Genomic DNA, 109,638 nt, shown 5'->3' with positions numbered 1-109,638 from the left:
TCCCCGCCGACGGGCAGTCCGCTCGCCAGCCGGGTGACCTTGAGGCCCATCGGCTTGCACAGCCGGGCCAGGTAGGTCGCGGTCGCCTCCCCCTCCAGGTTGGGGTCGGTGGCCAGGATCAGCTCGGTGACCGTGCCGTCCGCGAGCCTGGTCATCAGCTCGCGGATCCGCAGGTCGTCCGGACCGACCCCCTCGATCGGGCTGATCGCCCCGCCCAGCACGTGGTAGCGGCCGCGGAACTCGCGGGTCCGCTCGATCGCCACCACGTCCTTGGGCTCCTCCACCACGCAGATCACCGCGAGGTCGCGGCGCGGGTCCAGGCAGACCCGGCACCGCTCGGCCTCCGCGACGTTGCCGCAGACCGCGCAGAACCGGACCTTCTCCTTCACCTGCTGCAGCGCGTGCGCCAGCCGGCGCACGTCCACCGGATCGGCCTGCAGGATGTGGAAGGCGATCCGCTGGGCGCTCTTCGGACCGACTCCGGGCAGCCTGCCCAGCTCGTCGATCAGGTCCTGCACCACGCCCTCGTACACCTGCCACGCCTTCCTTCGACCGGAGTCCGCTCCGGTGCCATCATCCAACGAATCGGGCGCCGGACACACCGCCCGACGCCCTACTGACCCATAAATCACACAAGCCGTCACCAGGGGTTCCGACGCCCGCACCGGGCGTGGTCGGCCGGGTGCCGGACGTGCCCGGTCAGGTGCCGCCGGAGCCCGCTCGGGTCCCGCTCGGGCGGCGGCCGGAGCCCGGTCGAGTCCCGCTCGGGTCAGAACGGGAGACCGGGGATCCCGCCGCCACCGCCGAGGCCCTGGGTCAGCGGGCCCATCCGCTCGGCCTGCAGCTTCTGCGCCGCCGCGGCGGCGTCGCGCACCGCGGCGAGCACCAGGTCCGCCAGGGTCTCGGTGTCCTCCGGGTCGACCGCCGCCGGGGCGATGTTCAGCGCGACCAGCTCGCCCGCGCCCGACACCGTCGCCTCGACCAGGCCGCCGCCCGCCGAGCCGGACACCCGCGCCTCGGCCAGCTCCTGCTGCGCCCGGGCGAGGTCCTCCTGCATCTTCTGCGCCTGCTTCAGCAGCTGCTGCATGTTCGGCTGACCACCAGGGAACACGGGACTCTCCTCGATCCGTCGACACTCCACACACCGGCGCGACCCGACCGAAGCCGCCCGCACCGGCCCTTCGTCCCCGAGCCTACGCGGCCGCCCGTCGGCCCCACGTCAGTTCCCGCCCGGGCCGTCAGCCCGGACGGTGGTGGATCTCCTCCAGCACCGTCGCCCCCAGCTCGCGGACGATCAGCTCCTGGGCGGAGAAGACGTCCTCCTTGAGGTCCGGGTCGTCCTCCTCCGGGATGTCGTCCTCCGGCGCGACCTGCGCCGGGGACTGCGACTTCGGCCGCGGCTGCGGGGCGGCCTGCGGAGGCTGCTGCACGGGCGCGGGGGCCTGCGGCACCGGGGCGGGCGCCTGCACGACGGGCGCGGGCGCGGGGGCCTGCCGGACCGGCGCGGGAGCCTGCTGCACGGGGGGCTGCGGAGCCGGGCGGGGCGCCTGCGGGGCACCCCAGCCGCCGGCCGCCGGCGGCTGCGCGGGCGGCGCCGCGGACTGCACGGACGGCGGGTTCGTCCCGCCCGAGGGGTCGACGATGCACTCCACCCGCCAGTCCACGCCCAGCGCGTCCGAGAGCGCCTGCTTCAGCACCTCGTCGCTGTGGCTGCCGACGAAGCTGTCCCGGGCGCCCGCGTTCACGAACGACACCTGCAGCGTGCTGCCGTCGAACCCGGCCACCTGGCCGTTCTGGCTCAGCAGGATCCAGGTGAACCGGCGGCGGTTCTTCACCGCCTCCAGGATCTGCGGCCACATCTGCCGGATCTGCGCCGCACCCTGCTGCGCCGCCGCCGACGGCTGCGCACCGGCCGGCTGCGGCACCGCGGCCGGGGCGGCCTGCGGCGCGGACGCGGGCGCGGGGGGCGGGGTCTGCTGCACGGGCGCGGGCTGCGGCGTCGGCGCCTGCACCGACGTCGGCGTCGGCGTCGGCTGCTCGCCGGGCGCGAAGCTGCGCGGGATCGGCCAGGCCCCGGGGGCCGGACCGGCCGGGGCGGGCGCGGGGGCCGGCTGCACGGCTGCGGGCCGGGCGGGCGCGGGCTGGGCGGAGGGCTGCTCGACGTGGGGCGCGGCGGCCTGCGGCGCGGGCACCTGCTGAACCTGCTGGACCTGCTGGACCTGCACGGGGGGCTGGAACGCCACCGGTGCGGCGAAGCCGCCCGTCGCCGCCCGGCGCTCCAGCTTGTCCAGACGGGCCTGCACCGACAGCTCGTCCCCGTACGCGCCGGGCAGCATCACCCGGGCGCAGATCAGCTCCAGCTGGAGCCGGGGCGCGGCGTTGCCGCGCATCTCGGTCAGGCCGGTGTTCACCAGGTCGGCGGCGCGGCTCAGCTCGGCCGGGCCGAAGCGGTCGGCCTGCGCCTGCATCACCGCGATCCGGTCGGCCGGGGCGTCGATCAGGCTCTTCTCGCCAGCGTCCGGCACCGTGGCCAGGATCACCAGGTCGCGCAGCCGCTCCAGCAGGTCCGTCACGAACCGCCGCGGGTCGTGCCCGCCCTCGACCACCCGGTCGACCACCTGGAACACCGTCGCGCCGTCCTGCGCCGCGAAGGCGTCCACCACCTCGTCCAACAGCGTCGCGTCCGTGTAGCCCAGCAGCGCCGTCGCCATCGGGTACGTCACGCCGGCTTCGTCGGCGCCCGCCAGCAGCTGGTCCATCACCGACATCGAGTCGCGGACCGAACCCGCGCCGGACCGCACCACCAGCGGGAACACCGAGTCCTCGACCCGGATGCCCTCCCGGCCGCACACCTGCGCCAGGTAGTCGCGCAGCGTGCCCGGCGGCACCAGCCGGAACGGGTAGTGGTGGGTGCGGGAGCGGATCGTCCCGATCACCTTCTCCGGCTCGGTGGTCGCGAAGATGAACTTCAGGTGCTCCGGCGGCTCCTCCACCACCTTCAGCAGCGCGTTGAAGCCGGCCGAGGTCACCATGTGCGCCTCGTCCAGGATGAAGATCTTGTACCGGCTGTGCACCGGCGCGAAGAACGCCCGCTCGCGCAGCTCGCGCGCGTCGTCCACGCCACCGTGCGAGGCGGCGTCGATCTCGATCACGTCGATCGAGCCCGGGCCACCGGTCGCCAGGTCACGACAGGACTGGCACTCCCCGCACGGATCCGGGGTCGGCCCCTGCTCGCAGTTCAGGCAGCGGGCCAGGATCCGGGCGCTCGTGGTCTTCCCGCACCCGCGCGGCCCGCTGAACAGGTACGCGTGGTTGACCCTGTTGTTGCGCAGGGCCTGCTGAAGCGGGGCGGTCACGTGCTCCTGCCCGATGACCTCCGCGAAGGTCTCGGGGCGGTAGCGGCGGTACAGGGCTAGGGACACACCCCCGAAGATATCGGGACCAACCGACAAACGCGGACGCCCACCCGCGATCTCCCCGAAAACGCAAGGACCCCTCGTGCACCCGCCAGAGCCCACCTACCCTTGCTGCCTTCCGGCCCTGGGGGGGTTCAGCGAGATAGCGCCACACGAGGGGCTGCCCCAAGAGTAGCGGATCCCAGCCCCCACTCCCCCCACCCACCCCCGACTCCGATCCGCAGGCCCCGCCCCACCACCCACCTGCGAGACCGTGGTCGCAACCACCCCTCGACATGTACTAAGCTCTCCCACGGAGGATTCGCCTAGAGGCCTAGGGCGCACGCTTGGAAAGCGTGTTGGGGGCAACCCCTCACGAGTTCGAATCTCGTATCCTCCGCCTCCGCCCGCCAGGGCAAACGAAAGGCCCCGACCGCTGAGCGGTCGGGGCCTTCGTCGTACCGCAGTCCCAGTTCTGGCCCCAGTTCGGCTTCCGGGGCACCGACCCGGACCGATACACAACGACACCGAGCCGCGGCTACTGCTCCAGCGTTTCCCGCACCTGCAGTGCACCAACTACGCCGTGCCGATCGGGGTAGTGGCCCAAGGCCCGGTCGATTGCGGCGCGCGACCGGGACCCTACGGCGAAGAGCCCCGGTCGGCTCGGTCGAGCTGTACGTCCAGGCCGGCCCCCCGTCGACGACGCCGGCAGCCCGACGGGCTCCCGATCGCCGCCCCGGTCACCCGGGCACGGCAAGCCGGAGCCCGGAGACCGACTGGGCGCGCCCGGCGGCGGGCGCCGCCCTATCGCTGGGGCAACTCGCAGCCGTCCGGCCCGCAGGCTTCCGCGTCGCCCCCGCCGACCGGGATCAGTGGCGCCGGCAGCCGGCTCTCCCAGGCCTGCTCGAGCGCCCGCGCGAACGTTTCCACAGGCTGCGCGCCCGACACTCCCAGGCGCCGGTCAAGGACGAAGAACGGCACGCCCGTCGCCCCCATCGCGCTCGCCGTCGCCTCGTCCTCGCGCACCGCGTCCGCGTACGCCTCCGGATCGGCCAGCACCGCGGCCGCCGCCTCGCCGTCCAGCCCCGCCTCGACGGCCAGCTCGACCAGCCGCCCCGCCGCGAACGCCGAGCGCTCGTCGGCGAAGTTGGCCCGGTACAGCACGTCCAGCAGCTCCGCCTGCCGTCCCTGGTCCTTGGCGAGGTGCAGCAGCCGGTGCATGTCGAAGGAGTTCGCCGCGTCGCGCCCCTCGCTCAGGTACGGCAGTCCCTCCCCGCGGGCGTTCTCGGCGATCCGTGCCTCCGCCGCCTCGGCCTGCTCCAGGCTCAGGCCGTACTTCGACGCCAGCAGCGGGATCAGCGGGCGGGCCGCGCGCGGCGCGCGGGGGTCCAGTTCGAAGGACCGGTGGACGATCTCCACATCCTCGCGGTGCTCGAAGCCTGCCAGGGCCTGCTCGAACCGGGCCTTGCCGATGTAGCACCACGGGCAGTTGATGTCGCCCCACACCTCGACGCGCATGGCGTTGCACTCCTTCCAGCCTTGCGCGGACCTCCCGCGCCACTGCCTACCGAAACAAGCTCCCCCCACATGAATATTTCTCATCCTGAAGTATTCCGCCGGGACGCGAGCTCCGCCATCAGGCCCCGGTCGCCAGCCGCTCCAGTTCCTCGGGGACGGCTGCACAGGGGAGTGCTTCCGGGCCGCGAAAGGCCGGGTCGGATCGATCCGGTCTCAGTTCTGGTCTCATTCGTCCCCGTCCAGCCGGGTTCGGCGTCCGCCCCGTGGCCCGCTCCGCCGCAGGTCGGAACAGCCTCGGACCCCGGCGGACACCATTCGGGAGAATTGGAAAGCGTGTTGGGGGCAACCCCTCACGAGTTCGAATCTCGTATCCTCCGCCTTGCAGAGGGCCCCGACCGGTTTGCCGGTCGGGGCCCTCTGCGTTGTTGGTGGTGATCGTAGGGACTGTGCATGCCGGGATCAGCGGGTGAGCCACGATGAAGCCGGTGGGTCCACCCTTGTGCGGTCACATCAACGCGTGAGCCCTGCGTTCCCAGTCCACGATTCGAGTCATGACGCCGCTGATCTGCTTGACCGCGGCCGAGATGTCCCGGCCGGGCGCGCGCAGTGACCGGCTCATCTTGGCCACCCACCGCATTGCGACCTCGACCTCGCCGAGCACACTGACCACCTCGTGGGTGGACTTGGCGGTACTGACCATCTGCTCCAGGAACCCGACCGGTGAACCGACACGCTGCTCGGGCGGCATCGCTGCGATGACGTCGAACGCCGTCTGAACCGCCGCGTCCATCTCCACCATCTGCCCAGCGAAACGGGTGCACGCTTCCCGGAGACCGGAGGCCGGCTCGGTCATCGCCGTCCCAAGCTCAGCCATCGCCGGCAACCAGGCAGTCATCGGCGTCCCCGGCTGGGATGCCCGTTCCATCACGGGACCGATTTGCAGGACGGCCTCACTAATCACCGTCATGAATCCGGCGATCGCCTCCGTAGTCTCACTCATCGCCTCCATCTGCTCCTCCACGCGGGCGAACCGGTCGAACAGTCCGGGGGCCTCCGGATCGTCCTGCTCCGCCTCGACCAGGACCGCCGGAGCCGGCTCTGCCGGTAGCCCGAACAGGATCCGAGCCGGGGTCAACGGCTCGAACCCGTTGTGCAAGGCGCCCTCCAGCGCGCCCTCCAGGTCGCGTCGCGCCCTGACTAGCCCACTCCGGCTACGCTTGAACTTGATCGTCCGGATCTGCGAGATATTGAACGGCAGCTGACCGTTTTCGCCGATGTGGATGACAGGCTTTCCGGTCAGATGCCGAATCCCGAGTTCGTAGGCCACATTGGCGTTGCCTCCAGTGAGGTCGGCAATCACGATGTCGTCCTGCAGCACGTGCCGACAGATCTGCTCAGCAATTTCGCCCGTGTCGGCGATCCCGTCCGCCCGGACCGGTACGATCCCGTACCTGGCACAGGCAGGCAGGATCACGTTCTCGTAAATCTCTAGGTTTTCCTCGAAAGCCCGGAGCTCCGGACTCCCATCCGGAGCGTGTTCGTTGCCGATTGGCGCAATAACGAAGCAGGTCGTCATCGGTTCCTTCTCAGGCTCCACGCCGGCGACGGTCACGATACTCATGCGCAGTCCTCCATTTCCAACTTCGATGCACGATCGCGTTGTCGCGCAAAGTCGATGCCGGTCCTCAGATCGGCCGGATAGATGGGGCGTTCCTCGATCCCGAGGACCCTGAGCAAGCTGGCGGTGGGGATCCGGTACTGCTTCCCGAAACGCAAAACCATGCAAGGGAAACCGCCCCGGCGGATGAGTTTGTAGGCGGTAGCAGGACAAAGTCCGAGTGCTCGGGCGGCAGTACGCACGTCGATGGTCAGAGGTAGGTCGAAAGCTTCGCCGAACGACAGCCAGGCACGAGAATGGGGGTTCATCGCCGTCCTCCGGCCGGACGCAGAGACAGGGTGCCGATTCGGCTGCCTTCACTCGGACGCCGTGCGCGATACACGATCTCTTCGAGGCCCAAGTGGCCTGCCAGTTCGCCCAGCCTGAAGCTCTCCAACCGATCCGGTGTGACACTGAACCTCACTGTCGCCGACAGGCCGTCGAGCCGGTCGGGCGGCGACACACACAGATCCCAACCGTCTCGCCAGCCACTGGCCGGTGATTCAGGGGACTTCTGCACAGCAAGACGAGGAGCAGCCAGCGCCGCGATATCGGCCACCGGCCGCTCCTGGATCTGGGAACGGGCAAACGCCCAGACCCGATTGACGGCGGAGCGCAACAGTGCGCGTCCGGCGCCCATGGCTTGCGGGTCTACCTCCGCAAGCGCGACCAACAGGGCAAGCAGTGACTCGGATTCGAGATCCTGCCGGTCGATAGCCCAGCGGAGCCCGATCCGATGGAGGGTGTACCGCATCGCGGGCAACGCCAGCCAGAGCACCAGCAACCGGTTGGGTCCATCCGCGCCGATGTCGCGCTGCGCCGTGCCTACGGCTTCACGCCAGATCTCCTCGCGGAGCTGCGGGGCCGCCAACCTCCCGTACAGCGCCTGCCTGGCCGCCAAGGCGGAAATCCAGGTAGTGCCATCAATGGTGGTGACTAGAAAGGGAAGATTGACGGACCGGAACTGATGTTCCAGCGCGTCGAACACCCGGTTATAGGAAATCAGTCCCATGGTGAACCTCCCGACTCGTCGGCGTCGTCACGCAGGTCGTCCACAATGCGCGAGCAGATCTGAACGATCCGCTGTAATTCCTCGCGCAACGTCTCGTACGGGACCGGCGAAAAGACAGCCGTACGCTGCTGCGCGCCCGCGGCGGAGCACTGATGGCAGGAGGGGGCCGCATAGTAGTGCACATCGCGGGCCCTGCCCTGGACGGAGAGACCCAAGGTGCCGTATTGGTGGTTTCCATTCGCCGTGATCCCGCAGGGCGTGCAGTCTCCGGCGGGATGATCGCCGTTCACCGGCCCTCCCCACCGGGCGCAGCCCCGTAGACGGATCCGTGGATCACACCCTGGACTGCGATGCCTTGGACACCGTGCTGCACGGAGTTCGGCTGCTCCCGTTCTGCGGCTCGTACCGAAGGCCGCAGTCCGTCCTGCGCCGTGAGCGGCCAGGGTTCCCGCTCCACCTCTGGGCCCGAGCCGGGCAACCAGACCCAGCCGTAACCAGCGAAGCCGTTCTGCCGCACGTGGATACGGCAGTACTGCTCCGGGACGAGCCCGTGGAGCCGCGAGCGCACCACGTCCTGGTAGAGACGGTCGGAAATCACCACAACCAGGCTCGCCGACCTGTCGGCTGCCAGGGCCTGCTTCACCTCGGGGGCGTTGAGGTAGCGTGCCACCGCAACCGGGGCGGGGCCGGAGAAACCCAGGGCCGCTGTGGCAGCCACGCCAGCGTCGATGCCCAAGCGAAGCCGCAACCGACTTGCGGGTCGACGGGTGGCGTTATAGCTGCCGAGTTCAGCTGCCACGTGGGTGACATACTCGCCCAGTACCACCTGCTCGGACGTATCAGGCGGGAGCACCGCGAACTCCATGTCGCCCTGCGGCTGGCTGGACCATCTGCTGTGATCCAGCCCGCTACGTTCGGCTGCCACCCGCAACACCTGGGCGAGTCGGGCCTGTACGACCCGCTGGTCCGGTGTGTCGAAGCGGCTGTACTGCTCGATGTCAGCCGCCAGGCAGAGGCGGCGGACGACATCCGGCCGGGACTTGCCCCGGAGCCGGGCGGTCAGGTGCGACGTCATGTGAACCATCACCTGCTCGATGAGTGAGGACAGTTGGCTGCGCTGGGCACCCACTGTGCAGCCGGCGAGCCAGCGTTTCCGAGCAAGCCGCACAAGTGCGGGTTCTCACCTCCTGTCAGCAACCGATCGCGGTGGCAGCAGCCCGATCTCCCGGAGGCGGTCCAGCTTTTTCACCGCGCCATGGCGATAGCTGGTCGTGATGATCCCCTCGTTGCGGAAGCCCTCCAAGGCTTTCTCCACCGCCCTCTGCTTCGAACCGATGAGCGCCGCAAGTTCGGCCTGCGTGAGGTCGATGCAGATCAGGGTCTGCGAGCCGAGGGGCCGACCGTGGTCCTCCGCAAGTTCGGCGAGCACCCGGGCCAGCCGTACTCGAACCGGGAACTCGCCGAACGCGATACGCCAGGAATTCGCGGTGCGCAGACGCCGATTGCCGATCCGTACGATTTGGATAGCGACCTCGGGATGCCTATCGAGGAAGCTCCGCATCGCTCGACCTTGGATGACGTATGCGTCAATGTCGTCGCACGCTGTTACCGTGGCCGACCTGGGCGCGCCGTCGAGTACGGCCATCTCCCCGACCACGTCCCCGCCGACCCGAATGGCAATCAGAGCTTCTCGCCCGTTGGCGAGCTTTCCAGTGACCTTCACGTAGCCACTCTTCAGAAGCACCAGGTAATCGCCTGGAGCCCCCTCCGAAAGAATCCTCTCTCCGGACGGATACTGCTCTGGAGAGCCGATGCCCAACAGTTCCTCACGGACCGCCCCCGACAAGCTGCCGAGGAAGCGGGCAGGACGCCGCCAGCTGACGTCGCAAGCGGCACGTTCTACGGCTTTCCGGGTCACCCGTTCCATGCCCCACCTCGTGGTCGAACTCGATTTCCTTGCCGATCATGAAATCAGGGCAGAATTCGAACACAAAAGAGCGCACGGGGAGAATTTGGTGCGGCACGCGCGCACGGGGCGCACGTCGAAGCCGTCACGCGGGAATTCTGGAGCAATCGAACGGGAGCCAGCCATCGCAGGGGTATTGTAAGAGGTTTTGAAAGCATTCTTGGTGCAACGGATCGCCAGTTCGCACCTTGCGCCCTCCACCCGCGCGGCGATCTGGACCGCAGCCCCGGCGCGGCCCTCGTCACACCCTCTGGCCCATCCGCCAGATGTACGTTATTCTGTACACCATGAAGACGATGAGCGCCACCGAGCTCCGCGGCAACCTTGCCGCCGCGCTGGACGCCGTGGAAAGTGACGCCGAAGAGCTCGTCATCACACGCGCCGGCCATGAGCCACTGGTCGTCGTCTCGCTGGCCGAGTACGCCTCGCTCCGCGAGACCGACTACCTGCTGCGATCCCCGGCCAACGCCGAGCACCTTCGCCACTCCCTGCAGGAGTACCGCGAAGGCCGTGCGGCGACCCGCGAACTGATCGACCCCGAGGACACCACCGAGCAGAGCGCGTGAAAGTCCAGTTCACCGAACACGGCTGGGCCGACTACCTGTCTTGGCAGGCGGACGACCGCCGGGCCCTCAAGCGCATCAACCTGCTGATCGACGACATCCGCCGAAACGGCAACGAGGGAATCGGCAAGCCCGAGCCCCTGCGGCACGAGCTCGCCGGCGCCTGGTCCCGCAGAATCGACCAGGAACACCGCTTGATCTACGTCCTGGACGAGCAGAGCGACACCTTGTGCGTCATCGCGTGCCGCTACCACTACGGCAAGTGAGACACGAGGTGCCGTGGTCTCAGTTCTGGTCTCGTTCGCCCCCGTCCGGACAGGTTCAGCCATCGCCCGGTCGGCCACTCCGTCGCAGGTCAGGGCAGGCATGAACCCGAGCGGACAGCGCTGAGGAGAATTGGAAAGCATGTTGGGGGCAACCCCTCACGGGTTCGAATCTCGTATCCTCCGCCTGATCGAAGGCCCGGACCGCAACTGCGATCCGGGCCTTCGGCGTTTCCCGAGAAGCCAGGCCACCCTGCTGTACGGCGAGTATGGTGGCGTGTATGGCGTCCAAGAAGGTCACTGTCACGCTCCCCGAGGAACTGCTGGACGAGATCCGCGCGGACAGTGCCGATCGCGGCCTCTCCGCCTACGTCGCCGATGCCCTCCGGGCCAAGCGTGACCGCGACCGCCTGCAGGAGCTGGTCGTCTGGCTGGAGGAGGAGCACGGGCCGGTCAGCAGTGACGAACGGGCTGCCGCCTACGCGGAACTGGACGACCTGGACGCGGAGCACGACCGGCGCCGCACGGCCCGTGGCAGGAACAGCGGGGCGACCGCGTGAGGAAGCGCGCCGAGGAGGTCCGGCGGCTGCGCGTCTTCGTGCTGGACAGTGAGGCCCTGTCGCTCGCGGTCCGCGGCGACCGGATGATGATCGCCCGGCTCGATCTCGCCGCTCGCGGCGAGGCGGAGATCATCACCTCGCCGATGACCCTGGTCGAGGCGTACGACGCGCACACCACGGAGCAGCGCTGGGACTGGCTGCTGTCGCGGGTGAACGTCGCCGAACTGGGCAAGGACGAGGCGCGACAGGCACGTCGGCTGCTGGCGGACGCCGGCCTGCACGGGCACAAGTACGCGATCGACGCCGTGCTCGCGGTGGTGGCACTGCGGCAGCGCGGACAGGTGACGGTCTTCACCTCCGCCCCGGAGGACCTGGAGAGGCTGCTACCGGACCACGTGGTGGTGGTGAAGGTCTGACCGGCTGCCTCGGCGAGTTCGGTACCGAACTCGCATAGCCATGGTTGGACGGCCGCGAAGCCGCCTTCACTGCTCTCGGCCAGTTGGTCAGGCGAGTGCGGTGCGGGCCAGGACGCACAGCTCGGCCCGGTCGTCGATCGCCTGGGCCGGGACGGTGTAGTAGCTGTGCACCACCACCTCGCGGCCCGCGGAACGGTAGGTGAACGGTGTGGACCCTGCGCTCTCGTAAGAGGAACGGGCCGCGCGGTCGACCCGGAAGTAGAGCGTGTCCATCACCATCGCGAACTGGACGCCACGGCTGCGCAGGGCCCAGCCGCCGAAGTAGCGGTGGACGGTGACCTCGCCGATCTCCGCCAGCTGATCGGCGAGGTGCTCGGCGAGGCCGCGGGATCCGCTCACGCGGGGAGGAAGAACCCGGTGACGTCGGCGAGTCGGCCGTCGCGGTGGAGCGCCGAGCTCACGCCCGCCATGGCGGGCTGGCCCTGCTCGCCGAGCTGGGTCCACCGGGCGAGCGACCGGTCGTGGTGTTCGAGCACCTCGTCGATGCGGAACCGGTGGCCCGGGAAGGCCTCGGCGAACCCGGCCATGTAGGCGGCGAGTTCGGTCAGCCCGCTGACCTCCGTACCCGGGTCCCGGTAGGTGATGTCGTCGACCGCGACCGCGCCGAGTGCGGCGGGCCGCTCGCCGGGGTCGGCCGACCAGCACGCCGCGTAGTTCTCCCAGAGCTGCCGTGAGTCACTCATCGCTGTCCCTCTTCCTCGGAGCCGATCGACGCCATCGCGCCATCGGTGATCGTGTGCAGTTTGGTGACGGGAGCGCCGGCCCGGACCAGGACGAGCAGGCCCTGGTAGAGCGCCAGCAGGTGGGCCGCCGAAGCCTCGACGTCCAGGTCCGCGGACAGCAGGCCCAGGGCGCGGGCGCGCGTCAGGGCTGCGGCGAAGCCGGACTCGATCGCCTCCAGCCCTCGGCGGACCCCGTCGGCGGCCTGCGGGACGGAGAAGGACTCCACGGCGGTGTTGGTGAGCAGACATCCCGGATCGGGATCGAGGCCGGTCTCGAACGTCGAGGTGAAGAACGACCGGACGCCCGCCACGGGGTCCGGCGAATCGAGGAGATGGGCTCGGACGCGACCCTGCACCACTTGGTCGTTGTAGGCGTCCAGCGCCGCGCAGAACAGGCCGTCCTTGCTCCGGAAGGCCCGGTAGAGACTGCCCGGATGCAGCCCGGTCGCTTCCTCGACGTCCCGCAGCGAGGCCCCGAAGTAGCCGCGGCGGCGGAACAGTCGCATGGCGGAGGCCAGCACCTCCGCCTGGTCCCAGAGCTGCTTGCGCCCCATCGACTCCCCCGTAGTTGAACGATCGCTCACAAAAATAGCATGCCCGTCCGGCCCCCACGGCAACCGATCCACGGGGACCGCGGCACCCTCACCGGCGCGCCCCCGTCGCAGGTTCGAACACCCGCCTCCTCCGCCGGACCGAAGGCCCGGATGGTCGACTGGCGGTGGGCCGGTGGTGTTCCCGTGGCCGTCGGGACGGGCCGTCGCGTGATGCAGCGGGGGGGTACGTGCGGGCGAAGTTACACTCGCCCGCCATGACGAAGATCAGAAACCTTGCCGCGCCCGTCCTCGCGGCGGCGCTCGCGGTCACCGCCGCGCCCGGCACCGCGGTGGCCGCGACGGCCCCCGCACCGCTGGTCACCACCGGTCCCGTCTTCAACGACCCGACCGACCCCATCAAGCGGGACGCGATATTCGGGTACCTCTCGCACCTGATCGACGGCGCGGTGCCCGGCTCGACCATCAGCACCTCGCAGTGGGCGATGAACTCCGACTGGCTGGCCGACCGGCTGTCCGCCGCGCACCTGCGCGGGGTGAACGTCCGAGTGCTGCTCGACCACAACAGCGTGGACACCGCAGCGGGCGCCCAGTCCTACAGCAAGCTCGCGGCCGGGCTGGCTCAGCCGAGCACCGCGAAGTCCTGGGTACGCGTCTGCCCGCTGCACGAGGCGTGCCTGGCCAAGGACCCCCACCCCGCCGACACCTACTACAGCAACAACCACAACAAGTTCTGGCTGTTCTCCTCCACCACCGGCAGTTCCACCGGCACCGTGCCGGTCGACGACGTGGTGGTGCAGACCTCGGCGAACCAGACGCTGTGGGACCGGCAGTCGGCGTGGAACGACGCGATGGTCGTGGCCGGGAACGTGGAGCTGTTCGACGATTACGCCGGTTACTTCGCCGCCCTCGACGCGGCCCAGCAGAACCGCACCCTGCAGGTCGCCGACTACCCGGTGGCGTATCAGGCCGGGCCCGCCAAGGTGTACTTCTTCCCGCGCGCCACCACCGATCCGATCATCGACATCCTGAACACCGTCGCCACCCCGGTGAACGGCCGGCCGACCTGCTTCGGCAACTCGGCCGGCTACGGCACGACCGACGGTCGTACGGTGATCCGCGTGGCCATGCACCACATCAGCCGCATCGAGGTGGCCAGGAAACTCTGGGAGCTCGACAACGCCGGCTGCTACGTCGATGTCGTCTACCGCATCGTGGACACCATCGGGTCGGACGTCTTCAACCAGCTCACCCAGCCCACCCGGTACGGCGGGATCACCCTGCACCAGCTGGACGACGACGTGGCCGGCCACACCGCCACCCACTCCAAGTACCTGCTGGTGGAGGGCGGTTACAAGGGACTCCCGAACCAGAAGATCGTCTGGACCGGCAGCCACACCTACACCTACATGGCGCTGACCTCCAACGACGAGGCGCTGCTCAAGTACGACGACCCCGCCGTCCACGACGCCTACCGGTCGAACTTCTGGGCCCAGCGGGCCGCCGCCGACGCGCAGAACGCACCCGCTCCCACACCGACGCCCTGACGTTCGTGGCGGGGCGGAGGCCGTCACCTCGCCGATGGCCCTGATCGAGGCGTACGACGCGCGCACCACGGAACAACGCCGGGACCGGGTGCTCTCCCGGGTGAACGTCGCCGGACTCGGCAAGGACGAGGCCCGACAGGCGCGCCGACTGCTGTCCGACCGTCCGGCCCCACTCGGTTGCGGCCCCGCGCTCCGCTCGGCGCCACGGACAGCGATCCAGTGTCGAAGCAGTCACGGATCAGCGAACACCCGTCCCCAGGAACCGGATCGGGACTTCGATGTCGGCTACACCCGCCTCACCTCGGCCCACCCTCAGGAGCGTGCCGTCCACATGGTCCCCACCCCGGTAGTCCTGACGAAGGCGTCCCCCACCGTCTCCCTGGACAAGCACGGCGTGACGTCAGGTCTGATCCGGGTCAACCTGAACTGGACGTCGGCCCAGGCCGCCGCTCGGCAGAAGGCCGGAGAGGCGCGCGGCGTCTTCCGGAGGATGCGGGCCTCGCTGCAGGCCGCGGCGGTCAAGGACGTGGACCTCGACCTCGGATGCATGATCAGGTTCGGTGACGGCCGCAAGACCGTCGTCCAGGCCCTGGGCAACTCGTTCGGCTCGGTGGACCGCTTCCCGTACGTCGCGCTCGACGCGGACGACCGGACCGGTGCGCGGGCCACCGGCGAGAACCTCGTGATCAACCTGGATCACCAGGCCGAGTTCTCGAAACTCCTCCTCTTCGTCTACATCTACGAGGGATCCGGGGACTTCCGCGGCCTCGACGCGGTGGTGACCCTCACCTCCGACCGCGGTGACCGCTTCGAGGTGCGCCTCGACGAGTGCCCACCGCAGGCGCACGCGTGCGCGATCGCCCTGATCAAGCGGCAGAAGGGCGAACTCGTCGTCGGACGCGAGGTCAGGTGGTTCACCCCGAAGGACGGCCCGGGGATCCAGGACGTGATTTCCCGGGCGTACCGGCTCGGCATGAAGTGGACTCCGGGCCGCAAGTAGAACCGCGGGCAGCAGATGGACCTCCGTTCCGCTCGGCCCGATGCACCCCGCCGGCACAGAACGTGCGGTTACCGCCACGCGCGCGATGGTGCACGTGTGGCGGTGGAACCGGACGGCAGGCACTTCATCCTCCGGCGTGCTGCACCGCCGTAGTCTCAGTTCTGGTCTCCGCCGCAGCTCAGGGCAGGCATGGATCTCAGTGGACGGCGCCGAGGACCATGGGAAAGCGTGTTGGGGGCAGCCCCTCACGAGTTCGGCACTCGCCTCCTCCGCATCGTTCGAAGGCCAGGTCCACTCGACGGCCCGGGCCTTCGTGGTCTCCGCAGGCCGGTCCTCGAAGAGCAGGCGCTGATCTTGCCAAGCCCTCACCACGCCAGCAGCGGCCCACAGCGTGCAGGCACCCCCATCCAGCGAGGTTGACTTCGGAACGTATTCCGAAGTAGCGTGGCCGCATGTCCACTCTCACCGTGTCGTTCTCCGACCTGTCGAAGAACTCGAAGCGCGTCGCGGACACCGTCGAGCAGGCGCAGCGCGTCCACGTCACCCGTCGTGACGGCGAGGACCTGTACCTCACCACCGAACGTCACGACCGTCAGCGCGAGGAGACGGCGGATGTCACCGCACGGCTGTTCGCGGCCCTGATCACCAGCGACGAGGGGGCGCGCGCGGTCCTCCTCGCTCTTCCCGAGGTCTTCCCCTGGACCAGGCACCTGTCGGCCGAGGAGGTGCGCGAGTTCGTCGTCGACCTCGTGAACGCCACCCGCGACGTGGTGGAGTTGGACGTCCACGCCAACCTGCACCGTGTGATCGTCGAGTGGCGGGCCACCGCCAGGATCCTGGCGGACCCCGAACTGAGCGCCCGGCTCACCAAACCGCTCCCGGGCGATGACCACGGCGAGGTACTCGCCCCGTGAGCCCCAAGCGCGGAGACGACGTCCCGCCGCCACCGGTCGGTGACGAGTGGCGACTGCGGTTCGCCACCAACGAAGCAGCCAAGGGATGGGGTGACCTCTGCACGGAGGCGCCGGGGAACACTCGGCGCTGCTTCGAGGCCCTCCGCACCAATCCCCTGTCCGCGGGTGACCCCGATCGGCAGCACCGACTCCGAGGCCGCCTCGCCACCCGCACCCTCGGAGGGGACGAGCTACCGCAGTGGGAGTACGAGGTGACCGCCGGCGGGCGCGTGCGCTACCTCGTCGACGAACGGGGCCGGACCGTCCATCTCGTCCACGCCTCGCCCCGGCATCCCAAAGACACGGACGGCTGACCGGCAGCGGAGCGGATCGGTCCGGCTTCAGGCGATAGGCGGCGTGGTCTCCGTTCTGGTCTCCTCCCCCGTCCAATCAGGTTCAGCCGCCGCCCAACCGTGGGCTCCGCCGCAGGTCAGGACGGGGGTGCCCCACGAGTCCGCATCTCGTACCCTTCGCCTGACGGCATCATCGCGTCGCCCGTCCACGCGGACATGCCCGCGGCCGAGATCGAGACTTCGTACGCCCGGTGACCGCCGAGTTGCCGGCCGCTCCGACGAGGCGGGCGATCCCGCTCCGCACCGTGCCGGGTCTCGTACGTCCCGGCCGTGCGGCAGCCGCCCGCTACCACTCCTGCGGGACGCGCGGCTCGCGGACCGCTCCCTTGAGCATGCCCATCGAGCGCTCGTGCTCGTCCCCCACCTTGTCCCTGACCCGCACCTTCACTCCGAGTTCCTCGACGACGCCCATCGCCTTGGACGTGAACCAGCCGAGCAGTGGCCCGTTGTCTCCCGACACCGGATACCCCTCCCCCAGGAGCACGAACGCGTAGTCGACCTCCGGCTGCAGACCGGCACGCACCAGCTCCTCGTCCACCTCGCCCATTGTCATCCACCGGCATGCGGCCGGCGGCTCCTGGCCCCTGAACAGCACGGTGTAGCGAACCTCGCGGACGACCGCTCCGCTGTCGGCTCCGTTGATCATCCGCGAGGCCCACACCAGTTCGCCCGCGACCGGCGACAGGCCGGCGATCGCCCGTCCCTGGAAACCGATCATCGGACGAACGGTCGTCGCGTACTGCGCCCGAGCGAACAATGCTCCACCTGTGGCCAGCAGTGCCGCCGTGGCGCTCTGGAAGTCCAGCAACTGAACGGGCCCTCGGTTCGGAGGCTGCGCCGAGGCCGCCAGATTCTCCTGGAAGACCGTGTAGACGAATAGCACGGCCGCCACGCAGGACAAGAACACCAGCAGGCGCCAGAAAACCCAGTTCCGCTGAACCACTCGCTGGCCCGTATCGACTTCCGGATGCTGCGACACCCCGGCCCCCTTCCCCCAGGAGCACAGGATGGAACACCATCAACATGCAGTCAACGATCCTTTCAGCCATGGGAGTTGTCGGAGTTCCGATGTCGTTGCGGACCTCTTCGGGGCGCGCTCGACCCGCAAGGCGGCCCGGAGCGGCAGGCAGCACGCACCGACTCCGAGGCCGCCGACCAGCGGGCTGCTCCGCTGGGGCCCCGGGTCAGTCGGTGGGGCTGTTCGGCCGGTCCTGACGCGCCAGCCATGTCGTGATCACCCGGTTCGTCTCCTCGGGCTTCTCCTGCTGGATCCAGTGGCCGCAGTCCAGGCTGACCACTTCCGCGTGGGGGACGAACTCGGCCAGGTTCTCGGCTCTCGCGACCGGGTCCCGGTCGCCGTAGATCATGAGGGTGGGCTGGTGGACGACCGGGTCCGCGTCCGCCAGCAGGTGCCAGTTGCGGTCGAGGTTCCGGTACCAGTTGACGGTGCCGGTGAACCCGGACGTCTCGAAGGCGGAGACGAGGACGGCCAGTTCCGCGTCGCTCATGACGGGCTCGCCGCGTGGTGCCTCCGCCCGGGCGAGGTCGATCAGCGCCATGCCCGGCCGGGGTTCCGCGGGGGGCTCGTTCTTCCGGTACAGGTTGCGGAGGAACCGGGAGGGGTCGGCGTCGAAGACGGCGTCCGCGACGCCCGGCCGCCGGTTGAAGTGGACGAAGTAGAAGTCGTCGCCGAGCACGGCCGCCATGGACTCGATCCAGGGCCTCTCCCCGCGCTCCTGGTAGGGCAGGCTCAGGTTGACCACCTTGTTCACCCGGTCGGGGTGCAGCAGGGCCAGGCCCCAGACGACGAACGCCCCCCAGTCGTGGCCGACGAAGGCGGCGTCCTCGTAGCCGTAGTGGTCGAGGAGCCCGACGAGGTCGCCCGTCAGGTGGGCGATGTCGTAGTCCGTCACTTCGACCGGGCGGGACGAGCGGCCGTAACCCCGCTGGTTCGGGACGATGACGTGGTAGCCGGCCTCGGCGAGGGCGGGCATCTGGTGGCGCCAGGAGAAGGCGTGCTCCGGCCAGCCGTGGCAGAGCACGACGGGGTTCCCCGCGTTCTCCCGGCCCGTTTCGAAGACTTCGAGTTCCACGCCGTTGACCGGTACGAGAGTGGGCTCGGGGAAGTCGGTTGAGGTCATGCCGCCATGCTGTCCCCCGAAACCGGTCACCTCGTGACCGGTTTGCGTGAGAGTTTCGTCGACGTGCGGACCGACCGGCTGGTGGCCATCCTCCTGTTGCTGCAGCGGCGCGAGCAGGTGACGGCGGCGGAGGTCGCCCGGGAACTGGAGGTCTCCGAGCGCACCGCCCGCCGCGACCTCGACGCCCTGGCCGTGGCCGGGGTGCCCGTGTACTCCACGCAGGGCCGGGGCGGCGGCTGGCGCCTGGTGGGCGGCGCCCGCACCGACCTGTCGGGGTTGACCTCGGGTGAGGCCCGCGCCCTGTTCCTGGCCGCCGGTCCGGCCTCGGCCGCGGCGCCGGCCGTGAAGGCGGCCCTGCGCAAACTCGTCCAGGCCCTGCCGGCGCCGTTCCGCACGCAGGCCGAGGCGGCGGCCGCGTCACTGGTGACGGACCCGCGGCACTGGGGGGCGCCCCGGGCCGAGCACCGACCGCCCCGCTTCCTCGACGGGCTCCAGGACGCGGTGATCCGCGGCGTCCAGGTGCGGCTCGGGTACGTCGACGGCAGCGGCGTCGAAACGAGGAGGACCGTCCACCCGCTGGGCATCGTCGCCAAAGGCCCGGCCTGGTACCTCGTCACCCACACCGAGGCCGGCCGACGGACCTTCCGGATCGACCGCGTGGCGTCCGCCGTCCTGACCGACGACCCGGTGGACCGGCCCGGGGACTTCGACCTCGCCGGGAGCTGGCGCGAGATCGCCGACGAGGTCGAACGCCGGCGCACGCCCCTGGAGATCCGGGCGCTCTGCACGCCCGAGGGCATCGGCATCCTCCGGATCGGGCTCGGCGACCGACTCGACGTGGGAGGCGCCGTGACCGACGGCCGCATCGAGGTCGTCATCCGCGGCCGCGACGGGTACACCCTGGCCGGTGAGCTCGCCGGGCTCGTCGAATGGCTCGAAGTGACCGGCCCTCCGGACGTGCGCGCCCACCTGGCCTCGATCGGCGAGGCGCTCGTCGAGCGCTACCGCTGAGCCCGGCCACGGGCGGCGCCCTCGGTTTCGGGGGGCGGCCCCGCGCAGAAGGCCCGGACCGCGACTGCGGTCCGGGCCTTCGGCGTTCACGTTGCGGTGCTTCGGTTCCGCTCGGGTGCGCGGTGTCCCGCGGTCAGCCGCCGTGGGCGGCTTGCCCCGGCGGGTGGAAGCAGGCGGTGACGGTCTTGCCGTGCTCGTCGGCGTGGGCCCGCCAGTCGTCCGCGAGGGCGTCCACCAGGGCCATGCCGCGGCCGGAGGTGGCCCTCGGTCCGGCTTCACGGGGGCGGGGCAGCTGCGGCGAGCCGTCGTGGACGCTGACGTACAGGCAGGAGCCGTCCCAGGTGAGGACGAGGTGGGCGTCGGTGTGAGCGTGCAGGTGGGCGTTGGTGAGGAGCTCGGAGACGGTGACGAGCACGTCGTCGACCGTCCCGGCGGCATCCTCGGTCCAGCCGAGCTCCTCAAGGTGGCGGCGGGCCCACAAACGGCCGGCCCGCACGCCGCTGGAGAGGGGCAGCGCGCGGGCCCAGCCCACCGCCTTCACCGCTCCGCCGGGCCCGTCCCCGGTCGGGGGACGGGACGGCGCGGAGGTGTCGTCGGTGGATGCGTCGGGTCGGTCAGGCATGCCGGTGGTGGTGACGGTTGCCGGTGACCAGCCGGTAGAGGGCGAGGAGGATGACCGAGCCGATGATCGCGGCGATCCAGGTCGAGAGGTCGAAGAAGCCGTCGATGGAGTCGACGCCGAAGATCACCTTGCCGAGCCAGCCGCCGAGCAGGCCGCCCGCGATGCCGATGAGCGCCGTGATGATGATGCCGCCCGGGTCCTTGCCCGGCATCAGCGCCTTGGCGATGGCACCCGCGATCAGGCCGATCAGTATCCAAGCGAGGATGCTCATGTGGTGCTCCTTCTCTGCTACGAGCGCTGCCGTTGACGGCATTCGTCTTCGCCGTGGCGGGGTTTTCAAACCGCCTGGCGCCGAATTCCGGCAACCGCTCGTGCCCGGCCGCTCCGCCGGGGGGCACCCGGCCCGGACGACCGGCGCCGGACGGCCCGCGGCGAAGACGGCGAGCAGCAGGGACGACGGACGGCTCGCGGCGGGCGGCAGGGACCACGAAGACGAAGGGCGGCCGCGCGGCGGAGCGCATGCCGAGAGGAGGCCCGGGAGACCGCACGCCTCCGGGCGGAACGGCGCGGCCCTGCCGCCCGGACGGAACAGGGCGGGGACCGTCACGTCGCCCGTGACCCCGGTCGGGGGCGCGGGACGCGCGTCGCGGAGCGCGTCAGGGCGTGCGCGGGCGCCGCCTGCCGGGGCGCGGGCCGTTCCGGTGGTCCGGGCCTCCGGCGGGCGTGGGCGGGCGCTCGCGGGTCAGAGGGTGAACATCCCGCGGTAGGGCTCGGCGATGCGCTCCTGTCGTGTTCCGAAGTCGACCAGGACCGCGCTGTCGCCCTCGACGTCGAGGACCCGGCCGAGGCCGTAGGCGTCGTGGGTGACGCGGTCGCCGACGGCGAAGTGCTTGCGGGGCGCTTCGGGCTTGGCCTTGAAGGGGCTGGTGGGCAGGTGCCGGCGGACTGCTTCAGGCTTTTTCATCCAGTCCAGTATGCGCCGTGGAGCCCGGGTGGCGCCTCTTTCTGACGGCCCGAATTCCGGGTGCCCGATATGCCGGATGTGTCGAACGGCACTCCCGGCGGGGGCCGGGGCCCGGCGGGGCCGGGCCGGTGCGGCCGGCCGGGCCAACCGCCGGGGGTAGTGGGGCGGTTGGCGCGCGGGTCGGGGCCGGGCCCCCGGCGCGCGGACGGGCTCCGTCGAAACCGGGACGGAAACCTCCCCCCACCGGGGGCCCGGGGCTGCTACAGTCGAAGAAGTTGCGGTAGTGGTTCCCATGAACTTTGTGTGCGCCCGCTGATGTATCGCGGGCGCATTTTCTGTTTTCCCGGTCGCTTTCCGGGCGGGTGCTCATCACGGTGACTCGGTGCTCGTATCGTGCGGGTTCCGGAAGGTCCCTTGAAGGAGATTTTTTACATGGCTAATGGCACCGTGAAGTGGTTCAACGCGGAAAAGGGCTTCGGCTTCATCGAGCAGGAGGGTGGCGGTCCGGACGTGTTCGCCCACTACTCGAACATCAACGCCAGCGGCTTCCGCGAGCTGCTCGAGGGCCAGAAGGTCGAGTTCGACGTCACGCAGGGCCAGAAGGGCCCGCAGGCCGAGAACATTCGCCCGCTGTAGTTCCCGTCTGCCACGGCGACAGCCTGGCAGTGAAAGGCCCGTACCGCGCACTTGGTGCCCGGTGCGGGCCTTTCGGCGTTGCGGGCGCGCCCGCTCGGGGAATGCCGATCACCACCTTGCCGACCAAACGGTCTTCACCGACTACGCCGCCATGACCCCCCGGCTCCAGGCGGCGGGCCTGCTGACCGCGAGGGTGGTGGCGGTTAGGGGATCCATCGCGGCGGCCGACGGCCAGGACCCGGACGATCGGGACGTCCGGTCGTCAGCAGCTCCCGCTGGGGGCGCGCGGCGAAGCGCGTGACGTGGCCCATCGGACGTCAGTCATCCTCGCCATCTCCTCCTAGGCCCGCGGCCTCGTCGGCGAGCCCGTTCAGCCACGCCTCCTCGGCGGCGTCCGCCCTTCGGCGGAGGCGCTGGTGCTCCTCGATGTCGATCACCACGGCCTCCTGCCTGCCGCACCTGGTGATGATCGCCGGGATCTCCTCGCGGCGCGCCCGGTCGATGACGTCGGCGAGGTGGCTGCGGGCCCCGGCCATGGACTCGATCACGGGCTCACGCCTGTCACCGAGGCAGCGGAGGTGGCAAGTGAAACAGATGTACTCCAAGGCGCCCCGAGCCGACTGCGGCCTCGCCGGCGCGGTGGCGCTCCCGGTCTAGCCGGCGTGTCCGGAGGCCAGTTGGTCGCGGAAGGTCGGGCATTCGACGATGTCCGGCTTGCCGCAGCGCAGGGCGTGGGTGAGGAGTCGTTCGGCGTGGTCGAGGTCGGCCCGGCGGCGGTCGATCTCGGCGAGCTTGGCGCGGATCATCGCCTGCCGGTGCGGCTGCTCGCGCTGGAACTCGGCGACCTCGGCCAGGCTCAGGCCGGCCCGCTGGAAGGTGCGGAGCAGGACGATCCGCTCGGCGGCCTGCGGCGGGTAGCGGCGCTGGCCGCCCTGGCGTTCGGGGGCGGGCAGCAGGCCGTGGCGCTCCCAGAACCGGATCGCGGACGCGGGGACGCCGGTGGTGGCGGCGAGCTGGCCGATGGTCAGGCGCACGGGACGCTCCTCCCGGGGACGGTGCTTGACTTGAACCCTAGTTCAAGTCGCAGAGTTGCCGTCAGCTGCGGCGGAGGCGAACCGGCCTCCGCCACGAGGGAGTTGGAGGCTTCGGATGACAGGGACGGCGAGCCGGCCGGACGGGACGGTCGAGGCGGCGGACGGGCTGGTCGAGGCGGCGCGGGAGCTCTTCGCGGCGGGGGTGATGTCGCACTCCGGGCACGCCAACCTGAGCGCCCGGATCGACGGCGACCGCTTCCTGCTGACCCCGGGGTACGTCCGAGACCTGGCGGCCGACCAGTTGGCGACCGTCGGCCTCGACGGGCGGCTGCTGGACGGCGAACTGCGGTCGGTCAGCGCCGAGATCACCACCATGCACAGCGCCGTCTACCGGGCCCGCCCGCAGGTCGGCGCGATCGTCCACACCCACTCGCCCGCCGCGACCGCCTTCGCGGTGGCCCACCGGCCGCTGCCCTGCCGGACCGAGCCGATGCTGCGCTTCGGGCAGCCCGAGGAGGTGCCGGTGGTGCCCTGGGGGCCGCGCGGGTCGGACGTGTCGGTGCGGGGCATCGCGGACGTGCTGGAGCGGCGTCCGACCACCTCGGCCGTGCTGCTGGCCAACCACGGGCTGCTGGTGTTCGGTCCGGACCCGGCGGCCGCCTGGCGGCTCGTGGTGGCGATCGAGGAGAGCGCCGAGGCCGAGCTGGCCGCCGCCGCGATCGGCGGGGCCGTGGACTTCCCGCCGGGTGCGCTGGCGGACGTCCGGGCCTCGATCGCCCGGGTCGCGTCGTGACGGGCACCGCGGCCGCCGCGGAGGACACGGCGGACACGGCGGACACGGCGAGCACGACCGGCACGGAGGGCGCCGAACGAGCCGAGGCGTTGCGGGAGCGCTACCGGGCGACGCTCGGCGCCGTCCCGCCCGGCGTGGAGGACCGGCTGCGGGTGGCGCTGGCCCTGGGACGGCTGCCCACCGAGGAGGCGTTCACCGCGCTGCGCCACGTCGTGCTGGCCGACAGCCCGCTCGGCGGGCGGGTGCAGCAGCTGGTCCACTTCGGGCAGCTGCTGGCGCTCGGCCGGGCCGAGCCCGCCCGGATCCACGCCCGGGGCGCACTGCACGCGGGCGCCTCGCTCACCGACCTGATCGGGGTCGCGGAGACCGCGCTGATCACCTCGGGCACGCCGTCCTACGCGCTCGGCCTGGAGATCGTCGTCGAGCTCCTGCCGGACGGGAACGGCTGAGAGGCCGCCCGCTCGCCGTGCCGAGCGGGCGGGGAGGCCGGAGGATGGCAGGGTCCGGTATCCCCGTCGGGTCAGGAGGGTTCCCGTGAAGGAGCTCGAGTTCACGCAGAAGCGGACGCTGTCGCGGTCCGAGGCCGCCGACCAGCTGGAGGCGCTCGCGGCCGCGATCAGGCGGGGCGGGCAGGCCGAGCTGGAGCTCGGGCCGGGGAAGCTGACCGTGCGCATCCCCGACGAGCTGCGGACCGAGATCGAGGTCGAGCTGGACGGCGACGAGATCGAGCTGGAGATCGAGATGTCGTGGCGCACGGGGCAGCCGGAGGGGTCCGGGGCGGCGGCGGACTGAGCGGAACGGCGGGCCTGAGCGGGCCCGAGCGGACCCGAGCCGGCCCGTCCTTGCATTAGGCAGCGTGTGCAATTATTGTCGATGCAAGTAAGGGGCGCCTGCATCGACTGCGGGCGTCCGCGCCACCCGGCGGGCCCGGCCCCGTTCCGCGCCTCCCCGCGCCCGGGCCGCCGCCCGCCGGCCGCTCCACGAAGGCACCGCCATGACCCTCAAGAACCTCCTCCCCGGCAAGCTCGGCTTCGGCACCGCCCCGCTCGGCAACATGTTCCGGGCGATCCCCGACGAGCAGGCCCGCGCCACCGTCGAGGCCGCCTGGGACGCGGGCGTCCGCTACTACGACACCGCCCCGCTGTACGGCGCCGGGCTCGCCGAGGAGCGCCTGGGCCAGGTGCTCTCCGGCAAGCCGCGCGACTCGTACGTGCTGTCCACCAAGGTCGGCCGGGTGGTCCTGGACGAGCACGCCACCGCCGCCCACGAACTCGGCGAGAAGGGCGGGCTGTTCGAGCACGGCAATCCGAACCGGATCCTGCACGAGTGGACCGCCGACGCCACCGAGCGCTCGATCGAGGGCAGCCTGAAGCGGCTCGGCACCGACCGCCTGGACATCGTCTGGGTGCACGACATCGCCCAGGACTTCCACGGCGACGCCTGGCTCGCGACGTTCGAGGAGGCCCGCACCGGCGCCTTCCGGGTGCTGTCCCGGCTGCGCGAGGAGGGCGTCATCAAGGCCTGGGGCCTCGGCGTCAACCGGACCGAGCCGATCGAACTGACCCTCGCGCTGGACGAGCCCCGGCCCGACGGCTTCCTGCTGGCCGGCCGCTACACCCTGCTCGACCACGAGCACGCCCTCGGCCGCCTGCTGCCGATGGCCGCCGAGCACGGCGCCGAGATGGTCGTCGGCGGGCCCTACAGCTCCGGCGTGCTGGCCGGCGGCACCCACTTCGAGTACCAGCAGGCCCCGGCCGAGGTCATCGAGAAGGTCGCCCGGCTGAAGGCCCTCGCCGACCGGCACGGCGTCAGCGTCAAGGCCGCCGCCCTGCAGTTCTCGCTCGCCCACCCGGTCGCCGCCGCCGCCGTCCCCGGCGCGACCCGGCCCAGCCGGATCGCCGAGGACACCGCCGCGCTGGACGAGGCCGTGCCCGCCGCGTTCTGGCACGACCTGCGCGCCGCCGCCCTGGTCAGCCCCGCCGCCCCGCTGCCCGCCGGCGCCTGAACCCCGATCCGGAAGGACACCGCCATGGCCTCCACCTCCGTCAGCCGCACCGTCCCCGCCACCCCCGACCGGGTCTGGGCCCTCGTCGGCGGCTTCGACTCGCTGCCCGACTGGCTGCCGTACGTCCCCGAGAGCACCACCCGCGAAGGCGGCCGGGTGCGCCGGCTCGCCAACACCGGCGGCGAGGTCATCGTCGAGCGGCTGGTCGACTTCAACGAAGCCGAGCGGCAGTACAGCTACGCCATCCTGCAGGCCCCGTTCCCGGTCGACGGGTACGTCTCGACGCTCCGGGTGCACGCCGTGCCGGGACGCGACGACCTCGCCGAGGTGCAGTGGTCCGGCCGGTTCGAGCCGGTCGGCGGCGCCACCGAACGGGAGGTCGTCGAGCTGTTCACCGGCATCTACACCGACGGCCTGGACGCCCTGCACCGGACGCTGGCCGACTGACCCGGCGCCGACCGGCCGAGCGTCCCGCCCGGCGGCGGCCTGCCACGCCGCACCGGCACGCCGCCGCCGTCGCCGTCGCCGTCGCCGTCGCCGTCGCCGTCGCCGTCGGCCTGACGCCGCACCCCCGGGCTACCGCCGCCGCCCGGGGGTGCGCGAGACTCGGGGGCACCTCCCGCAGCGGGCCCGGGCCGGAGGCGGACGGCCAGGAGGCGAGCGGTGGCGGACGGCACGGTCACGGACGGCGTGGTCACGGAGCGGGCGGCGATACCCGCGCGGCGGGCGGCGGGGCGGTCGGGGCGGGGGCGGCGGCTGGGGGTGCTGGTGGCTGCGCTGGTGCTGCTGGTGCTGCCGCCGTGGTGGACGCTGCTCGCGGCCGGAACGGGGTGGCCGCTGCCGGTAGTGCTGGTGGGGACGGGGGTGCTGGTGGCCTGGGCGATGGGGTTCCCGTTCCTGATGCTCGCGGGGCACCGGCCGGGTTCGCGCGACGACCGGGCGGCGCGGGTCGCGGACACCAGCCTCGGCGTGGTCTGGGTGCTGTGGACCTGCTCGGTGCTGGGGGCCGTCGCGGACGGGCTGCTGGCCGGGTTCGGGGTCGGCGGCGCGGGGCGGGCCCGGCTGGTCGCGCTGGCCGTGCTGGTGGCGGCGGCCGTCCTGCTGGGCTGGGGGCACCACGAGGCGATGCGGGTGCCCCGGGTGCGGCGGCTGGACGTCCGCCTGCCGCGTCTGGGCCGCGGCCTGGACGGCATCCGGGTCGTCCTGCTGGCCGACACCCACTACGGTCCGATCGACCGGGCGGCCTGGTCGGCGCGGGTCACCGAGCTGGTCAACGCGCTGGACGCGGACGTGGTGGTGCACGCCGGCGACATCGCGGACGGCACGCCCGAGCGGCGCCGCGCGCAGTCCGCGCCGCTCGGCGAGGTGCGGGCCGCGCTGGCCCGGGTGTACGTGACCGGCAACCACGAGTACGGCAGCGAGGCCCAGGGCTGGCTGGACCGGATGGCCGAGCTGGGCTGGGACGCGCTGCACAACCGCCACCTGCTGGTGGAGCGCGGCGGCGACACCCTGGTGCTGGCGGGCGTGGACGACGTCACCGCCGAGTCCTCCGGCCTGGCCGGGCACCGCGCCGACCTGGCCGCCGCGCTGGCCGGCGCCGACCCGGAGCTGCCGGTGCTGCTGGTCGCCCACCAGCCCAAGTACGTGGCCCGGGCCGTCGAGGCCGGGATCGACCTGCAGCTCTCCGGACACACCCACGGCGGCCAGATCTGGCCGTTCCGCCACCTGGTCCGGCTGGACCAGCCGACGGTGCGGGGCCTGAGCCGGCACGGCGGGCGGACCCAGCTCTACACCAGCGGCGGCACCGGCTTCTGGGGCCCGCCGTTCCGGGTGTTCGCGCCGAGCGAGGTCACCGTGCTGACGCTGCGCGCGGGCGGCCCGGCGGGTCAGTAGCGGGCCCAGCCGGGGACCCAGGCGTCCGGGACGGCCGGTTCGGCGGCGGCCGCCAGGTGGGCCAGCAGGGCGGGCAGCGCGGGGTGCGGGTTGTCCCGGTGGCGCAGCAGCGAGTGCGGGTAGACCGGGACGGGGTCGGTGACCGGGACGCGGCGCAGCCCGTACGAGGTGGGCCAGACCAGGCGGGTGTCCTCGCCCATGAAGGTGGCCAGGGCCGGGGTGTCGGCGACGGTGTCGAGCAGGGCGTCGGAGCCGAAGTTGGGGCCGGTCGACTCGATGGTGAGGCCGAACTCGGCGGCCAGCGCGTCGTAGTAGGCGCCCCACTCGCTGCCGGGGCGGATGCCGGGCATCCAGATCCGGTGGCCGGCGAGTTCGGCGAGCGGCACCGAGCGGGCGGCGGCCAGCGCGTGGCCGGGGCCGGTGAGCAGGTCGAGGCGCTCGGCGGTGACGGGGGTGGCGGTGAGGTCGTCGGGCAGCGGGCGGCCGGGCATCGCGACGGCCCGGAAGGAGGCGTCGAGGGTGCCGGTGCGGAGTGCGGCGACGGCGTCCTCGATGTCCACCAGCATCACGATGTCCAACTCGACGCCGGGGTGGGCGCGGTGGAAGGAGCGCATCAGCCGGGCCGCCGCGCCGCGCGAGTTGAGCACGTCGACGCGGAGCGGCCGGCCGCCGGGGCGGACCGAGGCGGCGGCCCGGTCGGCGACCCTCAGCAGTTCGCGGGCGTGCGGCAGGAAGGCCTGGCCGTCGACGGTGGGTTCGACGCCGCGCGGGGTGCGGGTGAACAGCCGGGCGCCGAGGTCGCGCTCCAGGCCCGCGACGCGCTTGGAGACGGCCTGCTGGGTGATCGCCAGGTCGGTGGCGGCCTTCTGGAACTGGCCCGACTCGGCGACGGCGACGTAGGTGCGTACGGCTTCGAGGTCCATGGCGGCCACCCTACTGAACAACTCCTGGTTGTAACCAGGGCGGGTAGATGTTGTGCGGCCTGGGTAAACAACGAGGGAGAGACAACTGTTCTTTGTGGAGCAATCGGTCCGCTCCGGTTGGCCCGAACCCGCCCCCGGGCACCCGGCGTTCCGACGGGCAGCGGCGGCGATTCAGCCCGCGTACACGCCGTTTCCATGTCCGGTCGCCAGAGTTCCGGCCCGTGCCCACCTCACACTCGCGTGTCGGCGTCGCCTCCGCGTGCGCCCTCTCCCTCGCCTTCTCCGGCCTGCTCGCCACCGGGCTGCTCGCCGCCCCGGCCGCCTCGGCCGCCGACCCGGTCGGCTACCAGAACGTGCGCGTCAACGAGGTCACCTCGTCGGGCGGCGACACCGTCGAGCTGTACAACGGCGGCTCGACCGCCGTGAGCGTCAGCGGCTGGAAGATGGCCGACGACGGCTTCTCGCCGCAGTCCTTCAGCCCGTCCGCGAGCAGCATCCCGGCCGGCGGCTTCGTCACCTTCAACTCGCCCAAGGGGCTGGGGGACTCGGACAAGCTGGTGATCTACACCGCCGGCGGCACCGTGGTCGACCGGGTCGACTGGGCCGCCGACAGGGCCAAGCCCGCGATGGCGCGCTGCGGCGGCGACGGCACCGGCGCCTGGGTGACCGCCACCACCGCCACCTTCGGCTCGGCGAACGCCGCCGGCTGCCCGGCGAGCCTCCCGGCCGTCGGCCGGGTCGTCGTCAACGAGGTCGGTTCGGACGGCTCCGACACCGTCGAGCTGTACAACGGCGGCACCGGCGCGGTCGGCATCGGCTCCTGGAAGTACGCCGACGGCGACCCCTCGCACGTCCCGGCCTCGCTCTCCTCCGCCGCGCCGAGCGCGACCAGCATCCCGGCCGGCGGCTACGTCACCTTCAACTCGGCCATCGGCCTGGGCGGCAACGACTCGCTGTTCCTGCTCGACGGCAGCGGCACCACCGTCGACTCGGTGACCTGGGCCGCCGCCGGCGCCTCCCCCTCCGACGAGCGCTGCGCCTCCGGCTTCCGGACCTCCGCGAACGCCACCTTCGGCGCCGTGAACTCCTGCGTCGGCAGCACTCCCGGCGGCGGGACCGGCGGTGGCACCGGGCACCTGCTCGGCGGTGGCGGCGCGCTCACCGGCGGCTGCGCCCCCGAGGCCCCGGGCGGCACCGGCTCCGCCCCCGCCGGCACCCGGTCCTGGCCCGGCGGCCTCGACGTGACGATCGCCGACCGCGTCTGCGCGTTCACCACCTCCACCGGCCCCGAGGGCCGCGACCTCAGCGGTCTGGCCTTCGACCCGGCCGACCCGTCGGTGCTGTGGGCCGCGAAGAACAAGAACTGGCTGTACAAGCTGGTCAAGAGCAACGGCACCTGGGTCCCGGACGCCACCTGGAGCGCCACCGGCAAGCAGATCCGCTTCGCGGGCGGCACCGGCCAGCCCGACGCCGAGGGCCTGACCGTCGGCGGCAACGGCCACGTCTACGTGACCTCCGAGCGCGACAACGCCGACAACACCGTGCCGAAGGACACCGTGATGGAGTTCGACCCGGCCGTCACCGGCAGCGTCCTCACCCCGGTCCGCCAGTGGGACATGACCGCGCAGTTCCCGCAGCTGAACACCGGCAGCAAGGACGACGCCAACCTCGGCTTCGAGGGCGTCGGCTTCGTCCCGGACAGCTGGCTGACCGCGAACGGCTGGATCGACCCGCTGACCGGCGCCGCCTACGACCCGGCGGACTACCCGCTGCACGGCGACGGCCTGTTCTTCGCCGGCCTGGAGTACGACGGCACCCTGCACGTCTACGGCCTCGACTCGGACGGCGGCTTCACCACCTTCGGCACCGTCTCCACCGGCAAGCCGGGCGTGATGGACGTGACCTACGACGCCGGCACCCAGCGGATCGTCGCCACCTGCGACAACACCTGCGGCGAGACCCACACCTTCCTGAAGGTCGACGCCTCCGGCGCGATCGTCCCGGACGTCACCTACACCAACCCGGCCGTCATGCCGGTCGACAACCTGGAGGGCTTCGCCCTCGCACCGGTCTCCACCTGCGCCGGCGGCTTCCGCGAGGCGGTCTGGAGCGACGACGGCGTCCACGGCTTCGGCGCCGGCACCTCCTCGTACGGGCACGCCCTGTACAGCGGCACCTTCCCCTGCTGAACCGGGGCGAGGCGACCGGGCCCCGACCGCATCCCGCGGTCGGGGCCCCGCCGTCTCACCGCCGGGCCACGTAGTACACGTTGAGGACGTCGCCCTCGACCCGGCGGGCGTCCACCCGGCCGAAGCCCGCCTCGGCGAGCATCCGGCGGGCGGTCTGCTCGCCCCAGACCGTGCCCAGGCCCTCGCCGCCCTCGCCGAGCGAGACGCTCAGGCAGTAGAACACCGAGAAGGCGTAGAGCGCCGGGCAGAGCGGGTGGCCGATGTTCTCCTCCAGCCGGCTGGAGGCGGCGATGTCGCCCATCAGGAAGACGCCGTCCGGGCGCAGCGCGGCGGCGACCGCGGCCAGCGTGCGGGTCGGGCGGGCCAGGTCGTGGATCACGTCGAAGGCGGTCACCAGGTCGTAGGAGCCGGTCAGTTCGGCGCTGTCGCCGACCCGGAAATCCGCGTTCGGCAGGCCGCGGCCGGCGGCCTCGGCGCGGGCCGCGGCGACGCCCTCCGCCGAGCGGTCCAGGCCGAGGAAGCGGCTGGCGGGGAACGCCTCGGCCAGCACGTTGACCGCGTGGCCCTGCCCGCAGCCGATGTCGACGGCGTCGGCGCCGGCCCGCAGCCGCTCCGCCAGGCCGGGGACGAGCGGCACGATCCCGTGCACCAGCGCGAGGTCGTACACCTCGCCGGACTCCTCCGCCTGTAGCGCCTGGAACCTCGGGTAGGCCTCGTAGGGCACCCCGGCGCCGGTCCGGAAGGCCTCCACCACCCGCTGCTCGACCTCGGCCAGCATGCCGAGGTCCTGGGCGATCCGGGCCAGGTTGTCCGGCCCGGCGGCCCGGGTCAGCGAGGCGGCGTGCTCGGGCGGCAGCCGGTACGTCGCGCGGCCGGGGTCGTAGTCGACCACGCCGCCGGTCACCATCGCGCCCAGCCACTCCCGGACGTAGCGCTCGTTCAGCCCGGCGGCCCGTGCGACCTCGGCGGCGGTGGCCGGTTCCAGTCCGGCCATGGTGTCGAACAGGCCGCTCTCGTGCCCGACACCGGCCATCAACCCCAGGCAGGCGTCGTTCAGCACCTGCAGCATCCGGCCCGCGAACGCCTCCTGCTTCGCCAGGTCCGGTTCCACGGCGAGAGCCATCACTCCTCCTTCCGCCACCGGAGCGGCGGCCGGCGGCCGGCGGGGTCCCGCGACCGCGTCGCGGCCCGCGCCCGCGGCCGGCGATCCGGTGAGCTGGGCGGCTCCCCTCACCCGCCACGCTAGTCCTCCGCCTGCCGACCGCCCTGTTGGCCGGGTCCGGGCGCGGAGCGGTGGTCGGCCGCCCGGACGGCCGGCCCCCGGTCGGCTCGTCCCGGCTCGCTAGGCTGGCGGCGTGACCACGACTTTCAGCGAGCCGTTCCTCCACGTCGCCGAGCAGCACGCCGCCTGGGGCGCCGAGCAGGTGGAGGCCCTGGGCCGGGTGCTGCCGGACGCGCCGTGGACCGCCGACCTGGAGCAGTGCGCCTACCGGAGCGGCGACCTGACCCTGCGGGTCGGACTGCTGGGGACGTTCGACCCCTCTGCGCGGTCGTGGCTGTGGGGCTGGGCCAACCCGGGCTTCGCCGGGACGCCGGTGACGGCCGCCGCCGCCCGGGTCGCCGAGTTCGGACGGGCGCACGGCGTACCGGAGTTGGCGGAGCCGGAGGTCGACCTGGCCGACTTCGCGGACCCCCGGCACGCGGCCGAGGCGCTGGCCTTCACCGGCATGGGCGTGCTCGGCGCGCCGGGCTACATCGGGCAGTCGGCCGGGCCGGAGACCCGGGTGTACTTCGTGCCGCAGGACCCGGCCCTCCCGCCGGCGCCGCTCGACCCGGTCACCGTGCCCCGGATGCTGCTGACCGGCGCCGGGCTGTTCGGGCGCGACGCCCGCGTCGTGGTGCGCGGCTACTTCGGCCGGCACGGCGCGCCCGTGGCCGAGGCGCCGGACGCGATCACCGCGCGGCTGACGGGCGGGCACACCGTCCGGGTGGCGTTCGACCCGCAAGGCCGGATCGCCTCCGTCGACGGCACGCTCGGCGGCAACTGACCGTCCGGGCGGAGGCGTTCAGCCTTCTTCGGGCTCCGGCGCGGGTTTGGCGGAGAGCACCTCGCGCGCCTGTTCGGCGGCGCGCAGCAGCATCTCGGAGAGGTGGTCGAGGAACCGGGCGACGTTCTCCAGCCGCTCCCCGGCGGGGGTGCCCGGGCCGAGCACCGAGACGCCCTGCCGGGCGGTGGCGGCGACCGCGGCGTTGGAGTGCGCGCTGGCCACCGCGGACTGGTACCAGATCCCCTCGTCCACCAGGTAGCGCTCGCGGCGGCGGTCGTCGCGCTCCCGGCGGATCATCGCCTGCTCGTCCAGGAAGGCCACCGCCTTGGAGACCGAGGCCGGGCTGACCCCGAGCCGTCCGGCCAGCTCGGTCGCGGTCAGCGTGCCGGAGTCGGTGAGCATCAGCGCGGCCAGCACCCGGGCGGGCATCCGGCTCATGCCGGAGTGCATGAAGACCGTGGCGATCGTCTCCTCGAAGGCGTCCACGGCGGCGGGGTCGCGCCCGTCGTCCGGCTGCCCGGCGCGGCGCGGGTCGCGGGCCGGGGCGGCGGCCCGGCGGTGGGCGCGGTGCTCGGTGGCGCGGTGGGCGAGGTCGGCCCGGTAGCCGGTGGGGCCGCCGTTGCGCATGACCTCGCGGGTGACGGTGGAGGTCGGGCGGTCGAGCCGGCGGGCGATCTCCGCGTAGGCGAGGTCGTCGGCCAGGCCCAGGGCGATCTGCTGGCGTTCCTGCTGGGTGAGCCTGCCTCCCGGCATCGGGCCCTCCTTCTGCGCTGCGTGTCGTTGCCGCGCCCAGCATAGCGTTCACTCTCATTCCATTGCAACGGGTACTTCTCCTGACGTTGCGTTATCCCCAGGATCATTGCAACGATTTTCCTACTCTGAGCTGCGTAAACGCGCTTCGATTGCAACAAGCTTGTTGCCCGATCCTTGAACGCAACGTAGCGTTTCCAACGTCAGAAACGAAGCGCCAAGGACACCGAGGAGTACCCCGTGCAGCAGTTCGCCACCCCCGCCCCGATCACCGTCGTCCTGGACGTCCCGGCCGGCCCGGTCCGGTTCATCGCCGCCGACCGCGCCGACACCGTGGTCGAGCTCGGCCCCGCCGACCCGTCGAAGAGCCGGGACGCCAAGGCCGTCGAGCAGACCGGGGTGACCTTCGCCGAGGGCGTGCTGCGGATCGTCACCGACACCGCCGCGCGGCGTCCGCTCGGCCCGACCGGCGCCCTGGAGGTCACCGTCCGGCTGCCCGCCGGCTCGACCGTCGAAGCGAAGGGCGCCGACGCCCGGCTGCGGGGCGTGGGCAGGCTCGGCGACGTCTCCTTCGAGAGCGCCCGGGGCGCCGTGAAGCTCGACGAGGCGTCCGCCGCCCGCCTCACCCTGCAGGACGGCAGCATCGAGGTCGGCCGCCTCACCGGGCCCGCCGAGATCAGCACCCAGCGCGGCGACATCACCGTCGCCGAGGCGGTGCGCGGCGCGCTCGACCTGTCCACCACGTCCGGCTCGATCTCGGTCGGCGTGGCCCGCGGCACCTCCGCCGCGCTGGACGCCGGCACCGGCCACGGCCGCGTCCACAACGCCCTGCGCAACGCCGACGACGTCCCCGCGGTCACCATCCGCGCCACCACCGCGCACGGCGACATCTCCGCCCGCACGGTCTGACCGTCCGTCACCGCGCCGCACCCGCACCGCCGCACACCCCACCACCCCCACACCCACCCGAGGGAGCTCCCCATGACCGGCCTGGCCATCGCGGCGAACGGGCTGCGCAAGTCCTACGGCGACAAGACCGTGCTGGACGGCGTCGACCTCGCCGTCCCCACCGGCACCGTCTTCGCCCTGCTCGGCCCGAACGGCGCGGGCAAGACCACCGCCGTCAAGATCCTCTCCACCCTGGTGCGCCCCGACGCCGGGCAGGTCACCGTCGGCGGCCACGACCTGGCCACCGCACCCCAGCGGGTGCGGGCCGCGATCGGCGTCACCGGCCAGTTCTCCGCCGTCGACGGCCTGATCACCGGCACCGAGAACATGCTGCTGATGGCCGACCTGCACCACCTGCCCAAGGCCGAGGGCCGCCGGGTCGCCGCCGAACTGCTGGCCCGCTTCGACCTCACCGACGCCGCCGACAAGCCCGCCTCCACCTACTCCGGCGGCATGAAGCGACGCCTCGACATCGCCATGACCCTGGTCGGCGACCCGCGCATCATCTTCCTCGACGAGCCCACCACCGGGCTCGACCCGCGCAGCCGCCACGGCATGTGGCAGATCATCCGGCAGCTGGTCGCCGACGGCACCACCGTCCTCCTCACCACCCAGTACCTGGAGGAGGCCGACGAGCTCGCCGACACCATCGCCGTCCTGCACGACGGCACCATCGCCGCCCAGGGCACCGCCGAGGAACTCAAGCGCCTCGTCCCCGGCGGACACGTCCGGCTCCGCTTCACCGACCCCGACGCCTACCGCGCCGCCGCCCGCGCCCTGCCCGAAGCCGCCCGCGACGACGCCGCCCTCACCCTCGCCGCCCCCAGCGACGGCAGCCAGCGCGCCCTGCGCTCCGTCCTGGACCGCCTCGACGCGGCCGGCGCCGAAGCCGACGAGCTCACCGTCCACACCCCCGACCTCGACGACGTCTTCTTCGCCCTCACCGGCAACCCCGCCGTCCCCGCCCAGACCACCCCCGCCGGCACCGCTTCCGTTGAGGAGAACGCCCGATGAGCAGCCCGCTCGCCCTCGCCGTCCGCGACTCGGCCACCATGCTGCGGCGCAACCTGCTGCACGCCCGCCGCTACCCCTCCCTCACCCTGAACCTGCTGCTCACCCCGGTGATGCTGCTCCTGCTGTTCGTCTACGTCTTCGGCGGCGCGATGAGCGGCGGCCTGGGCCGCTCCGCCTACATCGCCTACCTGGTCCCCGGCATCCTGCTGATGACCATCGGCTCCACCGTCGTCGGCACCGCCGTCTCGATGGCCACCGACATGAACGAGGGCATCGTCGCCCGCTTCCGCACCATGGCCATCCACCGCGGTTCGGTCCTGCTGGGCCGGGTGGCCGGCAGCGTCCTGCAGTCGGTGGCCAGCGTGCTGCTGGTCGGCGCCGTCGGCCTCGCCATCGGCTTCCGCACCCACGACGCCACCGTCCTGGAGTGGCTGGCCGCCCTCGGCCTGCTCGCCCTGTTCTCCCTCGCCCTGACCTGGGTCGCCGTCGGCATGGGCCTGGGCAGCCCCAACGCGGAGGCCGCCAGCAACGCCGCGCTCCCGCTGATCCTGCTGCCGCTGATCTCCAGCGCCTTCGTCCCGCTGCACTCGATGCCCGGCTGGTTCCAGCCCGTCGCCCAGTACCAGCCCTTCACCCCCGCCATCGAGACCCTGCGCGGCCTGCTGCTGGGCACCCACATCGGCAACAACTGGTGGATCGCCCTGCTGTGGTGCACCGCCCTCACCGTCCTCGGCTACCGCTGGTCCCGCGCCCAGTTCGACCGCGACCCGAAGTAGCCCGCCCCTCCCCTCCCAGCTCCGCCCCGGCCCTTTCGACGGCACGTCACACCGCGACTCGGACACCACGGGTGTCCGGCGGAGCGGGGGCGGCGAACCGTCGAAAGGGCCGTACCGCGTGGGCGGTCCTCGGACCCGCGGGTGCCACCGAGGCCGAGGGGGCGGCGCGTGCGCTCCGTGGGGGCGTCGGACGGGGAGACTCACCGTCGGGGGGAGCCGGAGCGCCGGCCGGCCCCGGATCAGCGGGCGGCGGCCCCCCGGGTCCAGACCGGGTCGAGGACGAGCGCGGTGAGCTGCCGGCCGTCCAACGCGGGCGGCCCGGCGTACAGCTCGGTGCCGCGGCCGGGCAGCGGGACGGTCCCCGACTCGGCGATGACCAGCGTGCCGTCGGTGCGGTGGAGGGCCGCCTGCCAGACCTGCTGGCCGCCCGCCGCCACGGGCGGGAGGGAGAGCACGAGGGTGCTGCCGTCCGGCTGCGCGGTGACGCTGCAGCCCTGGGTGTCGCAGGTGGCCGGTGCCCGGCGGGCGTCCCCGCCCGGGCCGCGTTCGACGGTGAGCTGCACGGTGCCGGTCCTCGCCCCCCGGGCGATGGTGTACCCGGCGCCGATCCGGTCGCCGCCGAGCAGGTCGGGCGGACCGCCGTGCTCGGCGGCCCGCTTCTTCCGCTCCTCGATGAGCTGCCTGTCGAGCGGGCTCGGGTCGGCGTCCCGGCCGTCGAGCACGAACGGCTCGCCGTCCGCCCGGTAGCCCTGCGGGAGGCGGTTCCCGAGCAGCGCGGCGATCTCCTTCCCACTGGACGGCCCCGGGCTGACCGCGCCGCCGGGTGTCCCGGAGGCGGTGGCGGACGCGGTGCCCCCGCCGGCCGGAGCCGCGACGGTCGCCGTCGGCCCGCCCGCGAGGGCGGCCCCGCCGAACACCGCGACGGCGGCGACGGCGGCGACGCCGCCCGTGAGGGCGGCCGTGCGCAGTCCCCGGCGGCGGCGGCCCCGGTGCACCAGCTCGGTGAGCGGGGCGGGCCCGGCGGGACCGTGCCGGTCGGCCAGGTCCCGCAGGGCGCGGGACATCTCCCGGTGCTCGGTGTCGTTCATCGGTGGGCACTCTCCTGCTTCTTCGAGTGGTTCTTCGAGTGGTTCCCCGCCCGGCGCCCGGACGGGTCCTCGTCCCCGGTCGGGTTCCGGGCCAGGACGACGCGCAGCCGGGCCATCGCCCGGGAGTGCTGGCTCTTGACGGTGCCGACCGAGCACCCGAGGACTTCGGCGGCGGCCTTCTCCGTCAGGTCCTCGAAGTGCCGCAGCACGACCACCGCCCGCTGCCTGGCCGGGAGTTCGCGCAGCGCGCGGTACAGCTCGTCCGCGTCCTCCGTCCCCGCCGCACCGTCGGAGGGCCCGTCCGGCGGTTCGGCGGTGAGCAGTTCCCGGCGGCGGCGCCGCCACCAGCTGATGTGGTTGTTGACCAGCATCCGCCGCAGGTAGGCGTGCGGGTCGTCGGTCCGCATCCGCCGCCAGCGCACGTACAGCTTGACCAGGCAGTCCTGGAGCAGCTCCTCGCCCCGGTGGCGGTCGCCCGTGATCAGCGTCGCGGTGCGCAGGTGCCGGGGCCAGGCGGTCACGACGAAGTCCGCGTAGGCGTCGTCCTCGGTTTCTCGGCTCACACCGACCAGACGCCCGGGCCCCGGGGAAAGGTTGTCAGCCGCCGCACCGCTCCGTCCCCGGCGGGCGGCGACCCCGTGCGCGGGGCGCCGCCGCCCCGGAGCCGGCCCGGGGTCCGCTCCGGGCCGGGTCAGGGTCCGCCCCGGATGTCGCGGCACCGCCCGGACGGAAGACTTCCCGACGTCAGGGACCAGTGGGAACAACGGGGTTGAGGAGTACGGCGATGCGCGCGAGGACGATGGGGCGCCGGCTGGCGGGGACGACCGCGATCGGTGCGCTGGTGGTGGCGCTGGCCGCCGGGACGGCCGGTGCCGCGCCGGTCGCGGGCCACCGGGCCGGGCCGGACGCGGCCGCGCTGCGGGCCTCGATCGCGGGCCTGCCCGACGCGGACGTCACCAGCGCCGTGGTGCTGGTCGACGGTGACGGCGGCCGCTGGAGCGGCACCTCCGGCACCGGCGACCCGGCAACCGGCCGGCCGGTGAAGGCGGACGGGCGGTTCCGGATCGGCAGCATCTCCAAGGTGTTCACCGCCGCCGTGCTGCTGCAGCTGGCCGCCGAGCACCGGATCGACCTGGACGGCACCGTCCAGCGGTACCTGCCCGACGCCCTCCCGGCGGGCTACCCGCCGGTGACGGTCCGCCAGTTGCTCAACCACACCAGCGGCCTGCCCGGCGGCGACGGCCTGGCCGCCCCGGACGGCAGCACCGACGACGGCGAGGCCGCCTGGTTCGCCGCGCACGCCGCCGACCGCTGGACGCCCCGGCAGGTGCTCGACACGCTGGCCGGGCAGCCGGCCCGGTTCGCCCCGGGCACCGCCCAGCAGTACAACGGCGTCAACTACTTCCTGGCGGGCCTGCTGGTCGAGCGGGTCAGCGGCCGGAGCTTCGAGCAGGAGGTCACCGAGCGGGTGCTGCGCCCGCTGGGCCTGCGCCACACCTCGGTGCCGGCCGCCGACGACACCGCCCTGCCGAACCCGACCGCGCACGCGGTCCTCGCCGTGCCCCGGCCCGGCGGCGGCACCGACCTGGTGGACGTCACCCGGCAGAGCCCGTGGCCGTGGGCCGAGGGCGGCATGGTCTCCACCGCGCCCGACCTGGACCGCTTCCTGTCCGCGCTGCTGCGCGGCGAGCTGCTGCCGCCCGCCCAGCAGGCCGAGCTGTTCGCCGTCCCGGACGTGCCGAACTTCCGCAACAAGAACTGCGACGTCGGCCCGACGGCCGGCCGGGCCTGCTTCAGCACCGGCCTGATGCGCTTCACCCCGGCGCCCGGCATCGAGCTGTGGGGCAAGACCGGCAGCCGCCCGGGCTACACCAGCGCGGTGTTCGCCACCCGGGACGCCTCCCGCGAGCTGGTGTACTCCTTCACCCCGACCTCCCGCCAGGGCGCCTCGTTCCCCACCCAGTACCGGGTCGCCGCCGCCGCGTTCGGCCTGCCCGCGCTCTGAGCCGGCACCCGTCGCCGGACCGAACGCCGGGGGCCCGCACCGCGGTTCGCGGTGCGGGCCCCCGGCGTTCGGTCCCGCCGTCCGGGCCGGACGGCCGGTCCGGCGTCAGCTCGCGGCGAGCAGCTCCAGGGTGTCGATCACCCGGTTGGAGAAGCCCCACTCGTTGTCGTACCAGGCGACCACCTTGATGTGGCGGCCGTCGACCCGGGTGAGCTCCGAGTCGAAGATCGAGGACGCCGGGTTGCCGGTGATGTCGGAGGAGACCAGCGGGTCCTCCGAGTACTCCAGCACGCCCGCCAGCTTGCCGGCCGCGGCCTCGCGGTAGGCGGCGAGCACCTCCTCGCGGGTGACGTCGCGGGCGACGACGGTGTTCAGCTCGACGATCGAGCCGACCGGCACCGGCACCCGGATCGAGTCGCCGGACAGCTTGCCGTCCAGCTGCGGCAGCACCAGGCCGATCGCCTTGGCGGCGCCGGTGGTGGTCGGGACGATGTTGACGGCGGCGGCGCGGGCCCGGCGCGGGTCGCGGTGCGGGCCGTCCTGGAGGTTCTGCTCCTGGGTGTAGGCGTGCACCGTGGTCATGAACCCGTGCTCGATGCCGGCCAGTTCGTCGAGGACGGCGGCCAGCGGGGCGAGCGCGTTGGTGGTGCAGGACGCGTTGGAGACGACGGTGTGCGCGGCCGGGTCGTACGCCCCGGTGTTGACGCCGTACGCGAGCGTGACGTCGGCGCCGTCGGACGGGGCGGAGACCAGGACCCTCTTCGCGCCGGCCGCCAGGTGGGCGCGGGCGGCCTCGGCGGAGGTGAACCGGCCGGTGGCCTCCAGCACGATGTCGACGCCCAGCTCGGCCCAGGGCAGGTCGGCCGGGTTCCGCTCGGCGAGGACCTTGATCCGGCGGCCGTCGACCACCAGGGTGTCGCCCTCGACGGTGACCGGGCGGCCGAGCCGGCCCGAGGTGGTGTCGTAGGCGAGCAGCCGGCCGAGCGCGGTGGGCTCGGTCAGGTCGTTGACGGCGACGACCTCCAGCTTGCTGTCGCGCTCCAGCAGGGCGCGCAGCACGTTGCGGCCGATCCGGCCGAATCCGTTGACGGCGATGCGGGTCATGGGTGGTGCCCTTCTCTGCGGCTCTTCTGCGGGTTCCTGCGGGGTGGTGTGCTTCCACTCTCGCTCGCCGGGAAGGGCGGTGGCAGTGGCACCCGTGCCACGGTTCGCAAGGATCGCGCCAGGCGCGGGCGGGCGCCTACTCGCCCTTCGCGAAGGTCCTGCGGTACTCGCTGGGCGTGGTCCCGAGGATCTGCTGGAAGTGCGCGCGCAGGTTGGCGCCGGTGCCCAGGCCGGTCTCGGCGGCGATCCGCTCGACGCTGTGCCCGGAGCGTTCCAGCAGCTCACGGGCCAGGTCGACGCGGGCCCTGAGCACCCACTGCATCGGCGTGTAGCCGGTGTCCTCGACGAAGCGCCGGGAGAAGGTGCGCGGCGAGACGGCGGCGTGCCGGGCCAGCGTCCGCACCGTCAGCGGGCCGTCCAGCCGGTGCAGCGCCCACTCCCGGGTGGCCGCGAACCGTTCGCCGACCGGCTCGGGCAGGCTGCGCGGCACGTACTGCGCCTGGCCGCCGCTGCGGTACGGCGCGGCGACCAGGCGGCGCGCGGTGTGGTTGGACGCGGCCACCCCGAGGTCGCCGCGCAGCACGTGCAGGCACAGGTCGATGCCGGACGCGGCGCCCGCCGAGGTCAGCATCCGGCCCTCGTCGACGAACAGCACGTTCTCGTCGACCCGCACCTTCGGGTACTTGGCGGCCAGCGCCCGGGTGTAGTGCCAGTGCGTGGTGGCCCGCCGCCCGTCCAGCAGCCCGGTCGCGGCCAGCGCGAACGCCCCGGTGGAGATCGCCGCCAGCCGGGCGCCGCGCCCGTGCGCTGCGCGCAGCGCGCCGACCACGGCCGGCGGCGGGTCGTCCCGGTCGGGGTGCCGGTAGCCGGGCACGAACACCGACTCCGCCCACTCCAGCGCCTCCAGCCCGTGCGCCACGTGGTACGACAGGCCGTCCCCGCCCGCGACCAGCCCGGGCGCCGCGCCGCACACCCGCACCTCGTACGGCATGCTGGCGCGGGTGGAGAACACCTGCGCCGGGATCCCGACGTCCAGCGGCTTGGCACCGTCCAGGACCAGCACGGCCACCCGGCGCAGACGAGGAGCTGACATCCGCCCAGCGTAGGCGGGCCCGCTCAGTAGGCGACGCCGAGGACCCGCCCGACGGTGTCCGGGTCGGCCACCGCGCGCAGCATGCAGTGCGCGACGTCCGACCGGGAGACCTTCGAGCCGCCGCGCAGGTTCCGCCCGTACGCGACCCGGTAGTCGCGGGTCAGCGGCCCGTCGGTGAGCCGGGGCGGGCGGACGACCGTCCAGTCCAGGCCGCCGGCCAGCACCTCGTCCTCCATCCGGGCCAGGTCCGCGTAGTGCGCGCGCAGCACCCGCTTGACCGCCGGGGTCAGCACGTACCGCATCAGCGGGCCCTCGCCCGGGTCGTGGCGCGGCGGGTGCGGGCGGGCCGGCGAGGGCACGGTGCCGATCGGCGCGGCGCTCACCACCAGCAGCCGCCGGGTGCCCTCCGTCCGCATCGCCGCGATCAGCGCCCGCGTCCCGGTCTCGGCGACGCCGACGCCCGCCCGGCCGACCGCGCCGAGCCCGGACAGCACCGCGTCCGCGCCCGCCACCGCCGTCCGCAGCCCGTCCGGGTCGGCGCCCGCCAGGTCCGCCCGGACCACCCGGGCCACCCGCTCGCCGGTCTCCCCCAGCTTGGCGGGGTCGCGGACCACCGCCGTCACCTCGTGCCCGGCCGCCAGCGCCTGCGCCGTCAGCTCGCGCCCGATGCCGCCGCTGGCGGCCACCACGGTCAGTTTCACGACTCTCCCCTGCTCTCTCGATCCGATTCCGTCGCACCGGGGTCCACGCCCCGCAACTTGTCCGGGTTGGTCACGAAGTAGACGTCCGTGACCTGCTCGCCGTCCGCCGAGAGGTCCAGCACCAGCACCGCGAACGGGGCCTCGCCGAGGAACAGCACCGCCGACGGGTCGCCGTTGGCGGTGGCCCACCGCACCCGCACGTCCCGCGCCCGCGCCGCGTTGCCGACCAGCAGCCGGGCGACCCGCTCGCGGCCGTGCACCGGACGGGAACCGGCCGCCGTCGCCTTCCCGCCGCCGTCCGCCCAGAGCGTCACCCCGGGGGCGAGCAGCCGCAGCAGCGCCGCCAGGTCGCCGCCCCCGACGGCCGCCGCGAACCGCTCGGTGGCCTGCCGCCGCACCGCCGGGTCGGCCCGGTAGCGGGGGCGCCGGGCCCGGACGTGCTCGCGGGCCCGGTGCGCGAGCTGCCGGACGGCGGCCGGGCTGCGGCCGAGGATCTCGGCGGTCTCCGGGTGGCCGTACCCGAACACCTCGTGCAGCACGAACACCGCCCGCTCCAGCGGGGTGAGCGTCTCCAGCACCACCAGCAGCGCGATCGACACCGCCTCGGCCCGCTCCCCCGCCTCGTCCGCCCCGGCGGCCGCGCCGGCCCCGGCCGGGGCGAGCAGCGGCTCGGGCAGCCAGGGCCCGAAGTAGCTCTCCCGCCGCCGGTCGATCTCGGCCCGCCGCGCCAGCGCGGTGTTCACGGCGGTCCGCACCAGGTAGGCGCGCGGGTGCGCGACCGGCCCGGCCGCGTCCGAGCGCTGCCGCCCCGCCCAGGCCAGCCAGGTCTCCTGCAGCACGTCCTCGGTGTCGGCGACCGTGCCCAGCAGGTTGTAGACCATCGAGAACAGCAGCTCCCGGTGCCCGGTGAACACCTCGGTCGCCTCGGCCTCGTCCATGTCGCCCCTCTCTCCGTTCGCCGTCCGCATCCCGAGAGTGGCAGCGGCGCCCGGGTGTGACACGGACGCCGGAGAAAAGCGGACGGACGAACGCGGCCGGGGCCGCCGACGTCGTCCGTCGGCGGCCCCGGCCGCGTGCGCGGGCCGCTCAGCCCATGCTCTTCTGCCCGTCCAGGGACTCCCGGACGATGTCGGCATGCCCGGCGTGCTGGGCGGTCTCGGCGATGATGTGCAGCACGGTGCGCCGGGCCGACCAGCTCACGCCGGGGGCGAACCAGGGCGCCTCCGGCAGCGGGTGCGCGACGTTCAGGTCGGCCGTGCCGAGCAGCAGCTCCTCGGTGCCGCGGGCGACCGCGTCGTACGCGGTGAGCACGCCGAGCAGGGTCTCGCCGGGCAGCAGTCGGAACTCCTTCACCCGCTCCTCGAAGTCGGCCTCGGTCATCGCGTTGAAGTCGGGCAGCGCCGCCGGGCCGATCGCGATGAACGCCGCCCAGGCCCGCTCCACCGAGGTGACGTGCTTGATCAGGCCGCCGATGGTCAGCTCGCTGACGGTGGTGCGGCGGGCGGCCTGCTCGTCGTCCAGGCCGCGGGCGGTGAACCTCAGGAAGTGCCGGGCGGCGCGGAGCTGCGCGATCAGGTCGGAGTGCTCGGGGGTCGGGCCCTCGACGGTGGCGGCGGGGTACTGGCCCTCGGCGGTCTCGGCGGTCTCGGTGCTCTCGACGGCCTGGGTGGTCTGGGTGCTCATGGGTGTCGCCTCTCCGGTCGCGGTGCGCTGCCTTGCTCTCGCTTCGTGTTCCACGCTACGGACCATTGCGGCCACTTTCCGTCCGCAATGCGCGCAGGATGGGATCCATGGCCGATACCAGCGCCCGCACCCTGCGCCTGCTCACCCTGCTCCAGTCCCACCGCTTCTGGCCCGGCGAGGAGCTCTCCGGCCGGCTCGGCGTCTCCGGCCGCACCCTGCGCCGGGACGTCGACCGGCTGCGCGAGCTCGGCTACCCCGTCGAGGCCCGGCGCGGCGTGGACGGCGGCTACCAGCTGGCCGCGGGGGCCGCGCTGCCGCCGCTGGTGATCGACGACGAGGAGGCGATCGCGCTGGCCGTCGGCCTGCAGGCGGCGGCGGACGGCCCGGTGGAGGGCATCGCGGAGGCGTCGGTCCGGGCGCTGGCCAAGGTCGTCCAGGTGATGCCGGCCCGGCTGCGCCGCCGGGTGGAGGCGCTGCGCGCCGTCACCGTCCCCGCGCAATGGCGCAGCGACACCACCGCCCGGATCGACCCCGACACCCTCACCGCCGTCGCCCTGTCCTGTCGGGACACCGAACGGCTGCGCTTCCGGTACGCGGCCGCCGACGGCGCCGCCACCGAGCGGCACGTCGAACCGCACAGCCTGGTCCGGCTCGGCGCGCGCTGGTACCTGGTCGCCTACGACCTCACCCGGCAGGACTGGCGCACCTTCCGGCTCGACCGTCTCGGCGCCCCCGAGCCGACCGGCGCCCGCTTCCGGCCCCGCACCCTCCCGGCCGCCGACGTCGCCGAGTTCGTCCGGGCCGGCATGCGGAACCTGCCCGCGCCGCACCGGATCGAGGCCCTGGTCGACGCCCCCGCGGCGCACGTCCGCAAGCGGATCGGCGGCTGGTCCGAGGTCGAGGAGACCGCCGACGGCCGCAGCCGGGTCCGGATGAAGTCCGACTCGCTGGAGTGGCCCGCGATGGCCCTCGGCTCGCTGGAGGCCGACTTCCGGATCGTCTCGCCGCCCGAGCTGTCCGCGCTGCTCGCCTCCTGGGGCGAGCGCTTCACCCGCTGCACCCGTCCCGCCGGGCCGAACGAGGGGGCAGAATCGGAACGGTGACGACCGAACAGCTGCTCACTCCCGCCGAGGCCGCCGAACGCTCGGGGTTCAGCCTGGACACCCTGCGCTACTACGAGCGGATCGGCCTGCTCACCTCGATCACCCGCGCCACCAGCGGCCACCGCCGGTTCAGCCCCGACGACATGGGCTGGCTCGGCATCCTGCGCTGCCTGCGCGACACCGGCATGCCCATCGCCGACATGCGCCGCTACGCCGAACTCGCCCGTGCCGAGGGCCCGGAGAGCCTGCTCGGCCGGATCGACCTGCTGGAGCGGCACGACACCGCCGTCAACGACCGGATCGCCCTGCTGGAACGCCAGCGCGCCCACCTCCGCGACAAGATCGACTACTACCGCAGCGTCCTCCCGGCCGACTGAGCCCCGCCGGCTGGGCCCGGCCGCGCTCAGCCCGACCGTGCTCAGCCCATCGTCCGCTGCCCGTCCAGGGACTCCCGGATGATGTCGGCGTGCCCGGCGTGCTGCGCGGTCTCCGCGACGACGTGCAGCAGCACCCGGCGCACGCTCCACCGCGCGCCGGGCTCGAACCAGGGCGCGGCGGGCAGCGCGTGCTCGGCGTCCAGGTCGAGGGTGGCGAGCAGGTTGTCGGTGTGCTCGGCGACGGCCCGGTAGCGCTCCAGCAGGACGTCCAGGGTCTCGCCGTCGAGCATCCGGAACTGCTCGGCCCAGGCGTCCGCGTCGTCCGGCGCGCCCTCCGCGCGCATCGCCTCGGCCCCGCCGACGGCGAACCGCAGCCAGCGCTCCTCCACCCCGGCGACGTGCTTGACCAGCCCGCCGAGGGTCAGTTCGCTGACGGTGGTGCGCTGTTGGGCCTGTGCGTCGGTGAGGCCGCGCGCGGTGTAGCGCAGGAACCCGCGCTGCTTGTCCAACGCGGCCAGCAGGTCGGCGCGTTCGCCGGTCAGGTCGGGGAGCGGGGTGACCATCGTTCAGCCCACCTCCGCCGCGCTCGGCCGCTCACCGTGGAACGCCTCGGCGCCCTCCGGGTGGTCGGACGCCGCGTCCGGCCGCCCGGTGGTGCCCTCGGGTCGCGCTGCCATGGCGCGTCTCCCTCCGCTCGCGGGGATCCCCGGCAGCGGGGATCGGGATCGGGCCCGGGACGCCGTCCCGGGGGAAAGCAGGTGCCCTGCCACGCTAGCCACTGCCTCCGCCCCGCGCCCGGCGACGCGCGCGGACGCGCCCGCCCGCGGACCGCCGGCCCCGGCGGCTCCCACCAGGTCCTGATCACCGGGCCCCCACCTGCCGGGCGGCGCCGCGTCAGCTGCCTTGCGGTGCGGGTGAGTTCGCCACCGAACATCCGTTGCCCCACGGTGACAATCCGATCACCCGACAGGGTCATCGGGGTGCCAAGCTAGGAGCACCGCCCCGGGAGACGGAACAACAGGCACCGACGGGGCAGCCACCGTTCCTGGGGGGAACCACCCGATGTCCGCGCACGCCCGCCGCCGCTCCGCCGCCGTCGCCCTCGTCTCCGCGATCACCGCCGGCACCGCCCTCCTGCTCACCGCCTGCGACCCGTCGACCGCCGACAGCGCCGAGCCCGCCGCCCGCACCACCGCGCCGGCCACCCCGTCCGCGCCCCCGACGCCCGCCGCCGCCACCGCCGCCCCGGCCACGCCGAGCCCCACCGCGAGCGCGAGCGCGGACACGAGCGCCACCGGGGCCGACGTCGGCACCGGTCCGACGGCCGACGCGGACGCCTCCCGGCCCACCGCCTCCCCGTCCGACCCCGCGCCCGCCCCCGCCCTGAACCTCACCGGGGGCACCGGCCTGACCATCAGCACCGGCACCCGCTACGTGGTGATGGACGGCGGGACGGTCGACTTCGGCACCGTCGTCCGCGACCTGGCCTGGTCCCCCGACGGCAGGCAGGCCGCCTTCGTCGACGGCGACGGCAACCTGCGGACCGCCGACCCCGACGGCACCCGCCAGGTCCTGGTCGCCCGGGCCCCCACCGGCGTCACCTGGTCCCACCCGACCTGGCAGGTCTTCACCCCCACCCCGGACGAGGCCGCCATGTACCTCAGGCCGAAGAACAACCTGCAGTTCACCGCGGACGACCACGGCACCCTGCGCCTGCTCACCGTCCCCGCCGGCGGCGGCGCCGCCCCGGCCCCGCTGTCCCTGAACCCCTTCAGCGACGAGAACGCCAAGCCGCTCCCGCAGACCGGCAACCTGTGGCCGAACGTCGGCGGCCGGTACGCCAAGTCGGTGTACGCCAACCGGACCGACGGCCAGGTCTACATCCGCGACGAGTACCTGCGGCAGAGCGGAGCAGCCGCCACCCGCGGCTCCCAGCCGGACCTGTCCGACGACGGCGACCTGGTGTTCGTCCGGGCCGTCGACGGCCACGACCACCTGTTCACCAAGATCGGCGGCTACGACGGCGAGGAGCGCGACCTCACCCCGGACGCCGCCGTGCACTACACCGAGCCGACCTTCTCCCCGGACGGCCGGACCATCGCCTTCCGCGGCCCCGACGGCACCTACACCGTCCCCGCCAAGGGCGGCACGCCCACCAAGGTCTCCGACACCACCGGCCTCCCCGCCTACCGCGGCTGACCCGCCCCCGCCCTCCGTTCCGCAGCCCGCCCGGCACCCGCCGGGCGGGCTGTCGTCGCTCCGTCACCATCCTTGTGGAACTCCGGAGTTGCTCCTCCAGCGGCTGTTGCCCCGCAGTGACGATTCACGCACGGCGCGGGGTCATTCGACTGCGAAGCTTCAGTTATCGCCCCGGGAGACGGAACGCAAGCAGCCGACGGGGGCAACCACCGCACCGATCACCACCGTTCCTGGGGGGAACCGTCCATGTCCGCGCACGCCCGCCTCCGCCGCTCCGCCGCAGTCGCCTTCGTCTCCGCGATCACCGCCGGCACCGCCCTCCTGCTCACCGCCTGCGACCCGTCGACCGCCGACAACGCCGGCAAGGGCCCCGCCACCCCGGCCGCCCCGTCCCGCACCGCCACCACCACCGCCACCCCGACCACCACCCCGACCGCGACCCCGACCGCTACGGCCACGCCGACCGCCACCGCCTCCGGCCCGGCCGCGCCGACCGCCTCGGCCTCCACCCCGGCCGCCACGCCGACCCAGACCCAGGCCCGCCCGCAGGCCCCCGCCCTGAACCTCACCAAGGGCACCGGCCTGACCATCAGCAACGGCACCCGCTACGTCGTCATGGACGGCGGGAGCGTCGACTTCGGCACCGTCGTCCGCGACCTGTCCTGGTCCCCCGACGGCAGGCACGCCGCCTTCGTCGACGGCAGCGGCAACCTGCAGACCGCCGACCCCGACGGCTCGCACCGGGTCCTGATCGCCAAGGCCCCCGCCGGCGTCACCTGGTCCCACCCGGTCTGGCAGGTCTTCACCCCCGGCAAGGACGAGGCCGGCACCGGCCTGCCGGCCAAGAACAACCTGCAGTTCACCGCCGACGACCACGGCACCCTGCGCCTGCTCACCGTCCCCGCCACCGGCGGCACCCCCGCCCCGCTCCACCTGAACAGCTCGGACTTCTCGGAGGAGGCCGTGCCGCTCCCGCAGACCGGCAACCTGTGGCCGAACACCGGCGGGCGGATCGGCTCCTCGGTCTACGCCAACAAGGACGACGGCCAGGTCTACCTCCGCGACGAGTACCTGCGCCAGGGCGGCGAGCCCGTCGCCAAGGGCTCCCAGCCCGACCGGGACGACGACGGCGACCTGGTGTTCGTCCGCTCCGTCGACGGCCACGACCACCTGTTCACCCTGGACCAGGACTCCCGGGAGCAGCCGCGCGACCTCACCCCGAAGGCCACCGTCGACTACACCCAGCCGGTCTTCTCCGCCGACGGCCGGACCATCGCCTTCCGCGCCCCCGACGGCGTCTACACCATCCCCGCCAAGGGCGGCACGCCCACCAAGGTCTCCGACACCACCGGTCTCCCGGCCTACCGCGGCTGACCCGCGCCCCCGCACCACCCCGCCGGCCGCTCCCGGTTCGCGAACTCAGGGTCCGCGAACCGGGAGTCCGCGTTCACCGCCGCGCCGCGATCCGGGCCAACTCCTGCTGGAGGTTCGGCAGTTGCTGGTCGGCACTGTCGTGCGGCAGCCACTCCACCGGCTCCAGGAAGCGGAACAGCACCCGGTTCGGCGTGATCGCGTACTCGTACTCGGCGAAGCCGACCACCGCGCCCAGGTCGCCCCGGGCGGCCCCGCGCAGCACGTGCGCGGTGAGCTCGTCGGGGGTGTCGCCCTGCGCGGCCGAGACCCGGCGGCGGGCGTTGGAGCGGGCGAGGTAGGGGCAGACCATCGAGGCGTACAGCATGCAGGCCCGGTGTCCGGGGCCCTCCATGGTCGGCGCCATGTTCCGGTAGGGCCGGCCCGCGGCCAGCGCCGCGCCGATCGCCGAGGCCTCCTCGCCGCCGACCACCCGCCACACCGTCCCCCGCGGCATCAGCGTGTCGCACACCGAGCAGAGCCGCTCCCGGGCGCAGTGCGCGGAGCGCTCGTAGTCGGTCAGCGCGAACTGCGGCCGCCCGTCCTCCCACGGGGTGATCGCGGGTACGGGGTAGCCCCGCTCGTCGCGCGGACGGTCCGCCACGGTGGGCGGCTTGGGAACGGTGTCGAAGCGCATGGCCCCATCCCTGTCACGCCGCCCGACTCACCCGCGCGGCACCTCGAAGTCAGTCAACGCGACGCTCCCCGGGGCGAGTTGGTTCCACTCGCCGGGAACCTCCAGCACCGCGATCCCGGCCGTGGAGAACTTCGTCCGCACCCGCTCCAGCGCCTCGCTCTCCCGCCCGTGGGCCAGCCCCAGCACCAGCTCCTGCACCTCGGGCCGGTGCCCGACCAGCATCACGGTGCGCACCACCGGGGGCAACTCCCGCAGCAGATCGACCAGTTCGTCCGCCTCGGCACGGTACGCCCGGGGCTCCAGGACGAGTTCGGGCGCGCCGCCGACCTCCGGTTCGGCCAGCTCCCAGGTCTGCCGGGTGCGCACCGAGGTGGAGCAGAGCACCCGGTCCGGCACGAGCCGGTGCTCCGCCAGCCAGCGCCCGGCCGCCACCGCGTCGGCCCGGCCGCGCTCGGCCAGCGGCCGCAGCTCGTCCGGGACGTCCGGCCAGTCCGCCTTGGCGTGCCGCAGCACGATCAACCGCCGCAGTTGGGTCATCCCCCCAGTGTGGCCCGCCCGCGCGCCGCGTCCCCGGGGGACGCGCGGACCGCCCGCCGATACCGGCGGAAAACCGGACGACACACCCGCGCGGCTCGGCTAGCGTCACCGGCATGCGTGCCCTGAGCGAGTCCGAGATCCGCGCGTCCTTCGTCAACTGCTCCAAGGGCGAGGCCAAGCGGCTGCCCGTCCCGCGCGACCTGGCCGAGCGCCGCTGGGCGGACCTCGACTTCCTCGGCTGGCGCGACCTCGGCGCCCCCGACCGGGCGTACCTGGTCGCCGAGCTCGACGGCGCCCTGACCGGCGTCACCCTCCGCTCGCCGAACGTCCGGCGCAGCCTGACCCGCACCAACGTCTGCTCGGTCTGCATCACCGCGCACGCGGGCAGCGGCGTCTCGCTGCTCACCGCCCCGCGGGCGGGCGCGGCCGGGCGGGACGGCAACTCGGTCGGCACCTACCTCTGCGCCGACCTGGCCTGCTCGCTGTACGTCCGCGGCCTGCGCCGCCGGGCCACGGTCAGCCGCCCGGACGAGTCCCTCCCGCTGGAGGAGCAGATCGCCCGGACGGTCGCCAACCTGGAGGCGTTCCTCCGCCAGGTCCTGGCCTGACCGGCCCGCGTCACGGTGCGGACCGGTACTCCACCGTGAGGACGGCTCGGCCCAGCGCGTGCGCGGTCAGGTGGAACCCGACCTGCGCGGCGGGCGTGTCCGGCCCGACCTCCAGCGCCGGCACGTCCAGCGCGTGCACCACGAACACGTACCGGTGGGCGGGACCGGGCGGCGGCGCCGCGCCGTCGTACCGGTGCCCCGGGAAGTCGTTGCGGACGTGGAACGCCCCGCCGGGCAGCCCCCCGTCGTCCGCCCCGGCGCCGCGCGGCAGCTCGGTGACCTCGGCCGGCAGGTTCACCGCGATCCAGTGCCACCAGCCGGCCGCCGTCGGCGCGTCGGGGTCGTAGCAGGTCACCGCGAACGACCGGGTGCCCGCCGGGAAGCCCGCCCAGGCCAGCTGCGGCGACACGTTCCCCAGCGCGTGCACCTGCGCGTCCGGCATGGTCGCGCCGTCCACCAGGTCCTCGCTGCGCAGCTCGAACGCCGGCACCGGCGGCAGGAAGTCGTAGGGAAGCGGGATGCGCGCGGTCATCGTTCACCGTCCTCGTCGAAGGTGTGCGGAAGTGGCGTCCCAGTCTACGAACCGGCGCTCCGCTCCCCGCCCTTCAGCCGCGCGGGGGCTCCCGGTCCAGTTCCCGCACCGCCGCCCCCAGCACGGTGTCCGGCCTCCCCAGGTCGAAGACCAGGTCGAAGTGGTTGCGCCCGCCCACCAGCAGCTCCCGCACCGGCACGCCCGCCGCCCGGAGCGCCGCCGCGAACTCCGCCTGCTGCCGCCCGAACTCGTCCGTCTCGTGCTCCCCGAGCGCCAGCACGACCGGCGGCAGCCCGGCCAGCGCCGCCGCCCCGGCGTGCAGCGGGCTGAGCCGCCGCGCCCGGTCGGCGTCGAGGCCCAGCGGCTCGTTGACGTAGCTGAGGCTGATCGGCTCCAGGTCGTAGACCCCGCTGAGCAGCGCCGCCCCGCGCACCCGCCCGCGCACCGCCGGGTCCAGCAGCGCGCAGGCGGCCAGGTGCGCCCCGGCGGAGCTGCCGCCGAGCACGACCCGCCCGGGGTCGGCGCCGAGTTCCGCCGCGTGGTCGAGCAGCCAGCGGACGGCCGAGGTGACCTGCCCGACGATCCGCTCGACCGGCCAGTGCGGTGCCAGCCCGTAGCCGACGGCGGCGAACGCGCTGCCGCGCGGGACGAGGTCCAGCGCGGGGAAGGCGGCGTCCTCCTTGCCGAGCTCCTGCCAGTAGCCGCCGTGCACGAACACGTGCAGCGGGGCGCCGTCGGCGTCCGCCGGGAAGAAGTCGATCAGCTCGGGCGCCTGCGGCCCGTACCGCAGCTCGCGGCGCCCGGGCAGCTCCCGGTGGGCCCGCCGGCTCTGCTCCGCGTACGCGTCGAGCTCGGCGTCGAGGTCGGCGACCTTGCTGCTGGGCGAGTACTCGCGGTCGAGTTCCCGCTGGTCGAAGCCCCGGTACACCGTCACGCCACCGCTCCCCTCACCCAACCAGGTATAGACCAATACAGGAGCGCCCGATTACCGTGGTCACTCCCCGTACTTCTTTCCCCGCACCTGACGGCCCCCCGACCGTCGCGCCCGACCGCCCCGGAGCCGCCCCGTGGAGACGTCCGTCCTCGCCTTCGCCACCGACCTGATCGACGAAGGGGCAGACACCTTCTTCGGCAACCTTACCGACCGGGCCGGCGTCGGCGGCGTGACGCTCGCGTCGGTCTACCACGAGGCCCGGGACGTCTTCCCGCACAACCCGCGCCGGGTGCTGCGCTACCTGGAGCCGGGCGCCGCGTACTTCCGCCCCGACCCGGCCCGCTGGGGCGGCCGCCGGCTCTCCCCGCTGCCGTCCACCGCGATCGGCGAGCGCGACCCGTTCGCCGAGGCCGCCGAGGAGACCCGCCGCCGGGGCCTCAAGCTGCACGCCTGGACGGTCTTCTGCCACAACGACCGGCTCGGCTTCGCGCACCCGGACTGCGCCCCGGCCAACGCCTTCGGCGACCGCCACCTGACCGAGCTGTGCCCGGCCAACCCGGAGGTCCGCGAGTACTGCCGGACGATCGTCGAGGAGCTGGCCCGCTACGGCGTGGACGCGATCCGCGCCGAGTCGCTGCACTTCCACGGCCTGGCGCACGGCTACCACCACGAGCGCTACTTCGAGGAGCTCGGCCCGGTCACCGAGGCCCTGCTGTCGATCTGCTTCTGCCCGCACTGCCTGGCCGCCGCGACCGCCGCCGGCGTCCCGGCCGAGCACGTCCGCGACACCGTCCGCACCGAACTGCGGGCCCGCCTCGCCGACGGGTCGCGCGCGCTCGCCCCCACCCCGCTGGACGAGCTGGCGGGCGGCGCGCTGGCCGCCTACGTCGACGCCTCCGCCCGCACCGTCACCTCGCTGGCCGCCGAGCTGGCCGCCACCGCCGCCGCCCACGGCATGCGGCTGACCTTCATGGACGGCGGCGGCCCGGGCACCGGCTGGCTCTCCGGCATCGACCTGCCCGCCCTCGCGGGCGCCGCCCACCAGATCGAGACCCTCGGCTACGCGAAGACCCCCGCCGAGGTCCGCGAGAAGGTCGCCGCCTTCGCCCTGCACGGCGTCCGCCCCCAGGACATGGCGGTGATCCTGCGCCCGATGGCCTCCGACTGCGACGGCCCGGCCAACCTCACCGCCAAGATCGCCACCCTGCGCGAACTGGGCGTGCCGGAGGTCGAGTTCTACAACTACGGCCTGATGCGGCTGTCCTCGCTGGACCGGATCGGCCAGGCCCTGCGGTAGCCCGCCGCCGCCCGGAAAAGGCGTTTCGCCCGCCTATCACCCGAAACGCCCCTCGATCCGGTCAACGCACCGTTCGCCCCGCCTGCTGCGCCCGGAGCGTCCCGAACGGTAGGCTTTCCGTGTGATCTTCAAGCGCATCGGCAACGGACGGCCGTACCCGGATCACGGCCGGACCAGCACCCGCCAGTGGGCGGACGTCGCGCCGCGTCCGGTGCGGCTGGACCAGTTGGTGACCACCAAGGGACAGTTGGACCTGGAGACCCTCCTCGCGGAGGACTCCACGTTCTACGGGGACCTCTTCGCCCACGTGGTGAAGTGGCGCGGCGACCTCTACCTGGAGGACGGCCTGCACCGCGCCGTCCGGGCCGCCCTCCAGCAACGCCAGGTCCTGCACGCCCGCGTGCTGGAGATGGACTGACCCGGTGTCACGCGGGACGGGTGCAACCGGTGGCGGTACCGGTACGTCCTTTCGAGTGCCGTCGTCCCCCGGATGATGATCGTCTAGTACCCGCGCACCCGTAGTCGGATTAGTGTGCTGACTACAGCGGTCAACGCGGCCCGATCGCCACGGCCGTTCCGCGGTCACCGACACCCCACCCTGGCACCTAGGGGGAGACAGACCATGAGCATGTTGACTCCCCGGGGTTTGAAGGGGAAGCAGTACCGCGTCACCGGGAACGCCTTCCCCCGTCTCGGCCGGCCCCCGCGCCGCGGTCGCAAGATCGCCGTCGCGCTGGGCACCGTGCTGGCCCTGGGCCTGGTCACGGTGGGCGGCGCCCAGCTGTACGACGTCTTCAGCGGCAAGCACAAGGACGTCGGCACCCAGGCCTGCGCCGGCGTCTCCGGCAAGCCGCTGGCCGCCCCGGAGGACTCCGCGTCGGCCGGCGCCCTGAGCGCCGCCGCGTCCGGCGCCCCGGCGTCCGGCGCCCCGGCGGCCGTCCCCAGCAACACGGCCGTGCCGCAGCCCGCCGCCGTCAAGGTGAACGTCTACAACGCCACCGACAAGGCCGGCCTGGCCGCCCGCACCGCCGACGAGCTGCGCAAGCGCGGCTTCGTGGTGGACAAGGTCGGCAACGCGCCCGCCGCGCTCGACAAGAAGGTCCCCGGCACCGCGCAGGTCCTCAGCGGCCCCGGCGGCCTCGGCGCCGCCACCCTGCTGGTCTCGCAGGTCGCCGCCGCGACCGCCACCGAGGACGGCCGCACCGACGCCACCGTCGACTTCGTCATCGGCGACACCTTCAGCGCCCTCGCCGACCCCGCCCAGGCCGCCGCCGCCCTGGCCGAACTCACCAAGCCCTCCCCCACCCCGGAGCCCGGCCACTGCTGAGCCCGCCGGGGCCCGCACGCGAACGAGGTCCGGTCGAGGACGGGAACCCCCGCCCTCGACCGGACCTCGCCGTTCGTCCCGTTCCCTCAGCCGGCCGTGCCGTACAGCCGGTCGCCCGCGTCGCCCAGCCCCGGCACGATGTAGCCGTGCTCGTTCAGCCGCTGGTCGACCGCCGCGGTGACCACCGTGACCGGCCGCCCGGCCAGCTCGCGCTCCATCACCGCGACGCCCTCGGGCGCGGCCAGCAGCACCACGGCGGTGACGTCGGTGGCGCCCCGGTCGAGCAGCATCCGGATCGCCGCGACCAGCGTGCCGCCGGTGGCCAGCATCGGGTCGAGGACGTAGATCTGCCGCCCGGAGAGGTCGTCCGGCATCCGGGTCGCGTAGGTCGACGCCTCCAGCGTCTCCTCGTTGCGGACCATCCCGAGGAAGCCGACCTCGGCGGTGGGCAGCAGCCGGGTCATGCCGTCGAGCATGCCGAGGCCGGCCCGGAGGATCGGGACGACCAGCGGGCGCGGGTAGGAGAGCCGGGTGCCCCGGGTGACGGCGACCGGCGTGGTGATCTCGACCGTGTCGGTCCGGACGTCCCGGGTCGCCTCGTACGCGAGCAGGGTGACCAGCTCGTCGGTGAGCCGTCGGAAGGTCGGCGAGTCCGTGCGCTCGTCGCGCAGGGTGGAGAGCTTGTGGGCGACCAGCGGGTGGTCGACGACGTGGAGGCGCATGACACCAACGGTAACGGCCACCGGCACGTGTGTACGACTCCGTACGAATCCGCCCGGACCGGGACGACCTGCCGGACCGGCCCGGATCCGCCCGGAATCACGGAAGTCCGGTCGCTCCTGTGGTATCGAAGGGGCTGATCTGGGAAAGTCGGAACCTATGAAGAGCAACCCGACGCGGGCATCGACCGCCGGCGCGGGCGGGTCCGGCTCGACAGACGAGTCCCGTCCGGCGCCAGAGAGCGGCACGGAGAGCACCGCGGAGACCGACGCGGAACGGCGCAGGCGCCGGGCCGTGTTCCTCCGCGAGTTGACCGAGGCCCGGGAGCTGCGGGCCCGGGTGCAGCCGAGACGGACGAAGGAGCGCCGGATGCGCGAGGCCATGCGGATGCGCACCTTCCGGTTCTGACGGTCCCGACGGCCCCGACGCTCCCGACCCCCGCGTCCCGCCCCGGACGTACCCCGCTCCGGCCCGCCGCACCCCTCCCACCCGGCCGGAACGGACCGGATCCGGCCGCTCCGACGCGGCCCGCGCGGCCGCGCCCCGCACCGCGTCCGCGCCCCTCCGGCGCCCGGACGCCCCCGTCGCAAGGCCTCCGGCGGACGAGATCCGCGCCCGGAGCGGCCGGAAGCCGACCATTCCGACACGACCTGCGAAGACGCGCTGCCGAACACCCCCCGCAGCGGCGGCCTTTCTGTCACGATGCGGTGGGACGGTCCGAACAGCGGGCCGCCCTCTGGCGCGGGGGCGGCCGGACCGCACCCGCCCGAGATCGCCGACAGCCGAGACCAATCTTGGGAGTGTCCCTGGTGGCGTACTTCGCTGCAGTGCTTGCTCGCACCGGTGCCGGGTGGGATGTGAGCGAGACGGAACTCGACGACGTAGAGACCCTGGCCGACCTGACCGACCTGGCCCGCGAGGCGGCCGAGGACGAGGACACCGTGCTGGTCTTCATCGAGCAGGAGGACGCGTGGTTCGCCGTCCTGCGCATCGACGGTGAGGACGACCCGCGGATCTTCGTCTCCGACGCGGCCGCCGCGGCGCGCAGCTCGTACGGCGCGGTGCTCACCGACGAGTTGATCGAACAGGACGGGGAGGCCGACTTCGACGACCTCGACGGGCTGGTGGCCGGCCTCGACGACGAGGACGGCGCGGTCGCCGAGGACGACGCCGACGAGGACGACGAGGAGCCGGCCGGCGGCCGGGGCGCGAGTCCGGTCGGGCCGATCGGCGACTCCGAGCTGCTGACCGAGTTCGGGATGGCCGCCGCCGACCTGCTGGAGCTGGCCGGCGAGGGCTCGGCGCCCGGCGACGCGCTGGGCGAGATCGCCGAGGCGCTGGGCTGCGGCGAGGTCCTGGAGGCCGTTCGGTAGCGGCGGCCCCGGTGCCCGACACTGGGACCATGCAGCCCGTCCCCCCTCCCGCCGACACCCTGGGCGAACGGCCGCGGATCGCCCCGCTGCCCGCCCCCGAACGCCCCGACCCGGTCCGCGACCGGTGGCAGGGCCGGATGCGCCTCGCGATCGAGGAGGCCGCCCTGGCCACCGCCACCGGTGACGTTCCGGTCGGGGCGTTCGTCCTGGGGCCGGACGGCACGGTGCTCGGCCGCGGCCACAACGTCCGCGAGGCGGTCGGCGACCCGACCGGCCACGCCGAGGTGGTGGCGATCCGCGCGGCCGCCTCGGCGGTCGGGGAGTGGCGGCTGAGCGGCTGCACTCTGGTGGTCACCCTGGAGCCCTGCACGATGTGCGCGGGCGCGATCGTCCTCTCCCGCCTCGCCCGGGTGGTCTTCGGCGCGTACGACCCGAAGGCCGGCGCGGCCGGCTCGCTCTTCGACGTGGTCCGCGACAACCGCCTCAACCACCGCCCCGAGGTGATCGGCGGCGTCCTCGCCGACGCGTGCACGGCACAGCTGCTGGCCTTCTTCGACACCCGGCGCTGACCGCCCCGGAACGGATTTCGTCCCTTCCCCCCGATCCGGTAGAGTTCCCCTCGGTAGCGTGTCCGAGCGGCCAAAGGAGCACGCCTCGAAAGCGTGTGTGGGGGCAACTCCACCGTGGGTTCGAATCCCACCGCTACCGCCACGCGAAGGGCCCGACCGGTTTCCGGTCGGGCCCTTCGGCGTTCCGGAGGTGGCGGCCCTCCGTCCGTCCACCGGTCCGTCGGGTCAGCCGCGCCGGCGGGCCAGCCGCAGCGCCACCACCCCGGCCGACACCAGTCCGCCCGCGACCAGCAGCGGCAGCACCGGCGCGCTCCCCGTCCCGGGCATCTCCCCGCCCGGCCCCGGCACGGTCGCGGACGGCGAGGGCACCGGCGGCGGCGCCGGGGACCCGGGAGCCGACGGCGACGGCGACGGCGACCCGGTGGGCCCCTCGGACGGGTCGGCGCTCGGACTCGGACTCGGGCTCGGCCCCGGGCTCTCGGTCGCCCCGGGCTCCGGCTCGACCACGATGACCGCGTCGTCCGGCGGCGAGGTGACGGTCCGGTCCGGCGTGCTGCCGGTCGCCGTCGCGGTGTTGCGCACGCCGCCCGCCTCGGCGTCGGCCGAGGTGACGGTGTACGAGCCGGTGCAGGTGGTCACCGCGCCGGGGGTGTCGCGCGGCGTCAGCGTGGTGGCCGCGCACCGCACGCCGGTGAGCCGGTCGTCGGTGAGGAACAGTCCGGTGACCGGCTGGGTGGTGGTGTTGGTGACGGTGTACGTGTAGGTGGCGGTCTGCCCGACCCGGTAGACCCGGGCGTCGTCGACGTGCTTCTCCAGCAGCAGCCCGAAGTCGTCGTTCAGCGGCAGCTCGTGCCGGGCCTCCGGCGACTCGACCGGTCCGCTGTCCGAATTCCCGTGCGCGAAGGCCGTGTTGGTGAGGTAGCCGCGCCGCACGTCGGCGTCGGTGACGGTGTACGAGGCGGTGCAGGTGACGGTCGCGTCGACGGCGAGGACGGTGGTCGGGCAGCTGACCGGGCCGACCACCGGGTCGCTGACGGCCAGGTCGCGGATCTCGGTGCCGCCGCCGTTGGTGACCACGAACTGGTAGGGCACGACGGTGCCGGAGGTGACCGGGTCGGGCAGCGGCTGCGCCCGGTCGACCTGCTTGACCAGGTTGAGCCGCGGCAGCGGCGCCACGCTGCTCGCGGTGACGTGCCGCAGCAGGTGCACGTCGGTGAACGCGCCGGTGGACGAGGCGAAGCCGAACTTGTAGGTGGTGGGCACCGGTTGGGGCGCGGCCCGGCTGAGCACCCGGACCGGGCCGGAGCCGAAGTCGACGTCCACCTCGACCCGCGGGTCGGGCCCGGGCGTGACGGTGACGGTGACGGTCCGCCGGCTGGGCACCAGCGCGGCCTCGGCCTGGGCGGGGGTGGTGCCGGGCGGCAGGTCGGCGGCGGTGGCGGGGCCGTGCAGCTGCCCGGGCAGGGTGGACGGCCACGGCCCGGTGGTGGTCGTGTTGTCGGTGGTCGCGCCGAGCAGGCAGTAACCGCTGGTGCCCTCGCCGGGTCCGCGCAGCGTCACCATGTTGGCGCCGGGCGCGGGGGCCCGGAAGCCGGTGCCGGCCGGGGAGCGGGTGGCGCAGCCGTCGCCCCGGTGCTCCCAGTCGCCGAAGTAGTTGCCGAGCACGTCCAGGCCGACGCCGAGGTAGCCGCCCTCGACGCCGGGCAGGAAGGAGTGCGCCGGGTCGTCGTCGGGCAGTTTCTGCGCGTACCCGAGGCTGCCGCCGAACGCGCCGGGGCGGGTGAGCGAGGCGGCGCCGTCGACCAGGAAGAACGCGATCCCGTCGGCGGGCGAGGGCTTGGTGGTGTCGCCGCCGTACTGCCACTGTTCGAAGGTGACCCGGATGCCCTCGTTGGCGGGCAGCGGGCGCTCGTACAGGACGGCGGCGGCCCGGTCGTTGCCGGCGTCGGTCATCCGCAGGTAGCCGTACGGGGCGGCGGCGTCGGGCGGGACGGGGCCGACCGCGCCGCCGCTCGGGCAGCCGGTCAGCGGGCGCGGTTCGACGGCCGGGAGGAAGGGGACCTCGGCGGCGCCGGTGAGGCAGGCGCCACCGGTGGCGACGAAGTCGCCGTCGGCGCTCGCCCCGGTGAAGGTCTCGTCCACCAGCGGCGTGCCCGCACCGGCCCGGTGCCCGGGCGGGGCGGCGGTGGCGGGCGGCGGCCCGGCCGTCGCGAGGAGGGCCGCGGCACAGGCCGCCGCGGCCGCGAGGGCGCGGCCGGCCCTGGGGGTCCGTCGGATGGTCACCACGTCTGCGCTCCGCCTCTCCGGGCCTCTCCGGTCGATGCTTCGTAGTCGACCTTCGAGGCGGGCGGAACCGGGGCACGGACACGCGGCGGCCGCCGCCGAACACCCGCCCGGCGGAGCGCGCGGGGACGGCGGAGGGCCCCGCACTCCCGGGCGGTTGACCACCGGGCCGGGGAGGTGCGGAGCCCGTGCGGAGCCTCTCGGCCCGCGGAGGGGGCAGCAGCTCCGGGGGGGGGACGAGCTGCTGCCCCGAGGCGGAGGTCCCACAACCGGTGCCGCGTCGGGGGGAAGCCGCGGCGCCCGGTCCCACAGCGGGGACCTCCGGATCGCCGTACCGGGGATTCCTGCCAGATCCTCGGTACATCAACCATCCTGCCGGGCGCCGGGGGTGGGGACATCCGGAGAAAGCCCCGTCCGCGCGGGACCTTCGTCCCAGCGGGTGAACGCACCCCTCACGGGTTGCGCCGTCCGGTGGATAAGCTGCCGGGTGACAGGGCCGACCGGGGCGTGGACGGCGGCCCGCCCCAGGGAGGCAGGACCGTTCGATGACTCAGGCGAAGAAGGTGGCCATGTGGATCCTGGTCGTCTTCGTCATCTACACGATCATCACCTCGCCCGAGCGCTCGGCGGACCTGGTGAAGTCCGGTTTCGTCGGCATCTCGGACGCCGCGAGGGCGGTCGGCTCGTTCATGACCGGACTGGTGCGCTAGTACGGTTGCGGGGTTCGTCCTTCCGGGGCGCCGCCCCGACCGGGCGCGCCCTCCCCCACCCGCGAGGAGCGGCATCGTGATCCGGCACCTGGTCCTGTTCAAGCTCAACGAGGGCGTCACCAAGGAGGATCCGCGGGCCGTCGCGGGCGCCGAGGCGTTCGCCGGGCTCGGCGCGCTGGTCCCCGAGCTGCGCGAGTGGGAGTGCGGCTGGAACTTCGCCGAGCGCGACATCGCCCAGGACTTCGCGATCAACAGCCTGGTCGAGGACCGCGAGGCACTGGCCGCCTACCTCGGCCACCCGGCCCATCAGGCCGCCGCCGCGCAGTGGCGCGAGTTCGCCACCTGGGTGATCGCCGACCTGGAGGTCTGACCCTCCCCCGCCACCCCTCGTACACGCACGACCCGGCGGCTCCCGCCCTCCACCGGAGGACGGGAGCCGTAGCACACTCCGCCGAATGCTGGACGGTCCGTCAACACGCCTCCGTCGGGTACTTGCCCGCCTACAGAGCGACTTGTGATGCTATGACCGGTTTTGCCGGAAATTGGCGAGGTGGTTCACAAGGGAGGGGTGACGTGTCCGTGCGGACGCAGCAGGACAGTGTGCCGGAGGACCGGATCGAGGACCTGCCGGACCCTGTCGAGCTGGCCGCCCGCCGCCCCGGCGGGCGCGGCACGGTGGACGTCCGGACGCTCACCAGGGTCCTGTTCGAGCGGCTCTCCGAGCTCCCGCCCGGCACCCCCGAACGCGCCCGGGTCCGCTCCGCCCTGATCGAGATCAACATCCCGCTGGTCCGCTACGCCGCCACCCGCTTCCGCAGCCGCAGCGAACCGATGGAGGACATCGTCCAGGTCGGCACCATCGGCCTGATCAACGCCATCGACCGCTTCGACCCCGAGCGCGGCGTCCAGTTCCCCACCTACGCGCTGCCCACCATCCTCGGCGAGATCAAGCGCTACTTCCGCGACAACGTCCGCACCATGCACGTCCCGCGCCGGCTCCAGGAGCTCTGGGTCCAGGTCAGCGGCGCCATGGAGGAGCTGACGGTCACCCACGGACGGGTCCCCAAGGTCCCCGAGATCGCCGCCAACCTGCGCATCCCCGAGGAGGACGTCCGGGCCTGCCTGGACGCCGGCCGCGCCTACAACGCCGCCTCCCTGGAGGCCGCCCAGGAGCACGAGGGCGGCCTCGCCCTGCTCGACCGGCTCGGCTACGAGGACTCCGCCCTCACCGACGTCGAGCACCGCGACATGGTCCGCCACCTGCTGGTCCAACTCCCCGAGCGCGAGCGCCGGATCATCATGCTGCGGTTCTTCGCCAACCTGACCCAGTCGCAGATCTCCACCGAACTCGGCATGTCCCAGATGCACGTCTCCCGGCTGCTGTCCCGGATCCTGTCCCGGCTGCGCAGCGGGAACTCCTGGGAGGAGTGAGTCACCTCCTGTTGCCCCGCGTCACCGCCGGGTGACGAGTCGCGACGTTCGGGTTTGCCGGGGCCGGTGGGCCGGTATGGAGGAGTCAGACCCGTCAGCCGGGAACCACTGCGCGGTGGCGACCGTTCGACAGACAGTCACGAGTGGGGTGGGCGCGTGTTCACAGAACCGGGCAGTGCGGTCATCGAAGCCGAATCCGGGGCCGAGACCGGGACCGAAGCCGTCGTCGTATCGCTCCCGGCCCAGGCCGGTCCCGCCGAGGCCCCCGACCGGGCCCTCGACACCCGCACGCTGTCCCGCGCGCTGTTCCGCCGCCTGGCCGGCCTGGAGACCGGCAGCACGGAGCACACCTACGTCCGGGACACCCTGATCGAGCTCAACCTGCCGCTGGTCCGGTACGCGTCCGCGCGCTTCCGCAGCCGCAACGAGCCGATGGAGGACATCGTCCAGGTCGGCACCATCGGCCTGATCAAGGCCATCGACCGCTTCGACCCCGACCGCGGCGTCGAGTTCCCCACCTTCGCCATGCCCACCGTGGTCGGCGAGATCAAGCGCTTCTTCCGCGACACCAGCTGGTCCGTCCGCGTCCCGCGCCGCCTCCAGGAGCTCCGCCTCGCCCTCACCAAGGCCGGCGACGAGCTCTCCCAGCGCCTCGACCGCTCCCCCACCGTCCCCGAACTCGCCGTCTACCTCGGCGTCTCCGAGGACGACGTGGTGGAGGGCCTCGCCGTCGGCAACGCCTACACCGCCAGCTCCCTCGACTCCAGCCCCGCCGAGGACGACGGCGGCGACGGCCCGCTCGCCGACCGCCTCGGCTACGAGGACCTCGCCCTCGAAGGCGTCGAGTACCGCGAGTCCCTCAAGCCGCTGCTCGCCAAGCTCCCGCCTCGCGAGCGCCGGATCATCATGCTGCGCTTCTTCGGCAACCTGACCCAGTCCCAGATCGGCGAGGAGATCGGCATCTCCCAGATGCACGTCTCCCGCCTCCTCACCAAGACCCTGGCCCACCTCCGCGAGGGCCTCACCGCCGAGTAGGGCCCGTGGGGCACCGGGCGCTACACCGTGCAGGACCGCCGGATCCGCTCCAGCTCCTGCTCGGTGAGCCCCAGCCCGTCCTGCCAGAAGTGCTCGAAGCCCGACCAGCCGCGGGCGACCTCCTCGAAGGCCGCGTCCAGGTAGGACTCCTCCGCGCGGGCCAGCGGCCGCAGCAGCGGGTCGACGGCGGCGATCAGCGCCGCCGACCGCTCGTTGGTGAGCAGGTAGTCCGCGCGGACGTCCGCCCGGTCGACGCCGAGGGCGGTGAGCAGCAGCGCGGCCGTCCAGCCGGTGCGGTCCTTGCCGGCGGTGCAGTGGAACAGCACCGGCGCGCCGTCCGCCCCGGCGACCAGCCGCAGCACGGCGGCGAAGCGGGAGCGGGCCGCCTCGTCGGTGACGAACCAGCGGTACATCGAGGTCATCATCGCCTCGCCCCGCCCGCCCCCGAGGACGGCGCGCATCGCCGCCGGGTCGCCGCTGCCCAGCGCCCGCCGCAGCTCCACGTACAGGTCGAAGTCGGCGGAGAACACCGGCAGGTGGTGCAGGTCGGGCCCGAGCCCGCCCTCGGCCGCGACGCTGAGCGCCTCGGCGGCGTCCGCCGGCAGCACGGCCTCGGGCAGGCCGGGGACGCGGTCGGCGCCCAGGTGGCGGACCTCGTCGAGGCTGCGCAGGTCCACGACGTGGCGCAGCCCGATCGCGCCGAGCAGCGCCAGGTCGTCCGCGCCGAGCCGGCTGAGCGCCTCGGTGCGCAGCAGCACGCCGCCGCGCACGGTGCGGCCGTCCGCGGTGCGGTAGCCGCCGAGGTCACGGGCGTTGACGGCGGCGGCCAGGCCGAGGCTCCTGGCGATCTCGGCGGACGGCGCGGTCACGGGTTCCTCCTGCGCTGGTGCGGTGGGACCCGGTCAGTCTAGGCACGCCGGTCCGCGGGACCGCCCGGAGTGCCTCCGGCCGGTCCCGTGCGGACGGGCCCGGGTGCTACTTGACGGCCAGCCAGATCACGCCGACGACGACCGCCAGGGCCACGATGGCCCCGACCACGATCATCGGGGTGCGGTTCGACGAGGAACTGCTGCTGCCGTAGGTGGTGACGGTGCCCGGGGCCTGCGCGGCCGGGGCCTCGTCGACGAACGCCCGGAACATCTGGGTGGAGCCGGCGGGGTCGTAGTCGTTGTCAGCCATGGAACGGGACTCTAGCCGCCCCGGACGGCCCGCCGACACCCAGGACCCCGCCCCCGGACCGGGTCTGCACGGACCCCTCACCCCGGCCCGCCGGGGCACGGCCGGACGGCCCGGCGGAATCAAGCCGGACCCGAACGGGTTGCCACCGGTCATGACCAACAGTGACGCCCCCCGGGTGACCCTCGGCCCCTCCGACCTCGCCGTCTCGCCGCTGGCGCTCGGCGGCAACGTCTTCGGCTGGACGGCCGACGCCGAGCGGTCCTTCGCCGTCCTCGACGCGTACGACGCCGCCGGCGGCAACTTCCTCGACACCGCGGACGTGTACTCGGCCTGGGCGCCGGGCAACTCCGGCGGCGAGTCCGAGACCGTCATCGGCGACTGGCTGCGCAGCCGGGGCAACCGCGAGCGGATCGTCGTCGCCACCAAGGTCGGCATGCTCGCCGGGCTGGACAACCTGCGCCCGGAGACCATCCGGCGGGGCGCCGAGGACTCGCTGCGCCGGCTCGGCGTGGAGCGGATCGACCTGTTCTACACCCACCGGGACGACCCGGACGTCCCGGTCGAGGAGATCGTCACCGCGCTGGACGGGCTGGTCCGCGCGGGCAAGGTGCGCGAGGTCGCCGCGTCCAACATCGGCCCGGAGCGGCTGGCCGCCTCGCTGGAGTTCGCCGAGCGCGAGGGCCTGGCGAAGTACGTGGCGGTGCAGCCGCACTACAACCTGGTCTCCCGCGCCACCTACGAGGGCCCGCTGGCCGGGGTGGTCGCCGCGCACGGCCTGTCCGCCGTCCCGTACTACGCGCTCGCCTCCGGCTTCCTGACCGGCAAGTACCGCCCGGGCACCGCCGTCGACTCGGCCCGGGCCCAGGGCGCCGGCGCCCACCTGGACGACCCGCGCGGCCTGCGGGTGCTCGCCGCGCTGGACGAGGTGGCCGCCGCGCACGGCACCGAGCCCGCCACCGTTGCGCTGGCCTGGCTGGCCGCCCGGCCCACCGTCGCGGCGCCGCTGGCCAGCGCCCGCACCCCCGAGCAGCTGCCCCCGCTGCTGGCCGCCGCCGCGCTCCGGCTGACCGAGGCCGAGCTGAAGCTGCTCACCGCCGCCTCCGACTGACCCGCCGCGCGCGGAACGGCGCCCCTCCCACCACGCTGTGGGAGGGGCGCCGTCGTCGGGTCCGGCCGCCGCCGGGGTCAGGGGCGGCCGAAGAAGTCCGGGTAGTACCCGCTGTTGAGGCGGGAGACCCGGACGTCCTTGCCGGGACGCGGGGCCTCCACGTACGTCCCGTCGCCGAGGTAGATGGCCACGTGGTGGATGCCCGAGACCCGGCCGTTGCCGGACCAGAACACCAGGTCGCCGCGCTGCAGCTGCCCGGAGCCGATCGGGGTGGCGGCCCGGTACTGGTCGTCGGCGACCCGCGGGGTGGCCACCCCGGCCCGGCGGAACGCCTGCTGGACCAGGCCCGAGCAGTCGAACCCGTCCGGCCCGTTGCCGCCCCACACGTACGGCTTGCCGACCTGCGCAAGCGCGTACGACACCGCCGCCTCTACCCCGGCCGGGGCGGACTGGCCGGACTGGGTGGCCTGGCCGGGCTGCCGGGCGCCGCCTCGGTCGCCGGTCCGGTCGACGTAGACGTCGTGGTGGCTGGTGTAGCGCCACTCGCCGGCCGCGTTCCTGAACCAGTAGACCTTGCCGTCCCAGCCCTGCCGGATCCCGCCGGAGGACTGCGCGGGGGCGGGCTCGGCCGGCCGGGACTGCGGCTTCGCGGCGCTCCCGCCGCCGGTGCGGTCGAGGTAGACGTCGTACCACTTGGTGTAGCGCCACTCGCCGGCCGCGTTCTTGAACCAGTAGACCCTGCCGTCCCAGCCGGGACCGGACGGCGCGGGCAGCGCCTGCGCGGTGGTCGCGCCGAGGCCGAGGCCGACCGCCCCGGCACCCGCCAGCACCGTGGTGGCCAGGCAGGTCGAGCGAACGGCGCGGTGTATTCGGCCCGTCCGCTCGGCCGCGGCGGACCCGCCGGTGCGGGCCGCCGGCCGGGCGCACGCGGCGCACCGGCAGGCTGACGCACCGTCGGATTCGGCGAAGCCCAGCAGGGGGGCGCCGGAGAAGTCCGGGAGGTCGGCGGGGTCGGTGGATATCGAGGCGAGCGCGGTCGTCACGCGGGTTTCCCTTCCTTGCGGTTCGGGCGGGCGGCCGGGGCGGGCACCGGAGCGGTGACCCCGGCCGGGGCGACGAACGCGACCAGCAGCTGCTCCATCAGGGCGCTGCGCGCGCTGTCGTCCAACTCGTGGGCGGTGGCGCGCTCCAGGCGCCGCACCGCGAGGGCCGCGGCCTCCACCGCGTCGTCCACCAGGACGGTCCGCAGCCCGGCGTCCAGGTCGGCGAGCCGGCGGCGGCGCATCGACTCGGCGACCTCCGGCGCGTAGTCCAGGGCCAGCGGCTGCACCGAGTACACCTCGACGCCGGCCGGGGCGGTCTCGGCGGCCAGCGCCCGGGTCAGCTCGTCGGCGAACCACTGGCCGTCGCGCAGCGCGGGACCCGGCGCGGAGTTCGAGTCGCACGGCAGGAGGGAGGCGGTTCGGGTGAGGACGGCCTGCACCTGCTCGCGCAGATACGTTTCGTGATCGGCGATGCCCAGCGTCACCCGCGCGGTGTCCTTGACCCGCCACACGATCAGCAGCCGCACCACCAGCGGCGTCCCCGCCCGGTCGGTGACGTGCACCGGCTCGCTGCGCCAGTGCCGCAGCCGGACGTCCACCCGGCGGCGGCGCAGCAGCGGGTTCACCCAGAGCAGGCCGGTGCGGCGCACGGTGCCGCGGTAGCGGCCCCAGCGGGTCAGCACCCGGGTCTCGCCGCCCGGGTTGGAGAGCAGGCCGCCGAGCGCGGCCAGCATCGCCAGCCCGATCGCGCTCACCGCGGCGAGCGTCCCGTCGCCGACCTCGGCCTCCCCGGAGGCCCGCGCGGCCGGGCCGCGCAGGTCGGGCACCCCCGACAGCTCCGGGAGCGCCCCGGCCCGGGCCAGCACCAGCAGCACCCCGGCCGTCCCGGCCAGCAGCACCAGCAGCGGCAGCCAGCCCGGCAGCGTAAACGCCCGCCCCTCGCGCAGCGACTGGTCCGCGCGCGGCGGCCGGCGGTGCGTCGCGGCCTCCGCCACCGTCGGGTGCGCCGCCGACCGCTGCGCGGTGGCCGCGCTGAGCCGGCGCAACCCGCCGGAGGCGGCGGGTACGGCGGCGGGCGGCTCGACGGCCACCGGCTCGGGGATGGCGCGGGGCGCGGGCGGGAGCGCGGACGGCTCGTCCGCACCGACCACGGGCAGCGGCTGGGTGGCCGGGCCCCGGTCGAGGGCGTCCTCGGCGGACGGGGAGACCGTGATCAGCGGCTTGGTCACCGCCTTGGCGACCGCCTTGGTGAGTTGGGTCGCACCGACCGGGGGCTCGGGTGCGGCGGGGGGCCAGGAGTGGGGTCGCGGCGAAGGGTCGCGGGTGACGTCCATGCACGTGTCCTAGGGGTCAGAGTGTCGCGCACCGGGCGGCCCGGATCTGACGGGCAGTGCCAGACTCAGGCTAGGTTGATAAGTACTCAAATGCGACATTTACCAAGCGGTGTGTCGGTTTGTCGGATATGCGGGAGCGAGTCGGCCCGCCCGCCCTGAACTGCGGGAACGAGCGGGCCGAACGGAGACGGGAACCGGACCGAACGGGCCGTCAGCGGCGCCGGGTACCACTCCCCCGGCCGAACACCCGCCGGGTCAGCAGCCCCACGGCCGCCGCGATCAGCAGCGCCCCGCAGGCCAGCCCGCGCCACCCGGTGGCCGCGGCCCGGTGCGCCGCCGCCACCGCGTCCGGCGGCGGGGCGACCACCACCCGCGACGGCGACACCGCCCCGCTCGGAGCGTCCGCCGCCTCGGCGCCGTCCTCCAGCTCCGGCTCCGGCTCCGACTCCGACCCGGGCTCCGCGACGGCGGGGGTGGCGGTCGGCGACGAGGACGGCGCCTGAGCGGGCGACGGCGCGGCGGACAGGACCGTCGCGGCGGGCGAGGCCTTCCGAGTCGCGCTCGGCACCACCGCGGACGGCGTGCCGATCGGAGGCGGCGGCGTCTTCGAGGCCGTCGGCCGCACCGTCGCGGACTCGACCGGCCGGTCCGACACCCCGGGAGGCGCGGGCACCGGAGCGACCCGACCGTCCATCGGCTCGACCACCGGCGGCACCGCCGGACTCTCTGGAGCGGACGGCTGCTCCACCACCGGCACCACGACCGGCAGCACGTCCGGCGGCACCGGCACCGGCACCGTCAGCACGGGCCCGGCCGCCTCGTCCGACGGAGAGGACGACGGGAACGCGGACGGGGAGGTGGAGGCAGACGCACTCGGCGAGGCGGAGGCCGACAGCGCGGGGCTCCCCGGCTCGTCCGCCACCGGCACCACGATCGGCAGCACGTCCGGCGGCACCGGCACCGGCGGCACGGGCCCGACCGTCACGTCCGACGGAGAGGGCGATGGGGACGCGGACGCGCTCGACGAGGCGGAGACCGACGGCGACGCGCTCGCGGACGGGGACGGGGACGCGGACCCGGACGGCGTGGGCGACGGGGCGGCAGTCGGACCGTCCGGTTCGTCCGTCGGCGGCACCACGATCGGCAGCACCGGCACCGTCACGTCCGGCACCGCCGAGGCCGACGGGGACGGCGACGCGCTCGACGGCGCGTCCGACACCACCGCGGTCGGCGAGGCCGATGCACTCGGGCTCGGGCTCGCACTCGGGCTCACGCTCGGGCTCGCGCTCGGAACGACGCTCACGCTCGGGCTCGGGCTCGCGCTGCCGGCTCCGCCCGTCGTCGCGGCGACGCGGATCTGCACCGGGTCGCCCGGGGTGCCGTTGCCCGCCGGGTCGGTCGCGGTGGGGAGGAGGGTGAGGTCGCCGGGGGCGAGGTCGCGGGCGGGGGTGCAGGACCAGGTGCCGTCGGGGGTGGTGACGGCGCTGCAGACGGTGGTGCGTTCGTCGCCGTGGCCGGTGGTGGCGGTGACGGTGACGGTGGTGCCGGGTTCGGCGCGGCCGGTGAGCTTGGGGCGGGCGGTGTGCAGGAGGTCGCCGCTGCCGGGGGAGGTGAGGCGGGGGCGGTCGGGGGCGGCGGTGTCGACGGTGAGGGTGGCCGCCTTGCCGTCGGAGCGGTTGCCGGCGCCGTCGACGGCGTGCGGGGTGAGCTGGTGGGGGCCGTCGGCGAGGTTCTCGACCGGGAGGCAGGACCAGGTGCCGTCGGCGGCGACCGCGGTGGAGCAGAGTTCGCCGCCGCCCCGGCCGTCGGCGTCCGCGGTGACGGTGACGGTGGAGCCGGGTTCGCCGAGGCCGGTGAGCAGCAGGCCGGGGTCGTTGGTGTAGGCGGGCAGGGTGAGGACGGGAGCGGTGGGCGGGGTGGTGCGGACGGTCAGCCGGAACTCGTCGCCGTGCAGCACCATGCCGCTGCGGGTGGTCTCGACCGGGGCGAGGGCGTGGGTGCCCTCGGCGAGCGGGCGGTCGGGGCGGCAGCTCCACGAGCCGTCGGTGCCGGCCTTGGCGGTGCACAGGGTGGTGCCGTTCTCCTGGACGGCGATGCTCGCCCCGGCGACCGCGCCGTCGCCGCGGAACTCGGGGCGGGGGTCCCGGGTGGTGGCGCCGGGGAGCGGGAGGGCGACCTGGGGCTTGGCGGCGCCGATCGCGATGCCGACCTTCTGGTCGACGACCTGGCCGGAGTCGGCGAAGCCGCCGGGGGCGACCAGTTGGGCGCCGTTGCGGGCCAGCCGCAGCCGGACCCAGGTGTCGCCGCCGGTGGCCCCGGCCGGGACCTGCCACTCCAGGGCGGTGCGGTCCGCCCCGGCGGGGACGTCGGTCTGCACCCGCTCCAGCGGGTCGAAGCGGCCGTTGTGGTCGAAGTCGATCCAGCCGGCCAGGACGGCGGGGGCGCCGCCCGCGTCGACCGGCACGTCCAGGTGGTAGTAGCGGCCGACGGCGGTCTCGGTGGGGAAGGCCAGCGTCGGGTCGGCGCCCTGGTACTCGGCGCGGCCGGGTTGCAGTAGCGGCGGGGGCGGGCTGGCCCAGGGGCTGCGGCGGCCCTGCCCGCCGTCGAGCTCCACGCTGGGGGCGACCGGGCCCGCGTCGGGCGGCGGCGCGGGCGGGTCGGCCGGCGGGCCGGGCAGCAGCGGCTCCTCGACGGCCTGGGCGAGGCCGGGCCGGGAGCGGGTCGCGGTGGTGGCGGCGTCCTGGCCGAGGAACAGGTCGGAGACCAGGTGCGAGACGTTCCCGTAGGCCTGCGGCGCGCTGCCGAGGCCCTCGTCGAGGGTGACGGTGTACGCCTGGCGGAGCGGGGCGGGCGGGGTGGCGGAGCCGCCCTGGGCGGTGGAGCGCTGCTCGACCCGCAGCGACACGGTGGAGACGGTGCCGGCCAGTTCGAGGGTGCCGGTGCCGTCGGCCGAGCCGTCCGGACCGGCGTCGGGGGCGGGGGCGAGTTCGCCGGCGCCGACCGTCCAGCCGCGCCAGGCGGTGCGGCCGACCAGGGCGGGGGCGGCGGGGGTGCCGCCGGTGACGGTCAGCCGGGTGCTGGTGCCGGTGCTGCCGTCCTTCGAGGTGGCCGTCGCGCTCAGGCCGCTGACGTGCAGCCGGGGGTTGCGGACGGAGCGGGAGAAGGAGAGCTGGAGGGTGCCGAGGGTGTGCCAGGAGCCGTCGGCGCGCGGGCGGCGCTCGGCGGCCAGGAAGGTCTCGGCCGGGTCGCCGGGGCGGATGCCGTCGGTGTAGGGGCTGCCGCCGGGACGGTCGGCGAGCTTCCCGGGGGCGGTGTCGACGCTCACCCCGGGGACGGCCGCGTAGTCGAACTGGACCGCGAGGCCGGAGGGCAGCACGGCGCGCCGCTCGGCGGACCAGGCGTCCGGGGTCTGCTGGGCGGCCGTCGGCGGGGCGCCGAGGCCGGCCAGCAGGCCGGCCGCGAGCAGGGCGGCGGTGCGCCGTCCGATTCCGGAACGCGGCCGGTCACGGTCGGCCGGGCGGGCGTCGGGGGCCGGGGCCCGGTGGGGGAACTGTCGGCACATCCGGCACTCCTCTCGGTGTCGTCGTCCGCCGCGATCGCGGTCCGATCGCCGTGCATCCGAATGCTCATGACGATCCGACAAAAGGGAATCACGATCTGGTTTCGGTCATACCGCGACACCTGGTCATTTCCACCTACACCACCCGATTGGTGGCCACTCGGTCAGCAGCATCGGGATACCCGTCCGACTCACCGTCAACTCCCGCGAACAGGCATCAATCGGGCGCTACCGCCCAGTTGTTGACTTCCTGTCAATCTGCCCTGTTCGAATTGATGGGTTTATCAGTAGAGTCGGCGGGCGTGACGATCGATCCCACACTCATCAAGAGCAGCTTCGCCGCCGTCGAGCCCCACGGCAGCGAGGTCACCGCCTACTTCTACACGCACCTGTTCGAGCACAACCCGGACGTGCGCAAGCTCTTCGCCGAGCACATGAACGAGCAGCAGGACCGCCTCTGGGCCGCCCTCGGCACCCTGGTCAACAAGCTCGACGACACCGACACCGTGGTCAACGTGCTCCAGGGCCTGGGCCGCCGGCACGCCGGCTACGGCGCCCTCCCCGAGCACTTCCCGGCCGTCGGGGCCAGCCTGCTCGCCTCCCTCGCGCACTTCGCCGGCGACGCCTGGACACCGGAGATCGAGGCGTCCTGGACGGCGCTCTACGGCGTGATCACCGAGGTCATGAGCGCGGCGCTGACCGAAGAAGCCGCGGGCTGAGAGCCCCCCGGTGCCCTTCGACCCCGCGGTCATCCGCGCCAGCTTCGCCGTCGTCGAGCGCCGCGCCGATCAGCTGACCAAGTTCTTCTACGCCCACCTGTTCACCAACAACCCCGGTGTCGAAGAGCTCTTCCCGGCCAGGCTCGCCGAACAGCGCGACCGCCTCTTCGCCGCGCTCACCCAACTCGTGACGCGGCTGGAGGAACCCGAGAAGCTCACCGGCTACCTGGCGGCACTCGGGCGCGACCACCGGAAGTTCCAGGCCGCGCCCGAGCACTACCCCGCCGTCGGCGCCAGCCTGATCGCCGCGCTCAAGCACTTCTCCGGCCACTCCTGGACGCCGGAGATCGAGAAGGCCTGGATCGAGGCCTTCACCGTCATCTCGCAGGCCATGATCGACGCGGCCGCCGCCGTCCCCGACTCCGTCCCGCGCTGGTGGAACGCCGAGGTCGTCGACCGCCGCCGCGCCACCCCCGACCTCGCGGTGCTCACCCTGCGGCCCGACCGGCCGTACCCCTACACCGCGGGCCAGTACCTGACCGCCTGCTCCGACCGCCGCCCCCAGGTCTGGCGGCCCTACTCCGTCGCGTGCGCCCCCCGCGCCGACAACACCCTGGAACTGCACGTCCGCCGGGTCCCCGACGGGCTGCTGTCCACCGCGCTGGTCAACGACGTCCGGCTCGGCGAAACCGTCCGGCTCGGCCCGCCGCTCGGCGAGGCCGTGCTCGCCCCCGACTCCGACCGTCCGCTGCTGATGGTCGCCGCCGGCACCGGCTGGGCCCCGGTCAAGGCCCTGCTGGAACAACTCGCCCAGGACGGCGGACGGCCCGCCACGGTCTTCGTCGCCGCCCGCGGGGACGAGGACCTGTACGACCTGGAGGCCGTGCACGCCATGGTCAGGGAACACGCCTGGCTGCACGCCGTGCTCGCCGCACCCGAACGCGGCGCCTCCCGCGCCGAGGGCGTCCGGCTGCTGCGCGAGGGCCTGCACGAGTACGGGGACTGCTCCGGCCACGACATCCACCTGTCCGGGCCACCCGACCTCGTCCCCGGCATCGGCGCCCAACTCCTGGCCCAGGGAGCCGAATCCGCGCACATCCGGCACGACCCGGCCACGCCCACCTTCAACCGCAGCCGCCCGCTCACCCCCGCGGAGTGGTTCCTCGAAGAACGCGACGTGCCCTGGATCAACCGGACCGAACTCGGCTGACGCCGGTCCTGCCGCCCCCCGACCACCACAACGGGGGGCGGCAGGACCGGCGACGCCCGCCGGAGCGAGCGGACCCGGAACGGGCGGCAGGTGACAGGCGGTCAGCAGATGCCCGGCCGGGCCGCCGACACCGCCGCAGGTATGGGCGGGGGCATCGCCAGGTCCCATCTGATGCATCAGCCAGCCGAAGAGTGGGCCGAGCGTCACTCTGCGTAGCAAAGCGGAGGCCGAAACGGGCCGGGGAACGGCGAAGGCCCCGAGTGGGTACCCGGGGCCTTCGGCTGGTGCGCTCAGCAGGATTCGAACCTGCAACCTCTTGATCCGTAGTCAAGTGCTCTATCCGTTGAGCTATGAGCGCTCGGACGGCCCCTTGCGGAACCGCGAGCGGAGATGTGGTGCGCTCAGCAGGATTCGAACCTGCAACCTCTTGATCCGTAGTCAAGTGCTCTATCCGTTGAGCTATGAGCGCTCGCCCCGGCGGACTGGCCTCCTGGGCGGTGCGGGGACAACATTACATGACCGTCGACCTGGGGCGAAATCGATTGCCACCGGCCCCGCCGGGCCCGTCCCCACCCCGTCCCCGTACCGGCGCGAGCCGGCTCCGACCGGAAACGCAGGAGCCCCGCCGGTCAGTGACCGACGGGGCTCCCGGTGAGCGGAGGCGGAGGGATTTGAACCCTCGATGGGCGGTAAAACCCAAACCGCATTAGCAGTGCGGCGCCATAGACCGGACTAGGCGACGCCTCCAACACCCGGACCGCTACCGGCACTCCGGCGCGTTCCGTGCGACTGCGATGATGCCACAGCCGACGGCCCCGGCACCAACCACCACAACGATACTGGCCGGGTCGACCACGGCGCAAAGAAGAATGAGATACTTCCGTCTCCGAGGAGAGCCAGAGCCGCCCGTGGCAGCGGCGGCCCGAAGCCGTGAGGAGACCTGTCGACGTGAGCAGCAGGCCGACCCGAGGCGCTGCTCGCCTCGCCGCGATACTCGATGCACTGCCCGACCCGCTGCTGCTGGTGAACAGCAACGGCACCGTGGTCGACGTCAACAAGGCCGCCGTGGAGAGCCTGCAGGCACCCGGCACCTCGCTGGTCGGAATGGGCGTGCTGGACCTGCTGCCGGAGTTCGACCCCAGTCGGATCCCGGGTTCCATGCGGCCCCCCGCGAGCGAGACCGAGAGCCTTGACCGACCGGTCCGGATGACCGCCCGCCGCACCGACGGCACCGCCTTCACCGTCGAGGTGTCCGGCAACGACTTCACCGACGAGGGCGGCGGGGAGGCCCACGGCTTCCTGTCCTTCGCGACCAGCGACCAGGACCTGCTCCTGCTCCTGGTCCGCGACATGTCGGCGCGGCTCGGGGTGGAGTCCGAACTGCGGCGCCAGCACAAGCAGACCGAGATGATCCTGCGGGCCGCCGCCGAGGGCGTCCTCGGCGTGGACCTGGAAGGGCGCGTGGTGCTGGTCAACCCGGCCGCCGCGCACATCCTGGACTTCCGGGCCAGCGAGCTCGGCGGCCGCGAGCTGCACCCGCTGATCCAGCACTCGCAGCCCGACGGCAGCCCGCTGGCCGCCGAGAGCTCCGCGCTGGTGGACACCCTGCACTCCGGCCGCAAGCACCGGATCCGCAACACCGTGCTGTGGCGCAAGGACGGCCGGCCCGTCACCGTCGACCTGACCACCGCCCCCGTCCGGGACGGCGAACAGCTGGTCGGCGCCGTGATGACCTTCACCGACCGCACCCGCGAGCTCGCCCTCGCCGCCCGCAACGAGCACCTCACCGCCGTCCTGGAGTCCGAGCTCGGCGGCGCCCTCACCGCGCTGCACGGCCGGATCGACGCGCTCGCCGCCGACCCCGCCGGGCAGCTCTGGCCCGAGGCCAACTGGACGCTGCGCCGGCTCGCCGACGAGTGCCGCCGGTTCGGGAAGCTGATCGACGGCGTGCTGGAGCACCAGCGCTTCGAGGCCGACGCCGACCGCGGCAAGGCCGCGCTGGAGCGCGAGCGGATCGGCCTGGACGAGGTCGTGCAGCTCGCCGTCGACCGCGCCGGGGAACTGGTCGGGCCCGGCCGGGTCCGCTACTCGGTGCACGCCGGCGCCGTGAAGGTGCTCGCCGACCGCGAGCGCCTCGCCCGGGCCCTCGCCCACCTGGTCGCCGACGTCAGCGGGGTCACGCCCGTCCCCGAGCCCGCCCGGGCCGAGGGCGAGCCGGCCCCCGCCGGGGTGCCGTTCGCCGGGCCCGCGCCGGCCGGCGAGCAGCCGCCCATGGTGGTGCTGGCCGCCGCCCGGCGCGGCGACGTCGCCCGGGTGGAGGTGCGCGGCCCCGCCCGCACCTCCAGCGCCGTGCACCTGCCGATCGCCCGGGCCGCCGTGCTGCGGCACGGCGGCGTGCTGCAGCGGCACGACCTGCCCGACGGGGCCGGCGCCACCTACGTGGTGGAACTGCCGCTCGACCCCGACGGCGACGCGGCCGGCGGGCCGGACAAGCAGCAGCACGTCCCCAAGGACTCCGACACCGCGATGATCCCGGACCTGCCGGGCCAGGACGTCCCGCCCGAGCTGCGGCCCGCCGCGGCCGAGCCCGCGGCGGGGGCGCGGGCGGCCGAGGCGCGCGCCGACGACACCCAGGGCTCCGGCCGGCGCCGGGCCCGGGCCGCCGGGGACCGGGACGCCGCGCAGGACGGGCAGGCCCCGCGCGGGCCGATCGCGCTCGGCGCCGGACCGGCCGCCGACGACACCTCCGGCACCGGCCTCGCCCTCGGCGAGGGCGCCGACGGCACCGAGGGCGCGGGCCGCTCCGGCCGCCGGGCCCGCCGGTCCGCCGCCGGTCCGGCCGCCGGGGACAGCTCGGGGGCGCTGCACATCCCCGGCGTGCCCGACCCCGGGACGCCGGTCTACCCCGGCCTGGAGAACGCGCTGGCGACCTCGACGCCGGAGCCGGTCACCCCGACCGCCCAGCCCACCGGGCGCCGGCGGCGGCTCGCGCTGCCCGCCGACGCCACCGAGAGCGCGGAGGAGGTCACGGCGGTCCTGCCGCCCGTCCCCGCCGCCGCCCCCGGGGCGACGCCCGTCGCGCCCGAGCCGCCGGCCGCCCCGCCGCAGCCCGCCGAGCCGCCCGCGGCGCCGTCCGGCGGCGCGCTGGAGGTCGCCCGCCCGGCCGTGCCCGCGCTGCCCCCGGCGGACGCGCCCGCCGAGGACGAGCGGCCCCGGCCGGTCGGCAGCGGGCTGGGCGAGCTGCTGCCGCCGCGCCCGCTGGGCGGCTTCCAGACCGCCTTCCCCGGCGCGTTCCCCGCTCCCCCGGCCCCCGGCCAGCCGCCCGCGCACGCGAACGCGCTGCCCGCCGCCGGGAGCACCCCCGCCGCCGTCGACCCCGCGCTGCTGAACGGGCAGCGCCTGGGCGGCACCGGCGAGGGCACCGCCGCCGGTTCGGCCCTGGCGCTGTCCGGCGCCCCGGCCGCCGGGAACGGCCAGGTCGAGGGGCGCACCCCGCCCCGGCCGATGGCCGAGCTCGCCCCCGCCAAGGACCACCCGCAGGACGGCCCGCGCCCGCTGCTGGTGTGGCCCGAGCCCGACCCGTCCACCCGGGGCGCGCTGGAGGCCCGCGGCTTCGACCCGGTCGTGGTCGCCTCCCGCGAGGAGGTGGACGCGCAGGTGGGGCGGACCCCCGCCGCGCTGTTCGTCGACCCGCTGACCGGTCCGATCACCCGCACCGCGCTGCAGTCGCTGCGCACCGCGGCGCTGGCCGGGCGGATCCCGGTGCTGCTGGCCGCCGGTCTCGGCCAGGCCACCCGGGACGCCGCGTACGGCGCCGACCCGGCGGTGCTGCTGCGGGCGCTCGCGCCCCGGGACGGCGAGAACCACGCCGCCCGGGTGCTGCTGGTCGAGTCCGACCCGGAGGTCGCGGCCGCGCTGGTGGCCAGCCTGGAGCGGCGCGGCATGCACGTCGAGCACGCCTCCGACGAGAACGAGGCGGTGGCCCGGGCCAGCAGCATCCAGCCGAACCTGGTGGTGCTGGACCTGCAGCGGATCGAGCGGCAGCACCTCGGGCTGCTCGACTGGCTGCGCGCCAACGACCGGCTGCACCGCACCCCGCTGGTCGTCTACACCTCGGCCGACCTGGACCCGCAGGCCCGGGCCGGGCTGCGCACCGGCGAGAACGTGCTCTTCCTGGCCGAGCGCTCCACCACCGAGGACGTGCAGGGTCGGATCGTCGAACTGCTCGCCCGGGTCGGCGCGTTGGGCCAGGCCGTGACGGCCGGCAGCGGCGCTTCGTTCTGACGCGGCGTCAACTTCCGCGCACGGGTGGCCCGGCCAGTGGGAGGCGGGCCACCAGCCTTGCACCGCAAGGGCGTTCGGCGCCCTCGGAGTCCCCGGCGACGGACAGGGTGCCGCCGTGGTGTTCGGCGAGGTCCCGGGCGATGGCCAACCCCAGTCCGGCGCCGCCGAGTTCGCGGCTGCGGGCGTCGTCGAGCCGGGTGAACCGCTCGAACACCCGCTCCCGGTCCGGCTCCGGGATGCCCGGCCCGTCGTCGCGCACCTCCAGCACCGCCTCGTCCCCCTCCGCGGTCAGCCGGACCTCGACCCGGCCCTCCGCGTAGCGCTGGGCGTTGTCGACCAGGTTGGTGAGCAGCCGGGTCAGCCAGGTGCGGTTGCCCGACACCCTTACGCCGTCGGCGAGTTCGGCCGTGACCGGGACCCGGTCGGCGGCCCGGGCGTCCAGCACGTCGGCCACCAGCACGTCCAGGTCGAGGAGCCGGGTGGCGACCGGGTCGGCGGCGTCCAGCCGGGCGAGCAGCAGCAGGTCGGCGGCGAGGTCCTGCAGGCGGACGGTGTCCTGCAGGGCGCCGGCGAGCAGTTCGGGCCAGAGGTCGGGGTCGGGGTGGGCCAGCGCGACCTCCAGCTGGGTGCGCAACACGGCGATGGGGCTGCGCAGTTCGTGCGAGGCGTCGGCGATGAAGCGGCGCTGGCGCTGCCCGGCGTCCTCCAGCCGGTCCAGGGTGGAGTTGACCGTGACCGCCAGCCGGGAGACCTCGTCGCCGGTGGGCGGCACCGGCACCCGGCGGTGCAGGTCGTGGCCGGTGATCTCGGCGACCTCCGAGCGGATCGCCTCCACCGGGCCCAGCGCCCGGCCGGTGACCCGCCAGGTCACCAGCGCCACCAGCGCCACCAGCAGCGGCAGTCCGACCGCGAGTGCGGCGGCGGCGGTCTGCCCGGCGGTGTCCACCTGTCCGAGCGAGGCCGACGCGTAGATGGTGACCTTCCCGTCCCGGCCGGTGACGGTCGCCGACACCACCCGCTGCCGGTCCCGGTCGGCCGGCTGAACCTCCTCCGGGCCGGCCTCCGGGCGCGGGGGCCGCAGCCCGTACGGGGCCCGCGCGCCGGGCGCGTCGGGTCCGTCGGGGTCCGGCGGGAGGGGGACCGGCGGGACGGGGTGGGGCGCCACGTCGATGGTCGCCGAGATCAGCCGCCCCTCCGCGTCGAAGACCTGGATCGAGCTGCCGCCGGGCCACGCGATGACCGGCGGCAGGTGCTCGCGCGCCGCCAGCGCGGCCACCTTGTCGACCTGCCGGGTGGCGTTCTCCCGGACGTCCCGGGTCAGGTTGGCCTGCAGCACGCCGAGCAGCGCCAGCGCCGTCCCGCCCAGCGCGAGCGCCACCACGGCGGTGGCGGCGAACGTCGCCCGGGCCCGCACCGAGCGCGGGCGCAGCCGGCCCAGCCCGCGGCCCAGCCGACGGCGCAGCGCGCCGAGGCGCGACGGGCCGACCGCCGTGCGGTCAGCCACCGTCCACCGCCAGCCGGTAGCCGGCGCCGCGCACCGTGCCGACCGCGGTGCGGCCGAACGGGGTGTCGATCTTCCGGCGCAGGGCGCTGACGTGCACCTCGACGATGTTGGGGTCGCCGTCGAACGCGGAGTCCCAGACGCTCTCCAGGATCTCCCGCTTGGACACCACCCCGCCGGCGGCCCGGGCCAGGCACTCCAGCACCGCGAACTCCCGGGTGGTCAGCCGCACGTCGACGCCCGCCCGGGTGCACGTCCGGCGGGCCGGGTCGATCGCCAGGTCGCCGAACTCCAGGGTCTGCGGCAGTCGGCGCCCGGTGCGACGGACCAGGGCGCGCAGCCGGGCCACCAGCACCACGTACGAGAACGGCTTGGAGAGGAAGTCGTCGGCGCCGGTGTCCAGGGCCTCGGCCTCGTCGAGTTCGCCGTCCTTCGCGGTCAGCATCAGGATCGGGGTGTCGTCACCGGCCGCGCGCAGCCGGGAGCAGACCCGGTAGCCGTTCAGCCGGGGCAGCATGATGTCGAGCACGATCACGTCGTAGTCGTGCTCGGTGGCCAGCCACAGCCCCTCCTCGCCGTCGTGGGCCAGGTCGACGGCGAAGCCCTCGGCCCGCAGCCCGCGCTGCAGCGTGGCGGCGAGCCGCCGTTCGTCCTCCACCACCAGTACGCGCATGGGGGACAGCGTCGCAGGCGCCCGGCGGGACGGACACGGCGGCTTCAGCCTGGCTTCAGGCGGGCGGCGGCATGCTGGGCGCCCGGCCGGGTCGCCCGGCCGTTTCCCACGAGGGGGTCGTACGCACATGTCCGAACCGCAGTCGCAGCCGTCGGGGTCGTCGGGGTCGTCGGGTTCCGGGCCGGTCGAGCCGGTCGAGCTGACCAAGCCGGCCGCACCGGAGACGGGGGCCGGGACCGGTCCGGGGCCGGGACCGGGGCCGTCGGTCGAGGAGCCGTCGGTCGAGGAGGCGTCGGCCGCGCGGGCGTCGCGGCGGGCGCTGCGGCTGCCGGCCCGGCGCGGGCTCCGCTGGGTGCTCGGTGCCGCCGTGGTGGTGGTGCTGGGTGCGGTGGCCGTCGGTACCGGGGTCGCGCTGGAGCGCCACCACGAGCGCGGGGTGACCGTGTTCGACCGGCACTTCGCCGGAGGGAGGGGGCCGGTGCTCGTCCCCGGCGCCCCGGACGTCCCCGAGCTGCCGGGCGGGCTCGGGAAGCCGGTGTTCCGCGGCGAGGACGGTTCGGTCCGGGTCCTGCCCGGCGGCAAGGTCCCGCTGCCCGGGGTCCCGGGCTTCGAGGGCGGCGTCGCCGCCGGGCGGCCGGCCCCCGCCGCGCTGCCCGCCGTCCCCGCCGACCAGGCGCTGGCCAAGGCCGCCGCGGCCGTCCCGAACGGAAGGGTCGCCGCCCTCGCGGTGGTCCCCCGCGAGGGCGGCGGCAGCTCCTGGTCGGTGGAGGTGCTGGGCGCGGACGGCGTCCGCCACCTGGTGACCGTGGACGGCACCGACGGGTCGGTCACCGGCAACAGCGTCACCGGCGGGCGCTGAGCCGGTCCGCACCGGGGTCAGTGGTAGGCGTGCACCACCGCGTGGCCCCGGCCGCGGCCGATCAGCCAGCGGTTGACCGGGACGGTCACCAGGAAGGCCAGCACCAGCGAACCGGCCAGCGACACCCAGAACAGGAGCTGGCCGAGCCCCGCGTCCATCGCCCCCGGGACGGCCACCATGACGCCGTTGTCGATCAGCTCCATGACGATGATCGACACGGTGTCGGCGGCCAGTGCGACCTTCAGCGCGTCCTGGAACGACAGGCCGGCCTTCAGCACGCCGCGCATGGTCAGCGCGTAGCCGAAGACGAAGGCGAGCGCGACCGACAGCGCCACGGTCGCGCCGTTGTGCAGGCCGAGGCCGACGCCGATCACCTGACCCAGCACCTCGCCGATGGCGCAGCCGGTCAGGCAGTGCAGCGTGGCCTGCGCGGCGGTGCGCCAACTGGTGCCGCCGCCGTGGGCGTGCGCGTGACCGGCGTGCTGCGCGTGTGCGTGCTCGTGCTCGTGCTGTCCGTGGTGGTGCGCGTGGTCGGCGTGCTGCGCGTGCGCGTGCTGCGCGTGGTGGTGCTCGTGCTCCTGTCCGTGCCCGGTGTGCGCGCTGTGTTCCATGACGGCCCTCCTCGTCCGACCCGGCGGGGTCCCCCGGCCCCGAGGAACGTTATACCCCCCTGGGGTATTCCGAACCGGTTTTCCGGATCTTCGCGAGGAGGGCCGCCCGGCAGCCCGCGGGTCAGCCCCGCTCGGCCGTCCCGGCGCCGTCCGCCTTGCCGAGCACCGTCACGTCCAGGCGGTCGGCCGCGTAGTCCGCGCGGATCACCTTCTTGTCGAACTTGCCGACCGAGGTCTTCGGCACCGACTCGATCACCGACCAGCGCTCCGGCAGCTGCCAGGAGGCGACCCGTCCGGCCAGGAAGGCCCGCAGTTCGGGGAGGCCGGCCGTGGCGCCGGGGCGCAGCACGACGGTGGCCAGCGGGCGCTCGCCCCACTTCTCGTCCGGGACGGCCACCACGGCGGCCTCGGCGACCTCGGGGTGCGCCATCAGGTGGTTCTCCAGCGCGACCGAGCTGATCCACTCGCCGCCGGACTTGATCACGTCCTTGGCGCGGTCGGTGAGCGTCAGGTAGCCGTCGGCGGTGATGGTGCCGACGTCACCGGTGCGCAGCCACCCGTCCGGGCTGAACTTGTCCTCGGGGGCCTCGGCCTCGTTGCCCGCGCCGCCGAAGTACGCCGAGGCGATCCACGGCCCGCGCACCTCCAGCTCGCCCTCGGCGACGCCGTCGTGCGGCACCGCCTCGCCGCCGGGGCCGATCAGCCGGGCCTGCACGGAGGCCGGGAAGACGCCCTGGGTGACCCGGTACGCCCACTCGTCCTCGCCGGTGACGCCGGCCGGCGGGTGCGCGACGGTGCCCAGCGGGGAGGTCTCGGTCATGCCCCAGGCGTGGACCACCCGGATGCCGTGCCGCTCCTCGAAGGCCTTCATCAGCGCGGGCGGGCAGGCCGAGCCGCCGATGACGACGGTCTCCAGGGTGGAGGTGTCGTAGTCGCCGGCGTCCAGCTCGTCCAGCAGGCCGGTCCAGATGGTCGGGACGGCGGCGCCGAAGGTCGGCTTGATCCGGTCGATCATCGCGGCGAGCGGCTTGGGCTGCAGGAAGCGGTCCGGCATCAGCAGGCTCGCGCCGGTCATGAACGCCGCGTGCGGGATGCCCCAGGCGTTGACGTGGAACATCGGGACGACCGGCAGCACGGTGTCGCGGGCGGTCAGGCCGAAGCTGGAGGCGGCGATGATCTGCATCGAGTGCAGGTAGATCGAGCGGTGGCTGTAGACCACGCCCTTGGGGTCGCCGGTGGTGCCGGAGGTGTAGCAGAGCGCGGCGGCCTGCTTCTCGTCGATGTCGGTCTGCCACGGGTAGTCGGTCGGCCGGCCCGCGAGCAGTTCCTCGTAGTCGTGCACCGTCCCGCCGAACCCGGCCAGCAGCGCCGGGTCGTACGCCCCGGCCACCACGACGTGCTCGACGGTGCCGGCCAGCTGCGGCAGCACGGCGGCCAGCAGCGGCAGCACCGAGCCGTTGACGAGGACCACCCGGTCCGCGGCGTGCTTGACGATGTAGACCAGCTGGTGGGCGGGCAGCCGCAGGTTCAGGGTGTGCAGCACCGCGCCCATCGACGGTATCGCCAGGTACGCCTCCTGGTGCTCGGTGTTGTTCCACATCAACGTCGCCACGACACTCCCGTCCGTCACGCCGAGTTCGTCCCGGAGTGCGTGGGCGAGCTGCGCGGCGCGGGCGCCGATCTCGGCGAAGGTCCGCACCACCGGGCCGTCCTCGGTCCAGGTGGTGACGGTCGACCGGCCGTGGACGGTGGACCCGTGCTGCAGAATTCGGGCGACGGTGAGCGGAACGTCCTGCATCGTGCTGTACACGCGGGTCCTCCTTGACCGGCCGGCACGTTGCTACCCGCAGGTAGCAAGCGATTCATCCGATTGTTTCCCCGCGGCACCCCCGCTGTCAGCAGTCGCAACCGAGATGAGACCGACCCCTCGCCCGCAGGTCGCGGGGCGTGTCCACCCGGGTCCGGGGCGTGGCGTGGCCCGGGTGCGCGCTCGTACGGCGACGCGGTCGCGCCGGTTCCGAACGGGGGCGGGGCCGCCCGTCCGCCCGTTCTCCTCGTCGCGTTCCTCCCCGCTCAGCGGGCGACCGGACCGTCCAGCTGGTCGCGGTCGATGGTCAGCGCGGCGCCGCCGTAGGCCTCCTGGGCGTTGCCGTGGTGCTGGTGGATCCGGGCGTGGTCGGTCCACAGGTCGTCGCCGAGCCGGCCCGCGCCGTCGGTGGTGGTGGCCCGGTCGTCCCAGCGGGCGTACCAGACCGCGTCCGGCAGCGGCCCGCTGCCGGCCCGGGCGGCGGCGGCCAGGTCGGCCACCCCGGCGTCGGTCGAGGAGTAGAAGCCCGAGCGGAAACCGGCCTTGTGCAGCGCCTGGGTCCAGCCGACGGTGAAGTCCATCACCGCCTGGCTGCACGCCGAGTCGCCGCGCGGGTAGGCCTCGACGTCCAGGTAGACCGGGGTACCGGTGCGCAGGCCGAGGTTCTTCACCGCGCGCACCGCCTCGGCCGCCTCCTCCTTGCCCTGCTGCACCGCCTTCGCCGGGTCGATCCGCTGCGTCTTCGCGCTCCCCGCCATGCACGGCGCCTGCCGTCCGACGTGCGTCGGGATCAGCCGCCAGCCCATCGCCCGCGCCTCGCGCACCCAGGCGGCGGTCAGCCGGGGCTGGGCGCAGGCCCGCTGCCGGCCGCTGCTGTAGATCCCGACCGCGCCGTACGGGGAGGTACCCCACCAGGCGCGCAGGGTCTCCAGCGACGGCGCGGTGCAGGCGTCGAACCCGGCCCCCGTGAACACCTCGGCCGGCAGCGGGTCCCGGCGCGAACGCAGCGGGTCGGCCAGCCGCGTGCGGCGCAGCCGGACGGGCGGCGCCTCGGCGGCGACGGCCGTGCCGGCGGGCGTCGCGGCGAGCGCCCCGGTGAGCGTCGCGGCGGCCGTCAGCGGGGCCGCCTGGTGCGCCACGGCGGGCAGGTGCTGGGCGGCGAGCTCCGGGGCGAGCTGCTGCGGTCGCGGCCGGGCGTCGGCGGACGCCGCGACCGGAGCTTCGGCCCGGGCCTCGGCTCGGGCGGGGGTGGCCGACTGGCCGGGCGCCAGCATGCCGACGGCGTTCTGGTCGGTGGCGAGCAGCAGGACGAGTGACGCGGCCGTCAGGGCCGCCGGGCCGAGGTAGCGCACCCTCCAGAACTACTGAGGCGCCGCCGGGACGGTCGGCAGGACACGCCGCCGGTGCCGCCGGGTCACCCGGGCGGCCCCGTGACGCAGCCCACCGGTAACCGGCTTTGACCATTTGCAGCCCTTACGCCAGACTCGATCACATGTCAGGCGCGTCCCTCACCGTTGAAAGCACAAGCGAAGCCCGGAGCATCACCTCCGTTTCCAAGGTCACCACCGGCTCTGATCGAGCCCGCCAAGCCGGGCGGGACGTCCGGCGGCGGCTGGGCCGGGTACCCGCGCCGGTGCTGTGCCTGGTGTCGATGCTGGCGGTGCAGCTCGGCGTGGCGGCGTCCAAGCCGCTGTTCGGCGTGCTGGGGGTGGCGGGCGCGACCTTCCTGCGGATCTCCTTCGCCGCCGTCGTGCTGCTCGCCTTCACCCGGCCCCGGCTGCGCGGCCGCAGCCCGCGCGACCTGGCGATGGCCGGGCTGCTCGGCGTCGCCTCGGCCGGGATGACCCTGCTGTTCGCGGGCGCCGTCGACCGGCTGCCGATGGGCACCGCCGCCACCATCGAGTTCCTCGGCCCGCTGGCCGTCGCCCTGGTCTTCGCCCGCCGCGCCGGACACGTGCTGTGGGCCCTGCTCGCCGCCGGCGGGGTCGCCCTGCTCACCCTGCTGGGCGGCGGCGAGGGCGGCTCCGGCGGCCTCGACCCGGTCGGCCTGGCCTACGCGTTCGGCGCGGCCGCCTGCTACGCCGGCTACATCCTGTTCACCCACAAGGTCGGCGCGGCCTTCAAGGGCTTCGAGGGCCTGGCGGTCTCGTTCACCATCGGCACCGTCGTCCTCGCCCCGTTCGGCGCCGCCGAGGCGGTGCGCGGCCTGGCCGGTTCCGACTCCCCCGGCCTGCTACTGCTCGCCGTCGCGGGCGTCGCCCTGCTCTTCCCGGTGCTGCCGTACGCGCTGGAGATGACCGCGCTGCGCCGGATGTCGCAGCGGGTGTTCAGCGTGATCGTCAGCCTCGACCCGGCGGTCAGCGCCCTGGTCGGCCTGCTGGTGCTCGGCCAGGTGCTGGGTCTGCCGCAGCTGCTGGGCATCTGCTGCGTGGTCGCCGCGAGCGTCGGCGCGACGCTCACCGCACGCCGCTGAGCGGCCCGGATATCTGCTATCCGCCGGGGAACGCCTCGGGGGCGCGGCGTCCGCCGTGGCGGTGGCCGCGCCCCCGAGGGGTTCTTCCGATCGTCGTCCGTCCCTGTGCCCCGAGGCGGTTGACCCTTTCCACTCCCGGGTGTCCGCGGCGGTCCGTGCTCCCTCCGGTCCGGCGCCCCCGCCGTCCCGTCCGCACCTCCCGCCGGCAGGTCAGTACGAGTAGACCGGCGCGAAGACGAAGGTGAAGTTCCTGTTGGACTGGTCCGCGTAGACGATGCCCGCGTTGTCCTTCACCCCGAGGGTGTTGTTCTGGTTCGACGCCCCGGCGCCGGTCGCCGTCTGCTGGGTGGCGTTGTAGTTGCCGTCGACCGATCCGAAGATGTTGCCGCTGCCGAAGTTCGAGACCACGCCGCTGTTGGAGCCGTGGTCGGCAGCCGCACCGTTGTCGGCCGCCGCGGCACCCGCCCCGGCCAGCAGCAGGCCCGCCGCGAGCGGGACGGACGCGACCAGCGCGGCCAAGCGTGTGGTGCGGAAGCGCGCCATGGGATTTCCTCCGTTGGTTCTCACCGGTCATTGCCAGATGCAAAAGGTGTTCCGGAGTCCGTGGCCAGACGGTGCTCCGGGGGCTGCGACGCCGAGGAACAGACTTCCGCAACAAATCGACAAAGCACCAGCACCACTGAGCCTTTTCCCCCATTAGCGTGACGCGGCAGCAGTGGCGCATAATCCCGCGCGGATCGGTTCGTCGACAGACACACCGCCCGCCAGCTGGGATTTCCCCCGGAAGGCCGCAGTCGGAGCCCCACCCGGACGGGCGCACGGAGGCCGGTTCTCGGCGAGTCGCACGAGCCCCGGGGCGCACGAACGACCCGCCCGCGCCCTGGGGAGGTGGGACGACCGCGCGAAGTCGATATTTCGCCAAGCTCCGGATTCCTCCTACCATCCGGCTGCCGGCTGAGGGTGACCGGTTTCATCGCAGGCGAATTTCCCGACCATCATCTTGTGATGGTCGGGAAGTGTCCTCGCCTGTTCGAGGCGCCGGCGCCGGGACGCCGGAGGGGTCAGAACACCTTGCCCGGGTTGAGGATGCCCAGCGGGTCGAACGCCGCCTTGATCTGCCGCTGCAGCTCCAGCCCGACCGGGCCGAGCTCCCGGGCCAGCCACTCGCGCTTCAGCAGGCCGACGCCGTGCTCCCCGGTGACCGTCCCGCCGAGTTCCAGGCCGAGGGCCATGATCTCGTCGAAGGAGGTCCGGGCCCGGGCGGTCTGGTCCTCGTCCTTGGCGTCGAAGATCACCACCGGGTGGGTGTTGCCGTCGCCCGCGTGCGAGACCACGCCGATGGTGAGGCCGTGGCGGTCGGCGATGGCCGCGACGCCGTTCAGCATCGCCGCCAGGGCGCTGCGCGGGACGGCCACGTCGTCGATCATCGTGGTGCCCAGCCGCTCCAGGGCGGGCAGCGAGAGCCGCCGGGCCTGCAGCAGCAGCTCCGACTCCGCCCGGTCCTCCGCCGGGACCACGCCGGTCGCGCCGGCGGCCGTGCACAGGGACGCCACCTCGTCCAGCCGTTCGCGCTGGTCCGGGCCGTCGAAGGCGACCAGCAGCAGCGCCCGGGTCGACTCCGGCAGCCCCATCCGGGCCAGCTCGTTCACCGCGCGGACGGTGGTGGCGTCCATCAGCTCCATCAGCGAGGGCGTGTGCCCGGCCGCCATCACCTCGCACACCGCGGCCCCCGCGGCGTCCACCGAGTCGAACTCCGCGGCCAGCACCAGCTGCGGCCCCGGCGCGGGCCGCAGTGCCAGCACCGCTTCGACCACCACGCCCAGCGTGCCCTCCGAGCCGACCAGCAGCCGGGTCAGGTCGTAGCCGGCGACGCCCTTCGCGGTGCGCCGACCGGTCCGCAGCAGGCGGCCGTCCGCCAGCACCACGTCGAGACCGAGCACGTACTCGCCGGTCACGCCGTACTTCACGCAGCACAGGCCGCCGGCGCCGGTGCCGATGTTGCCGCCGATGGTGCAGGACTCCCAGCTGGACGGGTCCGGCGGGTAGGACAGCCCCACGGCCTCGGCGGCCCGGGAGAGTTCGGCGTTGACCACGCCCGGCTGGACCACCGCGATCCGGTCGACCGGGTCGACCCGCAGGATCCGGTTCATCCTGGTCAGCGACAGCAGGATGCAGCCGTCCACCGCGTTCGCCCCGCCCGAGAGCCCGGTCCGGGCGCCCTGCGGAACGACCGGGACCCGCAGCTCGGTCGCCGTCCGCAGCACGAACCGCACCTGCTCCACGTCCGTCGGGAACACCAGCACCGCCGGTTCGCCCGCCTCGCAGAACCCGGCCATGTCCCGCGCGTACGCCGCCGTCACGTCCGGGTCCACCGCGACCGCCCCGTCCGGCAGCCCCGCGCGCAGCCGTTCGACCAACTCACCCACGGCATCCTCCACTCGCCTCGTCCGCACTCTCCTCCCCCGCCCCACCCCCGGCAACCTCCCGCCGCGCGCTGTCCCGCTGTCGGTCCGTTCCGGCACCCTGGACCCATGCGCGCACCCCGGATCCAGTGCCCCGACTGCGACCGACCGGTCGCCCTCATGCCCACCCGCCGCGCCGGCTACGGCATCGTCCACGACCACAAGCGCGACCGCCGCTCACTCAGCCTGTGCACCGGCAGCATGCGCCAACTCCCGCTCACCGACGCCGTGCTGTGGCAGGACGCGCTCCCCGGCCTGCCCGGCCCGGAGGTCCCGCCGACGCTGTTCTGAGCCACGCACCGGAACCCCCCGCGAGCGCCACCGAGCACGTGCGTCTGCCTCTGCGTCCGGAAACGCGAGAGCGGGTGCCGACGGCCCGTCAGCACCCGCTCCCACCTGGCGGTTTCATCCGCCTGCGCGGAGGGTGTGGGATTTGAACCCACGGTGGCGCGAGGCCACGACAGTTTTCAAGACTGGACCGGGGCTCCACCCCCTAACCGGTCCGACCAGGGTCTATGGCAATCCCTCGCGCTGCGGGATGCTGCTTGGCCCACACCTGGCCCACGGCAAGTAACCATGCGCCCGCCAGAAAGATCCACAACGGCTTCCTCTTTACCCCGAAGCAGCCCGAGCATTCTCGCAGCCTGTGGGGGAACTGCCACTGACCTGCGCACACGGTCCCCGAAGGTCCGCGACTGGTCCAGATCTTGGCTGGCGTGCCTAGGGTGCAAGACCGCGAGACCTTGCTGAAGGCAGACCTCTTCTGTCTTGCACTTTGGGCCAGACACCATCCTGCGGGAGCTCCACGTGCCGCCTGACCTGGCATCGCCGCGATGGCACGGACGAGTCAAACCGCCTTAGGGCTCGACCCCCGTTCTATCTAGCAAGCCCAACTCAGTCCGACACCCACCGAGCATCCTAGTAATGAACGATGATCAACACGGCAACGGATCCACCCTCGCTGGATTTCAACGGAACTTTTTTCATCGAACCCCATTCAGACAACGACGCAATCCGCTAAACTGACTCCAGCCAAGCCCCATGGAGAATACGTGAAGATCATTCCCTTCTTTAATCACAAAGGTGGGGTCGGAAAGACCACTCTCGTCTACAACATCGGCATTGCCCTGGCCAAGACCAAGCGGGTTCTATTTATTGATGCCGACGCCCAGGCCAATCTGACCAGCGCAGCCCTGCCCATCGGCCAGGTCGAGAGCCTGTTCAACACAGGCAAGACAATCTACTCCTGCCTGCGGCCCATAATCGAAGGGTCTGGCCCTCTACAGGCCGCACATCCCGTTCAGATTAGAAATACTGCCTGGATTCTCCCCGGCGATATCCGACTCAGTGACTACGAAGAGTTTGCCCCTACCGGATGGACCGAGGCACTTGCTGGCTTGCCCCGCGGCTTCCAAGTCACTACCGCGTTTTACCGTCTCATTCGAGACGTTGCATCAATCATCTCGGCTGACTACGTCCTGGTGGATCTCGGCCCTAATGTTGGTGCACTGAATAGAAATGTAATCATTGGCTCCACTGGCTTTGTTGTGCCTCTGGCCCCCGACTTGTTCTCATTGACAGCACTTCCCAGTGTTGGAAAGAGCGTCGCAAACTGGATCGAGCTATGGAGGATCGCAAAAAGCTCCGCAGAGGCACGGGGAATTGAGTTTGACTTTGAGCTTCCCGCTGGCCTTCCGAGTCCCCTAGGCTATGTCAGCCAGCAGTTCACCGTGTACAAGGACCAGCCTGCGGCGGCATATAAGCACTGGAATGATCGGATGCCCCAGGCCTACCAGTCTGGCATCGTAGAAGTGCTAGGACGTGTTGGCTCGAAGCCTCCGTCCTCCAGCGCTTCGATTGGAGAAGTTCCAAATTTGTCGAGCCTTGTTCCAATCGCCCAGCGGACGCACAAAGCTGTTTTTGAACTCAGCGGCAGCGAGGCCCGAGGAGCTCACTATACGCGGGCCAGAAATGCGGTAAATCTATTCGGCTCCCTTGCGACCGAAATCTCCATGCGAGCCGATGAAATCGCAGGTAGGTAGAATTGTTGATCACCTTAGACACAAATCTCATCCCTCGCCAGGGACGCGTACGCAGTGTCACAATTTCAACCTTGCTTCGAGTTGCGCAGACGCTCGGAGCTGAAGTCGCAATCACTAGTGTTGTACTTGCCGAATCGGTAAGTGCGCGACGCCGGGACGTACAGGAAGCCGTCGATAAGCACAACAAGGCCCTATCAAATCTGTCGAAGTTCTGCGCAATTGATCCTTACTATGTACCGCCGGTTGAGACGCTCGTAGAGGCCTGGGAGGAGGAACTAAGGTCTTCCTTTACAGTTCTCGAACTGGATGGCCAGGATGCGGTAGAGGCGCTGGAACGCGAAGCACTCAGGATAAAGCCAGCGAAGTCCGATGGAACTGGAGCACGCGACTCGGCCATTTGGCTGTGCGTCAAGCGATCCCACTTGACTCAGTCCGGCGCTACTCATTTTGCATCAAACAATACCGATGACTTCGCCAAGCGAAAGGGTGATCTCTCGCTGCACCCAGACCTTGCAAGCGAACTGGGCGACCGAGCAGCCGACTTCTACTATCACACTAGCCTCGAATCCGTTCTCGGATCACTCTGCTCAAAGGCTGAAATCACCCTTAGCGCCGATTCATTCCCGGAAGATGTTCTAATCTCCACCATTGATCAAGTTGCCACACACTGGGATCTGCGGAACTTTTCAGACTTTGCCGACCGGAGCCCGGAAGACTTCGGCCCCATCGAGTCCGCCTTGCTCTCCGACATCAAGGTCAGAAATGCATATTCTGCCACAGGAATAGTCGTTGGATTTCTCTCTGCTGACTTCTTGATGCCATTGGCCCCCGAAGCACACGAGACAATCGGCGTATCAGTTTCCGGTCGCCTCAGTGGCTGGTTTGAGCTGGGCAACGAAGCAGGCATAGTTCGAGAATTCGATGTGACCTTGATTAGGGCGATCGTCTATGACCGCCCTTGGGATGAATCCGACGATGGATCGAGCTTGGAAGATTGAGCGAAAGCAAGACGTGAAATGCACCTCTGCCGGCCTTCCAGAGAACGTGGGCGGTGGAGCGGTTTTGGCCGGTGTCCTGTCGGGATTGGGTCCGAGCATGATCGGGGCCGTAAGCTGACCCGCGAATCGGGCAGGCTCCTCGCCTGCCTGCAATCTGGCCGAGTAGCCCCCGATCTTGCTCGGTGCGGGCCCCGGGCTCGACAGATGGGTAAAACCGTGAAACTGCCCGCCCTCAGCCACGGCGGGGTTGGCCACCCTCGGACCGTTCCTCCCCGGGCGCGGCCGAAGCGGGGCGAAGGCAGGAGCGACGGCGAGCGGCTGAGGCCTCGCGCGGCGCGCTTGCGCCCTTGATGAAGTAGCGAAAGTCGTAACACCTTCGCTCCTCCTGGGCCGATGACCTCCGTGTTTGGCTCTCCGGGTTGGTTCTCCGTCCAACCTCGCCATCACTGAGCTGCCCGGTCTGTTTTCGCCTATGTGCTGGTGCTCAGGGCAGTTGCGATGGAGTCCATCGAGTCGACCACCAGGAGAGCACCAGCGCCTTCAAGTCGTTCACGCTTGCCGGGCTTATTTGCATAGCCGATGGTTCCAACACCTGCCGCATGACCGGCCTCAATGTCGCGCACCGCGTCGCCGACGAAGATGAAGCTTCCGGTCCCGGCATCGCTTCCCATGGCTTCAAAGAGGAGTCGGGGGCTCGGCTTCATGGATGTCGGGTCGCCTGGCGTCCGGCCTATGGTCCGTGCGACGTATCGGTCGAGATCGTGCGCGGCAAGGTAGGACTCGATCGCCGAGGTGGCGTTGTTGCTGACGATCGACACCGCCCGTCCGGACTCGGCGCAGGCCCGCAGGACCGCCTCGCCGCCGGGGTTCGGGCACCCGGAGTGCACGGCCTCGGTTTCGAGCAAGGTGAGTCGCCGGTCTGCGGGCGAGACGAGGTCCGAGCGGTGCTCCGCGACGAGGCGGAGGAGAGCCAGCGGGTCGGTTTCGACCTGGTCCTCCGCCGGCATCTTCCAGCCGAGGAACGCCAGCGCCTGCTGGAGGCTCTGTGCCACGTCAGCCGCGGGAAAGCCCGCGAACACGGAGCAGACCGGGCCGTCGAAGTCGAGCAGCACGTGCTTGACCGGGCGAAGCAGGTCCGCGAGGGAAGCGTTCGTTTCGGTCATGGCTGGCGCTCGTAGGCGATCGTGGACCACACGCTGTCGAACCACGTCTGGGCCTGCTGCACGTACTGGGAACCGAGCGACGAGTCGTCAGGGCCCACGGCGTGGTGGAAGAGGGTCGTGTCCTTGCCCGTGATGTCGAAGAACGTGTGCGAGTCGCCGTCGATCGCCACGGTTCGCTCGCGTAGCGGGTAGAAGCCGAAGAACGCTTCGGCCCGGTTCAGGATGTAGAGCTTGAACAGGCTCGATGCCCGGTGCACCTTGACCTCGACGCTAGCGGACTGGACGAGGCCGAGTTCCGCCAGGACCTCGACGGAGTGGGCGATGCCCTTGGCGTTGGTGAGGGCGATGTCGCGGGCCCGCTCGCGGAGGGCCGGCTCGTCCTGGAGGCCGTCGACCAGTACCGGGACGGCCATCGGGGCCGAGGTGTCGGGCAGCAGCAGGCGCACCGCGATGGATTCGGGTGCGAGCCGGCCGCTCCGGATCTTGTCGAGCGGTTCGGTCAGGGCGTTGTGCAGGGTCTCGCTGGAGAAGCCGGCAAAGTCGAGCGTGACGTGCTTATGCTCGAAGGCGGCTTCGAGGTGCGGCCGGAGGCCGACCGGGCGGGACGTCCGCTCCCTGACGAATGAGCCGCTGCCCTGCCGGGTGACGATGAGCCCTTCCTGCCTGAGCAGGTCGAGAGCCTTGTCGACGGTGCCGCGGGCAACGCCGAAGTGCTTGGCGAGTTCAGGGCCGGACGGGAGTTTGTCGCCGGTCTCGAAACCCGGCCTCTTGGTCAGGATCGAGGCTCGCAGAGAGCTGCTGACCTGCTGATACGGCGGCCGGGAGTCATCCGGGTCAAGGCTCATGGAGCAATCCTAGGGCGGGTGCCCAACATGCGCGAGAAACCCAACCCTCTTGACCTGCCTAAGCAGGTTGCCTATGTTGTGCATGTCGCCACACGGTGAGACAGGAGCGACACAGAGTGGCCTTCTTTGGGCTGCCCTGAGCTGCACGAACGCGCTCTTTCCTGGGCGCGAGCTGAGGCGGAGGACGCTGCAATCTCCGCAAAGGCCAGGGGACAGGGGCTTCGGACCCGACTGGCGAGGTGGCCCGGTGACCGCGAGCAACGGCCGGAGCGTGGGGACGTGGTCCCCCTTGCAGTGCTGTTCCCGTGTCCATTCGAGCCGAGAAGGAGGTGCCCATGGACTTTCAAGACCGTCACGGGCCCCGTGGGCCGCACTTACGCCGGCCCCGCCACTGATCGCCGGTGGGGCTAAACGCTTCTGATCGCCCATGAGTGATCACGGTGCTCGGCACGCAACTGCCGCCCTCTGGTGGGTGGTTGGCGCGTGTCGGGTGCCGCGGCTGCTCGTGATGCACCGAGTGGTCCGGGCCCGATGTGGGGCCGCCGCGCTCCGGCCAAGGAAGGCGCGGCGGCCCCCGGGCCTGCCTACAAGTCGAGAGGTAGACCCGTGAAACTGATTGTCGCAGGGCAGAGGCCCCTTGGGGCCCGGGAGTTGAAGGAGCTGGCGCTCGGCGTCGGCGTGGACGCCGAGCTGTTCGCCGGGGTGGAGGGTGAGAGCGACCAGGAGGCGGCAGCCCGCCTGGACGTGGCCCGGGAGGTGCTGCGGGAGCTGGACTTCACCGCCCGAAGCGTGGCCCGTCGGCTGATGGGGGCCAGGGCCGAGCGCGGTCGGGTGCGGGCGTGGAAGGCGGCGGCGTGATGGCCGGGCAGCGAGTCCACCGGCGGGGCCTGCGCGGCACCCGCCACCCGCACGTTGTCGCCGTCGCGTTCCAGTTCGCGGCGCCGACCGGCGGTTCTCTGCCGGGCGCGGCCTGCAAGGGCGTTGACCCGGACCTGTTCTTCCCCGAGGTCGATCCGGATGCCCCCGCAGGGGAGTGCGCATTCGAGTTCGCGGAGCGCCGGGCGAAGATGATCTGCGCCGGGTGCCCGGTGCGGCTGCTGTGCCTGAAAGACGCGCTGGAGCGGGACGAACCTGCGGGCATCTTCGGCGGGCTGACCGCCGACGAACGCCGCCAGCTCAAGAAACCGATTGCCCCACTGCGCAGCCGCTGGCGCCGCGAGCAGGCCGCCACCGAGGCGGGGCTCGGAGGTACGGCGTGAGCGCGTCGGCTTTTCCGCGTCTCCTCCCTTCGGCGCCGGCCGCTCCCGTTTCGACCACACACTCGGCGGCTTCGGACAGGCTGATGCTGGGCCTGACGATCGTGGCGGCGGTCGGTGCGGTGGCGCTGGCCGGGATCGGCTTCAGCGGCTCCTACACCGCGCTGCGCGACCTCGGCTTCGACCACCGCTTCGGCGGCTTCAGCTATGCGTTCCCAGTGGGTGTGGACGCCGGGATCGTGGCGTTGCTGGCGATGGATCTGCACCTGATCCGCAAGGGCACGCCGTGGCCGATGCTGCGGCTCCTGGCGCACGGTTTCACCGCCGCGACGATCTACTTCAACGCCGCCTCCGCCGGGCCGCCGCTGGCGAATCCGACCGGCACCGCGATGCACGCGGTGATCCCGGTGATGTTCGTCGCGGTGGTGGAGGCCGGGCGGCGCCTGGTCATCCGGATCACCCGGATCGAGGCCGGCCACCAGCGGGACGGCGTCCCGCTGCACCGCTGGCTCCTCGCCCCGGGGCCGTCGTTCGCGATGTACCGGCGGATGCGGCTGTGGGGCATCGACTCCTACCGTCAGGCGATCGAGCTGGAGCGCGAGCGCACCGTCTACCGGGTGATGCTGGAGCGCGACTACGGCAAGGGCCTCAGGAAGGCGCCCGCTGAGCTGCTGCTTCCCCTGGTGATGGAGCGCTTCGGCATGGGTGTGGACGAGGCCCTGGCGCTGCCGCAGGAAGCCGACGAACGCGCCCGCCTGCGGGTCGAGCGCGCCGCAGAGTTCGAGGCCGAGGCCGCTACCCGGGCCGAGGAGCGGGCTGCCGCGCTGGAGATCGCCAAGCTCCGCACCGCGGGCCGGGTGGAGGCCGCCGGGTACGAGGTCGGCGCCGAAACGGCGACCGCCAAGGCCCACGCCACCGCCCGCAAGCTCGCCGCCGACCGTGAAGCAGAGGCCGCCGAGCGCCTCGACCAGGCCAGCGAGGAGCTGGCCGCGGCGACGGCCGAGCAGCAGGCCGCCGAGGCTCGCCTAGGAGCCGCCGAAACGGCAAAGGCCGCCGCTGAAGCGGAGCGCCGTACGGCCGAAGCCGAGCGCGACACCGCCGCCGCCAGGCAGGCCCGCGCCGAGCACGCGCAGGCCGGGGCCGAAGCGCTGCGGCGCGGTGCTGAAGCCCGCGAGCGTGCCGCTGAAGCCGAACTGCGCGCCGTCGAAGCGGAGGACGCGGCGAAGCTGACGCCCGCCGCCCGCGCCACCCGCAAGGTCGCCCGGATGATCCTCGCCGTCGGCGGCAACCCCGAGGCCGTCACTCTCCAGACCATCGCCGACGCCCTCGACGTCTCCCTCGCCACCGCCTCCCAGCGCCGCACCGACGCCGCCGGGCTGATCGCCGTCGGCTACCGCGCCGCCGCCACGGAGGCTGCCGCCGCCCGCCTGTTGGGGGGTGGGTCGAAGTGACCGCCCTCCGCTCGCTGCCGATCATCGGCATGATCACAAAGTCCCGGGGCGGCTACACCGCCGCCGAGCCGATCAGCACCCGGGAACTCGCCGAGGTCATCCGGTCGAAGTGGTGCAAGGGGTGCCGCACCAGCGACGCCGGCACGACCGGCGACGGCGGCACCTACACCCTCCTGGCCGAGGTGGACGGCGACATCCTCGCCGTCCGGGGCCGGTTCATCGGGGGCCGCTGACATGCCGAACTGGTGGACCGCCAACGCCCGGCGCCAGAACGGCGACGGAGACTCCGACGAGTTCTACGACCGGGCCTACGAGGGCGCCACGAAGAAGGCCGCGCCGACCAGCGACGCCCGCACGGGCGAGGTGTTCGACGCCGCCCCGAAGCCCGCCCGCGGCTGGCCGTTCGGCCGCCCCTCCTCGTCCTGACCCGCAGATGCGCACCCCTGACCACCCGGGGTGCGCACCCTTCTTGACCTGGGAGCACGCCATGAACCTGTTCCTCCTGCTGCTGTTCGTCGCCGACGCCGCCCTGATGCTGGGCTTCGCCCTGAAGTTCATCTGCGCGGTCCGGCGGTCGCGATGACGATCCCCCCGCCCCCGGCCCAGCCGCCCACCGTCGGCGTGCCGGGCCCCGACCCGGGTCCCGCTGGCCAGCAGTGGTGGCGCGGTGGTCCGGTCGAGCCCATCGAGCCGGACGTCCCCGTGTACACCCCGGTGCCGGTCGGCGCCGGCCCCGCCGAGGCGCCGTCGGTCGAGCAGATGGCCGCCACGTTCTGGGCCCCGGCCGGGAAGCTGTTCTCCCAGCAGGCCGCCTTGATCGCCTCGCAGGTCGGCGACCAGATCGGCCAGTTCCTCACCGAGACCGAGGCCCAGCGCGCCGCCCGTCAACAGGTCGAGTTCGAGACCCTGGCCGCCGCCCAGCGGGCCGAGCGCGACGCGATGTTCAAGGCGGCCGGGGAGACCCCCGAGCAGCGCACCCGGCGCCACCGCGAGCAGCAGCTGGCCGACAAGCGCGAGGCGTCACTCCGGGCCCGCCGCAAGCGCCGGCGCGACGCCCGCGCCGTCGGACCGAGCGATCGCACCCGCCAATTCAGGCGCTGGTGCGTGCTGACCGCGATCAGCGCCACTGGCGGCTACGCCGTCGGGTTCGTCCCGCTGATCTCCGTCGGCGGCCCGTTCGTCGGCCTGCTGGTGGCCGCGTTCGGCCTGGCCCTCGACCTCTACGCCCGCGACGGCGGCCGCCAGCGCGTCAGCGAGGTCCGTGGCTGGGCGCTGGTCCTGATGCTCCTGCTCCGCGTCCCCGTCGCTTCCGGCCTCGCCGTCGCCACCGGCGTCGACCACCTGCTCGGCCTGCTCACCCGCCTCCCCCTGCACTGACTGCCCGTTAGGAGACTCACCATGAGCAGCCTCATCGCCCTCGGCACCGGCGGCGCCGCCACCGTCACCACCATGTACCTGTACGTCGGTGTCCGCGGGAAGAACAAGATCAAGGTGGAGGACGACCACGTCCCCTACTGGGCGTTCGGAATCGGCCTGCTCTCGGCGAATGCCGGGACGGCCTTCCAGAACCTCGCCGGGATCGGGCAGCAGCTGTCCGAGTCCTTCCAGGGCAACGCGGCGCTGGGGGACTGGCAGACCGGTGCCACCGCCGCCGTCCTGACGATCGCGGTGTTCGGGCTCAAGCCCCGGCCGTGGAAGGACGCGCTGTGCGGCGCCGTCGCCCCGTCGCTGTTCGCGGCCGCCGGTGGTCTGTGGGCCCTGCCCGCGTCCGTCCTGACCGGCCTGATCACCTCGTTCATCGGCTGACCGGCGTGGAGAAGATCATCCCCGCCGAGGGTCTGCGCAACGTCCTGGTGTGGCCGGTGACCGGCCTGTTCACCGGTACGCCCGTCCTGGTCCGCAAGCTGACGGCCCCCCAGCGCGCCCGCCGGACCGAGGCCGCCCAGCTCAAGGCCAAGCAGGCGGAGCTCACCACCCAGGCTTCCGCCAACGCCGACGCCGAGTTCGCCAAGAAGGTCGCCGCCGAACCCGACCCCGCCAAGAAGGTGGCGCTCGTCCAGGCGCGGGAGGCCGCCGCCGTGGCCGCCCGCACCTTCGAACTTGACCAGGCCAAGGCCGCCCGGAAGGAGAAGCGGAGCAAGCTCGGCGACGCCGCCGGCGCGGGCGCCCTGCTGCTGATCGTCGGCGGCCCGCTCGTCTGGTCGCTCGCCCGGCCCCTGATCGGCCCCGGCGTCGGCCTCCTGATCGGGGTGTGGTGGATCGCCGCACTCATCCACGCCCCCTCCGCCACCGAGGCCGCCGACTGCGCCGCCAAGGAGACCACCGAGGAAGCCCCCGAGACCGGGGAGGGCCAGGACGAGGAGGAGCCCGCCCCGGTGCCCTGTCAGAAGCCCACTCCGGTGCCCCTGGGAAGCACCTCCCCGACCGCCGCCGACGCCCGCCTCTCGGTGGCCCTCCTGGGGGCGGCCGGCACCCACGTCGCGCTCACCGCCGTGACCGCCCACCTGGCCGCCGAACACCCCCGCTGGAAGCGGTCCGGGAAGGCCGTCCGCGCGCTCCTCCAGGAGGCCCGCGTGGAGGTCCGCGGAGGGGTCCGGGTGGACGGCGTCAGCGTGCCCGGTATCCACCGCGACGACGTGCCCCCGCTCCCCTCCCCCTCCGAGGGCGCCCCGTACCCCGTTGTTGTCGCAGGTCAGAGCAACAACAACAACGCCAACAACACGCAGACGTGGTCCACCCGGGAGGGGTTCGTCCTACAGGCCGACCCCGACAACCCCGCCCGGACGATCGTCGTCCACAGCACCGCCGCGTGATCCTCTCCCCCGGCCGGGCACCCACCGCCGGCCACACCGAGCCCTGCGAGGGCTGCCGCGGCACGGACGCCGAATACGACCACGACGGCTGGGACTACGCCCTCGGCGACGAGGACTGACCGGCCTGCACCGGGCTCCGTTCCGTCCCACACCCGCCTGAGCGAAGGCTGCTGGGCGGATTGAGCCGGACAGCCCGGTAGGAAGCACGAAACCCCGCAGCAGCCGCCAGATCTTGGCGGACTCGTCGGCTGCTGCGGGGCCATCGATCCGTACGAGACGAACAAGGACAAGCATGCCCTCCTTCGACCCTTCTGTGCTCGCCTACACCGACGACGTCGCCGACCGGCGCGACGCCTCCGACGGCTTCTCGCGCTTCGGCGCCTACCTCGGCTACAACGCCGGCCTGCTGCACGAGGACGGCGCCCCGCTCTCCGCCCGGGAGTTCGTGTTCGCCGCCTGGCAGATCGCCACCGGCCCGGTCATGGCGCCGGGCTACGTCCGTGTCCGCCCCGACCTGCACTCCCTGACCCTTGTGAGCCACGGCGAGGACATGGACCAGGTCGCCGTGCGCGTCGACGTCCCCCTACGTCACCACCAGCTCGCCGCCCGACCCGACCACCGCCTCTCGGACTGGCAGCGCGACGTGTGGGCCACCGACGGCGACTTCACCGCCCTGACCGAGCCCCGCCCGACCGGCCGCAACGAGCTGCTCGTCACCGCCTCGCTCCTGCTGCCCGTCCCCGGGCACCTCCTCGTGACGCCGACCGTCGCGGAGCCGGGCCGGGAGATGACCGCCCAGGCCAAGAACGCCGTCACCGCGCTGGCGGCCTGGACGAACAACCACGCCCACCTGGTCAACGACCTCCTCGCCGGGGCCTGGCGGTGAGCACCGGGGCCTGGCCCGTGCCGGTGCGACCGGCCCGCCGGTCGGTCTGGGAGGACTCCGGATGACCGACCCGACGCACCACCTGGTCGCCGACGCGCTCCGGCTCGCGGCGGCGGGCGTGCCGGTGCTGCCGCTGCGCGAGGGCAAGGTGCCCCTCGGCAACTGCCGGGCCTGCGAGAAGATCAGCCCGACCCGCTCCCGGTGCGGCGGCCGGCCGAACATGCGCAGCCCTGGCCCCTGCGAGTGCCCGAGGCCGTGCCACGCCTGGGCTGCCGCCAGCACCGACCGGGAGGTGATCCTGTCCCGGCCGTGGCTGGACGCCTGGCGCGAGGCCCGCGCCGTCGGCTACCACCCGGGTGGCGCCGGCCTGACCGTGCTCGACCTCGACCACGCGGACGCCGTCGCCTGGGCCCGTGCGCACATGCCGCCCACCCGCACCGTGGTGACCACCCGGGGCGAGCACTGGATCTACCTCGGCGCCATGCCCTCCTCCAACGGCGTGCGACCTGGCGTGGACGTCAAGTCGCTGATGCAGTACGCCCGTTGGCTCGGCCCCGGCAGCGGCACCATGGCCCGCTTCACCGACGCCGTCCGCGCGCTGGTGGTCCGGGCTGAAGAGGCCAACCCCGCCCCGATCGGGGGGCGGTTGGCCTCTTCCACCCCCGCCCCGTGGTCGCGGCACGTCGCCACCGGGTGCCGCCACACCGAGCGCTACGTCACCGACGGGCTCAGCCGCGGCCTTGCCAAGATCCGCGCCCTGCCCGAGTCCGGGGCCGGATCGCAGACCTTCGGTGTCGCCCGCTTCCTCGCCGCCCAGCACGCCCACTGCCCCGGGCCCTGCGGCCTGAGCACCATCGCCGCCCACCTCATCGCCGCCGCCACCTCGGTCGGCGTCCCCGACGACTACGCCGCCCGCGCCGTCACCCGCGGCTTCGACGCCGCCGGCACCGCCGCCTGACCAGCGGCCCGACGGCCCGCCGCGAACACCCCAGGAGTCCACCCCAATGACCGAACCCGCCTCTCCCCAGACCGCCCCCGACCAGCCCGAGGACGGCGCCGCGCTCCTCGACACCGTCGAAGCCCACCACCGCCGCTTCAACGTCTTCCCGAGCGAAGCCGCGTTCGTCGCCGTGGTGCTGTGGGTCGCCCACACCCACCTCCTCGACGCGTTCGAGTCCACCCCGCGCATCGCGTTCCTCTCCCCGGAGCCCGGCTCCGGCAAGACCCGCGCGCTGGAGATCATCGAGACGCTGACCCCGCGTCCGATGCTCACCACCGACGTCTCGCCGGCCGCGCTGTTCCGCTCCGTCTCCGACCCGGAGTCCCGCCCGACGGTGCTGTTCGACGAGGTCGACACCACCTTCGGGCCGAAGGCCGCCGGCAACGAGGACCTGCGCGGGCTCATCAACTCCGGCCACCGCCGCTCCGGCGTCGTCCTGCGCTGTGTCGGTGACGGCAACTCCCAGACCGTCCAGCGCTTCCCCGTCTACGCCGCCCTCGCCATGGGCGGGCTCGGCGACCTACCCGACACGATCATGAGCCGGTCCGTCATCATCCGGATGCGCCGGCGCGCACCCAACGAGAGGGTCGAGCCCTTCCGGGAGCGCGTCCATGCCGCCGAGGGCCACGCCCTGCGCGTGCGCCTGACTGCCTGGGCCGAGAGCGTGCGCGACAGCATGCAGGACGTCTGGCCGGAGTTGCCCGAGGGCATCAGCGACCGCCCCGCCGACGTCTGGGAGCCCCTGCTCGCCGTCGCCGACGCCGCCGGCGGCCACTGGCCCGCGCGCGCCCGCGCCGCCTGCGTCCAGCTCGTCACCGCCGCCCGCGCCAACGACAAGGGCAGCGTCGGCATCCGCCTGCTCACCGATCTGCGCGACCTCTTCGGGCCCGCCGAACGGATGCTCACCTCCGACCTGCTCGGCAGGCTCGCCGAGCTGGACGACGCCCCGTGGGCCGACCTCGACGGCAAGCCCATCGTCGCCCGCGCACTGGCCCGGATGCTCGGCGACTACGTCAACGCCGACGGCGACCCGATCAAGCCCCGCAACATCAAGACCGGCTCCAAGTCCGTCGCCAAGGGCTACTACGCCGCCGACCTCGCCGATGCCTGGACGCGCTACTGCCAGCCCACCCCCGAGGCGTCCGCTACTTCCGCTTCCGCCGCTACCGCGCAGGTCAGGCCGTTGTTCCCGGTAGCGGAACCGGTAGCGGTAGCGGATGCCGACCCGGGTTCCGTCGCCGAGCAGAGCTCCGCCCGATAGCGATCACCCGCCGTTCCCGGCACCGCCCGGGAACGGCACCGATCCGCTACCGCTACGCGAAGCGCTACCCGACGCAAGCCTCTGACCAGGGAGGTAGCGGATGTAGCGGCGGTAGCGGACCTCAGCACGAGAAGGCGAAAGCCCAGGATCACCAAATGAGGAGCCGCACATGCCCGTCAACCGGGACGAGAAGCTCAAGCTCGCCGCCGTCCTCGAAGAGCTCGACATGTCGCGCTCGGCCTTCTACCGCATGGTGGCCCGCGGCAGGGGTCCGCGAACGCTGAAGCTGCCCAACGGCCAGCTCCGGGTACGCCGCTCCGACCTCGACGCCTGGTGGCGCGCGCAGGAGCAGAGCACCGCCGCCTGACCACCCCTCGACTCGCGGGGCCCCGGAGTTGCCGGGGCCCCGCTCAGGAGTACCTCTTGCTGACCTATGACGTCCGCCTCTACACGATCCGCAAGCGCGAGGGGCGCCGGCGCCCGTTCGAACTCCGCTGGAAGGTCGGAGCGGTACCCCACTCGAAGAGCTACGTGACGAAGACGCTGGCCATCGGCCGGTTGTCCGAGCTGAAGACGGCGATGAAGAACGGCGAGCAGTTCGACGAGGAGACCGGCCTGCCGGTCTCTGAGCTGGAGGCGCTCCGGGCGAAGGACGCGCCGCCGGAGGAGACCTGGTTCGGCCACGCGGTGAAGCACGTCTCGATGAAGTGGCCCGACGACTCCGCGAAGGAGCGCTCGGCGCGGGCGGACGGCCTGGCGACGCTCACGCCCGCGCTGGTCACGGACCCGCGCGATGGTCCGCCGGCCCGGGTGCTGCGGCGGGCATTGAGCTGCTGGGCGTTCAACTGCTCACCGCAGAAAGGCGATCCGCCGCCCGAGATCGCCGCAGCGCTGAAGTGGGTCGCCGAACGGTCCGTGCCCATCTCGCGGTTGGACGAGTCGGACGTGATCCGGGAGGCGCTGACCGCCATCACCCTGAAGCTGGACGGCACCCGGGCTGCGGACAACACGATCCGCCGGAAGTACTCCACGTTCAGCGGCGCCCTGCGCTACGCGGTGGAGCGGCGGTTCTTCCCCGCCAACCCGCTGACCTTCATCGACTGGTCCCCGCCGGAGACCGACTCCGAGATCGACTGGCGCTACGTCCCGGGGCCCCGCCAGGCACGGGAGCTGGTCGACGCCACCGCCACGCTCGGCGTCCGCGGCCGGCACATGTCGACGCTGTACGGCGCGACCAACTGGATCGCCACCCGGCCCTCGGAGGCGGTGAACCTCCGGCAGGAGGACTGCCACCTGCCGGCCGAGGGCTGGGGGTCGGCCGTGCTGGCGAAGACCTCGCCGCGGGTCGGGTCGCGGTGGACGGACGACGGCAAGACGTACGAGGAGCGCGGGTTGAAGCACCGGGCCCGGAACTCCACCCGGACGGTGCCGATCCCGCCGATCTACGTGCAGCGGCTGCGCGCACACATCGAGGAGTTCGGGCTCGGGCTGGACGGTCGGCTGTTCCAGTCGGCGACCGGCGGGCTGGTGTCCACCAAGGAGTACTCGGACGTGTGGAAGGAGGCCCGCGGGCTGGTCCTGACGCCACGCCAGGTGGACACCCCGCTGGCCGAGACGGCGGGCAAGCTGCGGGCGACCTGCGTGTCGGGCTGGATCGTCTCCGGGGTCGACCCGGCCGAGGTGGCGTACCGGGCCGGCCACAGCGTGGCGGTGCTGTTCCACTTCTACGCCAAGGTGCTCAACGGTCGGCGGGAGCAGGCCAACGAGCTGATCGAGAAGTTCCTGAGCACGGAGTACGGGCTCGGATCCGGCCCACAGCTGGCCCACGAACACTGACCGGAGGCGGCACAGCGGTGGGACAGCCCGGCACGGAATGACTCAGGGCGGGTACCGGAATCTCTCCGGTACCCGCCCTGAGCTGGCGGTTCATCCGCTGTGGCGGAGGGTGTGGGATTTGAACCCACGGTGGCGCGAAGCCACGACAGTTTTCAAGACTGGTCCCTTAGGCCGCTCGGGCAACCCTCCTCGGCGGAGGCCAGCCTAACGGGTCGGAGCGGTGCAGGTGCACACCGTTTCGGGTCGGGTCAGTTGTCGCCCTTGCGTTCGCCGAGGGTGACGGTGGTCTTGGCGGGCTTGCCGTCGCGCTTGTACTCGACCTCGACCTTCTCGCCGGGCTTGTGGGTCCAGATCTCGCTGACCAGGGTGGGGCCGCTGTCGATGGTGATGCCGCCGAGCTTGGTGATGACGTCGCCCGCCTTGAGGCCGGCGAGGTCGGCGGGGCCGCCGGGGGTGACGGCGGGGGTGCCCTGGACGGCGGCGGTGGCGATCTGGGCGCCGTCGTCGCCCTTGTAGTTGTCGTTGCGGAGGACGCCGAGGATGGCGTAGACGGGGGTGCCGTCCTTGATGAGGGTCTGGGCGACCCACTTGGCCTGGTTGATCGGGATGGCGAAGCCGAGGCCGATGGAGCCGGCCCGGCCGCTGCCGCTGGTGTTGGACTGGATGGCCGAGTTGATGCCGATCACGGAGCCGGAGGCGTCGAGCAGCGGGCCGCCGGAGTTGCCGGGGTTGATCGAGGCGTCGGTCTGCAGGGCGTTCATGTACGAGGCCTGGGCGCCGGTCTCGTCGCCGGAGGCGACCGGGCGGTCCTTGGCGGAGATGATGCCGGTGGTGACGGTGCCTTCGAGGCCGTAGGGGGCGCCGATGGCGATGGTGGCGTCGCCGATGGCGACCTTGTCGGAGTCGCCGAGCGGCAGCGGGACGAGCTTGTCGGTCGGCGGGTTGTCCAGGCGGACGACGGCGACGTCGTAGCCCTGGGCGCGGCCGACGACGGAGGCCGGGTACGAGGAGCCGTCGGAGAACTTGACGGTGAGCTTGCCGCCGTTGGCGGCGGGGGCGACCACGTGGTTGTTGGTCAGGATGTGGCCCTCGGTGTCGAAGACGAAACCGGTGCCGGTGCCGGACTCGCTGGAGCCCTCGGCCTTGATGGTGACGGTGGAGGGCAGGGCCTTCGCGGCGATGCCGGCCACCGACTCGGGGGCCCGGTCGAGGTTCTGGTGGGTGTTGCCGACCGTGACGGTGGTGCTGTTGTGGCTGGCGCTGCTGGCGCCGTTGTCCTTGCGGTCGTCGGTCACGGAGGCGCCGATCGCGCCGCCGGCCAGGCCCGCGACCAGGGCGACGGCCGCGACCAGGGCGATCAGCGAGCCGCGCTTGCGCTTGCCGGGGCCGCCCGCGCCGGGCTGCTGGACGCCCCACGGCGCGCCGGGGTCACCGGGCCCGGCGGGCCCGCCGGGCAGCTCGCCGCCGGACGGGCCGCCCCAGCCGCCGACCGGCTGGCCGGCGCCGAACGGGTGGTGCGGCTGCTGGGGGGCGGCCGGGCCGTCCTGGAGCAGCGGCGCGGGCGCGGCGGGCACGGCCGGGGCGATCGCGGTCTGCGCCTCGTCGGGCCGGCCGTACGGGTGCGGGGCGGGGACCGGGGCCTGCGCGGGGGCCGGCGGCGGCGCGTCCAGGTAGGAGGGCGCGGGCGCGGACGGGACCTTGCCGAACTGGATGGTCCGGTCGGCCGCGGGCACCTCCGGGGCGGACGGCGCGGCCGGCGGCGGCGCGTCCAGGTAGGAGGGCGCGGCGGCGGGCGCACCGGAGCCGGCGGCCACCGTCTCGGTGCCGGTCGGCCCGGTGGCCTTCTCCGGCGGGGTGGTACCACTCGCGTGCTCGGTGCTCACGGACGACCTCCATCGCTGAACAGAACCTTCGGTCGCGAACCGCGGCGCTGGGGCACGGTGCGCGACCTCGGTGCACAGTTTTTCCTATGCCGGATTCGGACACCGTAAGCGGGCCCCTGAATAAATCATGAGAAGCCTTAGGCCGCTCTGACATGGACATCAGTGGTCCCGCGATGCGGACGTCCCGCCCCCTGGTCTTGGCGTTCCCCCGCCCGGAGGCTAGCCTGTCGCTCCTGTAAACCGAAGAACGTCGCGGGAGCTTGGACCAGCCAGGCTGAGAGTGCGCCGGTTCGACCGTAGGGCATGGCGGTGACGCCACCACGGGCGAGGGGGCGCTGACCGCCGGAACCTGTCCGGGTAATGCCGGCGTAGGGAGTATCGGCCATGACGGCTGTTCCGTCCGCCCAGACGCGTGATCTCGCCCCCGGGGCGCGGCCCGAGGCCCCGCTGACCCTCGACACCGCGCCGCCCCGCACCCTGGACTTCCGGGCGCTGTTCGCGCTCTGGGCGAACCTGGGCGTGAGCCTGATCGGCTTCACCAGCGCCGCGACGGTGCTGGGCGCGCAGGGCCAGGAGCTGGGCTTCACCGCCGCGGTGACCGCGATCCTGGCGGGCACCGCGATCGGCACCGCGATGCTGGCGGTGGCGGCCCTGGTGGGCGCCCGCACCGGCGCGCCGGCGATGGCGGTGCTGCGCGGCCTGTTCGGCACCCGGCTGTCGTACGTGCCGACGGTGCTGAACATCGTGCAGTGCGTCGGCTGGGGCGTCTACGAGCTGACGGTGGTCGCCTGGGGCGCGCAGACGGTGGCGGGCACGGCGGGCTGGCGGTGGCTGTTCGTGCTGCTGGCGGGCGTGCTGACCACGGTGCTGACGATCTGGCCGCTGGGCGCGATCGCGGTGCTGCGCAAGTACGTGGCGGTCGCGGTGGGCGTGGCGATGGTGTACTTCACGGTGCAGTTCGCCCGGCAGGGCTTCCCCGACCCGGGCGCGGGCAACTGGCACGGCTTCCTGGGCGCGACGGACGCGGTGATCGCGGTGTCGGTGTCCTTCGTGCCGCTGGCCGCGGACTACACCCGGCACGCGCGCAGCTCGGCGAAGGCGTTCTGGGCGACGTTCTCCGGTTACACGGTGGCCCAGGTGTGGTGCTACGTGCTGGGCGTGGTGGCGCTGCTGCAGTCCGGCGGCGACCCGAACCTGATCTTCGACTCGTTCACCGGCGTGGCGGCGGGCTGGGCGTTCCTGCTGGTGCTGGTGCTGCGGGAGACCGACCAGTCGTTCGCGAACGTGTACTCGACGGCGATGTCGGTCCACAACCTGTGGCCGCGGGTGGACCGCCGGGTGCTGACCGCCGGGATCGGCGCGCTGGTGACGGTGCTGGCGCTGCGGATCAAGGAGTTCACCGACTCGTACTACGGCTTCCTGGGCCTGATCGGCTCGGTGTTCGTGCCGCTGTTCGCGGTGCTGGCCGCGGACTACTTCCTGGGCGCGGGCCGGCGCGGCTGGAACCTGGCGCAGGACGCCCCGGCGCGCTGGGTGATGCTGCTGCCGTGGGCGGTGGGCTTCGCGGTGTACCAGCTGCTCGCCCCGTCGAGGATCGGCGACTGGTGGACGGGGCTGTGGGCGGACGTCCAGCGGGCGCTGCACTTCGAGCCGCAGGCCTGGACCTCGGCGTCGCTGTTCTCGTTCCTGGTCGCGGCGCTGGCCACCCTCGCGGTGACCGCGCTGGAGCGGCCGAGGGCGGTCCCGGCGGGCTGAGGGCCTGTTGTTCACCCGCCCGTCGCCGTGCCGGGGGACGGCGGCGGGCGGGCGCCGCGTACGGTGGTCGGCGTGGACACCCAGCACAGCGCGGCCGGTTCGCCCGCCGCTCCGGACCGCCGCGTCGACCCCTCGGCGGTCCGGGTGATCGCCCACCGGGGTTCCTCGGCGGCGCTGCCGGAGCACACCGAGGAGGCGTACCGGCGGGCCCTGGAGGAGGGTGCGGACGGGCTGGAGTGCGACGTCCGGGTCACCGCCGACGGGCAGTTGGTGTGCGTGCACGACCGCACGGTGGCCCGCACCTCGGACGGGCGGGGCGTGGTGTCGGCGATGACGCTGGCGCAGCTGTCCGCGCTGGACTTCGGCTCCTGGAAGCACCCGGAGGATCCCCGGCCCGGTGCGGTGCTCACCCTGGAGCGGCTGCTGGAGCTGGTCGCGGACGCCGGGCGCCGGGTGGAGCTGGCGATCGAGACCAAGCACCCGGTGCGGTACGCGGGCCGGGTGGAGGCCGAACTGCTGCGGACGCTGGGCCGGTTCGGGCTGCTGCCGGCCGTGCCGGAGGAGTCCTCGGTGCGGGTGATGAGCTTCTCCGAGCTGGCCCTGCACCGCGTCCGGCGGGCCGCTCCGGCGGTGCCCCGGGTGTACCTGTGGGAGCGCCGGCTGCCGGTGCTCGGCCGGACCAGGTCGCTGCCGGGCGGCGCCGCGATCGCCGGCCCGGGCATCGACCTGGTCCGTCGCGACCCGGGTCTGGTGACGGCGCTGCGCCGGGCCGGGCACCGGGTGCACGTGTGGACGGTGGACCGTCCGGAGGACGTCGACCTCTGCCTGGAGCTGGGCGTGGAGGCGCTGATCACCAACCGCCCGGCCGAGGTGCTGGCCCGGCTCGGCCGCTGATCGGGGGCGTCGACGGCCGCCCAATCACCCGACAGAAATACCGAACGGGGTATTTCCGGCCGCGTTTCCCGCCGGTCGCCACAACGGAACGTGAGACCTGCCTCATCTTTTGCCCGCCGTCCGCACGGACGCCGTTAATGCGTCCATCGGATCGTCGAACGCCCGTTTCCGACGCATTACCTGCGGGCATCCATCCCTCGGCAGAAGCTGAAGGAGGTCCGGGGGTGGCGTTGATGGTGGCGCGAGCTGTGCCAGTTCAGGCCGGGTCGACCTCATCGGCCATGACGGTTCCGCACGGACCGGCCAGTGTTTCGACCGCGCGGCGCAGGCTGCGCGGCGACCTCGGCGGCCGGTCGATACCGGAAGCGGTGATTGACGACGCGGTGTTGATCCTCTCCGAACTGCTCAGCAATTCCTGTCGCCACGCGAGACCGCTGCGCGCGGTCGGCCCGGCCGACGGGAACGGCGGCGCGAACGGCGACGAGGACGACGCGGGCACGGTGCTGGTGAGTTGGCGGGTGCGCGGCGACGGCCTGCTGACCCTGGAGGTGACGGACGGCGGCGCCAGCACCCGTCCGGTCCCGGCCCGGCCGTCGGTGACGGCGCACGGCGGGCGGGGGTTGAGCATCGTGGGCGAGCTGGCGCGGGACTGGGGCGTGCGGCACGCACCCGGTCAGGTGACGGTGTGGGCCGAGCTGTCCGCGTTCGGGCAGGTCGCGGGGGGCGGGCGGCGGCGCAGCGCCTGAGCGCGGCCGGGGCCGGGCGGCGCGGGCGAAGTAGGCTGCCCGGTGCAACGTCCGACGTCCCCGGGAGAGCCGCACCATGGCCAAGAAGGCCGCGAAGAAGCAGCCCAGCCAGTCCACCGCAGTCGAGGGCGAGGTTCCCGTCGTCGGGGCGCGCGAGGCGTGCCCGTGCGGCTCGGGCCGCCGCTACAAGGCCTGTCACGGCCGTCAGGCCGCGCACGCGGTGCAGGAGTTGGTGCACCGCCCGTTCGAGGGCCTGCCGGGCGAGGCCGACTGGGTCGCGCTGCGCGAGCTGGTCCCGGCCGCCACGGTGCCGCTGACGCTGGCCGCCGGGGTGGCCGAGCAGGCCGTGGGCGAGGTGCCGTCGGTGACGCTGGCGACGGTGCTGCCGCTGGCCTGGCCGGCCCTGCGCCGGGCGGACGGGTCGGTCCTGCTGGGCCTGCAGACGCAGTCCTCCTCGGGCGACCTGAGCCGTGACCTGGCGGACGCGCTGGAGCTGGCGCTGGCCACCGAGCCGGGCACCCCGGTGCCGGCCCGCCGGACCAGCCCGGGCGGCCGCCGCCTGCAGGAACTGCTGGACACCACGGCCCCGTTCGAGCCCGCGGTGCACACCGGCTTCGAGTTCTGGCTGGAGGACGCCGACACGGCGACCGGCGAGGTCGCGGCCTCGCTGGAGCGGGCCAACGCCTCCGCGATCCCGACCGAGAAGCTGGCCGGCGTGGACTCCGCGTACTGGTGCGGCACCCCGGACAAGAACCACCTGCGCTGGGTGATGACCGTCCCCGAGGAGCAGTTGCTGGACGCGCTGGCCCGGCTGTCGGCGGCCGGCGACAGCTCGCTGGGCGAGGGCACCAAGCTGGTCGGCTCGTTCCGAGCGCACGGACTGACCGTCCCGGTGTGGGACCTGCCGGTGGAGATGACCGCCGCCGAGGTGGAGAAGCCCGCCGTGGA

114 protein-coding genes, 6 tRNA genes and 1 other RNA gene (2 of these 121 only partly in view) are annotated in these 109,638 nt (G+C 73.3%); 64 read left to right on the top strand and 57 right to left on the bottom strand.

Annotated features, from left to right (window positions below; translation table 11 throughout):
• The 4 genes from recR to ffs all read right to left on the bottom strand — a co-directional run.
• Nucleotides 1-533, bottom strand: the 5' portion of a protein-coding gene (gene recR, locus ACZ3J7_RS09965) for a recombination mediator RecR (protein ID WP_465618680.1). Its footprint begins 67 nt before the window's first position; 533 of the gene's 600 nt are visible here — the first part of the coding sequence; its start codon is at nt 531-533; its stop codon lies beyond the left edge, outside the window.
• 236 nt (nt 534-769) lie between these two features.
• Entirely contained in the window at nt 770-1,087 is a 318-nt protein-coding gene (locus ACZ3J7_RS09960; RefSeq protein WP_465618747.1) for a YbaB/EbfC family nucleoid-associated protein, read from the bottom strand.
• 151 nt (nt 1,088-1,238) lie between these two features.
• Nucleotides 1,239-3,422, bottom strand: coding sequence for a DNA polymerase III subunit gamma and tau (locus ACZ3J7_RS09955; RefSeq protein WP_465618679.1), 2,184 nt, complete (start codon nt 3,420-3,422; stop codon nt 1,239-1,241).
• Between the two features lie 62 nt (nt 3,423-3,484).
• An RNA gene (gene ffs, locus ACZ3J7_RS09950) (signal recognition particle sRNA small type) lies at nt 3,485-3,581 on the bottom strand.
• A 129-nt stretch (nt 3,582-3,710) separates the two neighbouring features.
• Here ffs and ACZ3J7_RS09945 point away from each other — a divergent pair.
• A tRNA-Ser gene (locus ACZ3J7_RS09945) sits at nt 3,711-3,795 on the top strand.
• Between the two features lie 404 nt (nt 3,796-4,199).
• Here the strand turns inward: ACZ3J7_RS09945 and ACZ3J7_RS09940 are convergent.
• The 7 genes from ACZ3J7_RS09940 to ACZ3J7_RS09910 form a co-directional block, all read right to left on the bottom strand.
• On the bottom strand, nt 4,200-4,913 hold the full coding sequence (locus tag ACZ3J7_RS09940) for a DsbA family oxidoreductase (protein WP_465618677.1): 714 nt from the start codon (nt 4,911-4,913) through the stop codon (nt 4,200-4,202).
• 505 nt (nt 4,914-5,418) lie between these two features.
• The gene (locus ACZ3J7_RS09935; protein WP_465618675.1) at nt 5,419-6,534 is read right to left on the bottom strand and encodes a hypothetical protein; all 1,116 of its coding nucleotides are present in this window, start codon (nt 6,532-6,534) and stop codon (nt 5,419-5,421) included.
• Nucleotides 6,531-6,839 carry a helix-turn-helix domain-containing protein gene (locus ACZ3J7_RS09930; protein ID WP_465618673.1) on the bottom strand — a complete coding sequence of 103 codons (309 nt, stop codon included), beginning with the start codon at nt 6,837-6,839 and terminating at the stop codon, nt 6,531-6,533. The genes ACZ3J7_RS09935 and ACZ3J7_RS09930 overlap by 4 nt, the downstream gene beginning before the upstream one ends.
• Nucleotides 6,836-7,582 (bottom strand): hypothetical protein, encoded by a 747-nt coding sequence (locus ACZ3J7_RS09925; protein ID WP_465618671.1) that lies wholly within the window; start codon nt 7,580-7,582, stop codon nt 6,836-6,838. Before ACZ3J7_RS09925 ends, ACZ3J7_RS09930 begins: the two co-directional genes overlap by 4 nt.
• The gene (locus ACZ3J7_RS09920) at nt 7,573-7,872 is read right to left on the bottom strand and encodes a hypothetical protein (protein WP_465618669.1); all 300 of its coding nucleotides are present in this window, start codon (nt 7,870-7,872) and stop codon (nt 7,573-7,575) included. Before ACZ3J7_RS09920 ends, ACZ3J7_RS09925 begins: the two co-directional genes overlap by 10 nt.
• Nucleotides 7,869-8,657: a hypothetical protein gene (locus ACZ3J7_RS09915; RefSeq protein WP_465618667.1), complete on the bottom strand. Its 789-nt coding sequence runs from the start codon at nt 8,655-8,657 to the stop codon at nt 7,869-7,871. Before ACZ3J7_RS09915 ends, ACZ3J7_RS09920 begins: the two co-directional genes overlap by 4 nt.
• Nucleotides 8,658-8,762: 105 nt before the next feature.
• Entirely contained in the window at nt 8,763-9,509 is a 747-nt protein-coding gene (locus tag ACZ3J7_RS09910) for a Crp/Fnr family transcriptional regulator (protein ID WP_465618665.1), read from the bottom strand.
• A 326-nt stretch (nt 9,510-9,835) separates the two neighbouring features.
• Between ACZ3J7_RS09910 and ACZ3J7_RS09905 the strand changes: the two genes are divergently transcribed.
• The 4 genes from ACZ3J7_RS09905 to ACZ3J7_RS09890 all read left to right on the top strand — a co-directional run bounded on the left by ACZ3J7_RS09905 (nt 9,836) and on the right by ACZ3J7_RS09890 (nt 11,350).
• A complete protein-coding gene (locus ACZ3J7_RS09905; protein ID WP_465618663.1) occupies nt 9,836-10,114 on the top strand; it encodes a type II toxin-antitoxin system Phd/YefM family antitoxin in 279 nt (92 codons plus the stop codon).
• On the top strand, nt 10,111-10,377 hold the full coding sequence (locus ACZ3J7_RS09900; RefSeq protein WP_465618661.1) for a Txe/YoeB family addiction module toxin: 267 nt from the start codon (nt 10,111-10,113) through the stop codon (nt 10,375-10,377). The genes ACZ3J7_RS09905 and ACZ3J7_RS09900 overlap by 4 nt, the downstream gene beginning before the upstream one ends.
• Before the next feature lie 278 nt (nt 10,378-10,655).
• Nucleotides 10,656-10,934 (top strand): ribbon-helix-helix domain-containing protein, encoded by a 279-nt coding sequence (locus tag ACZ3J7_RS09895; RefSeq protein ID WP_465618659.1) that lies wholly within the window; start codon nt 10,656-10,658, stop codon nt 10,932-10,934.
• Nucleotides 10,931-11,350, top strand: coding sequence for a hypothetical protein (locus ACZ3J7_RS09890; RefSeq protein WP_465618657.1), 420 nt, complete (start codon nt 10,931-10,933; stop codon nt 11,348-11,350). The genes ACZ3J7_RS09895 and ACZ3J7_RS09890 overlap by 4 nt, the downstream gene beginning before the upstream one ends.
• An 87-nt stretch (nt 11,351-11,437) precedes the next feature.
• Here ACZ3J7_RS09890 and ACZ3J7_RS09885 read toward each other — a convergent pair whose 3' ends face one another.
• Genes ACZ3J7_RS09885 through ACZ3J7_RS09875 form a run of 3 tightly spaced genes read right to left on the bottom strand, consistent with a single transcriptional unit; the run spans nt 11,438 to nt 12,716 of the window.
• Nucleotides 11,438-11,749, bottom strand: coding sequence for a TfoX/Sxy family protein (locus ACZ3J7_RS09885; protein ID WP_465618655.1), 312 nt, complete (start codon nt 11,747-11,749; stop codon nt 11,438-11,440).
• On the bottom strand, nt 11,746-12,093 hold the full coding sequence (locus tag ACZ3J7_RS09880) for a nuclear transport factor 2 family protein (protein WP_465618653.1): 348 nt from the start codon (nt 12,091-12,093) through the stop codon (nt 11,746-11,748). The genes ACZ3J7_RS09885 and ACZ3J7_RS09880 overlap by 4 nt, the downstream gene beginning before the upstream one ends.
• A complete protein-coding gene (locus ACZ3J7_RS09875) occupies nt 12,090-12,716 on the bottom strand; it encodes a TetR/AcrR family transcriptional regulator (RefSeq protein ID WP_465618651.1) in 627 nt (208 codons plus the stop codon). Before ACZ3J7_RS09875 ends, ACZ3J7_RS09880 begins: the two co-directional genes overlap by 4 nt.
• 224 nt (nt 12,717-12,940) lie before the next feature.
• On the opposite strand from ACZ3J7_RS09875, the gene ACZ3J7_RS09870 reads away from it, so the two are divergent.
• From ACZ3J7_RS09870 to ACZ3J7_RS09860, 3 genes are all read left to right on the top strand, one after another.
• The gene (locus ACZ3J7_RS09870) at nt 12,941-14,230 is read left to right on the top strand and encodes a phospholipase D-like domain-containing protein (RefSeq protein WP_465618649.1); all 1,290 of its coding nucleotides are present in this window, start codon (nt 12,941-12,943) and stop codon (nt 14,228-14,230) included.
• Between the two features lie 331 nt (nt 14,231-14,561).
• Nucleotides 14,562-15,230 (top strand): hypothetical protein, encoded by a 669-nt coding sequence (locus tag ACZ3J7_RS09865; protein ID WP_465618647.1) that lies wholly within the window; start codon nt 14,562-14,564, stop codon nt 15,228-15,230.
• A 452-nt stretch (nt 15,231-15,682) separates the two neighbouring features.
• Complete coding sequence (locus tag ACZ3J7_RS09860) at nt 15,683-16,144, top strand: prevent-host-death family protein (protein WP_465618645.1); 462 nt, start codon at nt 15,683-15,685, stop codon at nt 16,142-16,144.
• A 678-nt stretch (nt 16,145-16,822) separates the two neighbouring features.
• Here ACZ3J7_RS09860 and ACZ3J7_RS09855 read toward each other — a convergent pair.
• Both ACZ3J7_RS09855 and ACZ3J7_RS09850 read right to left on the bottom strand, forming a co-directional pair.
• Nucleotides 16,823-17,515: a hypothetical protein gene (locus ACZ3J7_RS09855; protein ID WP_465618643.1), complete on the bottom strand. Its 693-nt coding sequence runs from the start codon at nt 17,513-17,515 to the stop codon at nt 16,823-16,825.
• A 205-nt stretch (nt 17,516-17,720) separates the two neighbouring features.
• Nucleotides 17,721-18,677, bottom strand: coding sequence for an alpha/beta fold hydrolase (locus ACZ3J7_RS09850; protein WP_465618641.1), 957 nt, complete (start codon nt 18,675-18,677; stop codon nt 17,721-17,723).
• Nucleotides 18,678-18,740: 63 nt separating this feature from the next.
• Between ACZ3J7_RS09850 and ACZ3J7_RS09845 the strand changes: the two genes are divergently transcribed.
• The gene (locus ACZ3J7_RS09845) at nt 18,741-19,688 is read left to right on the top strand and encodes a helix-turn-helix transcriptional regulator (protein WP_465618745.1); all 948 of its coding nucleotides are present in this window, start codon (nt 18,741-18,743) and stop codon (nt 19,686-19,688) included.
• Between the two features lie 133 nt (nt 19,689-19,821).
• On the opposite strand, the gene ACZ3J7_RS09840 is transcribed toward ACZ3J7_RS09845, so the two are convergent.
• From ACZ3J7_RS09840 to ACZ3J7_RS09830, 3 genes are all read right to left on the bottom strand, one after another.
• Nucleotides 19,822-20,310, bottom strand: a complete 489-nt coding sequence (locus ACZ3J7_RS09840; protein WP_465618639.1) for an ATP-binding protein — start codon at nt 20,308-20,310, stop codon at nt 19,822-19,824.
• Nucleotides 20,303-20,581 carry a GlsB/YeaQ/YmgE family stress response membrane protein gene (locus tag ACZ3J7_RS09835; protein WP_465618637.1) on the bottom strand — a complete coding sequence of 93 codons (279 nt, stop codon included), beginning with the start codon at nt 20,579-20,581 and terminating at the stop codon, nt 20,303-20,305. Before ACZ3J7_RS09835 ends, ACZ3J7_RS09840 begins: the two co-directional genes overlap by 8 nt.
• Nucleotides 20,582-21,052: 471 nt before the next feature.
• Nucleotides 21,053-21,274 (bottom strand): hypothetical protein, encoded by a 222-nt coding sequence (locus tag ACZ3J7_RS09830; RefSeq protein ID WP_465618635.1) that lies wholly within the window; start codon nt 21,272-21,274, stop codon nt 21,053-21,055.
• A gap of 432 nt (nt 21,275-21,706) precedes the next feature.
• Between ACZ3J7_RS09830 and ACZ3J7_RS09825 the strand changes: the two genes are divergently transcribed.
• Complete coding sequence (locus ACZ3J7_RS09825; RefSeq protein WP_030916923.1) at nt 21,707-21,910, top strand: cold-shock protein; 204 nt, start codon at nt 21,707-21,709, stop codon at nt 21,908-21,910.
• A gap of 317 nt (nt 21,911-22,227) precedes the next feature.
• Here ACZ3J7_RS09825 and ACZ3J7_RS09820 read toward each other — a convergent pair whose 3' ends face one another.
• Both ACZ3J7_RS09820 and ACZ3J7_RS09815 read right to left on the bottom strand, forming a co-directional pair.
• On the bottom strand, nt 22,228-22,458 hold the full coding sequence (locus tag ACZ3J7_RS09820) for a type II toxin-antitoxin system Phd/YefM family antitoxin (protein ID WP_465618633.1): 231 nt from the start codon (nt 22,456-22,458) through the stop codon (nt 22,228-22,230).
• 105 nt (nt 22,459-22,563) lie between these two features.
• Nucleotides 22,564-22,944: a MerR family transcriptional regulator gene (locus ACZ3J7_RS09815; protein WP_465618631.1), complete on the bottom strand. Its 381-nt coding sequence runs from the start codon at nt 22,942-22,944 to the stop codon at nt 22,564-22,566.
• A 115-nt stretch (nt 22,945-23,059) separates the two neighbouring features.
• Here ACZ3J7_RS09815 and ACZ3J7_RS09810 point away from each other — a divergent pair, with 115 nt between their 5' ends.
• From ACZ3J7_RS09810 to ACZ3J7_RS09785, 6 genes are all read left to right on the top strand, one after another.
• Nucleotides 23,060-23,737, top strand: coding sequence for a class II aldolase/adducin family protein (locus ACZ3J7_RS09810; RefSeq protein WP_465618629.1), 678 nt, complete (start codon nt 23,060-23,062; stop codon nt 23,735-23,737).
• The gene (locus tag ACZ3J7_RS09805) at nt 23,734-24,186 is read left to right on the top strand and encodes a carboxymuconolactone decarboxylase family protein (protein WP_465618627.1); all 453 of its coding nucleotides are present in this window, start codon (nt 23,734-23,736) and stop codon (nt 24,184-24,186) included. The genes ACZ3J7_RS09810 and ACZ3J7_RS09805 overlap by 4 nt, the downstream gene beginning before the upstream one ends.
• Nucleotides 24,187-24,271: 85 nt before the next feature.
• On the top strand, nt 24,272-24,529 hold the full coding sequence (locus tag ACZ3J7_RS09800; protein WP_465618625.1) for an amphi-Trp domain-containing protein: 258 nt from the start codon (nt 24,272-24,274) through the stop codon (nt 24,527-24,529).
• Nucleotides 24,530-24,731: 202 nt separating this feature from the next.
• The gene (locus ACZ3J7_RS09795) at nt 24,732-25,742 is read left to right on the top strand and encodes an aldo/keto reductase (RefSeq protein WP_465618623.1); all 1,011 of its coding nucleotides are present in this window, start codon (nt 24,732-24,734) and stop codon (nt 25,740-25,742) included.
• A gap of 24 nt (nt 25,743-25,766) precedes the next feature.
• Nucleotides 25,767-26,189 carry an SRPBCC family protein gene (locus ACZ3J7_RS09790; protein ID WP_465618622.1) on the top strand — a complete coding sequence of 141 codons (423 nt, stop codon included), beginning with the start codon at nt 25,767-25,769 and terminating at the stop codon, nt 26,187-26,189.
• A gap of 216 nt (nt 26,190-26,405) precedes the next feature.
• Nucleotides 26,406-27,635: a metallophosphoesterase gene (locus tag ACZ3J7_RS09785; RefSeq protein WP_465618620.1), complete on the top strand. Its 1,230-nt coding sequence runs from the start codon at nt 26,406-26,408 to the stop codon at nt 27,633-27,635.
• Here ACZ3J7_RS09785 and ACZ3J7_RS09780 read toward each other — a convergent pair.
• Nucleotides 27,629-28,558, bottom strand: coding sequence for a LysR family transcriptional regulator (locus ACZ3J7_RS09780; RefSeq protein WP_465618619.1), 930 nt, complete (start codon nt 28,556-28,558; stop codon nt 27,629-27,631). The genes ACZ3J7_RS09785 and ACZ3J7_RS09780 overlap by 7 nt on opposite strands.
• Nucleotides 28,559-28,779: 221 nt before the next feature.
• On the opposite strand from ACZ3J7_RS09780, the gene ACZ3J7_RS09775 reads away from it, so the two are divergent.
• Nucleotides 28,780-30,747 carry a lamin tail domain-containing protein gene (locus tag ACZ3J7_RS09775; protein WP_465618617.1) on the top strand — a complete coding sequence of 656 codons (1,968 nt, stop codon included), beginning with the start codon at nt 28,780-28,782 and terminating at the stop codon, nt 30,745-30,747.
• A gap of 55 nt (nt 30,748-30,802) precedes the next feature.
• On the opposite strand, the gene ACZ3J7_RS09770 is transcribed toward ACZ3J7_RS09775, so the two are convergent.
• Nucleotides 30,803-31,870 (bottom strand): class I SAM-dependent methyltransferase, encoded by a 1,068-nt coding sequence (locus tag ACZ3J7_RS09770; RefSeq protein WP_465618615.1) that lies wholly within the window; start codon nt 31,868-31,870, stop codon nt 30,803-30,805.
• 232 nt (nt 31,871-32,102) lie between these two features.
• Here ACZ3J7_RS09770 and ACZ3J7_RS09765 point away from each other — a divergent pair, with 232 nt between their 5' ends.
• Entirely contained in the window at nt 32,103-32,795 is a 693-nt protein-coding gene (locus ACZ3J7_RS09765; protein ID WP_465618613.1) for a DUF6882 domain-containing protein, read from the top strand.
• Between the two features lie 18 nt (nt 32,796-32,813).
• Here the strand turns inward: ACZ3J7_RS09765 and ACZ3J7_RS09760 are convergent, their stop codons facing one another.
• Entirely contained in the window at nt 32,814-33,548 is a 735-nt protein-coding gene (locus ACZ3J7_RS09760) for a helix-turn-helix domain-containing protein (RefSeq protein ID WP_465618611.1), read from the bottom strand.
• A gap of 237 nt (nt 33,549-33,785) precedes the next feature.
• Between ACZ3J7_RS09760 and ACZ3J7_RS09755 the strand changes: the two genes are divergently transcribed.
• From ACZ3J7_RS09755 to ACZ3J7_RS09745, 3 genes are all read left to right on the top strand, one after another.
• The gene (locus ACZ3J7_RS09755; RefSeq protein ID WP_465618609.1) at nt 33,786-34,454 is read left to right on the top strand and encodes a DUF4097 family beta strand repeat-containing protein; all 669 of its coding nucleotides are present in this window, start codon (nt 33,786-33,788) and stop codon (nt 34,452-34,454) included.
• 72 nt (nt 34,455-34,526) lie between these two features.
• A complete protein-coding gene (locus tag ACZ3J7_RS09750) occupies nt 34,527-35,507 on the top strand; it encodes an ATP-binding cassette domain-containing protein (protein ID WP_465618607.1) in 981 nt (326 codons plus the stop codon).
• On the top strand, nt 35,504-36,283 hold the full coding sequence (locus tag ACZ3J7_RS09745; RefSeq protein WP_465618605.1) for an ABC transporter permease: 780 nt from the start codon (nt 35,504-35,506) through the stop codon (nt 36,281-36,283). Before ACZ3J7_RS09750 ends, ACZ3J7_RS09745 begins: the two co-directional genes overlap by 4 nt.
• 239 nt (nt 36,284-36,522) lie before the next feature.
• On the opposite strand, the gene ACZ3J7_RS09740 is transcribed toward ACZ3J7_RS09745, so the two are convergent.
• Both ACZ3J7_RS09740 and ACZ3J7_RS09735 read right to left on the bottom strand, forming a co-directional pair.
• A complete protein-coding gene (locus tag ACZ3J7_RS09740) occupies nt 36,523-37,371 on the bottom strand; it encodes a hypothetical protein (RefSeq protein ID WP_465618603.1) in 849 nt (282 codons plus the stop codon).
• Nucleotides 37,368-37,934 (bottom strand): SigE family RNA polymerase sigma factor, encoded by a 567-nt coding sequence (locus ACZ3J7_RS09735; RefSeq protein ID WP_465618601.1) that lies wholly within the window; start codon nt 37,932-37,934, stop codon nt 37,368-37,370. Before ACZ3J7_RS09735 ends, ACZ3J7_RS09740 begins: the two co-directional genes overlap by 4 nt.
• A 221-nt stretch (nt 37,935-38,155) precedes the next feature.
• Here ACZ3J7_RS09735 and ACZ3J7_RS09730 point away from each other — a divergent pair, with 221 nt between their 5' ends.
• Nucleotides 38,156-39,376 carry a serine hydrolase domain-containing protein gene (locus tag ACZ3J7_RS09730; protein WP_465618599.1) on the top strand — a complete coding sequence of 407 codons (1,221 nt, stop codon included), beginning with the start codon at nt 38,156-38,158 and terminating at the stop codon, nt 39,374-39,376.
• Between the two features lie 105 nt (nt 39,377-39,481).
• Here the strand turns inward: ACZ3J7_RS09730 and gap are convergent, their stop codons facing one another.
• The 5 genes from gap to ACZ3J7_RS09705 form a co-directional block, all read right to left on the bottom strand.
• Nucleotides 39,482-40,480, bottom strand: a complete 999-nt coding sequence (gap, locus tag ACZ3J7_RS09725) for a type I glyceraldehyde-3-phosphate dehydrogenase (protein WP_465618598.1) — start codon at nt 40,478-40,480, stop codon at nt 39,482-39,484.
• 136 nt (nt 40,481-40,616) lie between these two features.
• A complete protein-coding gene (locus ACZ3J7_RS09720; protein WP_465618596.1) occupies nt 40,617-41,573 on the bottom strand; it encodes a GlxA family transcriptional regulator in 957 nt (318 codons plus the stop codon).
• Between the two features lie 23 nt (nt 41,574-41,596).
• The gene (locus ACZ3J7_RS09715) at nt 41,597-42,274 is read right to left on the bottom strand and encodes an NAD(P)-dependent oxidoreductase (protein ID WP_465618594.1); all 678 of its coding nucleotides are present in this window, start codon (nt 42,272-42,274) and stop codon (nt 41,597-41,599) included.
• The gene (locus tag ACZ3J7_RS09710) at nt 42,271-43,212 is read right to left on the bottom strand and encodes a sigma-70 family RNA polymerase sigma factor (protein ID WP_465618592.1); all 942 of its coding nucleotides are present in this window, start codon (nt 43,210-43,212) and stop codon (nt 42,271-42,273) included. The genes ACZ3J7_RS09715 and ACZ3J7_RS09710 overlap by 4 nt, the downstream gene beginning before the upstream one ends.
• Nucleotides 43,213-43,360: 148 nt before the next feature.
• A complete protein-coding gene (locus tag ACZ3J7_RS09705) occupies nt 43,361-43,957 on the bottom strand; it encodes a DinB family protein (RefSeq protein ID WP_465618590.1) in 597 nt (198 codons plus the stop codon).
• Between the two features lie 107 nt (nt 43,958-44,064).
• Here ACZ3J7_RS09705 and ACZ3J7_RS09700 point away from each other — a divergent pair, with 107 nt between their 5' ends.
• Nucleotides 44,065-45,060, top strand: a complete 996-nt coding sequence (locus ACZ3J7_RS09700) for a helix-turn-helix transcriptional regulator (RefSeq protein WP_465618588.1) — start codon at nt 44,065-44,067, stop codon at nt 45,058-45,060.
• On the top strand, nt 45,057-45,437 hold the full coding sequence (locus ACZ3J7_RS09695; protein ID WP_465618586.1) for a MerR family transcriptional regulator: 381 nt from the start codon (nt 45,057-45,059) through the stop codon (nt 45,435-45,437). Before ACZ3J7_RS09700 ends, ACZ3J7_RS09695 begins: the two co-directional genes overlap by 4 nt.
• A 41-nt stretch (nt 45,438-45,478) precedes the next feature.
• Here ACZ3J7_RS09695 and ACZ3J7_RS09690 read toward each other — a convergent pair whose 3' ends face one another.
• Nucleotides 45,479-46,000 (bottom strand): DinB family protein, encoded by a 522-nt coding sequence (locus tag ACZ3J7_RS09690; RefSeq protein ID WP_465618584.1) that lies wholly within the window; start codon nt 45,998-46,000, stop codon nt 45,479-45,481.
• A 499-nt stretch (nt 46,001-46,499) separates the two neighbouring features.
• Here ACZ3J7_RS09690 and ACZ3J7_RS09685 point away from each other — a divergent pair, with 499 nt between their 5' ends.
• Nucleotides 46,500-47,636, top strand: coding sequence for a TolB family protein (locus tag ACZ3J7_RS09685; RefSeq protein ID WP_465618583.1), 1,137 nt, complete (start codon nt 46,500-46,502; stop codon nt 47,634-47,636).
• Nucleotides 47,637-47,882: 246 nt separating this feature from the next.
• Entirely contained in the window at nt 47,883-49,010 is a 1,128-nt protein-coding gene (locus tag ACZ3J7_RS09680) for a hypothetical protein (protein ID WP_465618581.1), read from the top strand.
• 73 nt (nt 49,011-49,083) lie between these two features.
• On the opposite strand, the gene ACZ3J7_RS09675 is transcribed toward ACZ3J7_RS09680, so the two are convergent.
• Entirely contained in the window at nt 49,084-49,683 is a 600-nt protein-coding gene (locus tag ACZ3J7_RS09675) for a hypothetical protein (protein WP_465618579.1), read from the bottom strand.
• Nucleotides 49,684-49,710: 27 nt separating this feature from the next.
• Nucleotides 49,711-50,220: a SixA phosphatase family protein gene (locus ACZ3J7_RS09670; protein WP_465618577.1), complete on the bottom strand. Its 510-nt coding sequence runs from the start codon at nt 50,218-50,220 to the stop codon at nt 49,711-49,713.
• 113 nt (nt 50,221-50,333) lie between these two features.
• On the opposite strand from ACZ3J7_RS09670, the gene ACZ3J7_RS09665 reads away from it, so the two are divergent.
• Nucleotides 50,334-50,828, top strand: a complete 495-nt coding sequence (locus tag ACZ3J7_RS09665) for an FBP domain-containing protein (protein WP_465618575.1) — start codon at nt 50,334-50,336, stop codon at nt 50,826-50,828.
• 10 nt (nt 50,829-50,838) lie between these two features.
• On the opposite strand, the gene ACZ3J7_RS09660 is transcribed toward ACZ3J7_RS09665, so the two are convergent.
• Nucleotides 50,839-51,360, bottom strand: coding sequence for a YbhB/YbcL family Raf kinase inhibitor-like protein (locus tag ACZ3J7_RS09660; protein WP_465618574.1), 522 nt, complete (start codon nt 51,358-51,360; stop codon nt 50,839-50,841).
• A gap of 73 nt (nt 51,361-51,433) precedes the next feature.
• Complete coding sequence (locus ACZ3J7_RS09655; protein ID WP_465618572.1) at nt 51,434-52,294, bottom strand: alpha/beta hydrolase; 861 nt, start codon at nt 52,292-52,294, stop codon at nt 51,434-51,436.
• Nucleotides 52,295-52,427: 133 nt separating this feature from the next.
• Here ACZ3J7_RS09655 and ACZ3J7_RS09650 point away from each other — a divergent pair, with 133 nt between their 5' ends.
• The 3 genes from ACZ3J7_RS09650 to ACZ3J7_RS09640 all read left to right on the top strand — a co-directional run bounded on the left by ACZ3J7_RS09650 (nt 52,428) and on the right by ACZ3J7_RS09640 (nt 54,918).
• Entirely contained in the window at nt 52,428-53,591 is a 1,164-nt protein-coding gene (locus tag ACZ3J7_RS09650) for a hypothetical protein (RefSeq protein WP_465618570.1), read from the top strand.
• Between the two features lie 121 nt (nt 53,592-53,712).
• Nucleotides 53,713-54,009: a type II toxin-antitoxin system VapB family antitoxin gene (locus ACZ3J7_RS09645; protein ID WP_014136828.1), complete on the top strand. Its 297-nt coding sequence runs from the start codon at nt 53,713-53,715 to the stop codon at nt 54,007-54,009.
• A gap of 204 nt (nt 54,010-54,213) precedes the next feature.
• The gene (locus tag ACZ3J7_RS09640) at nt 54,214-54,918 is read left to right on the top strand and encodes a LytR C-terminal domain-containing protein (RefSeq protein WP_465618568.1); all 705 of its coding nucleotides are present in this window, start codon (nt 54,214-54,216) and stop codon (nt 54,916-54,918) included.
• An 86-nt stretch (nt 54,919-55,004) separates the two neighbouring features.
• Here the strand turns inward: ACZ3J7_RS09640 and upp are convergent, their stop codons facing one another.
• A complete protein-coding gene (gene upp / locus ACZ3J7_RS09635; protein ID WP_465618566.1) occupies nt 55,005-55,640 on the bottom strand; it encodes a uracil phosphoribosyltransferase in 636 nt (211 codons plus the stop codon).
• Between the two features lie 807 nt (nt 55,641-56,447).
• Here upp and ACZ3J7_RS09630 point away from each other — a divergent pair.
• From ACZ3J7_RS09630 to ACZ3J7_RS09620, 3 genes are all read left to right on the top strand, one after another.
• Nucleotides 56,448-57,011 carry a tRNA adenosine deaminase-associated protein gene (locus ACZ3J7_RS09630; RefSeq protein WP_465618564.1) on the top strand — a complete coding sequence of 188 codons (564 nt, stop codon included), beginning with the start codon at nt 56,448-56,450 and terminating at the stop codon, nt 57,009-57,011.
• Between the two features lie 29 nt (nt 57,012-57,040).
• Nucleotides 57,041-57,580 carry a tRNA adenosine(34) deaminase TadA gene (gene tadA / locus ACZ3J7_RS09625; protein ID WP_465618562.1) on the top strand — a complete coding sequence of 180 codons (540 nt, stop codon included), beginning with the start codon at nt 57,041-57,043 and terminating at the stop codon, nt 57,578-57,580.
• A gap of 52 nt (nt 57,581-57,632) precedes the next feature.
• A tRNA-Ser gene (locus ACZ3J7_RS09620) sits at nt 57,633-57,722 on the top strand.
• 83 nt (nt 57,723-57,805) lie between these two features.
• On the opposite strand, the gene ACZ3J7_RS09615 is transcribed toward ACZ3J7_RS09620, so the two are convergent.
• Nucleotides 57,806-59,863: a DUF7507 domain-containing protein gene (locus ACZ3J7_RS09615; RefSeq protein WP_465618560.1), complete on the bottom strand. Its 2,058-nt coding sequence runs from the start codon at nt 59,861-59,863 to the stop codon at nt 57,806-57,808.
• Between the two features lie 545 nt (nt 59,864-60,408).
• Here ACZ3J7_RS09615 and ACZ3J7_RS09610 point away from each other — a divergent pair.
• From ACZ3J7_RS09610 to ACZ3J7_RS09595, 4 genes are all read left to right on the top strand, one after another.
• A complete protein-coding gene (locus ACZ3J7_RS09610; protein ID WP_465618558.1) occupies nt 60,409-60,573 on the top strand; it encodes a hypothetical protein in 165 nt (54 codons plus the stop codon).
• Between the two features lie 76 nt (nt 60,574-60,649).
• Nucleotides 60,650-60,943 (top strand): Dabb family protein, encoded by a 294-nt coding sequence (locus ACZ3J7_RS09605; protein ID WP_465618556.1) that lies wholly within the window; start codon nt 60,650-60,652, stop codon nt 60,941-60,943.
• Between the two features lie 203 nt (nt 60,944-61,146).
• Nucleotides 61,147-62,004 carry an RNA polymerase sigma factor SigF gene (locus ACZ3J7_RS09600; RefSeq protein WP_465618554.1) on the top strand — a complete coding sequence of 286 codons (858 nt, stop codon included), beginning with the start codon at nt 61,147-61,149 and terminating at the stop codon, nt 62,002-62,004.
• Nucleotides 62,005-62,187: 183 nt separating this feature from the next.
• A complete protein-coding gene (locus ACZ3J7_RS09595) occupies nt 62,188-63,039 on the top strand; it encodes an RNA polymerase sigma factor SigF (protein ID WP_465618743.1) in 852 nt (283 codons plus the stop codon).
• 20 nt (nt 63,040-63,059) lie between these two features.
• On the opposite strand, the gene ACZ3J7_RS09590 is transcribed toward ACZ3J7_RS09595, so the two are convergent.
• A complete protein-coding gene (locus ACZ3J7_RS09590; protein WP_465618552.1) occupies nt 63,060-63,908 on the bottom strand; it encodes a tyrosine-protein phosphatase in 849 nt (282 codons plus the stop codon).
• 106 nt (nt 63,909-64,014) lie between these two features.
• Entirely contained in the window at nt 64,015-64,218 is a 204-nt protein-coding gene (locus ACZ3J7_RS09585; protein ID WP_465618550.1) for a hypothetical protein, read from the bottom strand.
• 151 nt (nt 64,219-64,369) lie between these two features.
• Here ACZ3J7_RS09585 and ACZ3J7_RS09580 point away from each other — a divergent pair, with 151 nt between their 5' ends.
• Nucleotides 64,370-65,326: an aldo/keto reductase gene (locus ACZ3J7_RS09580; protein WP_465618548.1), complete on the top strand. Its 957-nt coding sequence runs from the start codon at nt 64,370-64,372 to the stop codon at nt 65,324-65,326.
• A 77-nt stretch (nt 65,327-65,403) separates the two neighbouring features.
• Here the strand turns inward: ACZ3J7_RS09580 and ACZ3J7_RS09575 are convergent, their stop codons facing one another.
• The 3 genes from ACZ3J7_RS09575 to ACZ3J7_RS09565 all read right to left on the bottom strand — a co-directional run bounded on the left by ACZ3J7_RS09575 (nt 65,404) and on the right by ACZ3J7_RS09565 (nt 71,265).
• Nucleotides 65,404-66,369, bottom strand: a complete 966-nt coding sequence (locus ACZ3J7_RS09575; protein ID WP_465618546.1) for a C40 family peptidase — start codon at nt 66,367-66,369, stop codon at nt 65,404-65,406.
• Complete coding sequence (locus ACZ3J7_RS09570; protein ID WP_465618544.1) at nt 66,366-67,703, bottom strand: SPFH domain-containing protein; 1,338 nt, start codon at nt 67,701-67,703, stop codon at nt 66,366-66,368. The genes ACZ3J7_RS09575 and ACZ3J7_RS09570 overlap by 4 nt, the downstream gene beginning before the upstream one ends.
• 211 nt (nt 67,704-67,914) lie before the next feature.
• Nucleotides 67,915-71,265, bottom strand: a complete 3,351-nt coding sequence (locus ACZ3J7_RS09565) for an Ig-like domain-containing protein (RefSeq protein WP_465618543.1) — start codon at nt 71,263-71,265, stop codon at nt 67,915-67,917.
• A 299-nt stretch (nt 71,266-71,564) separates the two neighbouring features.
• Here ACZ3J7_RS09565 and ACZ3J7_RS09560 point away from each other — a divergent pair, with 299 nt between their 5' ends.
• Together ACZ3J7_RS09560 and ACZ3J7_RS09555 are read left to right on the top strand one after the other, a co-directional pair.
• Entirely contained in the window at nt 71,565-71,981 is a 417-nt protein-coding gene (locus ACZ3J7_RS09560; protein ID WP_465618541.1) for a globin domain-containing protein, read from the top strand.
• Nucleotides 71,982-71,991: 10 nt separating this feature from the next.
• Entirely contained in the window at nt 71,992-73,191 is a 1,200-nt protein-coding gene (locus tag ACZ3J7_RS09555) for a globin domain-containing protein (protein ID WP_465618539.1), read from the top strand.
• Between the two features lie 282 nt (nt 73,192-73,473).
• On the opposite strand, the gene ACZ3J7_RS09550 is transcribed toward ACZ3J7_RS09555, so the two are convergent.
• From ACZ3J7_RS09550 to ACZ3J7_RS09540, 3 genes are all read right to left on the bottom strand, one after another.
• Nucleotides 73,474-73,549, bottom strand: a tRNA-Arg gene (locus ACZ3J7_RS09550).
• 35 nt (nt 73,550-73,584) lie between these two features.
• Nucleotides 73,585-73,660, bottom strand: a tRNA-Arg gene (locus ACZ3J7_RS09545).
• A 187-nt stretch (nt 73,661-73,847) separates the two neighbouring features.
• Nucleotides 73,848-73,938: transfer RNA gene (locus tag ACZ3J7_RS09540), tRNA-Ser, on the bottom strand.
• A gap of 201 nt (nt 73,939-74,139) precedes the next feature.
• Here ACZ3J7_RS09540 and ACZ3J7_RS09535 point away from each other — a divergent pair.
• Nucleotides 74,140-77,475: a PAS domain-containing protein gene (locus ACZ3J7_RS09535; RefSeq protein WP_465618537.1), complete on the top strand. Its 3,336-nt coding sequence runs from the start codon at nt 74,140-74,142 to the stop codon at nt 77,473-77,475.
• Nucleotides 77,476-77,482: 7 nt separating this feature from the next.
• On the opposite strand, the gene ACZ3J7_RS09530 is transcribed toward ACZ3J7_RS09535, so the two are convergent.
• Together ACZ3J7_RS09530 and ACZ3J7_RS09525 are read right to left on the bottom strand one after the other, a co-directional pair.
• A complete protein-coding gene (locus ACZ3J7_RS09530; RefSeq protein WP_465618535.1) occupies nt 77,483-78,979 on the bottom strand; it encodes a HAMP domain-containing sensor histidine kinase in 1,497 nt (498 codons plus the stop codon).
• Entirely contained in the window at nt 78,972-79,649 is a 678-nt protein-coding gene (locus ACZ3J7_RS09525; protein WP_465618533.1) for a response regulator transcription factor, read from the bottom strand. The genes ACZ3J7_RS09530 and ACZ3J7_RS09525 overlap by 8 nt, the downstream gene beginning before the upstream one ends.
• A 127-nt stretch (nt 79,650-79,776) precedes the next feature.
• On the opposite strand from ACZ3J7_RS09525, the gene ACZ3J7_RS09520 reads away from it, so the two are divergent.
• Nucleotides 79,777-80,508: a PepSY domain-containing protein gene (locus ACZ3J7_RS09520; protein ID WP_465618531.1), complete on the top strand. Its 732-nt coding sequence runs from the start codon at nt 79,777-79,779 to the stop codon at nt 80,506-80,508.
• 17 nt (nt 80,509-80,525) lie between these two features.
• Here the strand turns inward: ACZ3J7_RS09520 and ACZ3J7_RS09515 are convergent, their stop codons facing one another.
• From ACZ3J7_RS09515 to ACZ3J7_RS09505, 3 genes are all read right to left on the bottom strand, one after another.
• Nucleotides 80,526-81,119, bottom strand: a complete 594-nt coding sequence (locus ACZ3J7_RS09515; protein WP_465618529.1) for a DUF4396 domain-containing protein — start codon at nt 81,117-81,119, stop codon at nt 80,526-80,528.
• Between the two features lie 121 nt (nt 81,120-81,240).
• Entirely contained in the window at nt 81,241-82,929 is a 1,689-nt protein-coding gene (locus ACZ3J7_RS09510; protein ID WP_465618527.1) for a long-chain fatty acid--CoA ligase, read from the bottom strand.
• Nucleotides 82,930-83,192: 263 nt separating this feature from the next.
• Nucleotides 83,193-84,278, bottom strand: coding sequence for a DUF1906 domain-containing protein (locus ACZ3J7_RS09505; protein WP_465618525.1), 1,086 nt, complete (start codon nt 84,276-84,278; stop codon nt 83,193-83,195).
• Between the two features lie 140 nt (nt 84,279-84,418).
• Between ACZ3J7_RS09505 and ACZ3J7_RS09500 the strand changes: the two genes are divergently transcribed.
• Complete coding sequence (locus ACZ3J7_RS09500; RefSeq protein ID WP_465618523.1) at nt 84,419-85,399, top strand: EamA family transporter; 981 nt, start codon at nt 84,419-84,421, stop codon at nt 85,397-85,399.
• Nucleotides 85,400-85,609: 210 nt separating this feature from the next.
• On the opposite strand, the gene ACZ3J7_RS09495 is transcribed toward ACZ3J7_RS09500, so the two are convergent.
• Complete coding sequence (locus ACZ3J7_RS09495; protein ID WP_465618521.1) at nt 85,610-85,942, bottom strand: hypothetical protein; 333 nt, start codon at nt 85,940-85,942, stop codon at nt 85,610-85,612.
• Between the two features lie 518 nt (nt 85,943-86,460).
• Nucleotides 86,461-87,825 carry an FAD-binding oxidoreductase gene (locus tag ACZ3J7_RS09490; RefSeq protein ID WP_465618519.1) on the bottom strand — a complete coding sequence of 455 codons (1,365 nt, stop codon included), beginning with the start codon at nt 87,823-87,825 and terminating at the stop codon, nt 86,461-86,463.
• A 105-nt stretch (nt 87,826-87,930) separates the two neighbouring features.
• Here ACZ3J7_RS09490 and ACZ3J7_RS09485 point away from each other — a divergent pair, with 105 nt between their 5' ends.
• The 3 genes from ACZ3J7_RS09485 (at nt 87,931) to ACZ3J7_RS09475 (ending at nt 90,901) form a co-directional block, all read left to right on the top strand.
• Nucleotides 87,931-88,152 carry a hypothetical protein gene (locus ACZ3J7_RS09485; RefSeq protein ID WP_465618517.1) on the top strand — a complete coding sequence of 74 codons (222 nt, stop codon included), beginning with the start codon at nt 87,931-87,933 and terminating at the stop codon, nt 88,150-88,152.
• Between the two features lie 761 nt (nt 88,153-88,913).
• Complete coding sequence (locus ACZ3J7_RS09480) at nt 88,914-89,903, top strand: ParA family protein (protein ID WP_465618515.1); 990 nt, start codon at nt 88,914-88,916, stop codon at nt 89,901-89,903.
• Nucleotides 89,904-89,905: 2 nt separating this feature from the next.
• Nucleotides 89,906-90,901, top strand: a complete 996-nt coding sequence (locus tag ACZ3J7_RS09475; protein ID WP_465618513.1) for a PIN domain-containing protein — start codon at nt 89,906-89,908, stop codon at nt 90,899-90,901.
• Between the two features lie 470 nt (nt 90,902-91,371).
• Here ACZ3J7_RS09475 and ACZ3J7_RS09470 read toward each other — a convergent pair whose 3' ends face one another.
• Together ACZ3J7_RS09470 and ACZ3J7_RS09465 are read right to left on the bottom strand one after the other, a co-directional pair.
• Nucleotides 91,372-92,064 (bottom strand): HAD family hydrolase, encoded by a 693-nt coding sequence (locus ACZ3J7_RS09470; protein WP_465618511.1) that lies wholly within the window; start codon nt 92,062-92,064, stop codon nt 91,372-91,374.
• Nucleotides 92,061-92,909: a GntR family transcriptional regulator gene (locus tag ACZ3J7_RS09465; protein ID WP_465618509.1), complete on the bottom strand. Its 849-nt coding sequence runs from the start codon at nt 92,907-92,909 to the stop codon at nt 92,061-92,063. The genes ACZ3J7_RS09470 and ACZ3J7_RS09465 overlap by 4 nt, the downstream gene beginning before the upstream one ends.
• Before the next feature lie 606 nt (nt 92,910-93,515).
• Here ACZ3J7_RS09465 and ACZ3J7_RS09460 point away from each other — a divergent pair.
• The 14 genes from ACZ3J7_RS09460 to ACZ3J7_RS09395 all read left to right on the top strand — a co-directional run bounded on the left by ACZ3J7_RS09460 (nt 93,516) and on the right by ACZ3J7_RS09395 (nt 103,412).
• Nucleotides 93,516-93,767: a hypothetical protein gene (locus ACZ3J7_RS09460; protein WP_465618507.1), complete on the top strand. Its 252-nt coding sequence runs from the start codon at nt 93,516-93,518 to the stop codon at nt 93,765-93,767.
• The gene (locus tag ACZ3J7_RS09455; RefSeq protein ID WP_465618505.1) at nt 93,749-94,168 is read left to right on the top strand and encodes a WhiB family transcriptional regulator; all 420 of its coding nucleotides are present in this window, start codon (nt 93,749-93,751) and stop codon (nt 94,166-94,168) included. The genes ACZ3J7_RS09460 and ACZ3J7_RS09455 overlap by 19 nt, the downstream gene beginning before the upstream one ends.
• A gap of 83 nt (nt 94,169-94,251) precedes the next feature.
• The gene (locus tag ACZ3J7_RS09450) at nt 94,252-95,616 is read left to right on the top strand and encodes a DUF2637 domain-containing protein (protein ID WP_465618503.1); all 1,365 of its coding nucleotides are present in this window, start codon (nt 94,252-94,254) and stop codon (nt 95,614-95,616) included.
• Nucleotides 95,613-95,849, top strand: coding sequence for a hypothetical protein (locus ACZ3J7_RS09445; protein ID WP_465618501.1), 237 nt, complete (start codon nt 95,613-95,615; stop codon nt 95,847-95,849). Before ACZ3J7_RS09450 ends, ACZ3J7_RS09445 begins: the two co-directional genes overlap by 4 nt.
• Before the next feature lies 1 nt (nt 95,850).
• Nucleotides 95,851-96,042, top strand: a complete 192-nt coding sequence (locus tag ACZ3J7_RS09440) for a hypothetical protein (RefSeq protein WP_465618499.1) — start codon at nt 95,851-95,853, stop codon at nt 96,040-96,042.
• A 153-nt stretch (nt 96,043-96,195) separates the two neighbouring features.
• On the top strand, nt 96,196-96,993 hold the full coding sequence (locus ACZ3J7_RS09435; protein ID WP_465618497.1) for a hypothetical protein: 798 nt from the start codon (nt 96,196-96,198) through the stop codon (nt 96,991-96,993).
• A 21-nt stretch (nt 96,994-97,014) separates the two neighbouring features.
• Entirely contained in the window at nt 97,015-97,422 is a 408-nt protein-coding gene (locus tag ACZ3J7_RS09430; RefSeq protein WP_123817927.1) for a hypothetical protein, read from the top strand.
• A 5-nt stretch (nt 97,423-97,427) separates the two neighbouring features.
• Complete coding sequence (locus ACZ3J7_RS09425; RefSeq protein WP_465618495.1) at nt 97,428-98,429, top strand: hypothetical protein; 1,002 nt, start codon at nt 97,428-97,430, stop codon at nt 98,427-98,429.
• Nucleotides 98,426-98,548 carry a hypothetical protein gene (locus ACZ3J7_RS09420; RefSeq protein WP_465618493.1) on the top strand — a complete coding sequence of 41 codons (123 nt, stop codon included), beginning with the start codon at nt 98,426-98,428 and terminating at the stop codon, nt 98,546-98,548. Before ACZ3J7_RS09425 ends, ACZ3J7_RS09420 begins: the two co-directional genes overlap by 4 nt.
• Before the next feature lie 173 nt (nt 98,549-98,721).
• Nucleotides 98,722-99,315, top strand: a complete 594-nt coding sequence (locus tag ACZ3J7_RS09415) for a hypothetical protein (protein ID WP_465618491.1) — start codon at nt 98,722-98,724, stop codon at nt 99,313-99,315.
• A 61-nt stretch (nt 99,316-99,376) separates the two neighbouring features.
• Nucleotides 99,377-100,273 (top strand): bifunctional DNA primase/polymerase, encoded by an 897-nt coding sequence (locus ACZ3J7_RS09410; RefSeq protein ID WP_465618489.1) that lies wholly within the window; start codon nt 99,377-99,379, stop codon nt 100,271-100,273.
• Nucleotides 100,274-100,319: 46 nt separating this feature from the next.
• Nucleotides 100,320-101,576, top strand: coding sequence for a DUF3631 domain-containing protein (locus tag ACZ3J7_RS09405; protein WP_465618487.1), 1,257 nt, complete (start codon nt 100,320-100,322; stop codon nt 101,574-101,576).
• 169 nt (nt 101,577-101,745) lie between these two features.
• Complete coding sequence (locus ACZ3J7_RS09400; protein ID WP_465618485.1) at nt 101,746-101,943, top strand: helix-turn-helix transcriptional regulator; 198 nt, start codon at nt 101,746-101,748, stop codon at nt 101,941-101,943.
• Nucleotides 101,944-101,999: 56 nt separating this feature from the next.
• A complete protein-coding gene (locus ACZ3J7_RS09395; protein WP_465618483.1) occupies nt 102,000-103,412 on the top strand; it encodes a tyrosine-type recombinase/integrase in 1,413 nt (470 codons plus the stop codon).
• Nucleotides 103,413-103,512: 100 nt separating this feature from the next.
• Here ACZ3J7_RS09395 and ACZ3J7_RS09390 read toward each other — a convergent pair.
• Together ACZ3J7_RS09390 and ACZ3J7_RS09385 are read right to left on the bottom strand one after the other, a co-directional pair.
• Nucleotides 103,513-103,601, bottom strand: a tRNA-Ser gene (locus tag ACZ3J7_RS09390).
• A gap of 59 nt (nt 103,602-103,660) precedes the next feature.
• On the bottom strand, nt 103,661-105,295 hold the full coding sequence (locus tag ACZ3J7_RS09385; RefSeq protein WP_465618481.1) for a S1C family serine protease: 1,635 nt from the start codon (nt 105,293-105,295) through the stop codon (nt 103,661-103,663).
• A 384-nt stretch (nt 105,296-105,679) separates the two neighbouring features.
• Between ACZ3J7_RS09385 and ACZ3J7_RS09380 the strand changes: the two genes are divergently transcribed.
• The 4 genes from ACZ3J7_RS09380 to ACZ3J7_RS09365 all read left to right on the top strand — a co-directional run.
• Nucleotides 105,680-107,050 (top strand): purine-cytosine permease family protein, encoded by a 1,371-nt coding sequence (locus tag ACZ3J7_RS09380; protein ID WP_465618479.1) that lies wholly within the window; start codon nt 105,680-105,682, stop codon nt 107,048-107,050.
• Between the two features lie 147 nt (nt 107,051-107,197).
• Nucleotides 107,198-107,944: a glycerophosphodiester phosphodiesterase gene (locus ACZ3J7_RS09375; protein ID WP_465618741.1), complete on the top strand. Its 747-nt coding sequence runs from the start codon at nt 107,198-107,200 to the stop codon at nt 107,942-107,944.
• Nucleotides 107,945-108,177: 233 nt separating this feature from the next.
• A complete protein-coding gene (locus tag ACZ3J7_RS09370; RefSeq protein WP_465618739.1) occupies nt 108,178-108,690 on the top strand; it encodes an ATP-binding protein in 513 nt (170 codons plus the stop codon).
• Between the two features lie 76 nt (nt 108,691-108,766).
• On the top strand, nt 108,767-109,638 hold the 5' portion of the coding sequence (locus ACZ3J7_RS09365; RefSeq protein WP_465618477.1) for a DUF5926 family protein. It continues 106 nt past the right edge of the window; 872 of the gene's 978 nt are visible here — the first part of the coding sequence; its start codon is at nt 108,767-108,769; its stop codon lies beyond the right edge, outside the window.

It is taken from the genome of Kitasatospora sp. NPDC015121 (assembly GCF_055562955.1).
The sequence above is the reverse complement of the archived record's forward strand: the minus strand, read 5'-3'. Positions and strand labels throughout refer to the sequence as shown.

Bases quoted from the DNA above. Each gene is read 5' to 3' on its own strand.
- ACZ3J7_RS09825 (WP_030916923.1), top strand. From the start codon at position 21,707: ATGGCTAATGGCACCGTGAAGTGGTTCAACGCGGAAAAGGGCTTCGGC.
- ACZ3J7_RS09405 (WP_465618487.1), top strand. From the start codon at position 100,320: ATGACCGAACCCGCCTCTCCCCAGACCGCCCCCGACCAGCCCGAGGAC.
- ACZ3J7_RS09840 (WP_465618639.1), bottom strand. From the start codon at position 20,310: ATGCCTGACCGACCCGACGCATCCACCGACGACACCTCCGCGCCGTCC.
- ACZ3J7_RS09750 (WP_465618607.1), top strand. From the start codon at position 34,527: ATGACCGGCCTGGCCATCGCGGCGAACGGGCTGCGCAAGTCCTACGGC.
- ACZ3J7_RS09675 (WP_465618579.1), bottom strand. From the start codon at position 49,683: ATGCGCTTCGACACCGTTCCCAAGCCGCCCACCGTGGCGGACCGTCCG.
- ACZ3J7_RS09760 (WP_465618611.1), bottom strand. From the start codon at position 33,548: ATGCCGGGAGGCAGGCTCACCCAGCAGGAACGCCAGCAGATCGCCCTG.
- ACZ3J7_RS09495 (WP_465618521.1), bottom strand. From the start codon at position 85,942: ATGGCGCGCTTCCGCACCACACGCTTGGCCGCGCTGGTCGCGTCCGTC.
- ACZ3J7_RS09705 (WP_465618590.1), bottom strand. From the start codon at position 43,957: ATGAGCACCCAGACCACCCAGGCCGTCGAGAGCACCGAGACCGCCGAG.
- ACZ3J7_RS09430 (WP_123817927.1), top strand. From the start codon at position 97,015: ATGAGCAGCCTCATCGCCCTCGGCACCGGCGGCGCCGCCACCGTCACC.
- ACZ3J7_RS09850 (WP_465618641.1), bottom strand. From the start codon at position 18,677: ATGACCTCAACCGACTTCCCCGAGCCCACTCTCGTACCGGTCAACGGC.
- ACZ3J7_RS09780 (WP_465618619.1), bottom strand. From the start codon at position 28,558: ATGGACCTCGAAGCCGTACGCACCTACGTCGCCGTCGCCGAGTCGGGC.
- ACZ3J7_RS09485 (WP_465618517.1), top strand. From the start codon at position 87,931: ATGCGCGCACCCCGGATCCAGTGCCCCGACTGCGACCGACCGGTCGCC.
- ACZ3J7_RS09465 (WP_465618509.1), bottom strand. From the start codon at position 92,909: ATGAGCCTTGACCCGGATGACTCCCGGCCGCCGTATCAGCAGGTCAGC.
- ACZ3J7_RS09835 (WP_465618637.1), bottom strand. From the start codon at position 20,581: ATGAGCATCCTCGCTTGGATACTGATCGGCCTGATCGCGGGTGCCATC.
- ACZ3J7_RS09915 (WP_465618667.1), bottom strand. From the start codon at position 8,657: ATGACGTCGCACCTGACCGCCCGGCTCCGGGGCAAGTCCCGGCCGGAT.
- ACZ3J7_RS09570 (WP_465618544.1), bottom strand. From the start codon at position 67,703: ATGGACGTCACCCGCGACCCTTCGCCGCGACCCCACTCCTGGCCCCCC.
- ACZ3J7_RS09710 (WP_465618592.1), bottom strand. From the start codon at position 43,212: ATGGACGAGGCCGAGGCGACCGAGGTGTTCACCGGGCACCGGGAGCTG.
- ACZ3J7_RS09795 (WP_465618623.1), top strand. From the start codon at position 24,732: ATGACCCTCAAGAACCTCCTCCCCGGCAAGCTCGGCTTCGGCACCGCC.
- ACZ3J7_RS09740 (WP_465618603.1), bottom strand. From the start codon at position 37,371: ATGAACGACACCGAGCACCGGGAGATGTCCCGCGCCCTGCGGGACCTG.
- ACZ3J7_RS09930 (WP_465618673.1), bottom strand. From the start codon at position 6,839: ATGAACCCCCATTCTCGTGCCTGGCTGTCGTTCGGCGAAGCTTTCGAC.
- ACZ3J7_RS09770 (WP_465618615.1), bottom strand. From the start codon at position 31,870: ATGGCTCTCGCCGTGGAACCGGACCTGGCGAAGCAGGAGGCGTTCGCG.
- ACZ3J7_RS09640 (WP_465618568.1), top strand. From the start codon at position 54,214: ATGAGCATGTTGACTCCCCGGGGTTTGAAGGGGAAGCAGTACCGCGTC.
- ACZ3J7_RS09790 (WP_465618622.1), top strand. From the start codon at position 25,767: ATGGCCTCCACCTCCGTCAGCCGCACCGTCCCCGCCACCCCCGACCGG.
- ACZ3J7_RS09515 (WP_465618529.1), bottom strand. From the start codon at position 81,119: ATGGAACACAGCGCGCACACCGGGCACGGACAGGAGCACGAGCACCAC.
- ACZ3J7_RS09960 (WP_465618747.1), bottom strand. From the start codon at position 1,087: ATGCAGCAGCTGCTGAAGCAGGCGCAGAAGATGCAGGAGGACCTCGCC.
- ACZ3J7_RS09610 (WP_465618558.1), top strand. From the start codon at position 60,409: ATGACTCAGGCGAAGAAGGTGGCCATGTGGATCCTGGTCGTCTTCGTC.
- ACZ3J7_RS09440 (WP_465618499.1), top strand. From the start codon at position 95,851: ATGCCGAACTGGTGGACCGCCAACGCCCGGCGCCAGAACGGCGACGGA.
- ACZ3J7_RS09685 (WP_465618583.1), top strand. From the start codon at position 46,500: ATGTCCGCGCACGCCCGCCGCCGCTCCGCCGCCGTCGCCCTCGTCTCC.
- ACZ3J7_RS09520 (WP_465618531.1), top strand. From the start codon at position 79,777: ATGTCCGAACCGCAGTCGCAGCCGTCGGGGTCGTCGGGGTCGTCGGGT.
- ACZ3J7_RS09370 (WP_465618739.1), top strand. From the start codon at position 108,178: ATGGTGGCGCGAGCTGTGCCAGTTCAGGCCGGGTCGACCTCATCGGCC.
- ACZ3J7_RS09745 (WP_465618605.1), top strand. From the start codon at position 35,504: ATGAGCAGCCCGCTCGCCCTCGCCGTCCGCGACTCGGCCACCATGCTG.
- ACZ3J7_RS09910 (WP_465618665.1), bottom strand. From the start codon at position 9,509: ATGGAACGGGTGACCCGGAAAGCCGTAGAACGTGCCGCTTGCGACGTC.
- tadA (WP_465618562.1), top strand. From the start codon at position 57,041: ATGCAGCCCGTCCCCCCTCCCGCCGACACCCTGGGCGAACGGCCGCGG.
- ACZ3J7_RS09585 (WP_465618550.1), bottom strand. From the start codon at position 64,218: ATGGCTGACAACGACTACGACCCCGCCGGCTCCACCCAGATGTTCCGG.
- ACZ3J7_RS09925 (WP_465618671.1), bottom strand. From the start codon at position 7,582: ATGGGACTGATTTCCTATAACCGGGTGTTCGACGCGCTGGAACATCAG.
- ACZ3J7_RS09690 (WP_465618584.1), bottom strand. From the start codon at position 46,000: ATGGTCACCCCGCTCCCCGACCTGACCGGCGAACGCGCCGACCTGCTG.
- ACZ3J7_RS09565 (WP_465618543.1), bottom strand. From the start codon at position 71,265: ATGTGCCGACAGTTCCCCCACCGGGCCCCGGCCCCCGACGCCCGCCCG.
- ACZ3J7_RS09660 (WP_465618574.1), bottom strand. From the start codon at position 51,360: ATGACCGCGCGCATCCCGCTTCCCTACGACTTCCTGCCGCCGGTGCCG.
- ACZ3J7_RS09680 (WP_465618581.1), top strand. From the start codon at position 47,883: ATGTCCGCGCACGCCCGCCTCCGCCGCTCCGCCGCAGTCGCCTTCGTC.
- ACZ3J7_RS09940 (WP_465618677.1), bottom strand. From the start codon at position 4,913: ATGCGCGTCGAGGTGTGGGGCGACATCAACTGCCCGTGGTGCTACATC.
- ACZ3J7_RS09700 (WP_465618588.1), top strand. From the start codon at position 44,065: ATGGCCGATACCAGCGCCCGCACCCTGCGCCTGCTCACCCTGCTCCAG.
- ACZ3J7_RS09895 (WP_465618659.1), top strand. From the start codon at position 10,656: ATGGCGTCCAAGAAGGTCACTGTCACGCTCCCCGAGGAACTGCTGGAC.
- ACZ3J7_RS09665 (WP_465618575.1), top strand. From the start codon at position 50,334: ATGCGTGCCCTGAGCGAGTCCGAGATCCGCGCGTCCTTCGTCAACTGC.
- ACZ3J7_RS09830 (WP_465618635.1), bottom strand. From the start codon at position 21,274: ATGAAAAAGCCTGAAGCAGTCCGCCGGCACCTGCCCACCAGCCCCTTC.
- ACZ3J7_RS09905 (WP_465618663.1), top strand. From the start codon at position 9,836: ATGAAGACGATGAGCGCCACCGAGCTCCGCGGCAACCTTGCCGCCGCG.
- ACZ3J7_RS09670 (WP_465618577.1), bottom strand. From the start codon at position 50,220: ATGACCCAACTGCGGCGGTTGATCGTGCTGCGGCACGCCAAGGCGGAC.
- ACZ3J7_RS09500 (WP_465618523.1), top strand. From the start codon at position 84,419: ATGTCAGGCGCGTCCCTCACCGTTGAAAGCACAAGCGAAGCCCGGAGC.
- ACZ3J7_RS09865 (WP_465618647.1), top strand. From the start codon at position 14,562: ATGGTCCCCACCCCGGTAGTCCTGACGAAGGCGTCCCCCACCGTCTCC.
- ACZ3J7_RS09380 (WP_465618479.1), top strand. From the start codon at position 105,680: ATGACGGCTGTTCCGTCCGCCCAGACGCGTGATCTCGCCCCCGGGGCG.
- ACZ3J7_RS09450 (WP_465618503.1), top strand. From the start codon at position 94,252: ATGCTGGGCCTGACGATCGTGGCGGCGGTCGGTGCGGTGGCGCTGGCC.
- ACZ3J7_RS09730 (WP_465618599.1), top strand. From the start codon at position 38,156: ATGCGCGCGAGGACGATGGGGCGCCGGCTGGCGGGGACGACCGCGATC.
- ACZ3J7_RS09880 (WP_465618653.1), bottom strand. From the start codon at position 12,093: ATGAGTGACTCACGGCAGCTCTGGGAGAACTACGCGGCGTGCTGGTCG.
- ACZ3J7_RS09810 (WP_465618629.1), top strand. From the start codon at position 23,060: ATGACAGGGACGGCGAGCCGGCCGGACGGGACGGTCGAGGCGGCGGAC.
- ACZ3J7_RS09870 (WP_465618649.1), top strand. From the start codon at position 12,941: ATGACGAAGATCAGAAACCTTGCCGCGCCCGTCCTCGCGGCGGCGCTC.
- ACZ3J7_RS09720 (WP_465618596.1), bottom strand. From the start codon at position 41,573: ATGTCAGCTCCTCGTCTGCGCCGGGTGGCCGTGCTGGTCCTGGACGGT.
- ACZ3J7_RS09400 (WP_465618485.1), top strand. From the start codon at position 101,746: ATGCCCGTCAACCGGGACGAGAAGCTCAAGCTCGCCGCCGTCCTCGAA.
- ACZ3J7_RS09525 (WP_465618533.1), bottom strand. From the start codon at position 79,649: ATGCGCGTACTGGTGGTGGAGGACGAACGGCGGCTCGCCGCCACGCTG.
- gap (WP_465618598.1), bottom strand. From the start codon at position 40,480: ATGACCCGCATCGCCGTCAACGGATTCGGCCGGATCGGCCGCAACGTG.
- ACZ3J7_RS09935 (WP_465618675.1), bottom strand. From the start codon at position 6,534: ATGAGTATCGTGACCGTCGCCGGCGTGGAGCCTGAGAAGGAACCGATG.
- ACZ3J7_RS09860 (WP_465618645.1), top strand. From the start codon at position 15,683: ATGTCCACTCTCACCGTGTCGTTCTCCGACCTGTCGAAGAACTCGAAG.
- ACZ3J7_RS09435 (WP_465618497.1), top strand. From the start codon at position 96,196: ATGACGATCCCCCCGCCCCCGGCCCAGCCGCCCACCGTCGGCGTGCCG.
- ACZ3J7_RS09470 (WP_465618511.1), bottom strand. From the start codon at position 92,064: ATGACCGAAACGAACGCTTCCCTCGCGGACCTGCTTCGCCCGGTCAAG.
- ACZ3J7_RS09580 (WP_465618548.1), top strand. From the start codon at position 64,370: ATGACCAACAGTGACGCCCCCCGGGTGACCCTCGGCCCCTCCGACCTC.
- ACZ3J7_RS09415 (WP_465618491.1), top strand. From the start codon at position 98,722: ATGCCCTCCTTCGACCCTTCTGTGCTCGCCTACACCGACGACGTCGCC.
- ACZ3J7_RS09410 (WP_465618489.1), top strand. From the start codon at position 99,377: ATGACCGACCCGACGCACCACCTGGTCGCCGACGCGCTCCGGCTCGCG.
- upp (WP_465618566.1), bottom strand. From the start codon at position 55,640: ATGCGCCTCCACGTCGTCGACCACCCGCTGGTCGCCCACAAGCTCTCC.